This is a genomic window from Streptomyces sp. P1-3, from assembly GCF_050613155.1.
Taxonomy (GTDB): Bacteria; Actinomycetota; Actinomycetes; order Streptomycetales; family Streptomycetaceae; genus Streptomyces.
The window spans coordinates 2638396-2752065 of record NZ_CP192512.1 but is presented as its reverse complement, the minus strand read 5'-3'; the positions used below and the strand labels follow the sequence as shown (position 1 = coordinate 2752065).

Sequence of the window (113670 nt, the reverse complement as noted above, 5' to 3'; positions counted from 1 at the left end):
TCCGGTCGGGCCAGTGCCGCGTCCAGTCGGGCCCGCGCGCCGTCGAGCCAGCGGCGGCAGACCCGGGCCAGCTCCTCGCCGCGCTCCCACAGCGCCAGCGACTCCTCCAGCGTCGTGCCGCCCGCCTCCAGGCGGCGTACCACCTCGACCAGCTCGTCGCGCGCCTGCTCGTACCCCAGGGTGGACTCCGCGGTCATGCCGTCCCGGTCCCCGTCAGTTGTCGACATGCCCAACACCCTATGCGGGGTCACCGACAGCGGCCCGGACCGTGAACTCGCCTTCGGCGACCCGTGCCCGCAGCCGTTCGTCCGCCGCGACCTCTGCGGGGTCGCGGACCACCGACCCGTTCGCGTGCTGGAGCACCGCGTACCCCCGGCGCAGCGTCGCCGCCGGGGACAGGGCCACCACCCGCGCCCGGGTGTGCTCCAGCTCCGAGTCGGCCCGGTCCAGCAGATGCCCCAGGGTGCGGCGGCCGCGTTCGATCAGCGCGTCGACCTGCTCCGCGCGCTCCTCCACCATGCGGTGCGGCCGCTGTATGCACGGCCGGGCCAGCGCCGAGGCCAGCCCGTGCTCCTCGCGGTCCAGGAAGCCGCCCACCGCCCGCAGCGCGCGCTCGCGCAGCTGCTGGATCCGGGACAGCTCCTCGCCCACGTCCGGGACGATCTTCTTGGCCGCGTCGGTGGGGGTGGAGGCGCGCAGGTCCGCCACCAGGTCCAGCAGCGGCGAGTCCGGCTCGTGCCCGATCGCGGAGACCACGGGGGTGGCGCAGGCGGCCACCGCCCGCACCAGCTGCTCGTCGGAGAACGGCAGCAGGTCCTCCACGCTGCCGCCGCCGCGCGCCACCACGATCACGTCCACCTCCGGCAGCGCGTCCAGCTCCCGGACCGCCGCCACGACCTGCGGCACCGCGTGCACCCCCTGCACGGCGACGTTGCGCACCTCGAAGCGGACGGCGGGCCAGCGCAGCCGGGCGTTCTCCAGGACGTCCCGCTCCGCCGCCGAGGCGCGGCCGCAGACCAGGCCGATGAGCTGCGGCAGGAACGGCAGCGGCTTCTTCCGGTCGGCCGCGAAGAGCCCCTCGGCCCCCAGCGACCGCTTGAGCAGCTCCAGCCGGGCCAGCAGCTCGCCGACGCCCACCGGGCGGATCTCGGCGGCCCGGAGCGACAGCTGGCCGCGCGGCGCGTACCACTCCGGCTTCGCTTGGACCACGACGCGCGCGCCCTCGGAGACGACGTCCGCCACCTTGTCGAAGACCGAGCGGAAGCAGGTGACGGACAGCGAGATGTCGTAACTGGGATCGCGCAGGGTCAGGAACACCACGCCGGCGCCGGGCCGCCGGGACAGCTGGGTGATCTGCCCCTCGACCCAGACCGCCCCGAGCCGGTCGATCCAGCCGCCGATGAGCCGGGAGACCTCGCCGACCGGGATCGGGGACTCCGCCGAGGTGTCGATTGCCATGCGCCGAGCGTATCGGCCGGTGCTGACAGGGGATCCGGTCAGCGCGCGCTCCGCGCCGGAAGCCTGTGTTCCACCAGGGGATCCGGTCACCGCGCGGTGCGCGCCGAAGCCTGTGTTCCGCCAAGGGATCCCGTCACCGCGCGCTGCGCGCCGGAAGCCTGTGTTCCGCCAGCAGTACGGCCAGCCCTACCGCGCACCAGATCAGTCCGACCACCTGCGCCACGCCCGACGCCCGCACGATCACGGCGACCGAGATGCCCATGCCCAGCAGCGGCACCAGGAGGTGCCGCAGCAGATGCCGTTCCGTATGCCGCCCCCCATGCGATGAGTCCGCGTGATGCCGTGAATTCGCGTGATGCCGTGAATCCGCGTGGCGGCGGATCCAGAACCAGCCGATCACCGACGCGTGCAGCAGCGTGAAGGCCGTCAGCGCTCCGATGTCCACCACCGACACCAGCCGGTCCAGGCCGTCGTCGCGCCGCGCCGCCCACACCGCCGCCACCAGCGTCAGGACGCCCGAGCCCAGTAGCGCCCGGCGCGGCACCCCGCTGTGGGCGTCCACCTTCGCCAGCGTCGCGGGCAGCCGCCGGTCGCGGGACATCGCGAACACCAGCCGCGCGGCCGCGGCCTGCCCGGCCAGGGCGGCGAAGGCCGCGCCGATCGCCTTGCTCACCGCCACCAGGTCGCGCAGCCAGTCTCCGACGGCCGCGTCCACCGTGTCGTAGAAGGCGGCCCCCTGCTTCGCCGGATCGCCTGCCAGCTCCGCCGCCGGGACCGGCGACAGCAGTGCCGCCAGGTACGTCTGCGCAGTGAACAGCACGCCTGCCACCACCAGGCAGGTCAGCACCGCCCGCGCGACCTGTGCCGAGCCGCCCGCCCGTGCGACCTGCGCCGAACCGCCTGCCCGGGCGACCTGTGCCGAGCCGCCTGCCCGCGCGACCTGTGCCGAGTTGCCCGCCCGTGCGACCTGCGCCGAGCCGCCCACCCGGCGTCTGCCACCACCCTGGCCGGGAAGCGCTTCACGCGCTCTCCCCTCCTCCGGGTCTTCCGCCTCCTCCGCGAAGGACGCGATGGCGTCGAAGCCCAGATACGACAGCACCGCCACCGACACCGCGCTGAGGACCGCCCCCAGGGAGAGCGACCCCTGCGCGGTGAACGGCGAGACCCAGTCGCGGCGCGCCCCGTGCACCGCCAGCTGCGCCAGCGCCGCCGACACGAACACCACCAGCACCGCGATCTCCATCGCCAGCACCAGGAAGCCGACCCGCGCGGCGGCCCGTACACCGCACAGGTTCAGCCCCGTGGTGACCACGACGGCGACGGCAGTCCACACCCACCGGTCCACCTCCGGTACCAGCGCCTCCATCGCGATGCCGGAGAACAGATACGCGACCGCCGGGATCAGCAGATAGTCCAGCATCGCCATCCACCCGGCGACGAACCCCGCGCCTTCGCCGAGCCCCAGCCGCGCGTAGGTGAACACCGACCCCGCCTGTGGGGCGACCCGCACCATTTGGGCGTACGAGAAGGCGGTGAACGCCATCGCGGCCGTCGCCACGGCGTAGACCAGCGCGACCGCGCCGTGCGAGGTGGCGTCGAGGGTGCCGAAGACGCCGACCGGGGCCATCGGGGCGATGAAGAGCAGGCCGTAGACGACGAGGTCCCGGAAGGTGAGCGTGCGCCGCAGCCCGCCGCCGTGGTCGTGGTCGCGGCCATGGTCGCCACCAGCGCGGTCGCCGCGGGGCCCGCCGCCATCGCCGTGGTCGCGGCCATGGTCGCCACCTGCGCGGTCGTCGCCGCGGCCGCCGCCGTCATCGGCGCCGCTGCCGCCGCGCCGTACCGCCATCCGGCCTCCTCGTAGCGCTCCGCCTCAGTCTGGGCCAATGTCCCGCGCTTCCCGGGCTGCGCCACGGCCTTACGATGGGGGGCATGACTGCAACGCCTTCCCGCCGGGTCCTGCTCGCCGCCCCCCGGGGCTACTGCGCGGGCGTGGACCGTGCCGTGATCGCCGTCGAGAAGGCTCTGGAGCAGTACGGCGCGCCGATCTACGTGCGCCACGAGATCGTCCACAACAAGTACGTCGTACAGACCCTGGAGAGGAAGGGCGCGATCTTCGTCGAGCAGACGTCGGAGGTCCCCGAGGGGTCGATCGTGATGTTCTCCGCGCACGGCGTGGCGCCCGTGGTCCACGAGGAGGCCAAGGCCGGCCGGCTCGCCACCATCGACGCGACCTGCCCCCTGGTCACCAAGGTCCACAAGGAGGCCGTGCGGTACGCGGACGAGGACTACGACATCCTCCTGATCGGCCACGAGGGCCATGAGGAGGTCATCGGCACGTCGGGAGAGGCGCCGGACCACATCCAGCTGGTCGACGGCCCCGGCGACGTCGCCAAGGTCGAGGTTCGCGACCCGTCCAAGGTCGTCTGGCTCTCCCAGACCACGCTCTCCGTCGACGAGACGATGGAGACGGTCGACGCTCTGAAGGGGAAGTTCCCGCTCCTCGTCTCGCCGCCGAGCGACGACATCTGCTATGCGACGCAGAACCGCCAGCAGGCGGTGAAGCAGATGGGCGCCGAGTCCGACCTGGTGATCGTGGTCGGCTCGCGCAACTCCTCGAACTCCAAGCGCCTGGTCGAGGTCGCCAAACTCGCGGGCGCGCGCGAGGCGTACCTGGTGGACTTCGCCTCCGAGATCGACGAGGCCTGGTTGGAGGGCGTGGCGACGGTCGGCGTCACCTCCGGCGCCTCCGTCCCCGAGGTGCTGGTCGAGCAGGTCCTGGAGTGGCTGGCGCAGCGCGGATACGAGGACGTCGAGATCGTGAAGACGGCCGAGGAGTCCATCACCTTCTCGCTGCCGAAGGAGCTGCGCCGGGACCTGCGCGCGGAGGCGGCGGCCGCGAAGGAAGAGGACTGACGCAGGGGGCGTCGGGGCCGTGCCGGAAGCGGAGTGACGCGGGGCCGTCGCGATCGCGGCGGCTGGGGGCCCCTCTGCGGACACCCCCGGACGGAGTCTGAGTCTGAGTCTGAGGGAGGCCGCGCCGGGGGAGGCAGGCCGCCGGTTACCGCCAGTTGACGAGTGCGGCGGGCCGTACCGCCCTAGCCTGGCGTCATGAGTCTGACGAACGTCTTCGGCGTGGACATCGGAGGTTCGGGCATCAAGGGCGCCCCGGTCGACCTGGAGCGCGGCGACCTCGCCGACGAGCGCTTCAAGGTGCTGACCCCGCAGCCCGCGACTCCGGACGCGGTCGCGGACCGCGTCCGGGAGGTCGCGGAGCACTTCGGCTGGGAGGGCCGTCCGGTCGGGGTCACGTTCCCCGGTGTGGTGACCGACGGTACGACGCGGACGGCCGCCAATGTCGACAAGGGCTGGATCGGCGTCGACGCGGCCGGGCTGCTGAGCGACCGGCTCGGATCACCGGTCACCGTACTCAACGACGCGGACGCGGCCGGCTACGCGGAGATGGCCTTCGGTGCGGGCCGGGGCCGTACCGGCACGGTCGTCCTGCTCACCTTCGGCACCGGCATCGGCAGCGCCGTCTTCACCGGTGGCCGGCTGGTCCCCAACACCGAGCTCGGCCATCTCGAACTGGACGGGCACGAGGCGGAGAAGCGCGCCTCGACCAAGGCCAAGGAGGACCACGACCTCAGTTGGCAGCATTGGGCGCGCCGGGTCCGGAAGTACCTGGCGCATGTGGAGATGCTGCTGTCGCCCGAGCTGTTCGTGATCGGGGGCGGGGTGAGCCGCAAGGCGGAGAAGTTCCTGCCGCTGATCGAGGGTGTCAGGGCCGAGATCGTTCCCGCTGAGCTCCAGAACAACGCGGGGATCGTGGGGGCGGGGATGGCTGCCGCCGCTGCTGCTCATGGCGTCGCCGCAGCTGCTGTCGGCGATTGACCAGCGCGACCCGGCGTACGAGCACGATCACGGCGGTCAGCAGCGTTCCGGCGTAGAGCCAGCCCGCGTTCAGCGACAGCGAGGTGAACACGCCCATCGCCTGGCCGCCCAGCCCGTCCCCGCTGTCGTTGGCGGGGAACAGCCCCAGCAGGAAGGCGATCGGCGTGCCGACCGGGGCGGTGAGCAGGTCCGCGGGCCGCACCCACACCCCGCAGGCGACGCAGGTCAGGAGGTACAGCACCCCGTATAGACCGGCGGAGCCGGAGAACAGCGCGTCCAGGCAGCCCACGGCCAGCATGGCCACCACGGCGAGCAGCCCGGTGCCGAATCCCGTCAGCCGCGGTCTGGGCATGCGGACGCGCAGGGCGAGCGCCCAGGAGGCCGGACCGGTGGCGGCTACGGTGCCGTCGGCGGCAGGGCGGGGCGGCGGGGCCGCCGTGCGGCGGGGCGGACGCGTGCTGTGTGGCTCCACCCCACCAACCTAGGCGGCCCGAGGCAAGGAGCAGACCTATGGACACGCTGTTTGACTCACCTTGGCGGCGTGTTCGAACGATTGTCGGAGGATAGGGAGACCGGACCGGACGGGCGCCTGCAGCCTCCGAGGGCGGCGGGCGCGAAAGGGTCGGCCGGAGACGGCGGGCGCGAACGCGGTCGACCAGAGCGGGAGGCGGGACGGCGGGCGCGGGCGCGGCGAGGGGCGTGACCCTGCGGAGGCCGGTGGCGAGACGGCGGGTGTGGGTGGGGCGAGGGCGTGACCCGGCAGAGGCGGGAGGCGAGACGGCGGGCGCGGGCGCGGCGAGGGGCGTGATCCGGCGGAGGCCGGTGGCGAGACGGCAGTCGCGATCACGGCCGGGGGCGCGGCCAGGGGTGGTGCGTGCCCCGGCCCCGTAAACTGGGGGACCGGCCCTGCCCGGGGCCCGGTCCTTTACTCCTCATCCGTTACGGGAAGTCGCCACGTGTCGCTCACGATCGGAATCGTCGGTCTGCCGAATGTCGGTAAGTCGACCCTGTTCAACGCCCTGACCAAGAACGACGTCCTGGCGGCCAACTACCCGTTCGCCACCATCGAGCCGAACGTCGGCGTGGTAGGCGTCCCCGACCCGCGCCTGGACAAGCTCGCAGAGATCTTCACCTCGCAGCGCAAGCTCCCGGCCACGGTCGACTTCGTCGACATCGCGGGTATCGTGCGCGGCGCGAGCGAGGGCGAGGGCCTGGGGAACAAGTTCCTGGCGAACATTCGCGAGTCCGACGCGATCTGCCAGGTCATCCGGGCCTTCAAGGACGAGAACGTCGTCCACGTCGACGGCAAGGTCTCGCCGAAGGACGACATCGAGACGATCAACACCGAGCTGATCCTCGCCGACCTCCAGACCATCGAGAAGGTCCTGCCGCGCCTGGCCAAGGAGGCGCGCATCAAGAAGGACGTCCAGCCCAAGGTCAAGGCCGTGGAGGAGGTCAAGGCCATCCTGGAGGAGGGCCGCACCCTCTTCTCGGCCGGCATCGTCCAGGGCACGGAGCAGGCCGCGATCCTGCACGACCTGCACCTGCTCACCACCAAGCCGTTCCTCTACGTCTTCAACGTCGACGAGGACGAGCTGACGGACGACGCCTTCAAGGACGAGCAGCGCGCCCTGGTCGCCCCGGCCGAAGCGATCTTCCTGAACGCCAAGCTGGAGGCCGACCTCGCCGAGCTGGACGACGAGGAGGCCCTGGAACTCCTCCAGTCTGTAGGCCAGGACGAACCGGGCCTGGCCACCCTCGCCCGCGTCGGCTTCGACACCCTGGGCCTCCAGACGTACCTCACGGCCGGCCCCAAGGAGGCCCGGGCCTGGACGATCAAGAAGGGCGCGACGGCCCCCGAGGCGGCCGGTGTGATCCACACCGACTTCCAGAAGGGCTTCATCAAGGCCGAGGTGATCTCCTTCGACGACCTGGTCGAGACCGGCTCGGTCGCCGACGCCCGCGCGGCGGGCAAGGCCCGCATGGAGGGCAAGGAGTACGTGATGCAGGACGGGGACGTGGTGGAGTTCCGCTTCAACGTCTGAGTGGCGGAATTGGCACCACGTTGACCGGCCTGGCAAACATGCAGGTCAGAAGGGGTCGACTCCTGAGGGGGTCGACCCCTCGTTTCTTCCCGTGCTGGGATGGTGCTGGAATTCCTGATCTCCATCAGCTGTTGGCCCCGCCTGAAATGCGCCGGGCTCGGCGTTCCGCGCCAGACGAGAGCGAAGTGGATCACACAGCAGCGAGGCTCGAGGTCGCGCCGGTCAGCTCCCGCAGCTTCTGGCGTGTCTCGGCGTCGGTCGAGTACACCACCGTGCCGATCATTCCCCGCGTCAACAGCACCTTGTACGTGTTGCGAATCAGCCGGTCTACATCCGCGTCCGGAGTCGACTTCTTGAAGACCGGGTCCTTGGACGCCGTACGGTCGGTGACCCAGCGATCGCCGCGCCACACCAGGTCGGGGCCGATGATGACACCACTCCAGTCGTACTCGAAGCCCTGCGCCGTGTACACGCAGCCCACTTGACCGAAACCGGCCGGATCGGTTGCCCACAGGGCGGCCGGAGGTGCGCCTCCGATGGCTCGGTCACCGAAGACGTTCCACGGGCGTTCCCACTCCCCGACGATGACGTCTGCGGGCAGCGCCTGCCCGGGTGGGACCTTCTTCGTCCACTTCCAGCAGTAACCCGCGGACATGCGCGCACTGTATTTCTGTGCGCGGCGGCCGTCGAGGAACGCCTCCATCTCCTGCGGACTGTCCGCGACCATGAGCTGCATCTTGTCGTCGGGCTCCCATGCCACAGGGCCACCCGGCTCAAGCCCCAACAGCCGTACCACCCACCGCAGATACGCATCGCTGCCACCGCACCGGAACTGGCTGTCCAGCGTCACCACCTGGTAGCGGAGCCCCTTCTTCGCAGCGGCCGCCTGGATCTCGGCGACCGTACCCATCTCGCCGGGCCGAACGACCTGATGCTCGTCCAGCAGGAATACCGGGACGCGTGCCGCGTCGATGAGCTCCTCGATCTGGGCCTTGCCGGTGCGGTTCGATGCCGGCGTGTAGCGGTTGGCCGATGTCTCCCGCATGCGGTGAGCTTCGTCACAGATCAGGACATCGAGACCGTTGCGCTCGGCGGTCATGAAGCTGTTGAAGTACTTGAAGAGATCCTGGACCTCACGCTTCCGAGCGCCCGCGACCTTTCTCATCGTCGTCGTGAACGAGCTGGAGCCCGTCGCGTGCAGCGCGGTGGTGCCCTGCCGGTACAGCTCGCCAAGGAGTGACAGCGCGATGACGCTCTTGCCGGTGCCGGGCCCGCCGGTGACGACCACGACTTCCTTGTGGTCGGACTGCTTGGCACGGCGGACAGCATTGAGGACCGTGCGGTACGCGATCTGCTGCTCGTCCAGCAGGACGAACTGCTCGCGCTCACGGACCTCTTGGGCGGCCACTGCCATGAGCTGCTTGGACGGGCCGATCTTCCCGTTGACGAGCTCGTCCGCGGCCGAAGCGCCGGACTCTGCCCCCAGCTTCGTACGCAGAAAGTCGATGAACTCCCCGCGCCGCGCACCGATGAAGAGCTGACCGTACTGGTCCTGCTCGGCTTCGAATAGCCCGCTGACGCCGAAATCGGTGGCATTGTGTAGATACGCGGCGCCGCTGATGCGTTCCGGGTGCTCGGCCAGTGCTCCGTTGAAGGAGATGAGGTACTGGCAGTAGCCGCGTACCTGGTCGACGGGGTTGAGCACCGCCCGGGCGTATGAGTCGATGCGGCACAGCGACGGATCGTCGTCGTCCGGTTCGGCGCTGCTCCACTGCTTCAGCTCCACGACGACGTACGACGGCAGACCGGTCTCGGGGTGCACCCCGGCCAGCACGGCATCGGCCCGCTTGCTGTTCAGCGGCAGCCCGTACTCCAGGAGTATCTCAACCTGCCCGAGCCCCGCATCGTTGAGCGCGCTCGCGAGTACGGGGATGCTCCGCTCCCACGAGCGGACCTCGGACGAACCAGGCTTGTGACCGTGCATGTGCACGAACTGCTCCGTCAGGCGGAAGAAGAGAGCACCGGAGAGGCACTCGGCAGCGACCGCGGCCGCGGAGTCGCGGAACAGCAAGGAATGCCCCCAGGCAGCACGAAGGAACTCGTGCGGGTGGGGGCATGTCCTGTGACTCCGGCAGGCGGAGCGGAAGCCCGGCGGGCCGCAGCTACGACGGGATCAAGGCTACCTGTGACGTCTGCGGTAGGCGGGTGGCAGCTGTGATCCTTCAGCGGTGAGCTTCGGCTGGGCGCCGTCGTAGTGCTGCATGCCGATGGCGCCCGTGATGAGCCTGCGCAGTTCGTTGTGTGTTGCCGGGTCAACCGCGTAGACCACGGTGCCGACGACACCGCGGGTGAGGAGCACGTGGTAGGCGTTACGGACACACCGGTCGACGATCGTGTCGTCGACCGGGCCACGGAAGGCAGGATCGCGGGAAGCGGTCCGGTCCACCGTGAACTGCCCGTTACGGAACAGCAGGTCGGGGCCGATGACGACGCCGTTCCAGTCGTACTCGAAGGTCTGTGCCGTGTAGACGCAGCCGATCTGCCCGATGCCGCGGGGATCGGTCGACCACAGATGCGACTTCGGTGCGTTCGGCACACTGTGCTGCGGCTTCACATTCCACGGTCGGCGCCAGTCGCCGATACGGACGTCGTCGACGAGTTGATCCCCGTCGGGGTTGCTCCACGGCCAGCAGAAGCCCGCGGTGATGCGCGCCGTGGCTCCCTCAAGGCCACGTTCCCGGATGAACTGCTCCATTTGCCCGGGGGAGTCGGCGACCGTGAGCGTCATCCGCCCGTCCGATCGCCAGGTCACTGGATCGGAGGCGCCCAGCCCCAGCAACTGCTGGACCCAGCTCTGGTACCGCTTGCTGCCACCCGCCCGGAATGTTCCCTCCAGATCTGTCACTTCGACCAGACAACCGCTGTCCTCGGCGAGCTCCTTGAGATAGCCGGCGGTGCCCACTTCGTCCGGACGGATCGACTGATGGTCGTCGAGCAGGAAAATCGGCACTTTGGCGGCCCTGATCAACTCAGTCGCCTGCGGCCGGTCGTCGTCCCGGAGCTCCTTCGGCGTCCAGCGGTATGTCGAGCTGCGCCGCATGCGGTGCGCCTCGTCGCAGATCAGGACATCGATGCTGTCGGGCGGAGTGTCGGTGAAGCTGTTGAAGTACTGGTACAGCCTGCCAGCCGCTTTGCGCTTGTTCGACAACTGCCCGTGGCGTGCCGTACTGAGCATGATCTCGCGCAGAGTCTCCGTGTACGCGTGGGATCCGCTGGCCAGCACGGCCTCGCGGCCTTTGAGCCCGAGCGCACGCTGCAACTCCAGGGCCACGGCGCTCTTCCCGCTGCCAGGGCCGCCCCGCAGGATGTAAACGCGTTTGCGCTCCGGATCGAGGGCAGGGCCATGGGCGGTGTCGGCATCGTAGAACAGTCCGACGTTGAGGCTGGTGAGGGGCGCGGTCTTTTCCAGGTGCCGGGTGATCCGGTCGACCGCGACGTACTGCTCGTCGAGGAGGGTGAGACCGCCGCCGGTGACGGACCGCTGCCGCGCCACGTCGGTGACCTTGAGCAAAGGGTCGCGGCGAGCCTGCTCCAGTGCGTGTGCGGCTCGTTTCCCGGACGCGGGGGCGAATCTCGAGGTGAGGACTCGCCGGAACCGATCCAGGTCGTCCAGCGTGTAGAGAAAACCGTGGTCGGTCTCGGGCAGATCGAACAGCGCCTCCACGTCCGCGTCCCGCGCGTTGTGGAGCAGTGCCACCCCCATCAACCGATCGTCGATCTCCCGAAGGTGGGGGAGGTAGCGCACCATGTACTCGCAGTAGCGCTGGACCTGCCGCACCGGATGCAGCTTGTTCTTCCCGTCGCCGAACCCGAGGTCGACGGCAATCGGGCACCGGGGATCGACCGTGGCGTGCCGTACCTGCTTCAGCTCCACCGCGAGGTACGAGTCGGTTCCCGTGCCAGGATGCTGTCCACACAGCACTAGGTCGACTGCCGAATTAGTGTGTGGCAGGTCGACCTCGACCTGCACCTCCACTTCGTCGAGACCGCAGTCCAGCAGCGCCTTGACCACTACGGGGATGCTGTTGTTCCAGGAGGCGACATCGCCCTGATCCGCCGAGCGTCCCTTGTCGCCGGAATGCTTTTTGATCAGCTGCTCGGTGAGCGGGAGATGAGCCGATCCGGCCCGGGCAACGATGAGTCGACCGAGCTCGGCTGCGGACAGTTGCAGGAGCACGAAGGTTCCCCAGGCACGAAATGACTCGTGCGGGTGGGGGCATGTCCTTCGTGGCTCCACCGAAGCAGAGCGGAAGCCCGTCGGGCCGCAATGACGATCCGTAGATTAACCCGGGCTGCGGCAGGATGAGGGGCGGGCCCCGGAGACCCGCCCGCCGCCCGGCTCAGCCGAGACGGTGCACCACGGCCTGCGCCAGCGCCCACATCAGGTTCGAGCCGAGGCTCGCCGCGATGCCCACCAGGACATCACGGACCCAAACGCGGTGCTTGGGCGTGTACTCGACGGCAGCCATAGGAATGCGTCCCCTTCGGTTGTGACCGGTGACGGATGCCGGGTGGCTCCCGCCGGGAGCGCACCATGAGGCTGCGTCACCGAACCGAAAGGGCCTACGTCTCCGCAGGCTGTGTCGCGTGATTCCTCCGGGGAGGACACGCGGTGCAGGCTTACGCTAGCTGACGACTGGGCTCCTTGGTCAAGGAGTCAATACTGAGGAAGCCCCGTCAGGCGGCGGCGTGAGATGGCGACGGACAGCTTGAGTCAGCACCTCACCCGTTGCCTCGCGGTCGAGCAGTAGGGCTGCGACCGTCGCCGCCGCAGCATTCAGGCTGTACGGAGTGCTCGGACGACCTGCTGGCGCGGCCGTGGCCGGTTGTCCCGGATCCATTTCTGTCGCAGGTGTGGCAGGTCATCCAGGGTTGAACCCGCGAGTGCCACATCGCCGCTGCCCTGCATGGGGCGGCCAAGGGGACGTCTGAGCTGCATGGTGCTGGGATGACGCTCCCGTGCTGGGAGTGTGCTGGGAATGGCCTCCGGAAAAAATCACATCTCCGCGGGTGGCAGCTCTGCGCTCGATAGTCCGCTTCAACGTGTGATCGGTCCGTGGCCGCATGCTGGGTGACTCGTCAAGCATGCAGGTCAGAAGGGGTCGGGCTCCAGTGAGCCCGACCCCTTCTGCACTCCCGTGGCGACGTGGTGCTGACTCTTCAGTTGCTCCGCGGCGGGGTGAGCTTGTCGAGGTCCAGGCTGATCTCGAAGGGCACCGGGCGCTGGAGGGTGCCCCGGAAGATACCGGCGGGTGCGTAGGCGCCGGTGGGTTCGTCGAGTTCGTAGACGTGGACGACGGGTGCCCCGTCCTCGTCCTCGATGCACCAGTAGTGCGGGATGCCGGCCTCTGCGTACTTGCGAAGTTTTACTGTGCGATCGCGGTGGGCGGACTCGGGGGACACAGCCTCCACGACGAGCTTCACGTCCTCCGGCGCGTACCAGGTCCGGTCGGGGTCATAGGGCAGGTCCGTCAGCAAGAGGTCCGGCTCGGGGCGGTTGCGGGTATCGAGGCGGATCGTCATCTCCCGCTCGACCTCGAAGCCAGTCGGCGCCTGCGCCATGAGCGTGGTGGTCAGGGCGGTGACGAGGCGGCCATGCCAGGACCGCTGCGGCGACATCATGAAGACGAGCGCTCCATCGATCAACTCGGTGTGGCGAGGGGCCTCGGGGAGGCGGTCCAAGTCCTCCGCGAACCAGCCCTCGTCGCGCGGTGGGCGCATCCAGTCGGGCAGTGCGGTCATGGCTCAACCGTATCGGCTCGACGAGGCTCGGAACACGACGTCGTCAATGACGCGACCGTCCCTGCCGTCCGCGCGCTGGCCCCGGCCGCCGCCCGTGCGGACCCTGTGCTGACTCTGCCTCGCACCAGCATCGTTTTCGCAGTCCAGAGCAGGGCTCGCCCTCGCCGGCGACGGCTCGTCTGTCAGGCCGGGAAGAAGGCGTGGACCGGGGAGAGGCGGGGCGGGGCTGTCGGGGGTGGGAAGCCCAGGGACTCCTGGGCGGGACGCAGCTTCGGCAGGAACGCCTCCATCGCCTCCGGCGACTCCCATACGTCGACGACCCGAAGGCCCTCGTCCGTGACGATCGCGGCATGGCTGAGCAGGCCTGCGATGCGCTGACCCGAGCGGGTGCCGATGAGACCGGTCAAGTCGTCGTACTGCTCGGCCGTCACGCCCGGGTACTCGATCTCCATCAGCACAGCCACCGGAACCTCCTCGCCTCCGCCACCTCACGCTACCGCCGGTGACCCGCACCCGCCCCCCAACCGTGCCGGTGGGCCGCCGCAGGGTGTGGCGCGGGGGCCGGGGCGGGCCCGGCGCGCCGTTCACCCGTCGTTGGCACATCCTGGTGGAGAGGACTCGTATGCGTCCGTACCGGGAGGGCGCGGCATGGGTGGCATGGGTGAGGACAGGCCGGGGCCGGGGGGAGCCCGGCCGTCGGCCGGGGGCCCGGGCGGCGGTGGTGCGGGGGACAGCGTGCCGCGCCGTCTCGCCTTCGAGGACGCCCTCGCCGCGCACCTGATCGCCGCCGTACGCGCCGCGGGCGGCTACGGCGGCGGGATCTACATGCGGTCGCGTGACCGCAGAACGCTCGTGCTCGCCATGGTCGCCGGGGTGCCCAGCTCAGTGATCAGGAACTGGTGGCGGCTCCCGGTCAGCGGCGCGCTGCCGGCCCCCGAGGCGTACCGCACCGGGCGGCCCGTCCACCTCGCGGACGAAGGCGAGACCATGCGCCGCTTTCCGCAGCTCTCGGTCGGGATGCCGTACCGGTTCGCCTCCCACTGCCAGCCCGTACGGGTCGGCGATGAGGTCGTCGGCATCCTGTACGTGCTCTGGGCCGCCGGGAAGGCGCCCGCGCCCGATGGCCTCGGCGGCCCTGGTGGGCCCGTCTTCTCCGCCGCCGAGGACATGGGACGGTCCCTGACCGCGATGGCGGCGGCGGGCTGGCGGGTGGAGTACGAGGACGACCCGATCAGCGTGCGGCTGCCCGCCGAGGTCGCCGGGGTGCGGGTGGGGTTGATCGACTGGGACCTCGACGCCGGCGTCTTCGTCGCCGACGACGAGGCGTGTGCCGTCCTCGGCGTCGATCCCGACGACTTCGGCGGCACCATCGCCGATCTGGAGTGGCGTGTCTGCCCGGACGACCTGCATGAGCTGCGCGGCGCCGAGCGGGACCTGGAGGAGCGGGGCTGGGTGCGCGGCCGTACGTTCCGGGTGCGGGACACCAGCGCCGAGGGCGACGAGACACATGGTGGTGCCTACGCCGATGCCGCGGGTGGCGAGGAGGCCCGGTACCGGCCCGTCGAACTGTGGGCCCGGTCCGTGCAGCTGCCCCTGCTTCCGCCGGCGCCCGGCCGCCCGGCAGTGGATGGAGGGCCGCCGTCGGCTGAGGGGCCGCCTTCGGCCGGGGGTGCGCCGGAGTCCGGTGCTCCGCCTTCGGTCGGGGGGTCGCCTGCGTCCGGTGCTCCGCGTTCGGCCGGGGGTGCGCCCGAGTCCGGTGCTCCGCCTCCGCCCGGCGCACCGCCTTCGCCCAGTGCCCCGCCCCCGTCCGCCGCACCGCCCCCACCCACCGGCCCGCCCCCGCCCGTGCACGGTCCGCCGCCGTCCGCTCCGGCCGCCGGGTCGCGCCGCCTCGTCGGCGTCGTCGTCGACGCCGTCTCCGGGACCACCGCCGCCGAAGCCGCCGAACGGCTGCCCGACGGGGTCTTCTCCCTCGACCAGGACGGCCGCCTCACGTACGCCAACCGCAGCGCCGAGGAGCTGCTGCGCACTCCCCGGGCCGAGCTGCTCGGCCGCTACCCGTGGCACATGATGCCCTGGCTGTCGGACCCGGAGTACGAGGACCGCTACCGGGCGGCCATGCTCTCCCAGGAGCCCACGTCCTTCATCGTCCGCCATCCGGCCGGGGAGTGGCTGGGCTTCGTGCTCTACCCCGATGTGCACGGGCTGACCGGCCGGGTCTTCCCCAGCAAGCCGCCCCCGCGGCACGTGTGGCCCGGCGTGCGCCGGGAACCGGTGCCGCGGGCGGCGATGCCCCACGCGGCCGCCGTGACCCGGCCCGGCGCCCTCTACGCGGTCGTCCACATGGCCAGCGTGCTCACCGAGGCCGTCTCCGTACGCGAGGTCTGCCGAGCCGTCGCCGACCACCTCATGCCCATGATCGGCGGCCATGAGCTGGCCCTGTACCTGGTGCGGAACAAGCGGATGTTCCTGGCCTGGGAATCCGGTTACCCGGAGGGCTTCCTCGACCGGTTCGAGGGCGTCGGCCTCGACGAGCGGCTGCCCGGTGTCGAGACGATGACCACCGGTGTGCCGATCTTCTTCGAGTCGCCCCGGCAGCTGTCCGACGCCTACCCCGGCATCGTGCTGGACCCGATGCGCGCCTGGGCCTTCCTGCCGCTGATCGCCTCCGGCCAGGCCGTCGGCTCCTGCATCCTCGGCTTCGAGGCGCCGCGCGTCTTCACCGCCGACGAGCGTGCCACGCTGACGGCGCTGGCCGGGCTCGCCGCCCAGGCGCTGGAGCGCGCCCGGCTGTACGACGCGGAGTTCGCCCTCGCCCGTGGCCTCCAGACCGCGCTCCTGCCGCACCGGCTGCCACCGGTTCCCGGGCTGCGGACGGCCGGGCGCTATCTGCCGGGCACCCAGGGCATGGAGATCGGCGGCGACTGGTACGACGTCATCGAGTCGGCGCGCGGAGTGGCCCTGGTCATCGGGGACGTGGAGGGCCACAGCGTCGCCGCCGCCGCCGTCATGGGCCAGCTGCGCAGCGCCGTGATCGCCCTGGCACCCGCCGCGGCGGGCCCCGGCGAGGTCGTCAGCCGGACGAACCGGTTGCTGATGGACCTGGACGCGGGCCTCTGCGCCACCTGCTGCTACATCGAACTGGACCCGAGAACGGGAACCGGCCTGGGCGTACGGGCGGGCCACCCGCCACCCGTGCTGCGCCGCCCCGACGGGCGTACGGAGGTGCTGGACCTGGCCGGAGGCACCATGCTCGGCGTGGTCCCGCTGGGCGACTACCCGGTCACCCCGGTGACGCTGCCGCGCGGGGCGGTCCTGGCGCTGTACACCGACGGGCTGGTCGAGCAGCCGGGACAGGACATCGACGAGGGCGTGGCGGAGTTGAGCGCGTGCCTGGCCCGTACGCCGACCGATTCGCTGGAGTCCATGGCGGACGGCGTCATCCAGGTGGCCCGGCGCACCGAAGACCGGCCGGACGACGTGGCGCTGCTGTTGACCATGTACGCCGGACTGTGAGCGGCGTTCACCCTCGCAGGCCCCGCAGGCCCAGCCCGCGGCCGCCGCAGCCCGCGGGGCCACGGCTGCGCCGCGGGGCTACGGCTTCGCCGGCTTCCCGTCGCCGTACAGCCACGTGTCGAACAGCTTCCCGAGGTCCTTGCCCGACTTCTTCTCGCACAGCTCGATGAACTGCTTGGTGTCGGCGACGCCGTGCCGGTGCGCCTTGGTCCAGGCACGGACGATGGCGAAGAACGTGTCGTCGCCCACGGCCCGGCGGACCTTGTGCAGGACCATCGCCGCGCGGCCGTAGACCGGGGCGTCCAGGACGCGGTCGCCGCTGGGCGGGTTGCCGGGCGGGAAGTCCCAGATGCCGTCGCTCTCGTCGTCCTCGCCGTTCCAGAAGTCCTCGAAGGCCTCGTCGGTGGTGCGCTTGCCGTGGTCCTCGTCCCACAGCCATTCCGCGTAGGTGGCGAAGCCCTCGTTCAGCCAGACGTCCTTCCAGGTGCGCGGCGTGACGGAGTTGCCGAACCACTGGTGCGCGAACTCGTGCACCATCAGCTGCCGGTCGGGCGCCCGGTCGAAGAAGGGCTTGGTCTGGGTCTCCAGGGCGTACTCGATCTTGGGCGCGTGGTCGATGATCACGCCGGTCGTCGCGAAGGGGTACGGGCCGAAGCGCTTGCTCTGCCATTCGAGGAGTTCGCTGACCGATGCGTTCGCGTCGGCGCTGTCGTCGAGCTCGTCGTAGTCGATGGCGTTGTACTGGCGGATTCCGCTGTCCGTCGTGGTCTCGGTGAACTCGAAGGACCCCACGGCGACGGTGGCCAGATAGCTGGCCATCGGCTCGGGGGACTGCCACTCGAACGTCTCCCGCTTGCCCGTCTTCTCATGGCTCTTCAGGTCGCCGTTGGAGACGGCCGTGTAGCCCTTGGGGACGGTGATGTCGATGTCGTAGGCGGCCTTGTCGGACGGGTGGTGGTTGCCGGGGAACCAGGCCATCGAGCCGTTGGGCTGGCCCAGGGCGACCGCCCCGTCGTCCGTCTCGATCCAGCCCTCCATCGACTCGTCCGGGTCGATGATCGTCTTCGGTGAACCGTCGTAGCGGACGGTGGCCTTGAAGATACGGCCCTTGGACAGGGAGGACTCGGGAGTGACCGTCAGTTCCGTGCCGCTGCGCGAGAACTTCGCGGGCTTCCCGTCCACGGTGGCCTCGCGCACCCGCGGCCCGGCGAAGTCGAGGTTGAACGAGCTGATCGGGCCGGTCGCGCGGGCGGTGATCTCGGCGGTGGCCTTCAGCTGGTTGCCTTCGGGCTGGTAGTCGAGGGTGAGGCCGTAGTGCGTGACGTCGTAGCCGCCGTTGCCCTGCTGGGGGAAGAGCGGGTCGCCGATGCCGGCGGCGCCGGCCTTGGTGGCGGAGTTGTCCTCGGCGGAGTCGGAGCCGCCGGTGCAGGCCGCGCAGGTGATGAGCAGCAGCGCGCCGGAGAGGGCCCGCAGGGATGAACGACGGGGCACGTACGGCGCTCCTCGGCTCGGACTCGGTGTCAGGTCGGTGGTCGGCCGCCTGTTTCGGACAGGTGTCCACGTCGGACGGGTGTCCGCGCTGGATGGGTGTCCACGCGGGACAGGCATCCGCGTCGGACGGGTGTCCGTGTCGGACAAGCGATCCGCTTCGGAGGGGTGTCCGCTTCGGTTGGTCGATCGTCCGGCCTCAATTCAACTGGGGGTGCCCGTCCGTTGTCGAACTGCTATGCCCTTGAAACGGCTCACGTACCGAATAAACCTCTCTGAGCTGCGGTTCACCACTTCCGGTGATGCTTTGGCCCTTAGTTGCGGGCGCCAACCCACGGTTGCCAAGCTGTTGCTCACTGTCAACCTCAGGGAGAGAACGTGGCCTTCGGTGACCAACCCGCATATCTCCGCGTCGCCGACGACCTCCGGCAGAAGATCGTCGGCGGCGAGCTTCCGCCGCACACCCGACTCCCCTCGCAGGCCCGCATCCGCGAGGTGTACGGCGTCTCCGACACCGTCGCCCTGGAGGCCCGCAAGGTGCTGATGGCCGAGGGGCTGGTGGAGGGCCGTTCCGGCTCGGGTACGTATGTGCGCGCGCAGCCCGAGCCGCGCCGGCTGGTGCGCAGCGGCTTCCGGGCCCTGGGTGACTCGACGCCCTTCCGGCAGGAGCAGGCCGACGAGCAGATGCGCGGCACCTGGGAGTCCAGCAGCGAACGGGAGGCGGCGGGCCCGGCGGTCGCCGACCGGCTGGACATCGCCCCCGGCGACGAGGTGATGCGTACGCGGTATGTGCTGCGGTCGGCGGGCGAGGCGGTGCTGCTGTCCACCTCGTGGGAGCCGCTGGCGCTCACCGGGCGGACGCCGGTGATGCTGCCGGAGGAGGGCCCGCTGGCCGGGCGGGGTGTGGTCGAGCGGATGGCGGCCATCGGGCTGACCGTGGACAACGTCGCGGAGGAGGTCGGCGCCCGGCCGGGGCTCGCCGAGGAGACCCTGGCGCTCGGCGGGGTGCCGGGCCACGGCGTGCTCGTCATCTCCCGCACCTTCTTCGCCGGCGGCCGCGCGGTGGAGACCGCGGACGTGGTCGCGCTCTCCGACCGGTACCGCGTCTCCTACCGCCTGCCGGTGAAGTGATCCCCCCCCCGCCTGCCGTGACGTGATCCCCGTATGCCGGTGAAGTGACCCCCGTACGCCGAGCGGGCGGCGGTGTCCTCCCCTCGGGCAGAGGACGCCGCGCGCCCCGGCGTGATCCGGCGTGATCCGGCGTGACCCAGGGAAGACGCCACGGGCGCCGGCCGGGATACCGGACATCTGTCCGAAAATCGGCACCCAACCCGGCCGGAGAGTGTTGCAAACCTCACAGAACGCCTGGTCAGGGCCGATTATCGGAATTTACGCTTCCCAAACGCTCGTACGATGGCGCGGTTTGTGTCCGGTCGCGGGGGGCGAAGGGAGTGCCAGGAACCTTGAGCACGGAGCAGGATTCCCACTCGAATTACCGAAGGTCACTCGGCACCGTGTCTCTCACGGCCGTCGGTCTCGGCTCGATCATCGGTTCCGGCTGGCTCTTCGGTGCCGAACGGGCAGCCGCCCTGGCCGGTCCCGCCGCCATCTTCTCGTGGGTGATCGGCGCCGTGGTGGCACTGACCATCGCCCTGACCTACACCGAGCTGGGCTCGATGTTCCCCAAGGCCGGCGGCATGGTGCGGTACGGCCAGTACTCGCACGGCTCGCTGGCGGGCTATCTCGCCGCCTGGGCCAACTGGATCGCGATCGTCTCGGTGATCCCCGGTGAGGCCACCGCCTCCATCCAGTACATGAGCTCCTGGGACTTCGCCTGGTGCAAGGAGCTGTACGACGGGAAGGAGCTGACCGGCACCGGTCTCGCACTCGCGTCCGTGCTGCTGCTCTTCTACTTCTTCCTGAACTGGTTCGCGATCACCCTGTTCGCCAAGACCAACACCGCGATCACGGTCTTCAAGGTCGTGGTGCCGGTGCTGACGGCGGGCGCGCTGATGCTGGCCCACTTCGACACCTCCAACGTCACCGACCACGGCGGCTTCACCCCGAACGGCTGGAGCTCGGTCTTCAGCGCGGTCGCGGTCGCCGGCATCGTCTGGGCGTTCAACGGCTTCCAGTCGCCGCTCAACATGGCCGCCGAGGCGCGCAACCCGGGCAAGTCCATGCCCAAGGCCGTCATCGGCTCGATCCTCATCGCGCTGGTCATCTACATCGCCCTGCAGATCGCCTTCCTGATGGCCGTCCCCGCCGGGGACCTCGCCGACGGCGGCTGGGCGTCGCTCGGCTACAACTCCCCGCTCGCCGACCTGGCCATGGCCTGGGGCCTGAACTGGCTGGCCATCCTGCTCTACGCGGACGCCTTCGTCTCCCCGTCCGGCACCGGCATGATCTACGCGGCCACCACTTCGCGCATGATCCACGGTGTCCAGGAGAACGGCCACCTCCCCGGTGTCTTCGGCAAGGTCGACGCCAAGACCGGTGTGCCGCGCCCCGCGCTGCTGCTGAACCTGGCCATCTCCTTCATCTTCCTGGCCGTCTTCCGCGGCTGGGGCTCCATCGCCGAGATCGTCGGCGTCGCGACCGTCATCTCGTACATCACCGGCCCGGTGGCCGTGATGGCGATGCGCCGCCTGGCCCCGGGCCTGCCGCGCCCGGTGAAGCTGCGCGCCATGCCGGTGATCGCGCCGATCGCGATGATCTTCGGTTCGCTGGTCATGTACTGGGCCCGCTGGCCGCTCACCGGCAAGGTCATCTTCATCATGGCGATCGGTCTGCCGGTCTGGGCCTGGTACGAGCTGCGCAAGCCGTGGGCCGAGCTCAAGCCGCACCTGACGGCGGGTGCCTGGATGGTCACCTACCTGCTGGTGATGGCCTTCGTCTCGTGGGCCGGCGGCAAGGAGTTCGGCGGCAAGGGCTACCTGGCCGAGGGCTGGGACATCCTGGTGGTCTCCCTCATCGCGCTGGCCTTCTACTACTGGGGCGTGGCGAGCGCTTGGCGCAACCCCTCGCTGGTGCAGGTGGAGAAGGAAATGGCGGCTGCGGCGGACGACGAGCAGGCAGAGTCCGCCGAGGAGGGACGGGAGAAGGCCGTCAGCGCGGTCTGAACCGATCACGTCCGGGCAGGGATGGCCGGATGAGTGCCTCTTCGTAAAAAGTCGTATCCGCTGAGTGAAGGTAGGGCGTACGCTCAGGCATATGCGGATCGGGGTTTCCAGCAGGAGGTCCTGGGGGCGTACGCCGGAGCGTGCGACACAGCGGAGGGGACAGAGCGATGAGTGACAGCGGTGCCGTCCTGCCATGGCTCGTCATCCGCCAGGATGACCAAGGCAACCGCTATCGCGTGGGCCGCTATGCGACCCGGAGCGAGGCCGAGGAGGTCGCCGGCCGGCTGGCCGCCCGCGGGCACAAGCAGTTGTACGTGGTCGAGCGCACAGCGGCCACCGGATCGGGGGCTTGAGCAGCCACCGGATCGGGGGCTTGACGGATCGGATCGGGGCCCGCCGGGCCCCGGCCCCGGCCCCGAAAGGGCCCCGGGGTCGGGACCCGGCGGCCTGCCGTATCGTGCCCGCATGACGGAGCGCGTGGTGGTGGGCGGAGCGGTGTTCGACCAGGGGCGGCTGCTGGCCGCCCGGCGCAGCGCGCCCCCCGAGCTGGCCGGCCGCTGGGAGCTGCCCGGCGGCAAGGCCGAGCCCGGCGAGACGCCCGCCCAGACTCTGGCTGCGCGAGCTGCGCGAGGAGCTGGGCATCGAGGTGGAGCCGCTGGAGCCGCTGCCGGGTCAGTGGCGGCTCAAGCCGGGCTACGTCCTCCACGTGTGGACGGCGGCGTTGCGCGCCGGTGACCCGCGCCCGCTGGAGGACCACGACGAGGTGCGCTGGCTCACCCCGGACGCCGTCGATGAGGTCGACTGGCTGGACGAGGACCGGCCCGCGGTCGCCGAGGCGGTGCGCCGTCTCGTGAGCGGGGGTGCGCGGCCCGGGGCTGCGCCGAATGTGTCACCGCGCTCCGACGCGGACGATAGCCGGCCCTGAATATCGGGTATGTGAGGATTAACCTCCCCGAAGCCGGACAATCGCGGCGGGGTCTGTGCCTACGGTCTGGGAAGTGGTCGGCGTGAACGACAGTCCATCAGGCGTGGCCGCGGACGCCGACTCCGCCGAATGGAGCTTCGCCGCCGAACCGGGCGCCGTGCGCACCGCCCGCACCCTGGTCCGTGACGTATTGCACATCTGGGGCCTGCAGTCCGTCAGTGATGTGACGGTCCTGCTCGTCAGCGAGCTGGTCACCAACTCCCTGCGCTACGCCACCGGCCCCATCGGCGTCCGCATGCGCTGCCGCCGCGCCCCGGAGGGTGCCGTGCTGGTGGTGGAGGTCTCCGACCCCGTTGAGGACCCACCGCGCGAACGTACTGCCACCCCTGACGACGAGGGCGGTCGCGGCCTGCAACTGGTCGCCCGCAGCTCCCGCCGCTGGGGTACACGACGCGGCAAGGCAGGCAAAACGGTGTGGTTCGAGCTCGCTCTCCCTGGTGAGGAGATTGTCGAAGGGTGAGCTATTGCTGGGAAGTGATTGCAGAACACGGCAACCAACGTGTGGGATGAGACCGTGCTGTGATCGTGAAGGGCGTGCTCCGGATAGCCGAGGTGCAGGATACTCGGCTGTCTGAGGCCGGTCCGAGACCTGAGCCGGAGGGGACGGGCGCGTGAGCGAGAAGCCAGCGGGGGCGCAGATGCCCGAGGACGCCGTAGTCACGCCGATGTGGCAGAGCAGCCCGCCCGGATCGATCTACGACTACATCCGGGTGGCCTCCTTCGGCCTCGGGCCGGACGGGCGTATCGCGCAATGGAGCGAACGGGCCGCGGAACTCGTGGGGCTGACGGCGCGACAGGCGATCGGCCGGGACCCGGTCGAGGCGTTCGTCCCGCCCGAGCTGCGCGACAGCGGACACCGCAAGGTCGCCGAGATCCTGGACGGCCGCGAGTGGACCGGCCTGGTGCCCTACTGCGGCCCGGACAGCGGCCCCGGATACAGCCTGGCCGAGATCTATGTGATGCCCTCCCGGACCGAGGACGGCGAGCGGTCCGCGCTGTGCATCGCGGTGGACGTGAGCGCGCTGCGCCGCCTGGAGACCGACCTCGCGGCTTCGCAGGCCGTTTTCGGTCAATCTCCCCTGGGTTTCTTCTTCTGCGGTACGGACCTGCGGATGCTGCGCGTCAACGAGCGGTTCGCGACCGTCTTCGGCCGTCCCGCCGACGCGTACCGGGGCATGCGCCCGGAGGACCTGCTGCCGGCCCCCGAGGCCGAGCGGCTGAGCGCCGCGATCCGCCAAGTCCTCGACACCGGCCAGTCGGTGACGGACATGCCGCTCGTCGGCAACGTCCCCACCAACCCCGAGCGCCGCCGCTGGGCCATCTCCCTGTACCGGCTGCACAGCGGGTCCGGCCGCCCCATCGGCGTCGCGGGGCTGGCCACCGACGTCACCGGCCGCCGCCGCGCCGAGCTGGAGGCCGCGGGGGTGCGCCGCAACCTGGCGCTGCTGAACGAGGCCGGGGCGCGAATAGGCACGTCGCTGGACCTGGAGACCACCGCCCGCGAGCTGCTGGACGTGGCCGTGCCGCAGTTCTGCGACCTGGCCTCGGTCGACCTGTACCAGGGCCTGCTCACCGGCGAGGACGCGGGCCCCGGGCTGCTGCGGTCCCGGCGGGAGGCGGCGCCGCGCGGGAGCGTGCCGGAGGAGCCCGGGGGAGGCAGTGCCGAACTGCGCCGGGTCGCCTTCGCCAGCGCCGTCTCCGACGGGCCCGTCGCGATCTTCGACCCCTGCTGCCCGGCCGGCTCGGACGGCACCACCAAGCCCGTCCAGGTCGGCGAGGTGCACCGCTACCCGTTCAACTCCCCGTGCGCCGGGGCCCTGCGCACCGCCCAGGTACGGGTCGTCGCGGGCCGGGACGCCACGGAGGGGCCGGAGCTGGGCGCCGTCCTGCAGTCCACCCTCGTGGTGCCGATGGTCGCCCGCGACACGGTCGTCGGCCTGGTCCAGTTCTCCCGTACCAAGGGCAGCGAGCCGTTCGGCGAGCGGGACACCGCGCTCGCCGTCGAACTGGCCGCCCGCGCCGCCGTCTGCATCGACAACGCCCGGCTCTACCGCCGCGAGCACGAGCGCGCCCTGATCCTCCAGCGCAGCCTGCTGCCGCCGGGCGACCCCGAGGCCGCCGGACTCGACATCGCCTGCCGCTATCTGCCCGGCAACGAGGCCACCGAGGTCGGCGGCGACTGGTTCGACGTGATCGAACTGCCCGGCCACCGCACCGCCCTGGTCGTCGGCGACGTGATGGGCCGCGGCCTGCGCGCCGCCGTCGCGATGGGCGAACTGCGCACCGCGGTACGGACCCTGGCCCTGCTCGACCTGGAACCCGCCGAGGTGCTCTCCGCCCTGGACGAGATCGCCCGGGGCCTCGGCACGCCCGGCGGCTCCCGCGCGGACGGCCGTCCCGCCCACCGCGCCCCGCGCGCCGGGCGCGGTGCGCAGCGCCCCGAAGCCACGGCCTCGGACCTCTCCGAGGTCTACCTGGCCACCTGCGTGTACGCCGTCTACGACCCGGTCACCCGGCGCTGCACCTTCGCCAACGCCGGGCATCTGCCGCCGGTGCTGGTCGAACCCGGCGCGGGCGCCGAACTGCTGGACGTACCGCCCGGCATGCCGCTCGGCGTCGGCGGCGAGCCGTTCGAGGAGATCGAGGTCGAGCTGCCCGACGGCGCCCTCCTCGCGCTCTACACCGACGGCCTCGTCGAGTCCCGCGACCACGCCCTGGACGAGGGGCTCCAGGCGTTCCGCACGGCGCTGACCGGCACCGCCCCGGCCCCGGCCGCGCACGGCGGCTCCGCGGGCTCGCTGGAGGACCTCTGCGACCGCGTCCTCGACACCCTGAACACCCATCACGGCGAGGACGACATCGCCCTGCTCATGGCCCGGGTCCAGGGGCTGCCCACCGAGTCCGTCGGCGACTGGCGGCTGCCCAGCGAGCCCCGCTCCGTCGGGCGCGCCCGCGAACTGGCCCGCGACCAGCTGGAGTCCTGGGACCTGGACGACCTGGTGGACACCACCGAACTCCTGGTCAGCGAGCTGGTCACCAACGCCCTGCGGTACGGCGAGGGAGAGATCCGGCTGCGCCTGCTGCTGGACCGCAGCCTGGTCTGCGAGGTATGGGACGGCGGCCTGGTCCAGCCCCGCCGCCGCCGCGCCCGCGACACCGACGAGGGCGGCCGCGGCCTCCAGCTGGTCGGCCTGCTCAGCGCCGCCTGGGGCAGCCGCCGTACCCCGCGCGGCAAGACGGTCTGGTTCGAACTGGGGCTGCCGGACGGCGAGTCGCCGGGAGCGGACTCGGTGGAGGCGCTGCTCAGCCTGTTCTGACACGGGCAGGCCGGGGGCTGCGGTGGAGCCCCCGGCCCCCGGTCACCGCTGACCGTGGCGGCGGAGTCCGGTCACGGTGCGCCGCGGCGGCGGATCTTGTCGCCCAGCCAGACCAGCGGGTCGTACTTGCGGTCCACCGCCCGCTCCTTGAGCGGGATCAGCGCGTTGTCCGTGATCCGGATGTTCTCCGGGCACACCTCGGTGCAGCACTTGGTGATGTTGCAGTAGCCCAGGCCGTGCTCCTCCTGGGCGCCGCGCTTGCGGTCCAGGCCGGACTCGGCCGCCGCGTCCAGGGGGTGCATGTCCAGCTCGGCGATCCGCATCAGGAAGCGGGGCCCGGCGAACGCCGGCTTGTTGTCCTCGAAGTCCCGCACCACATGGCAGGTGTCCTGGCACAGGAAGCACTCGATGCACTTGCGGAACTCCTGCGAGCGCCCCACGTCCTCCTGCGCCATCCGGTACTCGCCGGGCCCCAGGTCCGCCGGCGGCACGAACGACGGCACCTCGCGTGCCTTGGCGTAGTTGAACGACACGTCCGTCACCAGGTCCCGGACTACCGGGAAGGCCCGCAGCGGGGTGATGGTGACGGTCTCGTCGCGGGCGAACACCGACATCCGGGTCATGCACAGCAGGCGCGGCCGTCCGTTGATCTCCGCGCTGCACGAACCGCACTTGCCCGCCTTGCAGTTCCACCGCACCGCCAGGTCCGGGGCCTGGGTCGCCTGGAGCCGGTGGACGATGTCCAGGACGACCTCGCCTTCGTGCACCTCGACCCGGAAGTCCGCCAGGTCCCCGCCGTCGGCGTCGCCGCGCCACACCCGGAAGTGCGCCTGGTATCCAGGGGAAGTCGGCTCGCTCACTGGCTCAGCTCCTCGTCCGTCAGGTACTTCACCAGTTCTTCCTTCTCGAACAGCGCCATCAGATCGGGGCGGATGGGTGGGGCCGTGATACGGGTGAGCCGGATCCGGTTCGGTCGGGCGTCCGCCGCCGAGAGGTCCGCCGAGGGGTCCGCCAGCCGGCATTCGAGCACGATCCGGCGCCACTGCCGGTCCATTTGCGGGCAGTCGTCGCGGGTGTGCCCGCCGCGGCTCTCGGTACGCTCCAGCGCCGCGCGGGCCACACACTCGCTGACCAGCAGCATGTTCCGCAGATCGATCGCCAGGTGCCAGCCGGGATTGAACTGGCGGTGGCCCTCGACCCCGGCGCGGCGCGCCCGTACCCGCAGGTCGGCGAGGCGGCGCAGCGCCTCCTCCATCTCGTCGGCCCGCCTGATGATGCCGACCAGGTCGTTCATCGACTGCTGGAGCTCCTGGTGGAGCGTGTACGGGTTCTCGGCGGGGGGCTTGGCCGGGTTCTCGGCGGAGGCCTCGGCCGGGCCGCGTCCGGCGTCGTCCCCGGAGCTGAACGGGCGCAGCGCCTCGGCCGCCGCCCGCTCCACCTCCGTCTCGTCGGGCACCGGCCGGTCGCCCGCCCCGGTCCGGGCGGCGTACTCGGCCGCGTGCAGCCCGGCGCGCCGTCCGAAGACCAGCAGGTCTGACAGGGAGTTGCCGCCGAGCCGGTTGGAGCCGTGCATGCCGCCGGCGACCTCGCCGGCGGCGAACAGCCCGGGTACGCCGACGGCGGCCGCGGTGTCCGGCTCGACCTGCACGCCGCCCATCACGTAGTGGCAGGTCGGGCCGACCTCCATCGGCTCGGCGGTGATGTCGACGTCCGCCAGCTCCTTGAACTGGTGGTGCATGGACGGCAGCTTCCGCTTGATCACCTCGGCGGGCAGCCGGGTGGACACATCGAGGAAGACCCCGCCGTGCGGGGAGCCGCGGCCCGCCTTCACCTCGGCGTTGATTGCGCGGGCGACCTCGTCGCGGGGCAGCAGCTCGGGCGGGCGGCGCGCCTGGTCCGGGCGCTCGTACCAGCGGTCGCCCTCGTCCTCGGTCTCGGCGTACTTCTCCTTGAAGACATCCGGGATGTAGTCGAACATGAACCGCTTGCCGTCGCTGTTGCGCAGCACGCCGCCGTCGCCGCGGACGGACTCGGTCACGAGGATGCCCTTCACCGACGGCGGCCAGACCATGCCGGTGGGGTGGAACTGCACGAACTCCATGTTGATCAGCGACGCCCCGGCGAGCAGCGCCAGCGCGTGCCCGTCCCCGGTGTACTCCCAGGAGTTCGAGGTCACCTTGAAGGACTTGCCGATGCCGCCGGTGGCCAGCACCACGGCCGGGGCCTCGATGACGAAGAAGCGCCCGGACTCGCGCTCGTACCCGAAGACCCCGGCGACCGCGCCGTCGGACTTGAGCACCCGGGTGACGGTGCACTCCTGGAAGACCTTGAGCCGGGCCTCGTGGTCGCCGAGCTCGGCGAGGTCCTGCTGCTGGAGGGAGACGATCTTCTGCTGGAGGGTGCGGATCAGCTCCAGCCCGGTACGGTCCCCGACGTGCGCCAGCCGCGGGTACTCGTGCCCGCCGAAGTTCCGCTGGGAGATCTTCCCGTCCGGGGTGCGGTCGAACAGCGCGCCCCAGGTCTCCAGCTCCCAGACCCGCTCCGGCGCCTCCTGCGCGTGCAGCTCGGCCATCCGCCAGTTGTTGAGGAACTTGCCCCCACGCATGGTGTCGCGGAAGTGGACCTGCCAGTTGTCGCTGCTGTTGACGTTGCCCATGCTGGCCGCGATGCCGCCTTCGGCCATCACCGTGTGGGCCTTGCCGAACAGTGACTTGCAGATGACGGCGCAGCGCAGGCCCTGCTCACGGGCCTCGATGGCGGCGCGCAGGCCGGCGCCGCCCGCGCCGATCACCACGACGTCCCATGCCTGCCGGTCGACTCGCGTCATCAGAAGAACCTCGGATCGTCGAAGGCGCCGGTGGCCAGGAGGTAGACGTAGAAGTCGGCGAGGGCGACGCTGACCAGGGAGAACCAGGCCAGCTTGGCGTGCCGGGCGTTGAGCGCGCCGACCCAGCCCCACAGCCGGTAGCGCACCGGATGCTTGGAGAAGTGCTTGAGCCGTCCGCCGACGATGTGCCGGCAGGAGTGGCAGGAGAGGGTGTACGCCCAGATCAGCACGATGTTCACGAGGAAGACCAGGGTGCCGAGCCCCATGTGGCCCCAGCCGTAGTCCTCGTCCCGGAAGGCGAGCACGGTGTCGTACGTGAGGATGCCGGCGACCAGCAGCGCCGCGTAGAAGAAGTAGCGGTGGCTGTTCTGCAGGATCAGCGGGAAGCGGGTCTCGCCGGTGTAGCGGGCGCGCGGCTCGGGAACGGCGCAGGCGGGTGGCGAGGACCAGAAGCCGCGGTAATACGCCTTGCGGTAGTAGTAGCAGGTCAGCCGGAAGCCCAGCGGGAAGATGAGGATCAGCAGCGCGGGGGACAGGCCCCACCAGCTGCCGAAGAGGTCCCAGTTGGGGCCGGAGCGCATCGTCTCGCAGCGGTCGGCCAGACAGGGCGAGTAGAACGGCGAGACGTACGGCGCCGCGTAGTAGTCGGCGTCGGCGAAGGCCCGCCAGGTCGAGTAGACGACGAACGCGAGCAGCCCGGCCGCGGTGGCGGCGGGCGCCAGCCACCAGCGGTCGGTGCGGAGATGGCGGGCGGGGATGGCGGCGCGCGACGGATCGTGCACGCCGTGTGATCGCGGATGGGCTCGGGGGTCGGTACCAGTGGCCAAGGCGGACTCCGCGGGTGATGGTGAGGACGGGCGGCATTCGGCCCGTCCGTCAGGTGAGGACCGGGCTCCGGGGCGGGCCCCAGTCGAAGAGGACAACTGGGGCCCGCTCCGTCGCGTTACGGTGCGTGCCGGTCCCGCGCGCCGAGCCCCTCGTCATCCGCGTCCGACCACAGGGAGCTGTCGTACGGCGTGTCGGGGATCGTCACCATCTCCCGACGTGGTTTCTCGGCGGGTGCGGACTCGCGCAGCAGGGCGAGGCTCTCCCGCAGATGGTGGCTGTCGGAGCGGAGACGCTTGATGTCCAGACCGCCGCCGACCTGCTGTTCCAGTCGGACGATGGCGCGGTCCAGGTCGTCGAGGCAGCGCTGAGCTGCTGTCAAGTCGTCGGTTACGGACATGACTTGCCCTCACTTCTGCGGTAGCGCTTCTGCGGTTGCGGGCGGCGACGCTCATGCGACAGAGAGTGTCGCGCGGTGCGGTGGGGTTGGGAAGGGGATCTGTCGCGATCGCGGCAAGTCACCGGTCGATACGCGCCGCCACGCGCCGGGGGCGCGCGCCGAAGCCGGTTGGTCCGTACGGAAGCCGGTTGGTCCGTACAGGTGGCCTCGGTTCCGCCCGCCGCCGTGTCGACGTGCTGCCGGGTGAACCATCGCTTTCAGTGTGGGGGCAGTATAAGCGATCAGGTGGCAAAACAGGACAAAAGCAAACACGCGCGTCATCGCGCATCCGGAGGTACGACCCATGCCCAACGACACGCGACGCCGTACCGCGCTGTTCGCCGTGGGGGTGCTCCTCCCGGTGCCCGTACTCGCCGGATGCGGTTCCGACGAGACCGACGCCAAACCGGTGGCCGCCGTCCAGGACGTGGCCCCCGCCCCGCTCGACAAGCTGCGCGACGGGGGGACGTTGCGCTGGGCGCTGGACGCCGCGCCCCCCACCTTCAACGCCTTCCAGGCCGACGCGGACGCCGGGACCGAACGGATCACGGGCGCGGTGCTGCCCTCGCTCTTCACCCTCGACAGCCAGGGGAGGCCGCACCGCAACCCCGACTACCTGCGCTCCGCCGAGGTCGTCCGGCGCGCGCCGGAACAGGTCGTGGTCTACCGGCTGAACCCCGACGCGGTCTGGAGCGACGGCCGCCGGATCGGCGTGGCGGACTTCACCGCCCAGTGGAAGGCCCTGCGCGGCGCCGACAACAGGTTCTGGACCGCGCGCAACGCCGGGTACGACCGCATCGCGAAGATCGCGGCGGGGGAGAAGAAGGGCGAGGTCAAGGTCACCTTCGCCAAGCCGTACGCCGACTGGGCCTCGCTGTTCAGCCCGCTGTACCCGCGCTCGGTCATGGGCAGCCCCACCGGCTTCAACGACCGGGCCCGCAAGGAGCTGAAGGTCACCGCCGGACCGTTCCGGATCCGGTCCAAGGGAGCCAAGGCCGTCACCCTCGTCCGGAACCCGCGGTGGTGGGGCGACCGGGCCCGGCTGGACCGCATCGTCTTCCGGGCCGTGCCGCGCGACCGGCGCGCCGCCGCCCTCGCCGCCGGCGAACTGGACCTGGCCGAGACCGACGCGGTCACCGCGGCCCGGATCCTGGAGGCGGGCGACCCGAGGGGCAAGGACACCGGCCGGACGCCCGCGGCGGCGCTGCGCGCCTGGGCCGGGCGGAACGGCTCACCGAGCATGCGCGCCGAGTACGCCAAGGAGCGCTCCGAACTGGCGGCGCTGCGCAGGCTGACCGTACGCAAGGCACTGGAGCCCGCGTACACCCAGCTCGCCCTCAACGGCACCGCGGGCCCGCTCACCGATGAGCGCGTCCGCCGCGCCGTGGCGGGCGCCATCGACCGCGAGAAGCTGGCGCAGGCGGTGCTGGCGCCTCTGGGCCTGCCCCCCGAGCCGCTCGGCAGCCATCTGCTGATGCGGACGCAGGCCGGCTACCGGGACGGCAGCGGCGCCCTGGGCGACCGGGACCCGCAGGCCGCGCAGGCGGCGCTCGCCGACGCGGGCTGGCAGGAGGGTGGCACGAAGCGGACCCCGGAGTCGGAACGCCGCCAGGAAGCGAGGGCGGAGGCCAAGCGGGAAGCGAAAGCGGAAGCCCAGCAGCACGCGGGGACCAAGCCCCGCCCGGCCGCCGGACAGGGCCCGGACGCCGACGCCGGGCGCGACCACCCCCGGCAGGCCAGGCCGCAGAGCACTCCCGTACGCACCAAGAACGGCAAGCCGCTGACCCTGCGCTTCGTCCTGCCCGACGGCCCCGGTTCCGCCCCGCTGCGCGCCGTAGGCGACCGGATCGCGCGGATGCTGGCGGGCATCGGCGTCGGCACGGAGATCGTCAAGGTCAGGAACGCCAGCTACTTCAGCGACCACATCGCCTCCGGCGAGTTCGACCTGGCCCTCTACTCCTGGCCCGCCACCGCGTTCCCGGCCACGGACGCCCGCCCCGTCTACGCCAAGCCGCAGCCCGCGGCCGACGGCTCCCTGGTGGTGGAGCAGAACTACAGCCGGGTCGGCACGGACCAGATCGACCAGCTCTTCGAGAAGGCGGCCGCCGAACTGGACGAGGGCGCGGCCCGCGGGCTCGTCGGCCGCGCGGACGCCAGGATCTGGGCGGCGGCGGGCTCCATCCCGCTCTACCAGCGTCCTGAGCTGGTCGCGGCGGGGAAGTCCCTCGCCAACGCGGGTGCCTTCGGCTTCGGCACCCCCCGCTACCAGGACATCGGCTTCCGCAAGTAGCCCCTGACCAGCGAAAACGGGATATGGGGGACCGGTGGGTCGCCCAGGTCACATCCGCCGGGCGAGCCACTCGCCCGGCGGCCCCGTACCATGGGGTGAGGCCGTGGCGTGTCCAGCCCGGCAGGGCCCGCGTACGAGGCAACGTACGCGCAAGCCGTCCACTATTCCGGGAGAAGCGCCGCTCGTATGCCCACGCGCCACGACATCCGTAATGTCGCCATCGTCGCCCACGTCGACCACGGCAAGACGACCATCGTCGACGCCATGCTCAAGCAGGCCGGTGCCTTCGCCGCCCACCAGCTCGAGTCCGTCGACGACCGCGTCATGGACTCGAACGACCTGGAGCGTGAGAAGGGCATCACGATCCTCGCCAAGAACACGGCGGTGAAGTACCACCCCAAGGACGGCGGGGACCCGGTCACGATCAACATCATCGACACCCCCGGCCACGCCGACTTCGGCGGCGAGGTCGAGCGCGGTCTGTCGATGGTCGACGCCGTCGTGCTGCTCGTCGACGCCTCCGAGGGTCCGCTCCCGCAGACCCGCTTCGTGCTCCGCAAGGCCCTGCAGGCCCGGATGCCGGTCATCCTGTGCATCAACAAGACCGACCGCCCGGACTCCCGCATCGACGAGGTCGTCAACGAGACGTACGACCTCTTCCTCGACCTGGACGCGGACGAGGAGCAGATCGAGTTCCCGATCGTCTACGCCTGCGGCCGCGACGGCATCGCCTCGCTCACCAAGCCGGAGGACGGCACGGTCCCGGCCGACAGCAACAGCCTGGAGCCGTTCTTCTCCACGATCCTGGAGCACGTCCCGGCCCCGTCGTACGACGAGGCCGCGCCCCTCCAGGCCCACGTCACCAACCTCGACGCCGACAACTTCCTCGGCCGTATCGCGCTGCTCCGCGTCGAGCAGGGCGAGCTGCGCAAGGGCCAGACGGTCGCGTGGATCAAGCGGGACGGCACGATCTCCAACGTCCGCATCACCGAGCTGATGATGACCGAGGCGCTCACCCGCAAGCCGGCCGAGGTCGCCGGCCCCGGTGACATCTGCGCCGTCGCCGGTATCCCGGACATCATGATCGGCGAGACGCTGGCCGACCCGGAGAACCCGATCGCGCTGCCGCTGATCACGGTCGACCAGCCCGCCATCTCCATGACCATCGGTACGAACACCTCGCCGCTCGTCGGCCGCGGTGGCACCGGCAAGGGCGCGGACGCCAAGTCCGCGGTCAAGGACCGCAAGGTCACCGCCCGTCAGGTCAAGGACCGTCTGGACCGCGAGCTCGTCGGTAACGTCTCGCTCCGCGTCCTCGACACCGAGCGCCCGGACGCCTGGGAGGTCCAGGGCCGTGGTGAGCTCGCGCTCGCCATCCTGGTCGAGCAGATGCGCCGCGAGGGCTTCGAGCTCACCATCGGCAAGCCGCAGGTCGTCACCAAGGAGGTCGACGGCAAGATCCACGAGCCCGTCGAGCGTCTGACGGTCGACGTGCCCGAGGAGCACATGGGCGCGGTCACGCAGCTCATGGGTGTCCGCAAGGGCCGGATGGACAACATGTCCAACCACGGCTCCGGCTGGGTCCGCATGGAGTTCGTCGTTCCGTCCCGTGGCCTCATCGGCTTCCGTACGGAGTTCCTGACCAACACCCGCGGTACGGGTATCGCCCACTCGATCCACGAGGGTCACGAGCCGTGGTTCGGCCCCCTGACCACCCGTAACAACGGTTCGCTGATCGCCGACCGCGCGGGTGCGGTCACCGCCTTCGCGATGACCAACCTGCAGGAGCGCGGCGTCCTGTTCACCGACCCCGGCACCGAGGTGTACGAGGGCATGATCGTCGGCGAGAACTCGCGCTCCGACGACATGGACGTGAACATCACCAAGGAGAAGAAGCTCACCAACATGCGCTCCTCCTCGGCCGACTCCTTCGAGGCGATCGTCCCGCCGCGCAAGCTCTCGCTCGAGCAGTCCCTGGAGTTCTGCCGCGACGACGAGTGCGTCGAGGTCACCCCGGAGGCGGTCCGCATCCGCAAGGTGAACCTGGACCAGCGGGAGCGGGCGCGCGCCGCCTCGCGGGCGAAGCACTCCTGAACCGTCATATGTAGCTGACCCGTTATACGTAGCGCGACGGCCCGGACTCCTCCGATACCAGCGGAGGGTCCGGGCCTTCGTCATGTCAGGAAGTTGCCAGTCAATTGGTTATTCACGAGCGGCTGTCCGCATAGCGGCGAGGGGCATCCGGATGATGCGTTAACAGTCCGTTTCGCGTGCGTCTGTCTGGGACGGCTTTGTCCGGATATCGACGCTCCGCGCGTAGATGATGTGACCAAAGCGAGACCCTTTAAGTGTGGTTTATGGGCCTGACGTGCTCAATCATGGGGTCCATTGAGCTCGGGTCAATGGGTCACGCGCTGTGGGGAGCGCTGGCCTACGAGCGAACTCGGGGGGTACCTGGTCTTCGCCGCTGTCAGGGGTGTCAGCGTGTTGTCCGGTGCCTCCTTCTCGTAGTGACAGTGACTCCTGAGGAGGCAAACCCATGCGCGGTGCCAAGAGCGCCAAGTGGGTCGCGATGGCGGCGGTTGTGGCGCTGGCCGCGACCGCTTGTGGCGGCGACGACAGCGGTAGCGGCAACAGTGACGCGGACATCAACAAGGGCACGGCGAACCCGGAGGGGATCGTCAAGGCCCAGCTGAGCGAGCCGCAGCACCCGCTGCAGCCGGCCAACGCCAAGGAAAGCCAGGGCTCTCGGGTCCTGCGCACCATCTTCGCGGGTCTGGTCGACTACGAGCCCAACAGCCCTGACGCCAAGCTGGTGAACGTCAACGCGGAGTCGGTCACGCCGAACAAGGACTCCTCGGTCTGGACCGTCAAGCTCAAGCCGGGCTGGAAGTTCCACGACGGCACCCCGGTCACCGCCGAGTCCTACGTGAACTCCTGGAACTGGTCGGCGAACGTCAAGAACGCCCAGACCAACTCCAGCTGGTTCGCCGACATCAAGGGCTACGAGGACGTCCACCCGGAGAAGGGTGACCCGAAGTCCGACAAGATGTCCGGCCTGAAGGTCGTCAACGACAACGAGTTCACGATCACGCTCAACAGCTCGGTCTCGTACTTCGCGTACAAGCTGGCCTACGACGTGTGGGCGCCGCTGCCGGAGGGCTTCTTCAAGGACCCCAAGGGCTACGGCGAGAAGCCGGTCGGCAACGGTCCCTACAAGTTCGTCAAGTGGGACCACAACAAGATCGTCCAGGTGCGCAAGTTCGACGGCTACCAGGGCCCGAACAAGGCCAAGAACGGCGGCATCGACTTCATCAACTACACGAAGGCCGAAGCCGCCTACGCCGACCTGCGCTCGAACAACGTGGACTGGATCGAGCTGGTCCCGTCGACCTCGCTCGCCAACTACAAGCAGGACCTTGGCGCCCGCGCCATCGACCAGGAGTACTCCGCGGTCCAGTCGATCGTCCCGGCCTTCTACACCAAGCAGTGGAAGGACATTGACCCCAAGGTCATCCAGGGCCTGTCGATGGCGATCAACCGTGACGTGATCACCAAGACCGTGCTGCACGGCTCCCGCACCCCGGCGGACAGCTTCGTCGCCCGCGGCGTGCTGGGCCACAAGCCCGGTGCCCTCGGCGACATCGTGAAGTACGACGCGGCCAAGGCCAAGAAGCTGATCGAAGAGGGCGGCGGCGTCCCGGAGAACAAGATCTCCATCCAGTACAACGCCGACCTGGACCACAAGCCGTGGGTCGACGCCGTCTGCAACAGCATCAAGCAGGCCGTGAACGTGGACTGCGTCGGCGACCCGAAGCCGACCTTCCAGGCCGACCTGGACGCGCGTGACAAGCACCAGGTCAAGTCGATGTACCGCGGTGGCTGGGTGCTCGACTACCCGGTCAACTCCAACTTCATGCGTGACCTGTACGGCTCCAAGGCTGCCGGTAACACCAGCGGTTACGCCAACAAGAAGTTCGACGAGCTCGCGGCCAAGGCCGACAAGGCTCCCACGCTCGACGAGACGGTGAAGCTCTACCAGGAGGCGGAGCAGATCCTGGTCAAGGACATGCCGGCCATCCCGCTCTGGTACTACAAGGTCAACAGCGGTCAGTCCACCAAGATCCTCGGGAAGATCCCGTACGGTCAGGACGGCGACCCGATCTTCGACCAGGTCCAGGTGAAGAAGTAAGCATCGGGACAGCTTGCCGGTGCCGCCGTTCCGGACAACGGACGGCGGCACCGGCTCGCGGGCGTAGGTCCGTACCGCCGCGCGCCCACCCTTGATGCGCGGATCGTACGAAGGCCGCCGCCGCCCCCCAACGGCATGGAGGCATGATGGGGCGCTACGTCGTCAGGCGACTGCTCCAGATGATCCCGGTGTTCATCGGGACCACTCTGTTGATTTTCCTCATGGTCAATATTCTCCCCGGCGACCCCATCAAGGCGATGTGGGGAGACAAGGCGCCAGACCCGGCCACGGTCGCGAGGCTGCGCCACGAATACGGGCTCGACCAACCCGTGCTGCAGCAGTATTGGGACTACATGGTCCGGCTCTTCCAGGGCGATTTCGGTAAGACCTTCGGTGGCCGCCCGGTCATCGAGGAGATCAACCAGGCGTTCCCGACCACCCTGCGGCTGACCGGGGTCGCGCTCGCCATCGAGATCGTCGTCGGCATCGGCCTGGGTGCCTGGGCCGGGCTCAAGGCGGGCAAGGCCGCCGACACCGGCGTGCTGGTCTTCACGCTCATCGTCATCTCGATCCCGGTGTTCGTCCTCGGCTACCTCGCCCAGTTCCTCTTCGCAGACGAACTCGGCTGGGTGTCGCCGAACGTCCAGGACTCCACGGATATCAGTCAGTTGCTGGTGCCGGGCCTTGTGCTGGCCCTGCTTTCCATGGCGTATGTGGCACGGCTGACCCGTACCACCTTCGCGGAGAACCTGCGCGCCGACTACATGCGTACCGCGCTCGCCAAGGGCCTGCCGCGCCGCCGCATCGTCGGCGTCCACCTGCTGCGGAACTCGCTCATTCCGGTGATCACTTTCCTCGGCGCCGACCTCGGCAGCCTGCTGGGCGGCGCGGTCGTCACCGAGGGCATCTTCAACGTCAAGGGTGTGGGCTACGTCCTCTACCGGGCGCTCCAGGGCAAGGAGGGCACCACGATCGTCGGTGTCGTCACGATCCTGGTCCTCATCATCCTGGTGATCAACCTGCTCATCGACCTGCTGTACGCGGTCCTGGACCCGAGGATCCGGTATGCCTGACGTGACCAAGACCCAGTCCGGCACGGCGGACACCATGGTGGCGGACGCGGTGACGGCAACGGGCGCCGCCGCAACGGAGCACCAGGAGAAGCCGCGCTCCCTGTGGGGCGACGCCTGGTACGACCTGCGCCACCGGCCGATGTTCTGGATCTCGGCGGCGCTGCTGGCACTGCTGCTGACGATCGCGGCGTTCCCCGGCCTGTTCACCGACGCCGACCCCACCAAGGGCGATCTGACCAACCACTTCCTGACGAAGCCGGAGCTGTCGCACTTCTTCCAGGCCGACTGGTTCGGCTATGACGGGCAGGGGCGCTCCATCTACTCCCGGGTCATCTACGGCACCCGCGCCTCGATCCTCGTCGGCGTCGGCGTGACCGTGGTGGTCACCCTCTTCGGCGGACTGGTGGGCATGCTCGCCGGGTACTTCGGCGGCTGGTTCGACGCGGTCCTCTCCCGGATCACGGACATCTTCTTCGGCATTCCGTTCCTGCTCGGCACCATGGTGGCGCTCAACGCCTTCACGGAGCGCAAGGTGTACACGGTGGTGCTGGCCCTGGCCTTCCTCGGCTGGACCTCCATCGCCCGCGTGACGCGCAGCTCCGTCATCACCGCCAAGCAGGCGGACTATGTGACGGCGGCCCGCGCACTGGGTGCCGGCACCGGCCGGATCCTGTGGCGCCACGTCCTGCCCAACGCGATCGCGCCCACCATCGTGGTTGCGACCATCGCGCTGGGTGCGTACATCTCGGCCGAGGCCACCCTGTCCTACCTGGGCATGGGCCTGGCGGCGCCGACGATCTCCTGGGGCATCGACATCTCCGATGCCCAGACGGCGATCCGCGACAACCCGCACGTCCTGATGTTCCCGGCCGGAATGCTGAGCCTCACCGTGTTCGCGTTCATCATGCTCGGCGACGCCGTCCGCGACGCCCTCGACCCGAAGCTGCGCTGAGGAGGGCGTTAAGTGACCACCATCGAGAAGACCGCGTCCGTCCCGGCGCCGCGCTCCGGCGACGACGGCGGCACCCCGCTGCTGGAAGTCCGCGACCTGCACGTGGAGTTCCACACCCGCGACGGAGTCGCCAAGGCCGTCAACGGCGTCAACTACGACGTCAGCGCCGGTGAGACGCTCGCCGTCCTCGGCGAGTCGGGCTCCGGCAAGTCGGTGACCGCGCAGGCCATCATGGGCATCCTGGACATGCCGCCCGGCAGGATCCCGCAGGGCCAGATCCTCTACCGCGGCCAGGACATGCTCACCATGAGCAACGAGGAGCGGCGGAAGATCCGCGGCCGGAAGATCGCGATGATCTTCCAGGACGCGCTGTCCGCCCTCAACCCGGTGCTCTCCGTCGGCTACCAGCTCGGCGAGATGTTCCGCGTCCACCAGGGCCTCTCCAAGAAGGAGGCCAAGGCCAAGGCCATCGAGCTGATGGACCGGGTCCGTATTCCGGCGGCGAAGGAGCGGGTGGGGGATTATCCGCACCAGTTCTCGGGCGGTATGCGGCAGCGCATCATGATCGCCATGGCGATGGCGCTGGAGCCGGACCTGATCATCGCCGACGAGCCCACCACCGCTCTCGACGTGACGGTGCAGGCCCAGGTGATGGACCTGCTCGCGGAGCTTCAGCGCGAGTTCAACATGGGTCTGATCCTGATCACGCACGATCTGGGTGTCGTCGCCGATGTGGCGGACAAGATCGCGGTGATGTACGCGGGCCGGATCGTGGAGACGGCGCCGGTGCACGAGCTGTACAAGCGGCCCGCGCACCCGTACACCCGCGGCCTGCTCGACTCCATCCCGCGCCTGGACCAGAAGGGCCAGGAGCTGTACGCGATCAAGGGCCTGCCGCCCAACCTGCTCAAGATCCCGTCGGGTTGCGCGTTCAACCCGCGCTGCCCGAAGGCCCAGGACATCTGCCGTACCGATGTGCCGGTCCTGCACGCGGTCGCCGAGCAGGACGGCACCGAGCTGCCCGGCCGCGGCAGCGCGTGCCACCTTTGGAAGGAGACGATCCATGGCTGACGAGAACGAGAGCATGAAGGCCGTGGAGGACGCGACTCCGAACGTGACCAAGGTCGAGGAGGTAGCGGCGGCCACCACCGAGGAGGCGGTCGCGGCCATCGAGGCGCCCGTCGAACGCGGCGAGCCGATCCTCCAGGTCCGCAACCTGGTCAAGCACTTCCCGCTGACCCAGGGCATCCTCTTCAAGCGGCAGGTCGGCGCGGTCAAGGCCGTCGACGGGGTCTCCTTCGACCTGTACCAGGGCGAGACCCTGGGCATCGTCGGCGAGTCCGGCTGCGGCAAGTCCACCGTCGCCAAGCTGCTGATGACGCTGGAGAAGGCCACCGCCGGCGAGGTCTTCTACAAGGGCCAGGACATCACCAAGCTGTCCGGGCGCGCCCTGAAGGCCGTTCGCCGCAACATCCAGATGGTCTTCCAGGACCCGTACACCTCGCTGAACCCCCGGATGACGGTGGGCGACATCATCGGCGAGCCGTACGAGATCCACCCGGAGGTGGCCCCCAAGGGCGACCGGCGGCGGAAGGTCCAGGAGCTGCTGGACGTCGTGGGTCTCAACCCGGAGTACATCAACCGGTACCCGCACCAGTTCTCGGGAGGTCAGCGGCAGCGCATCGGCATCGCGCGCGGACTGGCGCTGAACCCGGAGATCATCATCTGCGACGAGCCGGTCTCCGCGCTGGACGTCTCGGTCCAGGCGCAGGTCATCAACCTGATGGGGAAGCTGCAGGACGAGTTCAACCTCTCCTACCTCTTCATCGCCCACGACCTGTCGATCGTCCGGCACATCTCCGACCGGGTCGGCGTCATGTACCTCGGCAAGATGGCCGAGATCGGCACCGACATCGAGATCTACGACCACCCGACGCACCCGTACACCCAGGCGCTGCTGTCGGCGGTCCCGGTCCCGGACCCGGACTCCCGCGAGGGCCGCGAGCGGATCATCCTCTCCGGCGACGTCCCCAGCCCCGCCAACCCGCCGTCGGGCTGCCGCTTCCGCACCCGCTGCTGGAAGGCGGAGGACAAGTGCGCCAAGGAGACCCCGCTGCTGGCGATACCCGAGCGCTTCAAGGGCTCGGACTCGCCGGCGGCGCACGAGTCGGCGTGCCACTTCGCGGAGGAGAAGGACGTCGTCCACGCGTGACGCCGCTCGCTGAGGGTTAGCCGAACAGGGCGCCCCGCACCATGGTCGGCCATGGCGCGGGGCGCCCTGTGCGTTGTGCCCGATCAGCCCGCGGGTGTGTCCGGCCCGCGCCAAGTCGGCATGACCTCGCGGCGGGCCGCGTCCAGCAGTTCTCCGAGCTCGGCGGCGGCGCTTCGGGCGGCTTCGCGGCTCTCCGCCTCGGCGACTGCCCGCTCCAGCTCTTCCAGCCGCTCAGCGCGTCGGGGGAAGCGCCGCAGCGCTACGAAGACCCCCCAGAGATGCAGAAAGGTACGCATCGGAACGGTGCTGTCGAACTGCACCGCTTCCTGCCAGGCATCGTGGAACTCGGCTTCGAAGCGCACGGACGCGCTCAGGTCCAGGGTGCGAACGGCGACTCTCAGCGCCTGTTCCGTCAGCGGTGGCATGGGGAACAGCGGCTCGTCGTCGTGCTGGGAGTGCCGCACGGCTTCACTCCGCCGGGTGCGGCTTGGCCGACATGGTGAACCAGACCGCCTTGCCGTTGGGGTACCGGTCGATGCCCCAGTCGTCGGCGCAGCTCTCGACCAGCGCCAGCCCGCGTCCGCTCTCGTCGCCGTCCCGGGCCGCGCGCGGTTCCGGCAGCCCGGGGCCGGTGTCCCATACGGCGACACGGAGGTCGGGTGGCTCGGGCTCCCACTCCATGCTGATGAAGGTGTCGGTCGTGGCGCTGCGGTACGCGTTGGTCGCCAGCTCGGAGACGAGGAGTTCGGCGGTGTCGGTGATGCAGGTGAGGCGTGCCGCCTTGAGGATGCTGCGGATGGTGGCTCTGACGACGCCGATCGCGCGGGGGTCGTGGGGGATGAACAGTCCGTAGGACCAGGCTTCTTCGGGCATGCGCATGTGGCAGCCTCCAGTGAGTACCTTATGTGACTGGCGCCATACGAAAGGTAGCGGCTAGCGTTGTTAATTAACAACCTGTTGTCGCGAAAGGGGAGAGAGTCATGGGGCTGCGGGCCAATCCCACATACCGTCAGCGCCGCTTCGGGGCAGAGGTTCGAAAGGTGCGCGAACGTGCGGGTCTGAGCGTCGGTCAGAGCGCTGCGGTGATGGGCATGCAGCAGGCGCACATCAGCAGTGTGGAGACCGGGCGTACCAGCTTGTCACCGGAGCGGTTGCGCGCCCTTGCGGCGGCAGGTGGTAGTGAAGATGCAACGTACGTTGACGCGCTGGTGGAGATGGGGCAGGCGTCGGGCAAGGGCTGGTGGACGCCATATCGGGGCCACGTCCGGCCGTCGCTCCTCGACATCGCGGAGCTTGAGGCCGGTGCGGAACGCATCATCAGCTACGAGCCGATGTTCATCCCGGGACTGCTGCAGACGCCGGAGTACGCGACCGTCATCCATCATGGCGGCTACGCCCGCGGGTCCAGGGAGGAGCTGGACGAGGCGATCCGGTTCCGCCTCCAGCGGCAGCACATACTGACCGGGGATCGGGCGCCTCACTTCCACGCGGTCGTCCACGAAGCGGCGCTGCACGTCTCGCTGGGCAGCCGAGAGATCATGCGTGATCAGCTGTTCCGGCTGATTGAGGTCTCGCGCCTGCCCAACGTGACCGTCCAAGTCCTGCCGTTCGACGGGCCAGTGGGTTTCGGCACGTCCTTCACGATGGTGCAACCGAACGTCGTGGAACTGAGCACCGTCGTTGTGGCTCACGTCGAGCAGTCCCTCTATCTCGGGGAGGCGGATGAGCTTGCGAGGTACAAGCAAGTGTTCGCTAGGCTGCGGGAGATGGCGCTGCCTCCGGTTGACGCCGCCATGCCGCCGGAGGCACACGTGGCCCAGGACTCGCTGGGGCTGATCCAGCGACTCCTGTACCCGCTGCTCTAGGAAGGCCTTATGCCCCAGCTCAGATGGCAGAAGTCGAGCTTCAGTGAAGGAGGCGCCGATACTTGCGTGGAGGTTGCCGCCGACGCCATGGGAACAAGGCACCTCCGTGAGAGCGACGACCCCGGCACCGTCATCCGCACCAAGCCCGCCGCGCTCCGCGCGCTCATGCGGGCCGTCAGGCGCGGGGAGTTCGACCACCTCGCCGAGTGATCCGGCTAGCTTCACCCGCGCGCGGTATCGCCCGCCGACTCGGCCTCGAAGTACTCCACCGCCCGCCGGTAGCTGCTCATGGTCTGAGTGACGTGCCCGGTGACGTACAGCCCCGCACCCGCGATCGCCACGGGCAGGGACACGGCCAGCAGCCCGAGCATCTCAGACCACGGGCGGGCCTCCGGGCACCCGTCCAGCGGCTCGTCACCGAAGAGCACCGACTCGCATTCGATCGACCCGGGCCCATCGGTCTCGTACGGCATCATCAGCAGGTACGCGAACCAGACCCACAGCGCCCCGGTGACGAAGAAGAGGCCCCTGCCCCACGCCATCTTCCGCTCGGCCCGCCGCCGGAACTCCTCGTCATACTCCTTCGCGCTCGTCACGCGCCCTCCCCTGCCATGCCCCTGAGATCAATGGCACGCGACTATACCCCCGGCACTACGGGCGCAGCCGGTCCAAGAGCCCGTCCCCGTCCGGGTACGGCAGCTCCTGCGGCAGCAGCGCGGCCGCGGCGTCCGGCTCCCCGTCCCGTACGAGCGCTTGGATCTGGTGGGCGAGCGGCGTCACGTCGGTGATGCCGACGGTCCACTCGTCCGCGTACCGCCGCGCGGCCTCGCCGGAGAGCCCGAGCTGGAGGGAGCGGTAGGGGAGCGCCGTCAGCCGCAGGTCGCGTTCCGGGTCCCACTGCACGCGAGCGGGGCACCGCCTCACCTCACGCTTCCAGGAATCCCGGTCAGGGTGCAGGCCGCGTTCGTAGTGCGACAGACAGGCATTGCGCAACGCCCACTCGAACCCCTCGCGGCGGATCTCGACGGCCAGGACGGTCTCCTGTCCCTCCTTGGCGCCCCAGCCGCAGCGGTACATCATCCACAGGAACGAGGGCTTGATCCACGTCATCCGGTCCCGCTTCCATGCGGCGGGGAACCGCCCGTCGCGGGCGGCGGGCAGGCCGATGTGCGGGGCGTACGCCTGGTAGACGGTGACGGTGGTCGCGGTGTGCAGCGCGCGGACGCGCCGCTCGGGCTCGTGCATGGGGAAAGGGTGCACGTCCGCGCGCGGCCGGGCCACTGAATTCGTGGTGAGTCCCATGGGCGGTCCGATCGGTGGTCGCGATCGGTGACTTCGATCACCTCGGTGGATCAGACGTACGCCTGACCTGCCAGGATGCGGTATGACCAACCAACAACCCTCAGCCCCACGCCCGTTGCTGCGCCGCCCCGAGGACGGCGAACTCATCGACGTCGCGGGAGTGGCGCACTTCTTCCGGCTGACCGCTGAGCACACCGAAGGCCGCTTCTCCTTCGAGGAGTTCACCCTGGAGCCCGGCATCGTCGGCGCGCGACCGCACGTCCACCACGCCCATGACGAGTACTTCTACGTCCTGGAGGGCGAGTTGACCCTGCACGACGGCGAAGGGGAGGTGACGGTGGGACCCGGGAACCTGATGTCCGCGGTGCGCGGGACGCCGCACGGCTTCCGCAACGCCGGTACGGAGACCTGCCGCGCCCTGTGCCTCTACACCCCCGCCGGGTACGAGGGCTACTTCCGCGAGGTGCACGCCGCCGTCGCCGCCGGCGCCGAGGTGACGGACGAACTCCTCGCCGAGTTCCGCGGGCGTTTCCAGACGACCTCGCACGGCTGACCCACGGCCGAGGCCCGGGCCCGGCCGCGTCAGGCTCGGGCTCAGCCGCGTCAGGCGCGGGCCCGGCCGCGGCGGCCCTCCTCGTCGCGATCACCGCGATCACCCCGACGGCCTTCGTACGGCCGATCCGCTTCACTCGCCTTCACTCGTCCGGCGGGCCGTACGCATGCCCGAGCCCCGCCGGCCGAGCCGCCCCGCAGCCCCGCCCCCGACCCTGCGCCCGACCCCGGCCGCGCTCGTTCGGGTGAACCACACCCCACGCATACGGGCGGTTTATTGGCCGAACACGGGCAAATGGCGGGTCGGAAAGACGGCTTCCGTCATTGTTTAGGTGTCATCTGGGTCCAATGCCGGAGCTTCGACCCTGAGGAGGCACTCCATGAGGAGGCACTCCATGCGCACAGGCACGTGTACGGCCACGCGCGCGGCCACGCGCACCGCGCGCACCATGTGGGCCGCCTGCGCCGTGGCGGTGGTCGCCGTCGCGGCCGCGGCCTGCGGGGGCGGTGACGGCGGCGGAGGAGGCGGGGACGGGATCGTCCGTTCCTCGTGGGGCGACCCGCAGAACCCGCTGGAGCCCGCCAACACCAACGAGGTCCAGGGTGGCAAGGTCCTCGACATGGTCTTCCGCGGGCTCAAGCGGTACGACCCGAAGACCGGCGCGGCCCAGGACATGGTCGCCGAGAAGATCGAGACGAGCGACCAGCAGAACTACACCGTCACCATCAAGGACGGCTGGACGTTCAGCAACGGCGAGAAGGTCACCGCCAAGTCCTTCGTGGACGCCTGGAACTACGGCGCGAACCTCGACAACAAGCAGAAGAACGCCCACTTCTTCGAGTACATCAAGGGGTACGACAAGGTCCACCCGACCAAGGGTCAGCCGACCGCGAAGACACTTGAGGGACTCGCGGTCAAGGACGACCGGACCTTCACGGTCGCGCTCAAGCAGAAGTTCTCCACCTGGCCCGAGACCCTCGGCTACAACGCGTTCGCCCCGCTGCCCCGGGCGTTCTTCACCGACCACGCCGCGTGGGTGAAGAAGCCGATCGGCAACGGCCCGTACCAGGTCGACTCGTACACCCGGGGCTCGGTGATGAAACTCCGCAAGTGGGACGGCTACAAGGGTCCCGACCAGGCCCAGAACAACGGCGTCGACCTGCGCGTCTACACCGACAACAACACCGCCTACACCGACCTCCAGTCCGGCAACCTCGACCTGGTGGACGACATCCCCGCCGCCCAGCTGAAGAACGTCCAGAGCGACCTGGGCGACCGCTACATCAACCAGCCCGCCGGCATCATCCAGACCCTCGCCTTCCCGTTCTACGACAAGAACTGGAACGGCCCGGACTCCGACAAACTGCGCACGGGCATCTCCCGGGCCATCAACCGCAAGCAGATCACCGAGCAGATCTTCGAGAAGACCCGCACCCCCGCAACCGACTGGACCTCCCCCGTCCTGAGCGAGGACGGCGGCTACAAGTCCGGGCTGTGCGGCGACGCCTGCGACTACGACCCCGCGGCGGCCAAGAAGCTGATCGCCGAGGGCGGCGGCCTGCCCGGAGGCAGGATGACGATCACGTACAACTCCGACACGGGCTCGCACCGGGACTGGGTCGACGCGGTCTGCAACAGCGTCAACAACGCGCTGGACAAGGACAACGCCTGCGTGGGCAACCCGGTCGGCACCTTCGCGGACTATCGCAACCAGATCTCCGACCGGAAGATGAAGGGCCCGTTCCGGGCCGGCTGGCAGATGGACTACCCCCTGATCCAGAACTTCCTCCAGCCGCTGTACTACACCGATGCCTCGTCCAACGACGGGCACTGGAGTGACAGGAAGTTCGACGACCTGGTGGACCAGGCGAACGCCGAATCCGAACCGGCCAAGGCGGTGACCGGCTTCCAGGGCGCGGAGAACGTCCTCGCCCAGCAGATGCCCGCCATCCCGCTGTGGTACCAGAACGGCAGCGCGGGCTACTCCGACCGGCTCGGCGACGTCGCGCTGAACCAGTTCAGCGTCCCGGTCTACGACAAGATCAAGGTCAGCTGACCGGATGGGCCGCTATGTGATCCGGCGGCTGCTCCAGATGATCCCGGTGTTCATCGGGAGCACCTTCCTGATCTTCTTCATGGTGTACGCCCTGGGAGACCCGGTCGCCGCGCTCTTCGGCGACCGGGCCCCCGACCCCGCCACCGCCGCCCGCATCCGCAAGGAGCTGTACCTCGACGAGCCCCTGTGGCGGCAGTACGGGCACTACATGGGGCTGATCTTCCAGGGCGACTTCGGTACCGCCTTCAACGGCGAGCCCGTCACCGAGCTGATGCGGACCTCGTTCCCCGTCACCCTCCGGCTCACGATCGTGGCGGTCCTCTTCGAGATCGTCGTGGGCATCACCCTCGGCGTCTTCAGCGGACTGCGCCGCGGCCGCGCCCTGGACACGTCGGTCCTCCTGCTCACCCTGGTCGTCGTCTCCATCCCGACCTTCGTCAGCGGCTACGTGCTCCAGTACCTGTTCGGGGTCAAGTGGGACTGGGTGAACCCGTCCGTGTCACCCGAGGCGCCCTTCGACGAGCTCCTGCTCCCGGGCGTCGTGCTGGGCCTGACCTCGCTCGCGTACACCGCGCGCCTCACCCGTACCTCCATCGCCGAGAACACCCGCGCCGACTATCTGCGCACCGCGCTCGCCAAGGGCCTGCCGCGCCACCGGATCGTCACCCGGCACCTGCTGCGCAACTCCCTCATTCCGGTGGTCACCTACATCGGCACCGACATCGGCGCGCTGATGGGCGGCGCCATCGTCACCGAGCGGATCTTCAACATCCACGGTGTGGGATTCCAGCTCTACCAGGGCATCCTGCGGCAGAACTCGCCGACCGTGGTCGGCTTCGTCACCATTCTGGTGATCGTCTTCCTGCTGGCGAACCTCCTCGTCGACCTCCTCTACGCCGTGCTCGACCCGAGGATCCGCTATGTCTGAGCATCCGTATGACGACAACGAGGCCGTCGCCCCGACCGGAGGCGGCAGCGCCGACCTGGCCACCGGGGAAGCGGAGACGCTGGACCGCGGCCCTGGCCGCGCCCAGGGACCGGAACCGGCCACCAAGGCGCGCAGCCTGTGGTCCGACGCCTGGCACGACCTGATCCGCAACCCCGTCTTCGACATCGCCGGCCTCATGATCGTCTTCCTGATCGTCATCGCCATCTGGCCGGAGGCCATCGCCAGCGGAAACCCGACCAAGTGCGACCTGGGCAAGGCCCAGGAGGGCTCCCAACCCGGCCACCCCTTCGGCTTCGACACCCAGGGCTGCGACGTCTACACCCGGGTGGTCCACGGCGCCCGCGCCTCCATCCAGGTCGGCATCTTCGCCACGGCGGGCGCGGCACTGCTCGGCAGCGTGCTCGGCGGCCTCGCCGGCTTCTTCGGCGGCTGGTGGGACGCCCTGCTCTCGCGCATCGCGGACGTCTTCTTCGGCATCCCGATCGTCCTCGGCGGACTGGTCTTCCTGTCCGTCGTCACCAGCGGCACGGTCTGGCCGGTCGTCGGGTTCATCGTGCTGCTGGGCTGGCCGCAGATCTCCCGTATCGCCCGCGGCTCGGTCGTCACCGCCAAACAGAACGACTACGTCCAGGCCGCCCGCGCGCTCGGCGCGGGCAACACCCGGATGCTGCTGCGGCACATCGCGCCCAACGCCGTCGCCCCCGTCGTCGTGGTCGCCACCATCGCGCTCGGCACGTACATCGCCCTGGAGGCGACCCTGTCCTTCCTCGGCGTCGGACTGAAACCGCCCACCGTCTCCTGGGGGATCGACATCTCCTCGGCCTCCACCCACATCCGCAACGCCCCGCACATGCTGCTGTGGCCGGCGGGTGCGCTGAGCGTCACGGTGCTGGCCTTCATCATGCTCGGCGACGCGGTGCGCGACGCCCTCGACCCCAAACTGCGCTGAGGAGGCGGCAGATGACCACGTCTCCGGAGGCCACGTCCACGGGGGCCACTTCCGCGGAGGGCCCGGGGCTTCTGCTGGACGTCCAGGACCTGCGGGTGGAGTTCCGCACCCGCGACGGTGTCGCGCAGGCCGTCAACGGCGTGTCGTACAGCGTGGACGCGGGCGAGACCCTCGCCGTGCTGGGCGAGTCCGGCTCCGGCAAGTCGGTCACCGCGCAGGCCGTCATGGGCATCCTCGACTCCCCGCCCGGCTTCGTCACCGGCGGCCGCGTCCTCTTCCAGGGCCGGGACCTGCTCCGCGCCTCCGCCGACGAGCGCCGCAAGGTCCGCGGCGCGAAGATGGCGATGATCTTCCAGGACGCGCTGTCGGCCCTCAACCCGGTGATGTCGGTGGGCGCTCAGCTGGCCGAGATGTTCCAGGTGCACCGGGGTTTGGGGCGCAAGGAGTCGAGGATGAAGGCCGTGGAGCTGATGGACCGGGTCCGTATTCCGGCGGCGAAGGAGCGGGTGGGGGACTATCCGCACCAGTTCTCGGGCGGTATGCGGCAGCGGATCATGATCGCCATGGCGATGGCGCTGGAGCCGGACCTGATCATCGCCGACGAACCGACGACGGCGCTGGACGTGACCGTCCAGGCCCAGGTGATGGACCTCCTCGCGGAGCTTCAGCGCGAGTTCAACATGGGCTTGATCCTGATCACCCACGACCTGGGCGTGGTGGCCGACGTCGCGGACAAGATCGCGGTGATGTACGCGGGGAGGATCGTCGAGACCGCCCCGGTGCATGAGCTGTACAAGCGGCCCGCGCACCCGTACACCCGCGGCCTGCTCGACTCCATCCCGCGCGTCGACCTCAAGGGCCAGGACCTCTACGCGATCAAGGGCCTGCCGCCCAACCTCATGGCCATCCCGCCCGGCTGCCCCTTCAACCCGCGCTGCCCGCGCGCCCAGGACGTCTGCCGCACGGACCGCCCCCCGCTCTACCCGGTGACGGAGGACGACGGCACGGAGCTGCCCGGCCGGACCAGCGCCTGCCACTTCTGGAAGGACGAACTCCATGCCGGCTGAGGCGATCTTGGAGGTCCGCGACCTGGCCAAGCTCTACCCGTTGACGCAGGGCATCGTGTTCAAGCGGCAGGTGGGTTCGGTACGGGCGGTGGACACCGTCTCCTTTGACCTCGCGCGCGGCGAGACGCTCGGCATCGTGGGCGAATCGGGCTGCGGGAAATCGACGGTCGCGAAGACCCTGGTCCACCTGGAGGAGCCGACGGCGGGCACGATCCGCTACAAGGGCGAGGACATCACGAGATTGTCGGGCAAGGCGTTGAAGGCCGTCCGCCGGAACATCCAGATGGTCTTCCAGGACCCGTACACGTCGCTGAACCCGCGGATGACGGTGGGCGACATCATCGGCGAGCCGTACGAGATCCACCCGGAGGTCGCCCCCAAGGGCGACCGGCGCAGGAAGGTCCAGGACCTCCTTGACGTGGTCGGCCTCAACCCCGAGTACATCAACCGCTATCCGCACCAGTTCTCGGGCGGCCAGCGGCAGCGGATCGGGATCGCGCGCGGCCTGGCGCTGAACCCGGAGATCATCATCTGCGACGAGCCGGTGTCGGCACTGGACGTCTCGGTCCAGGCGCAGGTCATCAACCTGATGGAGAAGCTCCAGCAGGAATTCGACCTCTCCTACGTCTTCATCGCGCACGACCTGTCGGTGGTGCGGCACATCTCGGACCGGGTCGCGGTGATGTACCTGGGCCGCTTCGCCGAGATCGGCACGGACACCCAGATCTACGAGCACCCCACCCACCCGTACACCCAGGCCCTGCTGTCGGCGGTCCCGGTCCCGGACCCGACCGCCCGCGACCACCGCGAACGCATCCTGCTGGCGGGCGACGTCCCGAGCCCGGCCAACCCGCCGTCCGGCTGCCGCTTCCGTACCCGCTGCTGGAAGGCCCAGCCGAAGTGCGCGGCGGAGGTCCCACTGCTGGCGGTCCCGGAGTGGCTCCGGGGGGAGGGGCCGTCGGCGCATCCGTCGGCGTGCCATTTCGCGGCGGAGCGGGGGGTGGTGCCGGCGGAGGAGCCGGAGTCCTAGCCGGGCCGTCCCTGGTCTGCGAAACCCCCTCACGTCTCGGGTGATCCGGTGTCAGTCCAGTGTGAGTGTCCAGTACACCGGATGGTCGTACCTGTACCCCTCGAACGGCATCCACACCTTCACGGTGATCGTCATCCCCTCCTTGCTCCCGACGACGCGTACGGGCACGGTGATGCTGTCGCCCGCATCGAGCCGCGTGAGCAGCTTTCGGACCGTCTCTTCGAGGTCGATTGTGTAGCTTGAGCTGCTGTCGTCGGGATCGTCGTGGTCGAGTGGCTCTCCGTCGTTTACGACGAGGGGAACACGGCCGGCACCCATCGGCAGAGCTGTCAGCGTTCGATCCGATTCGTTCTCGTAGGTGACAGTGAAGCGATGGGTCGTCCCATCCGGCTCCAGGCGCGGCTCGCTGACTGTCACTCTAAGCCCGTTCTCATACCGCTCGGTGTCACCGGCCCCCAGCGGATTCTCAGCCGACCCCTCCACCCCTCCATTCCCCTTCAGGCTCTTCTCCAGGGAGTAGATGGCGTAGGTGAAGAAGCAGACGCCGCTGAGGATCAGCACGATGACCGTCACCATGATCCCCTTGAGGGCAGATCGAGCGGTTCCGGCTGCGGGCTCGTGAGCTGGCCCCAGATGCGGCACGACTGAAGGGGAGGAGCTGGGTTGGCTCGTATGCATGGAAGGAAGCTATGGCGCCAGACAAGGGCCGGACATCCGTGCGATAGCGCGAAGTGACTAGGTACGGATGCTCAGGTGGCGGGGAACTCCCCGCGCTTGATGGCGGAGACGAACGACGACCAGCCGTCGGCGGAGAAGACGAGCGCGGGGCCGTCGGGGTTCTTGCTGTCGCGGACGGGGACGACGCTGTGGGGGTGGGTGAGGTCGCGGGAGAACTCGACGCATTGGCCGCCGCTGCCGTCGCTGTAGGACGACTTGACCCACACGGCGGCGGAGAGGACTACGTCGGCTCTCATGCTCAGTACTCCTTCAACAGGGCCTTGATCAGAGCAACTGACTCAGCCGGGGACAGCGCGTGTGCTCGGAGAAGATCGTAGTCATCCTCAGCGGCGGCGACCGTCCCGGCGAAGTCGTGCATCCTCCCCCCTACCCGAGTCTCCGTGTACAGCACCGCAGGGGAGTCCGTGAAGCGCAGCACAGTGAAGGGCTTCATATGCGGCGTCGGAGCGCCGGCCGAGAACGGCAACACTTGAAGCTCGACATGCGGTGACTTGGCCGCCTCTAGCAGGTATTCAAGCTGCCCGGCCATGACCTTGCCTCCACCCACAACCGTCCCAAGGCATGCCTCGTGAAGGATGGCCCAGAGGAGGGGTGGAGTGTCACGCTCGAAGACGTCACGCCGACGCAGGCGCGCGGCAACCTTGCCCTCGATTGCCTCTGAACTGGCCCGGGGATTGGACACACGGAAGATGGCCCGGGCGTAGTCCTCGGTCTGGAGGAGACCCATCACGACGTCTGCTGAGTAGTCCAGGATGCGCCATGCCTTCCGCTCCAGATCGAGGTACGGAGCGAACCACGAGGGGTGGTCGCCGTCGTCGATCCTCCGCAGCAATCCGGCGAACAACTCACCTGTCCCGAACACGGCGTCGCAGCCTTTGGCGAACTTCTCGCTGGGCTTGGACGGCAGTTTCCCGGCCTCCACCCTGCTGACGTATGCCTCGGAGTAGCCCGTGGCTCTGCCCAGGTGTTTCTGCGTGAGCTTGCGTGCGAGACGTACCTGCTTGACGTCGCGCCCGAAGCGCTGGAGGGCGTTCAAGTGCTGGGTTGGGGCGGTCTCGTCCAACGCTGTGACCTCCGGTCATGTCGTCCCGGCCAGCAACGATGACGGCCAACCAGCTTGCTGGCTGCCGTTTAAGTAGCCAGATTCTACGGGAAGTTGCGTTGTCCTGGTGACTGAATGGCTACGCCCGGTGCTCACCCGAGGCGAGCGGACACCAGACAGGAGGCCCCGTTGGACTCACAGAAGAACCCCCAGCGCGCCCCGTTCCAACTCGGCGACCGCGTACGCGGCATGTCGTACGTCGCCCCGGACCGACTCCGATGGGAGCGACCCGAACCGTTCGAGGGCGTCGTGGTCCAGATCGGCAGCGGCTGGGCGGGGGTCGACGCGGACCACGCGTACGTGTGGTCGCGCCTGGACGACCACACCGAACGCAAGTCGCTGGTCATGGAGACGGAACTGGTACAGCGAGCAGACGCGGAGAAGGGGCGCCACGATGGACCACGCCATCATCAAGGGCGCTGAGTGGGTCCTGACCCCGGAGACCAGCGAAGGCGCACCCGAAGCGATCTACGGCGCGCAATGCGTCCGGTGCGGACGGGAACGCTGGTCGGACAACGACCCGCGCCCGATCGGGGTCTGGGCCATCGACCACTCCCGCACAGACCCCACCCACTGCCAGTTCCTCATGACCACCCACAAACACTGGCGAGTCGACCCCAACCCCTCGCACCACACCCGCCCCTCCGCGCATTTCACCCCACCCGATGCCCCACCCCAGCTACCCCGGACCTGCCACGCGCGCCCACGCGCGCCACGCCCCTGGCTGACGGCCCTCAGATGCGCCACCACCAAGACAGTCCACTTCGCGGGACTTGCCGTGATCGTCGGGCTGTCCGCAGCCTGCGGCTTCGTCATAGGCCTGATCGTTGCCATGGGCTGATTCCGGCCCCATCAGCCCTGCCCGTAGACTCGCGACGGTTTTCGCAGGTCGCAGGTCGCAGGTCGCAGGTCGCAAGGCAGGAAGTGCGGGAGGTACGGGGGAATGACCGCTTTCGAGCAGGAGTGGGCGGAACTCAAGGCGGCTGTGTCCGCTGGCGGGGGGACGCGACTCGACGGTGTCGAGGGGAAGAGCGGTGACGATGGCTCTGGTGGAGTGAAGTCCAGCAAGAACGCCTGGACGACGGCAGGGAAGGCGGTCGGCACGCTCGCGACGAGCGTCAGGACGGCTAAGAAAAAGCTGACGGAGGGGCAGAAGGGGGTCGGCGCGAAGGATGCCAGCGGCGCCAGCGGCGTGGAGAGCGCGGTGGCCCAGCGGGATGTCTGTGGCAGCTGGAAGCTGTATCTGAACGGTTTGTCTGGCCGATGCACTGCGCTTGAGACGAAACTCAATCTTGCGGGCACTACGCTCGCTGGGTCCGATGAGGATGCCGCGAACGCGTTCTACAGCTTGGACAAGGACTATAGGGACACCCCGGCTGTCGGTGGCAAGGGCAAGGGGTGATCCGACGCCATGGATTTCAAGACGCTGAAGGCGCTCAATCCAGCTGAGTTCGAGGGCGCGGCGGACGGCTACCAGTCGGTCAGCAACATGGCGCAGCACGCCAAGGAGGCCCTGGAGTACCAGATCACCGCCAACATGCGGAAGAAACTCGAGGGGAAGGTTCGGGAAGCGGCCTTGGTGCAGCTGTCCGAACTGTCGAAGAACTTCCACTACACCCAGGTCCAGTGCGGAGTGATCAGCACGGCACTAAACGGGCTGGCTCACGACCTGCGGGAGGCGAAGGCGAAGCTCAATAGGGCGGTGCAGGACGCTGGGGACGAGGGGTTCACGGTGAACGCCGACGGATCGGTCAGCTATCCGGCGGCAGACGACAAGGACGGCAAGAAGCAGCCGGGCGGCTCGGTCACCGGTTACACCGTTGACAAAAGCGAAAGCAAGACCGCACTCGATGATGTGACCAAACAAGATCCGGCCAAGTCCCTCGCTGATCAAGCAGCCAACATCGATCCCAACCCGAATGCCGCTCGGGCTCAGCCGATCGCTCACCGCATCGCCCAGGCCGTCAGGGAAGCAACGGAAGCCGACGACCTCTGGGCCCCGCAGCTGCGGCGGCTCAAGGCCGACGACGACATGACGGTCTCCGACGCCGACTGGATTGACACGAAACGGGACACGGAGGGTGTCCGGAAGGCTGCAAAGGACTACTTGGACGACATCAAGATCCCGTCCAAGGACAGCGATCCGGCGTCGAACGCCAAGTGGTGGAAGGGCCTGTCCCCGGACGAGCGGGACGCCCTCATCGCCCTACAACCTGCCAGCGTTGGCAAGCTGGACGGCCTTCCCGCTGAGGCCCGTAACGAGGCGAACCGCACTGTACTCGCCGATACTCATGCCGAAGTCTCTCAAAAGCTGCATGAGCTTGATCAGAAGGAACCCACGAAGTATGAGCAAAAATGGGACAAGATAAGGCAGGTTCCGATTCAGGGCGAACAGCAGCTGACGATAGCCTGGGAGAGTTGGAACAAGAAAAGGTCGGAGATTCTCGATCAGTTGAAGTCCCTGGAGTCTCTCCAGAGTCGCGTTGAGCAACCGGGGGAAGATCTTCCCAAGCCTTATCTGCTGGGCTTTAGTGCGGATGGTCAAGGGCGTGCAATAGTCGCCCATGGAAATCCTGACACCGCCGACCATACAGCCGTCTACGTCCCTGGTACTTTCTCGAAACTCAGCGGCGCCGGAGGGGATATCGACCGTATGGGTGATCTCTGGCGGAGAAGTCAGGGTGAAGTTCCGGGGCAGAGTGTTTCGACGATCACGTGGATCGGGTACGACGCTCCCCAGGACCTGGCCATCGAGGCGACTGACGACTCGTATGCGCGGAATGCCGCTCCCAAGCTCAATAGGTTCCTGGACGGTTTGCAGGCCGCCCAAGGGGGCCCAGAGGCGAGCCATACAACTGTTATCGGTCACAGTTACGGAAGCACTGTGGTGGGGGCCGCGTCGATTGACGGCAAGCTGGCCGCTGACGACTTCGTGGCCGCAGGGAGCCCCGGTGTACTCGTCGGGCACGCCGACGACCTAGATGTCGGGAAGGATCACGTGTGGTCCCTGGCTGGCACTTGGGACCCAGTGCCAGCTGGCGGAAAGCTGGCAGGGCTTGGCGGCGACAGTGATATATCGCCGTGGGTGGAGTGGCTTCCCTTTGGTTATGCGTGGGGGCAAAACGTGCCTTCTGACGAGGACTTCGGAGCCCATAGGATGGAGGCAGGTGCAATAACGCACACCAAGTACTTTGAGGAAGATACCGTGAGTCTTAAAAATCAGGCCTTTGTGGTAACTGGAAAATATGATCGAGTTGATTATGAGTAGCAGCTGGCGAAATGGTCAACGCTGGCGGCGGGGCATCGTTGCTGCGCTTCTCGCCGCTTCTATCGGATCAACGGCTATGGGGTGTTCCGACGTGAACGATCTTGGGTATGAGCCTGTGGAGCTGGGTGTGGACGAGGCCAGAAGTAAGACCAAGGAGGTTTCTAGTCGAATCCTGGAGATGATCGACATCAAGGGAAAGGTGACTGAGCCTGGTCCTGGCGTCTCCCGTTGTGAAGAAGGGTCTGGGGGTGCGGAATTGTATAAGACGCGCCACCCGTGGTCGGTCTATGGGATTTCCGATGAATCCGTGGAGCGGGGGATGGGGAATCTCCGGAAGCGGCTCCCCGGTAAAGGGTGGAAAATCGTGAAGGATGGCAAGGCCAATAGTAAGGCTCAAGACCCGGAGATTGTTGCTGAGAATAAGAAGGAGCAGTTCGCCGTGCATTTCCTGGGGGAGAAGGGGACTGCCACCGGAGATCCCATGATCAGTGTCGACGTGGTCTCGGCGTGCTTCCGTGCCCCTGCGGGAACCGATCTTGACCGCGAGCACTGAGCATCCGGCGCCGTTTCTGGGCCGTCGGATGGTTGCGCTCGCTCAGTCCTTCGCCGATTCCGCCGCCCGAAACTCCGGGTCCAGTACCGTGCCCTCCCCATGCGCCGCCAGCGTAGGCGCCTCTGGGAAGTGGCACGCCGTCAGATGGCCTTCCGTGCTGCCGTCGATCCGTACCAGGGGAGGCTCCACTTCCGCGCACCGCTCCTGGGCCTTCCAGCAGCGCGTGCGGAAGCGGCACCCCGACGGCGGCCTGATGGGGGACGGGACGTCGCCGGTTAGGCGGATGCGTTCGCGGCGGGGGGTGCCCGGGGTGGCTCCGGTGTCCGCGTTCTCCTCGTCCAGCAGCGCGTCCGCCTCCGGGACCGCCGACAGCAGCGCGTGCGTGTACGGGTGCCTCGGCCGGGTGTAGATCGACTCGCGGTCGCCCACCTCGACGATCTTGCCGAGGTACATCACCGCCACCCGCTGCGAGAAGTGCCGTACCACCGCCAGGTCATGGGCGATGAACAGGAACGCGATGCCCAGGTCCCGCTGGAGGTCCTGGAGGAGGTTGACCACCTGGGCCTGGATGGAGACGTCCAGGGCCGAGACCGGCTCGTCCGCCACGATCAGCTTCGGTTCCAACGCGAGGGCTCTCGCAACGCCGATGCGCTGCCGCTGCCCGCCCGAGAACTCGTGGGGGAAGCGGTTGTAGTGCTCGGGGTTGAGGCCTACCGTCTCAAGCAACTCACGGACGCGGCGCTCCCGGCCTCCTCGTGGGCGGATGGCGTTGATCTCCATCGGGCCGGAGATGATCCTGCCCACCGTCTGGCGCGGGTTCAAGGACGAGTACGGATCCTGGAAGATCATCTGGATCTGGGAGCGGATCGGTGCCAGCGCGCGGCGGTTCGCGTGCGTGATGTCCTGGCCCCGGTAGGAGATGCGGCCTGCCGTGGGTTCCAGGAGCCTCGTCAGGAGCCTGCCCGTCGTGGACTTGCCGCAGCCCGATTCGCCGACCAGGCCGAAGCTCTCGCCCTCGCGGACGGTCAGGTCGATGCCGTCGACCGCCTGTACCGCGCCCACCCGCCGCCGGAACGGGAAGCCGCCCATCACCGGGAAGTGCTTCGTCAGTCCTTCCGCTACCAGGAGGGCCTTGGACGGTTCGTCCTTCGTCATTACGTCCCTCGTCATGTCGTCCTCCGCAGTGCCTGCCGTGACTCCGCGCTCAGGTGGCAGGCCGCGCCCCGGCCCCGAGGCAGAAGAGGCCGTTCCTCGGCGCAGCGGTCCTCGCCCGCCACGGCCGTGTGCGCACACCTCGGGTGGAACGGACAGCCCCCCGGCGGGTCCAGCAGGCTCGGCGGGGTGCCCGGGATCGGGGTGAGCGGGCGGTCGACGGCCGAGGTCAGGCGGGGCATCGAGGCCAGCAGGCCCCAGGTGTACGGGTGTTGTGGGTCGCGCAGCACCTCGCGGACCGTACCGCGCTCCACGGCTCGTCCCGCGTACATCACCAGAAGGTCGTCCGCGGTGTTCGCGACCACGCCCAGGTCGTGTGTGATCAGGATGATCGCCGAGCCGTACTCCTGCTGGAGGTCCTTGAGCAGGTCCAGGATCTGAGCCTGGACGGTGACGTCGAGGGCCGTCGTCGGCTCGTCCGCGATGAGCAGGTCCGGATTGCAGATCAGGGACATGGCGATCATCGCGCGCTGGCGCATGCCGCCGGAGAACTGGTGCGGGTAGTCGTCCACCCGCAGCCGCGCGTTGGGGATGCCGACCTTCTCCAGCATCTCCGCTGCCCGCTGCCGCGCCTCGCGCCGCGAGGCCCCGGTGTGTTTGCGGAACGGCTCGGCGATCTGCCGGCCGATGGTGTGGTACGGCGAGAGGGCGGTCAGCGAGTCCTGGAAGATCATCGCCATCGTGTTGCCGCGCAGCCTCTCCAGCGTGCGTTCCGGCGCGCCGGTCAGCTCCTGCCCGTCCAGCAGGATCTCGCCGCGGATCGTGGTGTGGCGCGGGTCGTGCAGGCCCAGTACGGCCAGGTTCGTCACCGACTTGCCGGAGCCGGACTCGCCGACGATGCCCAGCGTGCGGCCGCGCGCCAGGTCGAAGGAGAGGCCGTCGACCGCCTTGACGGTGCCGTCCTCGGTGGCGAAGTGGACGTACAGGTCGCGTACGGACAGGAATGCGTCGCCGGCGTGGGGTGCCGGGGTGGCTCCCGGCTTGGTCATGGTGGGCACGTCGTACTCCTGGTCTCCTCAGCGCCCTCAGGCGAGGCGCACCCGCGGGTCGATCGCCGCGTACAGCGCGTCCACGATGATGTTGGCGATCACGATCGCCGTGCAGCTGAAGAGCATCACGCCCATCAGCATCGGCAGGTCCTTCTCCGTCACCGAGTCCACCGCGAGCCGGCCCAGGCCGTGCAGGGTGAACGTGAACTCCGTGACCATCGCGCCACCGAACAGCGAGCCCAGGTCGATGCCGACGATGGTGACGATGGGGGCCATGGCGCCGCGCCAGGCGTAGCGGAAGAAGACCGTGTGGGAGGACATGCCCTTGGCGCGGGCCGTGCGGACATGGTCCTCGTTCAGCTGCTCGATCATCTGGGAGCGCGTCATACGGCTGTAGTTGGCGATGAAGATGATCGACAGCACCAGCCAGGGCAGCAGCATGCCGCCGGCCCACTTCGCCGGGTTCTCCGAGATGGGTACGTACTCCGGGCGGTCGACCAGGTCCCAGGTGTCGACCAGCAGCCACAGCGCGATCGTGCCGACGAAGTAGATCTGGAGCGAATTGCCGATCAAGGACAGCGAACTGAGGAACTTGTCGGCGAAGGTGCCCCGCCGGGCGGCCGCGATCATGCCGATCGTGACGCCGACGACGAGGAAGACGACGGTGCCGCCGAACGCGAGGGAGAGGGTGGTCGGGTAGCGGTCCAGCAGGGTCTCCCACACCGGCTGGTTGTCTCGGAAGGAGTAGCCCAGGCAGGGCGCCGAGCAGTGTCCGATGTCGAAGTCGCGGCCCACGAAGATGCCCACGAGGTAGTGCCAGTACTGGACCGGCACCGGTTCGTCGAGCCCCAGGTTCCTGTTGATGATCTCCAGCGCTTCCGGTCCGCAGTTCTTGCCGCAGGCCAGCTGCGCCGGTTCCGAGGGCAGCGCGAAGAAGAGGAAGAACGTGACCGCGCTGATCAGCCAGATGATGACGATCGCGCCGAGGGAGCGGCGTACAAGGAATCGGAGCATGCGTCGCGGATCTTCCGGTACGGGCGCCGTTGGCGACGGAGGCGGGCGGGCGGATCGGGGAGGCCGGTGTGCCGCCCGCCGCCGGTCGTGCGGCGGCGGGCGGCGGCCCGTGGGATGTGCCGTGATCTGTCGGTGCTCGGCTGGTGAATCTGTCGGTGATCGGCCGGTGATCGGCCGGTGCGGGGCGGGGTGAATCGCCTACCTGACGTACACGCCCGTCGGGTCGGCCGTGCCGTAGACGGAGTGGTACTTCACTCCACCGATCCCCGAACCCCAGATATTCCACTGGCGGTTGTAGAAGATCGGCACGGCCGGCACCTGCTCGGTGAGGATCCGGTCGGCCAGGGCCACCCACTCGGCCGAAGCCTTCTTCACATCCGTGATCTTGTTGATGCGGTCGATCTCCTCGTCCACGCCGGCATCGCGCAGGTGCCAGTAGTTCTGGCCGCCGTCGCTGACGCCGCGCCCGTCGAACAGCGGTGGTACGACCGTCGAGCCCACCGGCCAGTCGGCGCCCCACGAGGCTCGGTAGATGTCGAACTTGTTGTCCAGCTTGGAGATCTCGGTGGTGTAGTTGTTGGAGTCGATCTCCTTCTTCTCCACCGAGAACCCGGCCTTCTCCAGCGCCTGGGTGACGACCACGGAGATCTTCTGGTACTCCGTCGAGTTGGGGTAGGCGTAGACGATCTCCTGCCCCTCCTTGCCCGCCTCCTTCAGCAGCTTCTTCGCGCTCTCGATGTCACCGGCGGGGAACTTCTTCTTGTTGAACGGGTCGGTGTCCTTCCAGCCGGCCAGCGACGGGGCGAGCAGGTTGCCCGCGACCTGGCCGGCCCGCGGCCCGCCGAGCTGGCCGAGGATCTGGCTGTTGGGCAGCGCGAAGGCCAGTGCCTGCCGGACCTTCTTGTCCTTGATCCGGTCCATGTTGATGGACATGTAGTCGACGTACGGCTGCACCTCGTTGAACGTGCGCCGCTTCGCCGAGCCGTCCTTGAGGACCGACGGGCCGGCCTCGATCGTCACCGCGTTGGTGAAGGACATGCCCTGCTTGTCGCTGCCCCGGTCGGCCAGCAGCCGCCGCGCCGAGTCCGGCTCCTGGACTCCGAAGCGGATGTCGAACTTCTCCGGGTACTGGTGACGGACCGCGTCCGTCTTGGGGTCCCAGTGGGTGTTGCGTACCAGCGTCAGCTGCTTGCCCGCCTTGAGTGTGCCGACCTTGTACGGGCCTGAGGCGACGGGGTGCGTGTCGTACTTCTCCCCGGTGTCCTTGTTCCCGTCGGACGGCACGGCGCCGATGTTCGGCATGGCGACCGCGTACGGGGTGTCCGCGTGCGGCTCCTTGAAGTGGAAGACGATCGTCTTGTCGTCGGGGGTGTCCAGGACGTCCTTCGGCAGGTGGTCGCCCTTGTACGGGCCGTCCGGCAGCGCCTTGCGGAAGGACTGGCCCTCGCCCGAGAGCCACTGCGGGATGTACTGCGGCCCGTCCGTCGCCCACTTCGCGTACAGCCGCTCCACGCTCTGCCGGACATCGGCGGAGGTGATCTCCGAGCCGTCCTCGAACTTGAGGCCGTCCTTGAGGGTGTACGTCCAGGTCCGGCCGCCGTCGGAGGACTTTCCGGTGTCCGTGGCGAGGTCGCCGACGACCTTGACCCGGCCGTCCGCGTCGACCTTGTACGTGGTTAACGAGCGGTTGTACAGCAGTTGGACGGTCAGCTGGTCGGCGTAGTAGATCTGCGCCGGGTCCAGGTGGGTGAAGGCGTCGCGCTGGAGCACATTGACCGTGCCGCCCTCCTTGGCACCGGGCAGCGGGGCGGCGGGACCGGTGGAGTCGGCCGCGGTGCCCAGCGAGTAGTTCTCCGCCCGGTTCTTGTCGGGCTTGCGGCTCGGGTCGTCGTCCGCGCCGTCGCCGCCGCCTCCGCCGCTGCTGCAGGCGGAGAGGACGAGGGCCCCGGTCGCCAGGGCCGCCGCGGCCAGCCGCGCCCCGTGTCTGAGAGATGACGTCATGATCGTTTGCACCTGCCTAGCGCTTCGTCTTCGGATCGAACGCGTCCCGGACCGAGTCCCCCAGCAGGTTGAAGGCGACCACGAAGACCACCATGGCGATGCCGGGGAAGAACATGTAGGTGATGTCGTTCTGGTAGTGCCGGGCGCCGGTGGCGAACATCCGGCCCCAGTCGGGCGTCGGCTCGACGATGCCCACGCCGAGGAAGGACAGTGCCGCCTCGACCGTCACGAAGTTCGGCAGCATCAGCGTCGACTGGACCAGGATCGGCGTCCACAGGTTGGGCAGCAGTTCCTTGCGGATGATCCGCCACGGCGAGGCGCCGGTGACCTTCGCGGCCTCGATGAACTCCCTCTCGCGCAGGCTCAGTACCTGGCCGCGCAGCAGCCGGGCCAGGCCCATCCAGCCCAGCACCCACATCACGAGGATGAGGGTGATGACCCGCAGTGCGGTCGGGGTCTCCTTCTCCGGGCTCACGAACAGCGCGTACACCACGGGGGTGAACGCCACGAACGACAACTGGGCGGGGAAGGCCAGCAGCAGATCGATGAAGCGGCCCAGGAAGTAGTCGGTCCTGCCGCCGGCGTATCCGGCGGTCACGCCGACGACGATGCCGGTGATCACGCACAGCACCGTCACGGCGGTCGCGATCAGCAGCGAGGTGCGGATGCCGTACAGCAGCTGGGAGAGCACGTCCCGGCCGAGCTGCGGTTCGAGGCCGAACCAGAACTCGCCGTCGATGCCGCCGTTCGGCTTGACCGGGTAGTAGAACTCGTTGAGCAGGCCCGGTCGGTCGAGTCCGTAGGTGGTGTACGGGTCCTTGCCGTACAGCGCCGAGACGAGAGGGGCCAACAGCGCCAGGGCGAAGAAGAACAGCACCACGTACGCCGAGACGACACCGGTCCGGTCCCGTTTGAAGCGGCGCCACATCAGCTGACCGGGCGAGCGCCCGGCGGTGCCCGCGGCCCTGGCGGTCCCCGCGACTTCCGTGGTCTCCGCGGTCTGGGATGGACTCTTCATCGAACTGCGCGCCCCCCGACTGTCCGCTGCGTGCCGTCTGCTGCTGCCTGCTCGACCGTCTGCTCGCGTCATCCGCCGGATCACCGCCCCGGGTTGAGCGGACTGTCGCAATCCTCGGAAGTCCCAGTCAAGGGGTGGGGGAGGGCGGATGCGGCGCCACCCGGCTTCTTGAGCGAACGTTGAGCAGATCGACGTCAGGGCGTGCTTGACGCACTCCGGCGGCGCGCGGCGAACCGTGATGAATGACCATCAACCGCGTTAACACACAGGCAACTTCTCCGTCTCGGTACCGATATACGGACGCGCCACGCTGTGCAGCGTACGGCCGTGCGGGTGCCGTAGACCGGCCGGGGTGACGCCATGCCGCCCCGGCCGGTCGCCCGCCCGCCCCTGCCTTCACTTCTTCCACCGGAACCGTTCACACCGGTCCGCGGCGGGGGATACCTACAGCCATGGGGCAGGGATGGATTCTCACGCGCGGGGCGCGTGTCTTCGGGGCGTTCGTGTGCGCCGTGCTCGGGCTGATCTCGTTCGCGTGGATCGTCCGGGACCTGGGTGACGCCGACGAGAGCAACCACCTGTGGTGGACGTGGGCCGGGCTGCCGTACCGCTCCAGCGGCGGTGTCTTCGGCTCGTCCCTCATCGACCTCGTCCTGCTGATCCTCTGCCTCTTCGCCGGGGTCGCCGCGCTGCGCTCCTCGGCCGCCGCCGGGGCCCTCGCGGGGGTCGCCCTCGTCTCCATCGTGTACCGCCTGCCGAGTCTGTGGAACCTCAGCGCGGACTGGATGCAGGGCATACCCGAGGGCCTCAAGACGAAGGCGCAGCTCAGCACCTGGGCCGGGGTGCTGCTCGGCGTTGCCCTGCTGCTGGCGCTCGCCGTCGCCCGGCGCCCGGCCGGGGCCGCCGACGACCAGGGCCACGGCGACGGGTACGGACAGAGGCACGGCGACGGATACGGACCGGGATACGGCCAGGGGTACGGCGCACCGGCGCTCCAGCAGCCGCCCGACCGCCCCGGCTCCGGCGCCGCCACCACCGGCGCCCTGGTCCTCGGCGCCGTCGCGGCCATCGCCTGCGCCTGGCAGCTCTACTGGGCCGAGAAGCTGGAATGGGAGATGTACAAGCGCCTGCTGACCGGCGAGCGGGCACTGAACACGCTGCTCTCGCCGCCCGGCGCCTGGTCGGCCTGGGCGACGGCGGCGCTGGCCCTGTTCGCCGCGGTCGCCGCGGGTGCGCGCACGGCGCACGCGCGGCCGCTGGGGATGACGGTGGGCCTGGTGGTGCTCGCCATGGGGGTCAGCGATGTCTCCCGGTTCGTCAAGCTGGACGTCATCGAGCACTGGGACGAGCTGCCCACCCCCGGGCAGCTCACCGTGCTCACCGCCTTCTTCGAGATAGCCGCCGGGCTGGTCGTGCTGGCGGTCATGGCGGCGCGGGGGACACAGCCGGGCGGGCCGCGGCCCGGGGCCGGCTGGGCGGGGCCCGCGGCCGGCTGGGCGCCACCGGTGTCACCGGCACCGCCCGTGGCACCACCGCCCTCCGCGCCGCCGCCGCCGTCCGCGCCGCCCGGCTGGTAGAGATGCCGTTACCGGACCATCCCGAGCGACCGCTTGAGGAAGTCCACCTGGAGCAGGAGCAGATTCTCCGCAACCTGCTCCTGCGGCGTCATGTGCGTGACCCCGGACAGCGGCAGCACCTCGTGCGGGCGGCCCGCCGCCAGCAGGGCCGAGGACAGCCGCAGGCTGTGCGCCACCACCACGTTGTCGTCCGCCAGCCCGTGGACGATCATCATCGGCCGGTGCGGTTCGGCGGCGCCCGACAGCCCCTCGTCCGTGACGAGCGAGTTCTCCGCGTACACCTTCGGCTGCTCGTCCGGGAGCCCGAGATACCGCTCCGTGTAATGAGTGTCGTACAGCCGCAGATCCGTGACCGGGGCGCCCACGACAGCGGCGTGGAAGACGTCGGGGCGGCGCAGCACCGCCATGCCCGCCAGGAAGCCGCCGTAGGACCAACCGCGGATGGCCACCCGGCCCAGATCCAGCGGATGGCTGCCGGCCAGCGCCCGCAGCGCCTCCACCTGGTCGTCCAGGGTCAGGGTGAGGCGGTCGCGGATCGCCTTCTCCCAGTCCGGGGAGCGGCCGGGGGTGCCGCGGCCGTCGGCGACGATCACCGCGAAGCCGTGGTTGGCGAACCACTGGGAGGTCAGATGGGCGTTGTGCGAGGCCACGACGCGCTGTCCGTGCGGCCCGCCGTACGGGTCCATCAGCACCGGCAGCGGACCGTCCTCCTCGCGGTAGCCCTCGGGCAGCAGCACCGCACACGGAATGCGGTGCTCCCCCGCACAGACCAGCCGCGGACGGGCGGCGATCACCGGCTGCTCGGCGTACGAGGCGATCTCGCCTCGCCACCCCTCCACCGGCTGCCCGTCCTCGTCCCGCTCCTCGCGGAGCACCTCCATCCGTGTGCCGGGGCGCTCCAGGCACGCGTAGGACAGGACGATCACGTCGCCGCCGCGGGCCGCCGAGTGCACCGCCGGGAAGGCGCGCTCGCCCACCGGCTCCCAGCCTCGCGCCCGTGCGGCGGGCACCGGCCCCGGGCCGTCGCCGAACCACGCGCGGTAGACGACGATCTCGCCCGGCCGCTCCGGGTCCTCCCCGGGAGTGTCGGGCGACGCGGAGAACAGCACGTCGTCCTCGCCGACGTCCAGCACGCCGCGGACGTGCAGGGCGCCCGTGGTGAGCCTCCGGTCGCCGACCATCAGCACCCGGGCGCCGCCCTCGTCCGCGATCCGGACCAGCCGGCCGTCCGGCGTCCACGCGGGCACGCCGGGGAAGAGATCCAGCCACACCGGGTCCTCGTCGGCGTGCACGGTGGTGGTCCGACCGGTGCCGGTGTCCACGGCCAGGCAGAGCTGGCTGCGCTGGTCCCGGGCCTGGACGAGCAGCAGCGGCGGCCCGTAGGAGGACCAGTGCACGCGCGCCAGGTACGGGAAGCGGCGCCGGTCCCACGCCACCTCGGTACGGGAGCCGTCCAGGCCCAGCAGGAACAGCGTGACCTCGGCGTTCGGTGTGCCGGCCGCCGGGTAGGCGACCTCGGTGGGCGGCTGCTCGGGCTGGGCCGGGTCGGCGATCCACCAGCGCCGCACCGGGGCGTCGTCCACCCGGGCCACCAGCAGCGCGTCGCCGCCCGGCGACCACCAGAAGCCGCGGCTGCGGTCCATCTCCTCGGCGGCGATGAATTCGGCCATCCCGTAGCCGACGGTTCCGCCCTCCGGCTCGGCCAGCGCGCGGTCCTCGCTTCCGTCGGCGTTCACCACGCGCAGCGCGCCCCGCGCCGCGTACGCGATCCGGGCACCGTCGGGGGAGGGGCGCGGGTCCACCACCGGGCCCGGCACGGGCAGTTCACGGGCCGCGCCGGTGCGCAGGTCGGCGGCGAACAGCCGCCCCGACAGGGCGAAGACCGCCAACTCCACGCGCTCGTCGGTCGCGTAGCCGACGACGCCCGCCGACCCTTCGCGACTGCGCTCGCGGCGCGCCCGCTCCTCGGCGGACAACTCCTCGTCGGCGCCGCCCAGCAGGGCGAGGGGGTCCGCCGCCGGGTACTCGCGCCCGTCGGCGAGGTCGATCACCCACAGCAGGTTCGTCCGGTCGGTGCCGCCGCGGGAGCGCAGGAACACCGCACGGGAGCCGTCAGGGGACACGGTCACAGCGCGCGGCGCGCCCAGCGTGAACCGCTGGGTCCGGGCGTGCTGTCGGGGGAAGGAGAGCTGTCCGGTCATATGCCGAGACTACGGCTCACGGGCGCGCCGCTCGGGGAGTTCCGGTCGGAGCGCCCGCGACCTGGGCGGCACGTGCGACGCCCCCTCAACTTGCAAGTGCGAACAGGCATGCGCCCCTGTCATGCTCCCGTGCACCGATTCATGAGGACGGCCACAAAGTTATGATCCACTGCGCATACTGGGTAAGACCTACGTGGCATCTATATGTTGACCATCAGACTCGCGCGTCCCGTACCTGGAGGTGAGCCGCTGTGGCACTTTCGATTTCGGCGGCAGTGCTGCTGCTGATCATCGTCTTCTTGCTGGTCAAGAAGTCCGGGTTGAAATCCGGGCATGCCATCGTCTGCGTGCTGCTGGGGTTCTACCTCGCCAGCTCGTCGATGGCACCGGCAATCGATGATCTGACCACCAACGTCGCGGACATGATCGGGGACGTCGAGCTCTAGCCGCGGGGTGCGGAACGCTCACCTGGCCCCCGCCCGCGCACGCGGGCTCGTAGGCTGTCCCCATGACCGTCCTTCCCGCCCGCCGACTGCTCCTGGTGCACGCCCACCCGGACGACGAGTCGATCAACAACGGCGCCACGATGGCCCGATACGCGGCCAGCGGCGCCCACATCACGCTGGTGACCTGCACCCTCGGTGAAGAAGGCGAGGTCATCCCGGCGGACTTGGCGCACCTGACCGCCGACCGCGACGGCGGTCTGGGCGCGTACCGCGGCGGGGAGCTCACCGCCGCGATGAAGGAGCTCGGCGTCAGCGACCACCGGCTCCTCGGCGGCCCGGGGCGCTTCCGCGACTCCGGGATGATGGGCGCGCCGCAGAACAGCCACCCGGAAGCCTTCTGGCAGGCCGATGTGGACGAGGCGGCGGCGTATCTCGTCGAGATCATCCGCGAGGTGCGCCCGCAGGTCCTGGTGACCTACGACCCGCACGGCGGATACGGCCATCCGGACCACATCCAGGCGCACCGGGTCGCGATGCGCGCGGCGGATCTCGCCGCCGAGCGGGCGTACCGCCGGGACCTCGGCGACCCGCACGAGATCGCCAGGATCTACTGGAACTGCGTTCCCCGCCCGGTCGCCGAGGAGGGCTTCGCCCAGCTGCGCGCGCTCGGGGCGGACCTGCCCTTCCCGGGCATCGGAGCGCCGGAGGACGTGCCGGGGCTGGTCACGGAGGACGAGGTGACGGCCGTTGTGGACGGCACGGCGCAGTCGGGGGCGAAGGCGGCGGCGATGCGCGCCCACGCCACCCAGATCGACGTCCGCGAGCCGTTCTTCGCGCTGTCGAACGGACTGGGCCAGCCGCTGCTGACCACGGAGTACTACCGCCTGGCGCGCGGTGCGTCGGCCGCGGCGGTCGAGAGCGACCTGTTCGCGGAGGTGGCGGAGTGACGGCGGGCCAGGGCGGCGAGCCGAAGCGCGCACGAGCGGTGTCCGGTGCCGGTTCGCGGACCGGCTCGGGCGGTGGCCCGGGCGCCGGTTCCGGTGGCCGGGCCGGTGCGCGCGGGGGCGGGGAGGGGGCCGCGCCCCCCGCTCCGCCGAGCGGTGCCGCCCTGGCCCTGCGGATCGCGGGCTATCTGCTGCTCGTCGTACTGGGCGTGCTGGTGGCCGTGGCGGGAGCGCTGGTGCAAGACGGCTGGTTCCCCGGCGGATTGCTGCTCGCGCTGGCCGGCCAGGTCGCGCTCTGCTACGGCGGGGTGAAGGCCATGGGCACCCGGCTGGGCGGGGCCCTGCCCGCCGCGTCCTGGGCGGCCGTCGTCCTGCTGCTCACCGCCACCCGCCCGGAAGGCGACTTCGTCTTCGCCGCCGGATTCGCGTCGTATGTCTTCCTGCTGGGCGGGATGTTCAGCGGTGTGATGTGCGCCACCCTGCCGAAGGTGACGCAACCGGGCAGGCTCGCCGCCCGACTTGCCAAGTGACGCGACGTTTTCGGCGTAACGTCCCCCAGAAGCGGGGCGCCGTGCGGCGAACCCGCAGGTTCTGGTGATCCGGCGGTCGCCGCATGGGCGTCCGCGGTGCCCAGTATGGTGGTGCGCGCCGCCGAGCCTCCCCTCGCCTACGGCATGGGGAACCCCATCGCGCGAAAGAGACGGGCGGCGGAGCTAACTGGGAGAACCTGCATTGAGCCGTGAATCTGACAGTTCGTCCTCCGGGCCCCGGGGTCGCGGCGGTTCCGCGTACCCGTCGGGCACCCCGCCGTACGGATCCCGCCAGTATCCGTCGCCGAACCCGGCGCAGGAGGGCTCGTACGACGGCGCCGACGACGCCGAGGCGCGCGACGCGGTCGAGCCGGAGGAGCCCAAGACCGAGACCACGCTGACCACGCGCATCCGGATCAACATCCCGGGCTCGCGCCCCATCCCGCCGGTGGTCATGCGGACGCCGGTCGGTGACGACGGCGCCGCGGCCGGCGCGGGTGAGGACGAGGAGCGCTCGGGCGGCGGCGCGCCCCGCCCGGACACGACGGCGACGATGAGCGCGGTGCCGGGCGGCGGACAGGACCCCGCAGCCCCGGCCGCCCCGGCGTCCCGGCAGGCGGAGGCGAAGGAGCCGGAGAAGGCCAGCGACTGGTTCGCGCCGCGCAAGCAGTCCCGTGCCACGCCTGCCGCGCCGTCGGCGCCGCAGGGCGCCGCGGGCTCGCCCGCTGCCCCGGCCGGTCCCACGGCGTCCGTCGACGGGCCGCACCTCGGCTCGTCCTCGCCGCTGTCCGGCTCCCCCCTGTCCCCGGACCTCGCGGGGCCCGAGACCACGCAGGCGTTCCCCGCGCCGGTACCGCCCGGTCAGGGCCAGGACTCGGATCTTCCGTATCTCTCGGACTTCGCCGGCTTCCCGGTCGAGGACCCGACGCCGACCGGACCCACGGCGATCACCCCGGACCTCGGCTTCGAGGATCCGCTCGCCGCGACCGGGCAGAACCCGCTGAACCGCTTCCCCTCCGCCCCCTCGGGACGGTCCGGCCCGTCCGGGCCGACCACGGGCCCGGTCGGCGGCGACATGCCGGTGCCGCCGGTGCCGACGCCCGGCCTGGGGGCGCGCACGTCCACGCCGCCCGACGGCACGCCGCTGTTCGACGGACTCGGTGCGCACGCGTCCGGACTCGGCGCGCACACGTCCACGCCGCCGGACGGCACGCCGCTGTTCGACGGACTCGGAGGGCAGCCGCCGACACCGCCGGGCGGTGCGTCGCTGTCCGGCGGGCTCGGCGCCACGACCGGCGGCGGCCAGCCGCCCGCCGGGCCGACCGTCGGCCCCGACCTGTTCCGCGACCCCGAGTCCGCGCCGGGCGCCGGGGCGCCCGCGCATGTCTCCGGCGAGACGCTGATCAGCGGCATCCCCGTCGTACCGCCGGCCGAGAACCGGCCGGTGACACCGTTCCCGGGCTTCGCGAGCGACTCCGGCGCGACCCCCACGTCCGGCGGCGCCAGCACTCCGCCGAGCTCTCCGGCCCCGGCCGCCTCCGCCTCCTCGGCCAAGCCCGCGAAGAAGAAGGGCCGCAACAAGCTGGTCCTGCTCGGGGCGGCCCTGGTGGGCGTGGCCGGTGTCGCGTACGCGGCGGGCCTGGTGATGAACCACGCGGACGTACCCAACGGCACCACCGTCCTCGGCGTCGGCATCGGCGGCAGCTCCAAGCAGGAAGCGGTCGACAAGCTCAACGCGCGCCTCGCCAAGCGCGCCCAGGCCCCGATCAAGGTCTCGGTCGACGGCGACCAGCACGAGCTCAAGCCGTCCGTGGCGGGCCTCGCCCTGGACACGGAGCAGACGGTCCGCGACGTCTCCGGCCGCGACTACAACCCCGTCAACGTGATCGGATCCCTCTTCGGCGGCACCCGTACCGCCGGGGACCCCGTGGTCGTCGACGAGGAGAAGCTGTCGGACGCGCTGGAGCGGCTGGCGGGCGAGTCGGGCACGGCCCGCGAGGGCACGATCACGTTCGAACCGGGCAAGGTCGAGGCGGTCTACGGCAAGCCGGGCAAGGGCCTGAACGTCGACGCGGCCGTCAAGGCGGTCTCCGAGGCGTACCGGCAGCGCGCCGAGACCGGTGAGAACAAGGCCGTCACCCTTCCGGTGGTCACCAAGCAGCCGAAGATCGGCAAGGCCGAGGTCGACCGGATGATGAAGGAGTTCGCCGAGCCCGCGATGTCGGGCCTCGTCACCATCAAGGCGGGCGGCAAGTCCATCGACTTCGGCCCGGCCCGCTCGCTGCCGAAGATCCTCTCCGTCGTGGTGGTCGAGGACCCGAAGGGCGAGGGCTACAAGCTCCAGGAGAGTTACGACCTGGAAGCGGTCAAGCAGCTCTACGGCAACATCTTCGACGGCGTGCTCATCGAGCGGGCCCAGGGCGGCAAGACCCCGGTCCAGCCGACGGACGTCGTGGGTGCCCTGCGCGGCGTGATCCTGGAGAAGGATCCGGCCAAGCGGATCGCCGAGATCCCGCTGGACCCCAGCTGACCGGCTGCCCCGGGTGCCCCGCGGCACCCGGGGCAGCTCAGTTCAGCATCGCCCGCGCCGCCCGTGCCTGCCGCCGCATCGTCTCGGCGGCGTTCGGCTCCATCGCCGCGACCACGTCGGCGTACTCCTCCAGCTCCTTCGCGCCGCCCACGAAGTCGCCGCGCTGCACCAGCAGTTGCGCCCGCTCGTAGCGGAGCCGGGCCGGATGGCTCGGCAGCAGCAGGGAGAGCTCGACGGCCCACAGCTGGACGTCGCTGCGTTCGGGGCGGGCCGCGGCCCAGGCGCGGATGTTGTTCAGCACCCGCAGCACGATCTCCAGCGGTGTGGCCGGGGTCAGCCTCGTCGCGTCCAGGGAGGCGCCCGCCGCGCCCGCGACCAGCAGCGCCGCGTCGTCGTCGGACAGCGGCCGCCCGCCGTCGAAGGGGTCGGCCAGCACATGCTCCCCGTACGGATCGCCGAAGCCGACCACGAAGTGGCCGGGCAGTGCCACGCCGTACACCGGCGCGCCCGCCCGCCGGGCCACCTCGATCCACACCACGGACAGCAGGATCGGCAGCCCGCGCCGGTGCCGCAGCACCTCCTGTAGGAGCGAGGACTCCAGCCGCCGGTAGTCGGCCGGCGTGCCGTGGAAGCCGTGGCGTTCACCCAGGACCTCGGCGACCGCCGAGGCCCAGCCCCCCGGCCCGCCGGGGGAGAAGGGCAGCAGCCCCGCCAGGCGGTCGAGCTCGATCTCGGCCGCGTCGATCGCGTCGCCGTCGAGCTCCGGATCCGCCTCCGCGCCCACCAGGAGGCACAGCAGGGCCAGATCGGGGCGCTCCTCGCGCGCGGCCTCGGCGAACCGCCGCCGCCGGTCCTGGGTGTGCTGCTCGTCTGGTGTCCCTGGCGATCCTGGCATCCGTGCCTCGTACCTGCCCGTACGTCCGCGTACGTCCCCGTACGTTCCGTCGTCTGTCCGTCGTCTGTCCGTCGTGTGTCGCAGTCTTCCCCGCCGGATGCCCCGTCAGGAACGGGACCCCTCGGGGGCGCGCCAATGGTGGTAGTGGTGGTGGGTGGTGAAACCCATGCCGTCGTAGAGCGCGCGGGCACCGTCATTGTCCGTCTCCACCTGGAGGTACGCAGCCGAGGCGCCCTCCTCCAGGGCGCGCCGGGCGAGCGCCGCCATCACGGCCGAGCCCAGGCCCTGGCGGCGCCGCGCAGGGTCGACCTCCACCGCGGTGAAGCCCGCCCAGCGCCCGTCCGCGACACACCGCCCGATGGCCGCCGGCGGCTCTCCCTCCTCGCCCGGCATGGTGGCGAACCACACCGAGGGCCCTCCGGCGAGCACGGCCCGCGCCTCAGGGCTGGGGCGCTGGGAGCGCTGATAGCGGGCGAACCACTGATCATCCGGCGTACGGGACAGTGTGACGTGCTCCGTGTCGGCGGCCAGGTCCGCGAGCGGCGCGAGCGCGGCGATCCGTATCTCCACGGAGACCTCGCGGACCCAGCCGCGCCGCTCCAGCTCGCCGGCCAGCCGCTCCTGCGTTCCCTCGGCCCCCGTGCTGAGCTGGAGGTACGCGGGCAGGCCACGCTCGGCGTACCAGGCGGCGACCCGCTCCAGGGCGGTGTCCAGGGGCAGGCCCGGGTCGCCGAGGGCGAGCACCGAGTTGGCCCGCCGGGTGAAGCCCCCGGCCGCCCGCAGCAGCCATTCGCCCAGCGGGGCGCTCTCCAGCGGCGGCCAGGCCCGGGCCGCGACCCGTTCCAGCTCCGCCGCGCTCGCCGCCGGGCCGCGGCGACGGGCCGGGGCGGCGGGCACGACCTTGCCCGCGACCAGCGCGGATTCCGGAATGCGGACGGTTTCGCCGGACCGCCGTGTGATCTGGAGCACGCCGTCTGCCCAGGATGTGAGCACGCCGACGGTGTCGGTGAATCTCTCGGTACCGTCCCCGGCATCGCGCCACCGCCGCACGGATACACGTTTGCCCACGTCAGAGGCGTTGATCGTGACCTCAAGACGTCCGCCGGCGGTGAAATCCACTGGTTCTCAGCCCCTCATGTTCGTCTGGTGCGCGAGAACGGAGATACTAGGGGCGGGCATCGACGACGCCGCGCTCCCGCGCGCCACGCGGCGGAGCCGCCAACCGGTCCGCCAGCCCTATCAAGGAGGAACGACAGCGTGACCTACGTCATCGCGCAGCCTTGTGTCGACGTCAAGGACAAGGCCTGCATCGAGGAGTGCCCCGTCGACTGCATCTACGAGGGTTCCCGGTCTTTGTACATCCACCCGGACGAATGCGTCGACTGCGGTGCCTGTGAGCCGGTGTGCCCGGTGGAAGCGATCTTCTACGAGGACGACACTCCCGAGGAGTGGAAGGACTACTACAAGGCGAACGTCGAGTTCTTCGACGAGCTCGGTTCGCCCGGCGGCGCCTCGAAGCTCGGCTTGATCGAACGGGACCACCCGTTCATCGCCGCGCTTCCGCCGCAGGCCTAGGCAACGGCCCCCGCGCACGTGCGGCGCCTCGGTCCCGTACGGCCTCGTCAGCCGTACGGGACCGACGCTTTTCGCCCGTGCGACGACGACCTGTACGAGAAAGAGAAAGCTCCGTGTCCGCAGTCTCTTCGCGTCTCCCCGTCTTCCCCTGGGACAAGCTCGAACCGTACAAGGCGACCGCCGCGGCGCATCCGGACGGCATCGTGGATCTGTCGGTGGGCACGCCCGTCGACCCGGTCCCCGAGCTGATCCGCGCGGCACTGGCCGGAGCGGCCGACAGCCCGGGCTATCCGACGGTGTGGGGCACCCCGGCGCTCCGGGACGCACTCGCCGGCTGGGTCGAGCGGCGGCTGGGCGCCACCGGCGTGGCGCACACCCAGGTGCTTCCGGTAGTCGGCTCCAAGGAGCTGGTCGCGTCGCTGCCGACGCAGCTGGGCCTGGGGCCCGGCGACCGGGTCGCCTTCCCCCGGCTGGCCTACCCGACATACGAGGTGGGAGCGCGCCTGGCGGGCGCCGAGCCCGTCCCGTACGACGAGACAACCGAGCTGGACCCGGCCGGGCTGAAGCTGCTGTGGCTGAACTCCCCGTCCAACCCGACCGGCCGGGTGCTGGACAAGGACGAGCTGCGCGCCGCGGTCGCCTGGGCCCGCGCGAACGGCGTCCTGCTGGTCAGCGACGAGTGCTATCTGGAGCTGGGCTGGGAGGCCGACCCGGTGTCCGTGCTGCACCCCGAGGTCTGCGGCGGCAGCTTCGAGGGGCTCGTCGCAGTCCACTCGCTCTCCAAGCGCTCCAACCTGGCGGGCTACCGGTCGGCCTTCCTCGCGGGTGACGCCGCGGTGCTGGGCGAGCTGCTGAAGATCCGCAAGCACGGCGGGATGATGGTGCCCGCCCCGGTGCAGGCCGCCACGATCGCGGCGCTGGGCGACGACACCCACGTGGCCGAGCAGCGCGAGCGCTACGCCCGCCGCCGGTCGCGGTTGCGCGCGGCGCTGGAGGGGCACGGCTTCCGGATCGAGCACAGCGAGGCCTCGCTGTACCTGTGGGCGACGCGCGACGAGCCCTGCTGGGACACCGTGGGCGCGCTGGCCGAGCTGGGCATCCTGGTGGCGCCCGGCGACTTCTACGGGGAGGCCGGCGCCCGGCACGTCCGGGTGGCGTTCACCGCCACCGACGAACGGGTGGCGGCCGCGGCCGCGCGGCTGTCGAGCTGACTCGCGCGCACCGGCGTGCGGGGGCCGCGCACACAGGCGCGAAGGGGCCCGGGGAGCATCGGCTCCCCGGGCCCCTTCGCGTTCTGGCGTGTGGCGCGGCAGCAGGTCAGCCGCTGATGCTCGGCACCCGGACCGGAACCTTGACCGGCAGCAGCCCTTCCGCGGCGTGACCGGTGGACAGCTTCTTCTTGCCGACGGTCTTGGCCGCCTTCTTGCTGATGTGCTTGGCGGCCTTGCCGGTGGCCTTGCCCGCGGCGGGCACGCCGTTCCCGAAGGTGCGGCGGCCCACCTCGCTCGCCGCGTACGTGACCTTGTTGGTGGTGTTCTCGGCGGCGACGCCGACATTGGAGGTGTCGACCGCGCTCACCCCGGCGGGCACGGGGGCCTGCGGCGTCACCGGGGTGGCGTTCGCGGCACCGGCGGCGACCATGGGAGCGGCGCCCGCGGCGACCAGCAGAGCGGCACGGGCGAACCGGCGGGTGAGGGGGAGGGACATGATGCTCCTTCGCGGAGGGACTTTGGCATGTTGCGATGTCCGGCGGCCGGACGCAGTGAATACCGCGTGAACCGCGCGAAGGTTGCGGTGCGCGAGGGTAAAGAATTGTTAATGCATCAGATAATCTACCGCACGGGAAAACGGGTGGTCGGATAATCTCCGCGCTGATTGGGGAATTGCCGCACTATTGGGCGACGGTAATGCGCACTTCGGCCCCGGAAACGCCCTCGGCGGTCCGCCAGCCCTTTCCGGAATCCCCGGCGGACCACACGCGGTCGCGGTACGAGACGCGTTCGATACGCAACCCTTCCGAGTGGGCCACCGCCCAGTGCGCCAGCTCCCAGCCGCGCCGGTCCGGGTTCCCGCGGCCGGTGTCCGGTACCGGCAGCACCACGTCGCGGGTGCCGCCGGCGTGCTCCCCGGTGCCGCCGGTGGACGCGGTCCCTCCCGGCAGCACCTCGGGGCCGAATTCCCGTACCAGCCGCGCCCGTACCCGCGCCGTGTCACCGGCCTTTCCGTCATCCGGCGGCCCCGGACAGGTGAACGCGCCCGCCGTACGCCCGGTGAGCACATCGGTCAGCACCGCCGCGTCGGTCTCGTGCTTCGCGTACGCCTGCGGATATCCACTGCGCTGCACCCGTTGCGCGGCCACCGTCAACGGCAGTCGGGAATAGCCGGGCACCCGCACCAGATGGTCGTAGAACGCCCCGGCCGAATAGACCGGATCCAGGATTTGGCGTGCGGTGCCCCAGCCCTGCGACGGCCGTTGCTGGAACAGCCCCAGCGAATCCCGGTCGCCGCGCCGGATGTTGCGCAGCCCCGACTCCTGCATCGCCGTGGCCAGCGCTATCGTCACCGCGCGCTCCGGCAGCCCCCGGGCGGAGGCCACGGCCACGATCGTGGCGGCGTTCACGCCCTGTTCGGGGTCCAGCGCCACGCTCTCGCCGTCCGTCCGCGCCACACAGCGCGGCGGCCCGGAACCGCCGGTCTCCAGATGCGCCACCAGGTACCCGGCCAGCGCCAGCAGCACCGCGCACGCGATACCGGCGCGCAGGCGCCGGGCGCGGCTGGAGAGGATGGCAGGTGGCACGCGCACACGTTACTTGAGGGGCCCGGAGTTCCGACGGGCTAGGGTCGCGGTCATGGACAACTCCGCACTCGACCTGTCCCTGGACGCCGCCCGGCTCACCGCCCGGCTCGTCGACTTCCCCTCGGTCAGTGGCGATGAGAAGGCCCTCGCCGACGCCGTCGAGCAGGCACTGCGTGCTCTCCCGCACCTGACCGTCGACCGTGACGGAGACGCCGTCGTGGCCCGTACGAACCTCGGGCGGGCGGAACGCGTCGTCCTGGCCGGACACATCGACACCGTGCCGATCGCCGACAACGTGCCCTCGCGCCTCGACGATGAGGGTGTGCTGTGGGGCTGCGGCACCTCCGACATGAAGTCCGGGGTGGCCGTGCAGCTGCGCGTCGCCGCGACCGTCCCCGACCCCAACCGCGACCTGACCTTCGTCTTCTACGACAACGAGGAGATCGCCGCCGAGTTCAACGGGCTCAAGCGGCTGGTCGAGCGGCACCCCGAGTGGCTCGCCGCCGACTTCGCCGTCCTGCTGGAGCCCACCGACGGCAAGGTCGAGGGCGGCTGCCAGGGCACCCTGCGGGTCCGCGTGGAGACCACCGGCCGGCGCGCGCACTCCGCCCGCGGCTGGCTGGGCGAGAACGCCATCCACAAGGCAGCGCCGATCCTCGACCGGCTCGCCGCGTACGAGCCGCGCCAGGTGGAGATCGACGGGCTGCGCTACCGCGAGGGCCTCAACGCCGTACTGATCGAAGGCGGCCACGCCACCAACGTCATCCCCGACTCGTGCGCCGTGACGGTGAACTTCCGCTTCGCCCCGGACCGTTCCGTGGAGGCGGCGCTGGCGCACGTGAAGGAGGTCTTCGACGGGTTTGAGGTGCGACTCACCGACAGCGCGCCCGGCGCCCTGCCCGGCCTGTCCCACCCCGCCGCGGCCGCCTTCGTCGAGGCCGTCGGCACCGAGGTCGAGCCCAAGGTCGCCTGGACCGACGTCGCCCGCTTCTCGGCGCTCGGTGTCCCCGCGGTCAACTACGGGCCCGGCGACCCGAAGCTGGCCCACACCCGCGAGGAGCACGTCACGGTCGCGGCCGTGCTGGAGGCGGAGGAGCGGCTGCGGGGCTGGCTCACGCGCTAGCCCGGTGCCTGGGGCCCGCCCCGGACCTCGTACCGGACCCCGCTCCCGGACCTTGTCCCGGACCCTGGCCGGCCGGTCCGTCCGGCAGTTCAGTGGCGAGACCTCGGGAATTCCGTTGCCCGTCGCCCGCCCGGGCCTACGCTGACCCAAAGATCCTTCCCCGCCCCGGCGGGCGGGGAAGGCCGACGCGGAGGGAGCACATCATGGGCAACGCGAAGGACGAGCAGGCGCCGCACGAACAGCGCCTGGGCCCGGTCGTGCGCCGACGCGAGCAGATGCGCCCCGGCACCACCGACCAGCGGCTGCTGGACACCCAGCCGGGGGCGGCATGGGTGCACGAGGACCCGTTCCGGGTGCTGCGCATCCAGTCGGAGTTCGTGGAGGGCTTCGGGGCCCTGGCCGAACTGGGCCGGGCCGTCAGCGTCTTCGGATCCGCCCGGACACTCCGCGACACGCCGGAGTACGAGGCCGGGGTGCGCATCGGCCGCAGCCTGGCCGAGGCGGGTTTCGCGGTGATCACCGGCGGCGGGCCCGGCGCGATGGAGGCCGCCAACAAGGGCGCGTGCGAGGCGGGCGGCGTCTCGGTCGGACTCGGCATCGAGCTGCCCTTCGAGCAGGGCCTCAACCCGTATGTCGACATCGGCGTGAACTTCCGCTACTTCTTCGTCCGCAAGACGATGTTCGTGAAGTACGCCCAGGGCTTCGTGGTGCTGCCCGGCGGACTCGGAACACTCGACGAGCTCTTCGAGGCCCTGACCCTCGTCCAGACCAAGAAGGTCACCCGGTTCCCGATCGTCCTGTTCGGCTCCGGCTACTGGCAGGGCCTGGTGGGCTGGTTGCGCGAGACCCTGGTGGCCGAGGGCAAGGCGTCCTCGGCCGACCTGGAGCTGTTCCACCTCACCGACGACGTCGACGAGGCGGTCGCGCTGATGACCAAGGAGATCGGCATCTGATCCGGTGCGGCCGGCTCCGGTGCGGTCGGCCCCGGGCGGCGGCGCGCCCTCGCGCGGGCCTTCGCTACGCCAGTCCCCGGCGGGCGACCGCCGGGGGCCGGTGCCCCGCGATCGAGGACACCATGTCCAGCACCTGCCGGGTCTCGGCCACCTCGTGCACCCGGTACACCTGGGCCCCCAGCCACGCCGACACCGCGGTCGTCGCCAGCGTCCCCAGCAGCCGCTCCTTCACCGGCCTGTCCAGCGTCTCTCCGACGAAGTCCTTGTTGGACAGCGAGACCAGCACCGGCCAGCCGGTCGCCGCCATCTCGCCCAGCCGGCGGGTCGCCTCCAGCGAGTGCCGGGTGTTCTTCCCGAAGTCATGGCCCGGGTCGATCAGGATCGCGTCCCGCCGCACCCCCAGGTCCACCGCCCGCTCCGCCAGTCCCACGGTGACCCGCAGGATGTCGGCCATCACGTCCTCGTACGCGATCCGGTGCGGCCGGGTGCGCGGGGCCACCCCGCCCGCGTGCGTACACACCAGACCGGCGCCGTACCGGGCGGCGACCTCGGCCAGTTTCGGGTCCACCCCGCCCCAGGCGTCGTTCAGCAGGTCCGCGCCCGCCTCGCAGACCGCCTCGCCGACCTCGTGCCGCCAGGTGTCGACACTGATCACCACGTCCGGATGCCGCCTGCGCACCTCGGCCACGAAACCGACCGTGCGCCGCGCCTCCTCCTCGGCCGACACCTCCTCCCCGGGCCCGGCCTTCACCCCGCCGATGTCGATGATGGCGGCGCCCTGTGACACCGCCTGCTCGACGCGGGCCAGCGCCGGCTCGTCCTGGAACGTCGCCCCCCGGTCGTAGAAGGAGTCCGGCGTCCGGTTCACGATCGCCATGATCACCTGCTCGTGCTCCGCGAACTCCCGCCGTCCCAGCCGCAACATCCTGACTCCCTCTCCTGTGGTCCGTCAGCGACCTTAGCCGTCTCGCGCACGGCGCCCGTGTCATCCACAGGCGCTTTGTCCACAGGGCCCGCGGTGAGCGGTGCGGGGCATGGCACGATCAGGACGGACGGATGCCGCACGCACCCCGGGGAGAAGATCGTCGTGTTCTGGTTTTTGCTCATCGCGCTCGTCGCGGTGGTGGGCGCGGTCACGCTCGCCGTCATCGGCGGCACCGAACGCGGCCCGCTGCCGGAGGCCCCGCAGGACCGGCTCGACGTCCCGCTGCCCGCCGACCGGCCGCTGGGCCGGGCCGACATCGAGGCGGTGCGGCTGCCCATGACCCTGCGCGGCTATCGCATGGCGGACGTGGACGACATACTCGGCCGGGTCGGCGCGGAACTGGCCGAGCGCGACGCGCGGATCGCCGAACTGGAGGCGTCGCTGGCCGGTGCGCAGGCGGCCCGGCAGTCGGCGGCCCGGCACGCGGCGACGCCCCCGCCCGCCCACCCGCCTGCGGAACCCATGGCTCCGGACGGCTCCGCTTCGAACGGCTCCGCGGGTTCGAACGGCTCCGCGGCTCCGGCGGAGACTGAGGACGAGGACGAGGGGGAGGGCGCGTGAGCGGCAAGGGCGTGGCGCTGGGCGCGGACGGGCTGGCGCGCTGTCCGTGGGGCCTGGAGGCGGAGTCCCTGGCGGACTACCGGACGTATCACGACACCGAGTGGGGACGCCCGGTGCACGGCGATGACGCGCTGTACGAGCGGATGTGCCTGGAGGCGTTCCAGTCCGGGCTGTCCTGGCTGACGATCCTGCGCCGCCGCGAGGGCTTCCGCGCGGCCTTCGCCGGGTTCGAGATCGCCAAGGTCGCCGCCTTCACCGACGCGGACGCCGCCCGCCTCCTCGCCGACCCCGGCATCATCCGCAACCGCGCCAAGATAGCCGCCGCGATCGGCAACGCCCGGGTGGCGGCCGAGCTGGCCCCGGGCGAACTGGACGCGCTGATCTGGTCGTACGCCCCCGACGCGGGCAGCCGCCCGGCGCCGAGGACCTCCGCCGACGTGCCCGCGACGACACCCGAGTCCGTCGCGCTCGCCCGCGACCTCAAGAAGCGCGGCTTCCGCTTCGTCGGTCCGACGACCGCGTACGCGCTGATGCAGGCGTGCGGCCTGGTGGACGACCACCTGGCCGACTGCCACGCGCGGGCCCGCTGACGCGGAGCCGCGCGCGGTGTCCGGCGGACCCTTCCCCTACCCGCCTTCTCCCGAACCGGGGCGGGCAGGGGGAAGGGCCGGCGTCACCGGCCGCGGAACGTCGGCTTCTGCTTCTTCACGAACGCCTCGACCGCGATCCGGTGGTCGTCCGACGCGCCCGCCCGCACCTGGAGCTCGTCCTCCTTGGCCAGCGACTCGACCAGCCCGTGGGCGGCGGAGAACGCCAGCGACTCCTTGATCGCCGCGTAGGCGGCCGTCGGCCCCTGTGCCAGCCGCCTGGCGACCGCCATCGCCTCGTCGGCCAGCTCCGCCGCGGGCACCACCCGGCTCACCATGCCGAGCTCCAGTGCCTCCTCGGCGCTGACGTTCCGCGGGAAGAGCAGCAGGTCGGCGGCGCGGCCGGGGCCGACCAGGCGCTGCAGGGTCCACGACACCCCGGAGTCGGCGGTGAGCGCGACACCCGCGAAGGAGGTGTTGAACGACGCGGTGTCGGCGGCGATCCGGTAGTCGGCGGCGAACGCGAAGCCCGCCCCGGCCCCCGCAGCCACGCCGTTGACGGCGGCGACCACCGGCTTCGGCATGGTCGCGATGGCCTCGGTGATGGGGTTGTAGTGCTCCTTGACCGTGCCCATGACCTGACCGCCGTCGCCCCGCTCGGCCGCCTCGGCGAGCAGCCCGATGTGCTCCTTGAGGTCCTGGCCGACGCAGAACGCCCGGCCGCTGCCGATCAGTAGGACGGCCCGAACGGCGGGATCGTCCGCCGCCTGCCGCAGAGCGTCCCGCAGTGCCACCTTCAGTTCGATGTTCAGGGCGTTCATGGCGTCGGGGCGGTTGAGCGTGAGCGTCGCCAGTCCGTCGGTCAGCTCGTACAGCACGGTGTCGGCCATGGGGGTTGGGTCCTCTCCGTCGCGTCGTCAGCGCTCAGCATGCCGGAGATCACGGATGCCGGACATGTGACCTGCGTCAAAGGAACCGCCCCGGCGTTCGGGCGCGGTGGGGGCGGAGTATCGCAGGCCGCTCCCCGAATTGGGTGGTTTTGCGGGAACGCGTCGCGGAGCGATCGCGGCCCGATGTTGGTCTTTGGGTCATGCCATGCGGGATAATGACGAAGAAGCAATGTGTTCGATGCCGGTCACACGGTGCCTCCATGGGGCCGTCGGCGGACGATGAGCTGGTTTCAGGAAGGGGAACGAGCATGGCGGCCATGAAGCCGCGGACGGGCGATGGCCCGCTCGAGGTGACAAAGGAGGGGCGGGGCATCGTCATGCGCGTTCCGCTCGAAGGCGGCGGTCGACTCGTCGTCGAGCTGACCCCGGATGAGGCCGACGCGCTCGGCGACGCCCTCAAGAAGGTCGTCGGCTGACGGAGCCGGCCCACCACACCCACACCGTGCGCTGCCCCGGCAGCCGGTTCGCACCAGCGGACCGGCTGCCGGGGCAGCGGCGCTTCCGCGTGCGTGCCCGGCACGGCGTCGCGGGCGTGGACCGGATACGAGGGAGCGGGGCCAGCCGCCAGGGGGCCGCCGGTCGCCGACCGGTCAGTCGTGCCGCACGGCCGGGTCAGCCGCGCTTCACCGCGCAGAGCAGGCCGTCGCCCACCGGCAGCAGCGAGGACTGCAGCACGGTGCTCTCCCGTACGGTGCGCAGCAATTCGCGCAGCCGGAGCACTTCGGCGGGCTGGATCGCCGAGTCCACGGTGCGCCCGTCGGCGAAGACGCCCTCGAAGCAGACCAGCCCGCCCGGCCGCAGCAGCCGCAACGATTCGGCGAGGTAGTCCAGGCATTCCAGACGGTCCCCGTCGCAGAAGACGAGGTCGTAACCGCCGTCGGCCAGGCGCGGCAGGACATCGAGCGCGCGGCCGGGGATGAAACGGGCCCGGTTCCCGGCGAAGCCCGCGGCCCGGAACGCCTGCCGGGCGAACTGCTGCCGCTCCGGTTCGGTGTCCACGGTCGTCAGCACCCCGTCCGGCCGCATGCCGTGCAGCAGGTGGATTCCGGAGACGCCGGTCCCGGTGCCGATCTCGGCGACGGCCTTGGCGTCCGCCGTCGCGGCGAGCAGCCGCAGGGCCGCACCGGTGCCGGACGACACCGAGCGCAGTCCCGCTTCACGGGCCCGGTCACGGGCCCAGCGCAGGGCTGCGTCCTCGGCGACGAACGCATCGGCGAACGCCCAGCTCGTCTGCCGGTTGCCGGTAATGGCCCTCTCCTGTCCCCGTAGTTGACGCAACCGTGACTGTATCCGCTGCGCGCGGGAACCCGCAGATGGGATCAGGCGTTGGAGAAGGACGGGGGGATGAGATGGACCAAGGCCAAATGCAGGTCAAAATTGCTTATCCGGAGCTAACGGGCGAGGTGGATATGGTAGGGGCTCTACTGGACACCACCAGAGCCGACAGGGGAGGTGCGGCTGCGCCCGGTGACCGGAGAGTGCTGAGGCGCTTTCGCAGGTCGGCGGTCGAGCCGAGATCCGTGACCGACACCGCTGACCACGCCCGCTCCGCCGAGTCCGTTACCACCGCGACCTTTGCCACCGACGCGGATGGCGCGGGATGGACCCCTCCCACCTGGGAGGAGATCGTCAGCATGCACAGTGCACGGGTCTACCGCCTCGCGTACCGGCTCACCGGCAACCAGCATGACGCCGAGGACCTGACCCAGGAGGTCTTCGTCCGGGTCTTCCGCTCGCTGTCGACCTACACCCCGGGCACGTTCGAGGGCTGGCTGCACCGCATCACCACCAACCTCTTCCTCGACATGGTCCGGCGCCGCCAGCGGATCCGCTTCGACGCGCTGGGCGAGGACGCGGCGGAGCGGCTGCCGAGCCGTGAGCCTTCGCCGCAGCAGCACTTCAACGACACCCACTTCGACGCCGATGTGCAGCAGGCCCTGGACACCCTGGCGCCGGAGTTCCGCGCGGCCGTCGTGCTGTGCGACATCGAGGGGCTGTCGTACGAGGAGATCGCCGCGACCCTCGGGGTGAAGCTGGGCACCGTGCGCAGCCGTATCCACCGCGGCCGTTCGCACCTGCGCAAGGCGCTCAAGCACCGCGCGCCCGTGGCCCGTGCGGAGCAGCGCGCCGCCGCCTCGGTGTCCCTGGGCGCCTCCGGCCCCGGGCTCAGCGGGGAGGTCGGAATCGCGTGACCCGATCAGGCGGTCCGTCCCCCGCCGAGCAGCATCTCGGCGACCGCCTCTCGGCTCTTGTCGACGGCGAACTGGGACATGATGCGCGCGAGCGAGTCCTCGCGCACCTGGCGACCTGTCCGCGGTGCAAGGCGGAAGCCGACGCACAGCGGCAGGTGAAGAGCGTTTTCGCGCGGACAGCCGCGCCACCGCCCTCGGAGGGCCTGCTGGCTAGGCTGCACGGCCTGCCCGGCAGCGTGCTCGACGGCGACGACCAGCAGGACGGCGGCGGTGCGGACGGGCGCGACGGCCCGTTCGGCGGCGGTACGGGCGGCTTCGGCACGCGGCAGGAGTCACTGGCCTATCTGCCCTCGCCACCCCGTGAGCGCGGTTTCCGCATCCACGAGGTGGCGCGTCCCCCGGCGCGCGGCAGGCGCTTCGCGTTCGCGGCCGCGGGGGCCGTCTCCCTCGCCGCGTTCGCGCTCGGCGGCACACTGGTGCTGGACACGGGAGCCGACTCCACCCGCAGCCGCGCGCAGGGCGCGCGGAGCGCGGTCACCCCGGCCTCGGCCAGGTCCGGCGGCATGACAGCGGTGCTCGGGATGCGCGAGAACACGCGCCGTGAGGTGGGCTTGCGCAGCGGAGTCGACGCGGGCAGCCGCCCGGGCGCGCTCGCGACGCCCGGCGCCGCCACCGCGGCCCCGGCTTCCGCGACGCCGTCCGCGTCCCCGCCCGCGGAACAAGCCCCGACCCCGCTGTACGCGGGCCAGCGGCTGTCCTCGCACGGCATGCTGCCGCCCGTGGTCCAGCCCGTACTCTCGGCGACCCGGCAGCTGTGGCCGTTGTCAGAGGCCGAATGACGCGGCATGTCCCGCCGGCCTCGCGCCGGCGGGACACTGCGCGAGGAGCGGCAGACCTGGTTGAATCGCTTCGGGCGGCGTGCCCCGATGGCGGGGACGGCTGCTGAGAGACCGCGCAGTCCGCGCCGCGTCGCGGGGAACTCTGGGGAGATCATGGACGAGGGGAAGGCCCCCGGGCCCAAGCCGAAATGGTGGAGCCGCCCGGCGGTGCGCTCCGCGCACCAGCCGGCGCCCGCCGCACCGGCACCGGATCCCTCACGGGCCCACTCCGCCGACCCGGACCGGCTCGATGCCGCGGGCGGTGGCGCTGGTGAGGCCGCTCCGGAGGACGCCGCCGCCGACGGCGGCATCACGCATGGCGCCGAGGCCGTCCCGGGTACGGAACACGGCGCCGAGCGGCGTGTGGACCACGTCCGTGCGGCGGATGCCGAGGCTGACGCCGACACCGCGGATGATGCCGAGGCCCGCGCCGGCCTCGCGGATGACGTGGCGGCCGCTTCCAGCGCGGGACCTGGCAGCCGGCCGGAGCCGGTGTCCGCGGCCGACGGCGCGGCCGCGTCCGGCGCGGGGCAGGGCCTCGGCTCCGATGCCGAGCCCGAGGACGCTGTGCCCGCAGCCGAGGGGCGGCCGCTCGCCGCAAGCGGCGAGGGCGGCGTGACGCCCGTGCAGGGGACTTCGGCTGGTGTGACGCCCGCGCACGGGACCTTGACCGGGACTTCGACCGGTGTGACGCCCGCGCACGGGACTTCGACCGGTGTGACGCCCGTGCGCGGCACCTCGGCCGATGTGACCCCCGCGCACGGCACCCCGGCCGATGCCCCGCCCGTGAGGCCCCTGCACGCCCCGGACCCGTACGGCACCCCGCCGTACGGTGGCCCCGGGCCGTGGGCGCCCGCGCCGCCCGTGCAGCGCCCGGTGGCGACCCCCGCGCACGGTACGCACCTGCCCCCGGCCCCCCACCAGCCGCCGACCGCGGCGCAGCACCCCGGCGTGACCCCGGCCCACGGCACCCCGCTGCCGCCCACCGCCGGGATGACGCCCGCGCACGGGACCCAGTTGCCCCCGGTCGCGCCCGCCGTCCCCGGGATGACGCCCGCGCACGGGACCCAGCTGCCGCCGGTCGCGCCCGCCGTCCCCGAGCCGCCCGCCGCCGCCGAACCCGCCGTGCCGCGTGGCCAGTGGCTGCAGTACGACCCGTGGGGCGCACCGCGCGCGGCGGCGCCGGCCGTGCCGCAGCGGACGTCCCCGCGCCGCCGGGCCCGGCTTCTCGTCGGCGCTCTGCTGATCGCGCTGCTCGCGGGCGGTGTCGGCGGCGGCATCGGCGCCTATCTGGAGCGCAACGGGGGCGTCATCGGCGACGACGTGGAGCTGTCGCAGCCGCCTGCCGAGAAGGAGCCGCGCGACAAGGACAGCGTCGCGGGCATCGCCGCCCGCGCGCTGCCCGGCGTCGTGACCATCCACGTCAGCGGAGGCTCCGAGCAGGGCACCGGCACCGGCTTCGTCCTCGACGGCCGCGGCCACATCCTCACCAACAACCACGTCGTGGAGCCCGCCGGTTCGGGCGGCGACATATCGGTCACGTTCAGCGGCGGCGAGACGGCCCCGGCGCACGTCGTCGGCCGGGACAGCGGTTATGACCTCGCGGTCGTCAAGGTCGACAACGTCTCCGGGCTCAAGCCGCTGCCGCTGGGCAACTCCGACTCGGTGCGGGTCGGCGACCCGGTCGTGGCCATCGGCGCCCCGTACGACCTGGCGGGCACCGTCACCTCCGGCATCATCAGTGCCAAGGAGCGCCCGATCACCGCGGGCGGTCAGAAGGAGGACGGCAGCGACGTCAGCTACGTCGACGCCTTGCAGACCGACGCCCCGATAAACCCGGGCAACTCCGGTGGCCCGCTGATGGACTCCAAGGCGCGCGTGATCGGCATCAACAGCGCCATCCGCGCGGCCGACGACGGCACCGGGCTCGGCCCCGGCCAGGGAGGCAGCATCGGGCTGGGCTTCGCCATACCGATCAACCAGGGCAAGCGGGTCGCCGAAGAACTGATCAACACCGGCAAGGCCACCCACCCCGTGATCGGTGTGACGCTCGACATGGGCTTCACCGGTGACGGCGCGCGGGTCAACACCAAGGGCGCCGACGGCAGCCCCCCGGTGACTCCGGGCGGCCCCGGTGACAAGGCCGGGATCAAGCCGCGCGATGTGATCACCGAGGTGGACGGGGTGCGGGTGCACAGCGGCCAGGAGCTGATCGTCAAGATCCGCAGCCACCGGCCCGGCGACCGGCTCCGGCTGACGCTGGAGCGGGACGGCGAGGAGCGGACCGTGTCGCTCACCCTCGGCACGGCGGACCGCGGGTGACATCCCCGGCCGCCCCGGGGCCTCGGCGTGCCCCGGGGTGGGTGTCCGCCCGGGGGCGGCGGCGTGCTCCGGGGCTCGTGTCCGCCCCGGCGTCCCGGCTCTCTCCCGTCTCGCCCCCGGAGGCAGGTACCGTGTTCACTGGCCTGGCCCGCCGGCCTCGGACGTCTCAAGGAGCTGCAAGGTGTTCTTCGACATAGGACCCCTAGAGCTGATCGCGCTCGTCGTCCTCGCCGTGCTCGTCTTCGGCCCGGAGAAGCTGCCCAAGGTGATCCAGGACGTCGCCGGCTTCATCCGCAAGGTGCGCGAGTTCTCCGACAGCGCCAAACAGGACATCCGCTCCGAGCTCGGCCCGGAGTTCAAGGACTTCGAGTTCGAGGACCTCAATCCGAAGACGTTCGCGCGCAAGCACATCCTCGACAAGGACGAGCTGGGCCTGAAGGAGATCCGCAACGGCTTCGACCTCCGCAAGGAGATGGCGGACGTCGCCGACGCGGTCAACGGCGGGGACCGCGACTCCGCGCAGGGCTCGGCGTCCGGCTCCGCGGCGAGCGGCTCGGGGGCCACGGGCTCCGGGACCACGGGCTCGGCGGCCACCGGCTCGGGCTCCTCCGGCGGTTCCGACCTGCTCCGCAAGCGTGACACCCCGGCGGCCGACCACCCGCCGTTCGATTCCGACGCCACCTGAGTCGATCCGACCCACCTGAGTCCCCGTATGCCCGAGGTACTCGTCCCGTATGGCTATCCTCCCATTGTCCAGGGTGAGGTCGCCTGAGGGGGGCGGGCCGCCCACGAGCAGGGCAACGAGGAGGCTCCGCGCAGATGGAGACGACGAGTCGGACAGGGGTACAGGAGGCGGTGGCGAGTACACCCGGTACATCCGCCCTGCCATCCGCGTCGGTCGCGCACGGGATGCCCGCGGAGGCCCGGCGCAAGATCGACGGCTATCTCATGGCCGCGTTCCCGTGGTACGGCCTCGACGAGGCGTTCACCGGTCCGCGCTGGCTGATGCAGGCCGTCGCGAGTGTGGACGGCACCGTCGAGCACGGTTCGACCGGCCACGGCGACGAGCCGTCCCGGCGCGTCGAGACGGACGGCGAGGTGCCCGGCAAGCGGCGCTTCGCGGTGGTCGTGACCGTCGCCAGCCGCCCGCTGCGGCGCAGCGCCGACGGCACCGGGACCCTGGAGGCCACCTCGGTCTCCTCCGCCGCCTGGCTGGCCGGCTCCGGCCTGCTGTCATGCACCTGGCCGTCGCGCATGGAGCACGCACTGCGCCAGGAGTGGCTGGACCAGCAGACCGCGATCGCCTGGGAGCTGGCCGACGAGGTGGGCGGCGAGGGCTGGTCGCAGCTGTCCCTGCCGGTCGACGGCGTTCCGGCGGACTTCCACTACCGCGAGTCGGAGTACGGGTGGGTGCTGGCCGGTTCCGCCAGCGAAGGGGTGCATCTGGGGGCGTACGGACGCGGTATGAGCGCCTACGGACTCGGCTTCTCGGTCGTCAAGGACATCGCCGCGTACGAGTGAGCCACTACGTGTGCGGACACGTGTGCGGACACGTGTGCGGACACGTGTAAGGGGCGGCCTCTCAGGGAGACCGCCCCTTACTCATGCGTCCTCAGAAGGCTTCGCTCTCAGAACTTGTTGCGCGGGGTGATGCCCAGCGACATGCCCGACAGACCGCGCTGCCGCCCGCCCAGCTTGCCCGCGATGGAGCGCAGCGCGCTGCCGGCCGGCGAGTCCGGGTCGGTGATCACCACCGGCTTGCCCTCGTCGCCGCCCTCGCGCAGCCGTACGTCGATCGGGATGGAGCCCAGCACCGGGACGTTCGTGCCGGTGGTCCGGGTCAGCCCGTCGGCGACCGCCTGGCCGCCGCCCGTGCCGAACACGTCCACCATCTCGTCGCAGTGCGGGCACGGCAGCCCGGACATGTTCTCCACGACGCCGACGATCTTCTGGTGGGTCTGCACGGCGATCGAACCGGCCCGCTCGGCGACCTCGGCCGCCGCCTGCTGCGGCGTGGTGACGACCAGGATCTCGGCGTTCGGCACGAGCTGCGCCACCGAGATCGCGATGTCCCCGGTGCCCGGCGGCAGGTCAAGTAGCAGCACGTCCAGGTCGCCCCAGTACACGTCCGCCAGGAACTGCTGGAGCGCGCGGTGCAGCATCGGCCCACGCCACACCACCGGGGCGTTGCCCGGGGTGAACATCCCGATCGAGATGACCTTCACGCCGTTCGCCGACGGCGGCATGATCATGTTCTCGACCTGGGTCGGCCGGCCGTCGGCACCCAGCATCCGCGGCACCGAGTGGCCGTAGATGTCGGCGTCCACGACACCGACCTTCAGCCCGTCCGCCGCCATCGCCGCGGCCAGGTTCACCGTCACCGACGACTTGCCGACGCCGCCCTTGCCGGACGCCACCGCGTACACCCGGGTCAGCGAGCCGGGCTTGGCGAACGGCACCTCGCGCTCAGCCTGCCCGCCGCGCAGCGAGGCGGCCAGCTCACGCCGCTGCTCGTCGCTCATCACGTCCAGGTCGACGGCCACGCGGGTGACCCCGGGGACCTTCGCCACGGCCTCCGACACGTTCTTGGTGATCGTCTCCCGCATCGGGCAGCCCGACACGGTCAGATAGACCACCACCGCGACCGCGCCGTCCGCCGCGATGTCCACCGATTTGACCATGCCGAGATCGGTGATCGGCTTGTGGATCTCCGGGTCGTTCACCGTGGCGAGCGCGGCGCGCACCGCCTCTTCGGACGGGGCCGCGGCGGGGGTGGAATCGGTGGTGTCGGTAGCCATGCCCCGATGGTACGGCGCTCACCGTACGAGTCGGTAAGGCTTCAGCGGTCGCCTTCCTCACTCTCCGGGCTCCCGGCCCGGAGCCTCCTGGCGCCCGGCGCGGACCGCCGCCGCCCGCAGCTCCATCTGCCTGATCAGCTCCTCGAACTCCGAGCGCAGCCAGTCCCGGGTCGCGACCTCGCCCAGCCCCATGCGCAGCGCCGCGACCTCGCGCGTGAGGTACTCGGTGTCGGCGATGCTGCGCTCGTTCTGCTTGCGGTCCTGCTCGGCGGTGACGCGGTCGCGGTCGGCCTGCCGGTACTGGGCCAGCAGGATCAGCGGGGCCGCGTACGACGCCTGCAACGACAGCATCAGCGTCAGGAAGATGAAGGGGAACTCGTCGAACCGCAGCCGGTCCGGAGCCGCGGTGTTCCACGTCACCCACACGAAGACGAAGACCGTCATCCACGCGATGAACCGGCCGGTGCCCAGGAACCGGGCGATGTGCTCCGACGCCTTGCCGAACGCCTCCGGGTCCCACCTGGGCAGCCGTGCCCGACGCGGCTCCTTGGGCCGGGAGAGCCGGCTCGCCTCATCCGCCACCGGCGGCCCCCTCCACGTCCGGCACGTCCGCGCTGTGCAGCTCCCGCTCCCGCCAGTCCTGCGGCAGCAGATGGTCCAGTACGTCGTCGACGGTCACCGCGCCCAGCAGCGATCCGCTCTCGTCCACGACCGGCGCGGCCACCATGTTGTACGTGGCCAGATAGCTGGTGATCAGGGGCAGCGGGGCGTCCGGCGGCAGCGGCCGCAGATCGGTGTCGACCAGCGAGCTGACCAGGGTGAAGGGCGGGTCGCGCAACAGCCGCTGGAAGTGCACGAGGCCCAGGTACCGGCCCGTCGGCGTCTCGTCCGGCGCCCGGCACACGTACACCTGCGCGGCCAGCGCGGGGGACAGGTCCCGGTTGCGCACCAGCGCCAGCGCGTCCGCGACCGTCGCGTCGGGCAGCAGCACGATCGGCTCGGTGGTCATCAGGCCGCCCGCCGTGCGCTCCTCGTACGACATCAGCCGCCGCATGTCGGCCGCGTCGCGGGGCCGCATCAGCCCCAGCAGCCGTTCCTTGTCCGCTTCCGGCAGCTCCGAGAGCAGGTCGGCCGCGTCGTCCGGGTCCATGGCCTCCAGCACGTCGGCGGCGCGCTCCTCCTTGAGCTTGCCGAGGATCTCCACCTGGTCGTCGTCGGGCAGCTCCTCCAGGACGTCGGCCAGCCGGTCGTCGTCGAGGGCGGCGGCCACCTCCGCGCGCCGTTTGGCGGACAGGTGGTGCAGCACGTTGGCCAGGTCCGCGGGCCGCAGCTGCTCGAAGGTGGCCAGCAGGTTCTCCGCGCCCTGCCCGTGCTCCTGGAGCGAGAAGCCGGTGACGGCCGACCACTCGACGGTCAGGGCCTCCCCGCGCCGCCGCAGCGCGCCGCCCTTCCCGCGCCGTACGAAGACCTTGTCGATCTCCCAGTCGCGGCGGGCCGGCAGCTGCACCATCGCCACGTCCAGCACGGTCACCTCCTCGTCCGCCTCCACCAGCCGCACCCGCCGGTCGAGCAGTTCGCCCAGCACCAGCGTCTCGGTCGGGCGCTGCTCGAAGCGCCGCATGTTGACGACGCCGGTCGTGATGACCTGGCCGGACTCCACCCCCGTCACCCGGGTCATGGGCAGGAAGATCCGGCGGCGGCTGACCACCTCGACCACCAGGCCGAGGACGCGCGGCGGGCGGCCGCCCAGGCGCAGCATCGCGACGAGATCGCGGACCCGGCCCACCAGGTCGCCGTTCGGGTCGAAGACGGAGACACCCGCGAGATGTGACACGAAGACCCTGGAACCGCCCGCACCCACGCGCACACCTCCCAGCCCCCGCATATCAGCCCAATCCGGATTCAGGCTAACGCGCCCCGGCCTGCCCCGCTGTCGCACGCGCAGCCGCCCGGCTGCCTGCGGGTACGCGCACCCGGCACGGGTACGCTGCCCACTGCACCGGCATCAGGAGGCAGAGCAGACGTGCGCATCCGGAACGCCGCTCTCGTGGGAGCGATGTGCGTGGGGCTGACCGCGACGCTCGCGGGCTGCGGCGGCGAGAAGAAGGACCCCGACGCCGGCACCAACGGCGTGGGCAAGCTCCCGGCCACGAAGATCGAGGCCAAGGCCCGCAGCGCGGCGAACGGCGCCGACGCGGTGCACCTGTCCGGCACCCTCGTCACCAAGGGGCAGTCCTACAAGCTCGACATGCGCCTCAAGGGCGACGGCGGCACCGGCCAGGTCTCCACCAAGGACGGCACCTTCGAGCTGCTGCGCGTGGGCAAGGACCTCTATCTCAAGGCCGGCGCGGACTTCTGGTCCCGGCAGGAGGGCTCCAAGACCGACCAGGCCGCCGCCTCCAAGCTGGAGGACCGGTACGTGAAGGTCCCGGTCGGCGACCCCTCCTACAAGCAGCTCGGCGGCTTCACCGACAAGCGCGTGCTGCTGGACGGTCTGCTGGCCATGCACGGCGAACTCGCCACCGGCGACCGCGGCGAGCTCGGCGGCGTCCGTACGATCCGGATCCTCGCCGCGGAGGGCTCGGGCGGCTCGCTCGACGTCTCCCTGGAGGGCACCCCGTACCCGCTGCGGCTCCAGCGGGCGGGCGGCGCGGGCGTCATCCAGCTCACGGAGTGGAACAAGGACTTCGCCCTCGCCGCACCGGACAAGGACGACGTCGTCGACTACGGGCGGCAGCTCCCGTCGCGGGCTTAGTCCTTCGCGGGCCTAAGGCTTCTTCGCGGCGCGCCGCCGCCGCGCCAGCAGCTTGGGCAGGGCCGCCGGCATCGGGCGGCGGGTGATCGCGGGCGTCGGCAGCGGGGGCGCGGCCAGCGATCCGTCCGGCAGCGGGGCGACCGGGCCGGGCACCGGCTCCAGCCGCAGCACCCGGCACTCCCCGGCCCACCGCTCGACGATCCGCTCGGCGTCCGGCGCGTTCAGCCGCTTGCCCTTGAGCTCCTCGACGGCCGCGGTCCACGCCTCGCTGCGCGGGGCGGGCTCACTCACCCGGGCCTGCCACGCCACCAGCCGGCCGCCCTTGTCCTTGCTGCGTACGGTCACGGTGGCGGTGCCGCCGTCGGTGAGGCCGAGCCCTTCGAGCGGCTGCTCGCCCGGGCCGCCGACCAGCCAGGCCGCGCCGTCGTGCCAGACATGCCACAGTGGGCGCTCCGCGCCGCCGGGGCCCTGGACCCAGATCAGGGCGGACTTCTTCGTGGCCTCCTCGATGAGGGCGCGGTCCATCAGCGTCTGTGTCATGGCCTCACCTTAGGCCCGGGTGGCGGGTCCGCCCCCACCCGCCCGCCGTCCCGTGCATCGATCCGCGGTTCCGTGGCCCTACCACGCGCTTTACGCTGATGGGGTGCCCACCGCTCGTACCGCCGCCGGAACCGCCGACCGTGCCACGACACCGGACCGGATATCCGCGCCGGTCGACGCCGCCGGCCCCGCCGCCGTCCCGCTCGACGTCCTCCTCCTCGCCGTCGCCATCGCCGGCGTCTCGCTGTCGGCCCCGCTGATCGCCGCGACCGCCGCCCCCGCGCTCGCCATCGCGTTCTGGCGCAACGCCATGGCGGTCGGCGTGCTCACCCCGTTGGTCCTGCTCCGCCCCCGGCACCGCGCGGAGCTGACCGCCATGGGCCGCAAGGCCCTGCTGCTGTCCGCCGCCGCGGGCGGGCTGCTCGCGCTGCACTTCGGGGTGTGGCTGCCGAGCCTGCACATGACCTCCGTCGCCTCCTCGACCGCGCTGGTCACCACCACCCCGATCTGGACGGCGCTGCTGCTGCGGCTGCTCGGACACCGGCCGCCCGCCCTGGCCTGGGCGGGCATGGCGGTCGCCTTCCTCGGCGTCGTGATCCTCACCGGCGTCGACCTGTCCCTGTCGCCGCGCGCGCTCGCCGGCGACGGCCTCGCGCTGGCGGGCGGCGTGGCGGGCGCCGGATACGTGGTGCTCGGCGCACAGGTGCGCCGGACCGTGAGCACCACCGCGTACACCTACGTCTGCTACACCGTCACCGCCGTGCTGCTGCTCGCCGCCTGCCTGCTCTCGGGCGCCTCGCTCGGCGGCTACAGCGGCCAGACCTGGGCCAAGCTGGCGCTGCTCACGCTCACCGCCCAGCTGCTCGGACACTCGCTCATCAACCGCGTGGTCAAGGGGCTCGGCCCGTCGGTGACCTCGACCGCGATCCTCCTGGAGACCCCGGGCGCGGCCCTGATCGCCGCGCTCTGGCTGGGCCAGACGCCGCCGCCGGTCGCCTATCCGGCGCTGCTGGTGATCCTGGCCGGGCTGGCGCTGGTGATCCTGGCCGACCGGCTCGGCAGGCGGAGGCCGACCGGTCCTACAGCCACCCGTTCCGCTTGAAGCTGCGGTGGATGGCGAAGCAGGCCCCGACGATCGCCACCATCACCGTCGGGTAGCCGTACTTCCACTTCAGCTCGGGCATGTGCTCGAAGTTCATGCCGTAGACCCCGCAGATCATGGTCGGTACGGCGACGATCGCCGCCCACGCCGTGATCTTGCGCATGTCCTCGTTCTGCGCCACGGTGGCCTGCGCCAGGTTCGCCTGGAGGATGGAGTTGAGCAGGTCGTCGAAGGCCAGCACCTGCTCGTTGACCCGGACCAGGTGGTCCGCGACATCCCGGAAGTACTTCTGGATGTCCGGGTCCACCAGCCGCATCGGCCGCTCGCTCAGCAGCTGCATCGGACGCAGCAGCGGGGACACCGCCCGCTTGAACTCCAGTACTTCGCGCTTGAGCTGGTAGATGCGCCCGGCGTCGCCGCCGCGCCGCGCCCCGCGGCCGGACCCGCCGGACCCGCCCGATCCGCTCGTCGCCGAGAAGACGTCGATCTCCACCTCGTCGATGTCGTCCTGGACGGCGTCGGCGACCGCGAGATAGCCGTCGACGACCTGGTCGGCGATGGCGTGCAGCACCGCGGACGGGCCCTTGGCCAGCAGCTCCGGGTCGTCCTGGAGCCGGTGCCGCAGGGCGCGCAGCGAGCCCTGGCCGCCGTGCCGCACGGTCACGATGAAGTTCCGGCCGGTGAAGCACATGACCTCGCCGGTCTCCACGACCTCGCTGGTGGCGGTGAGTTCGGCGTGCTCCACGTAGTGGATCGTCTTGAAGACGGTGAACAGGGTGTCGTCGTACCGCTCCAGCTTGGGCCGCTGGTGGGCGTGGACGGCGTCCTCGACCGCGAGCGGGTGCAGCCCGAACTCCTGGGCGATACCGGCGAACTCACGCTCCGTCGGCTCGTGCAGGCCGATCCACGCGAAGCCGCCCTCCGCGCGCACCCGGGCCATCGCCTCGGACGGCCCGACGTGGTCGCTGACCCGCTTGCCCTCGCGGTACACGGCGCAGTCGACGATCGCGCTCGACACGGACGGGTCGCGGGTGGAGTCGTACGTGGTCGGCGCGTGGCCGCGGCGCAGGGTGGGACGGACGGCGGCGCGCAGGTCGCGGATCATCGACATGGCGGGCTCCTTCACGGGCCGGCCGTCAGCGGGGGCACCGGGGGCGCAGCGCGGCCCGGAAGGTGGACGTACGAAGCTCCGGCGGTCCGTACGCCCGCAAAGCGGGCAGCGCTCCTCCGCGGCGCGCACTGACGGAAGATCGCAGAAAAACGGGGCAAGACGAGACGAAGACGCTCCACCGTCATGTGCTGCGGACGCCGGGAGACCTCACGTGTTTCACTGCGTGGCAGTGGGGTACGGAGGAATTCAGATCACCAGGAGAAGCGTCCGAGCGGGAGAACGAGAGAGCTGTCGGTACTGCACGGTCGACTAGGATCCACCGCAGCCCCACCTCCTCCGGCCGGTCCCCGTTGAGGGACGACGTAACTCCCTGGGCAGGCGGTAAGGCTATCAGTCGGCAGAACCGTTACGGCGCCGCTTTGCCTGTTCGATACACATGAGGTCCGGCACATGCGGGGAGCCGGGGGACTCCTCCGGGCGCGCAGTAGGGTCGGGCCCATGTCCGATGTACTTGAGCTGGTCCAGGCCCGGTTGTACGCCGCGCTGGGCGAGCCCGACGCCCGCGCCGCCGTCACCTTCCTCGGTACGGACCGTATCGAGGTGCTCCGGTTCGTCTCCGAGGACACAGGCGGAGACGGGGACATCGTGCGCTACGCCACGCTCGGTATGTCGGACCATCCGATGGCCGACCCCACGGCCGTACTCGCCGACCCGGTGCGCGGCCCGCGTGCCGAACTGGTGCTGTCGGTGCGCGCCGGCCTCGCCGACACGGACAAGGTCCTCCGCCCGCTCGCCGTCCTCGCCGCCTCACCGCAGGTGGAAGGCGTCGTCGTGGCCCCCGGCGCGTCCCTGGACGTGGGCGGGCCGCTGTGGCCGGGAGCGCCCTTCAGCTCCGTACTCGTCGCGGAACCGGGCGGGCTGGTCGAGGATCTGACGCTCGATGAGCCGATGGACCCGGTCCGCTTCCTGCCGCTGCTGCCCATGACGCCGAACGAGGCGGCCTGGAAGCGGGTGCACGGGGCGAAGGAGCTCCAGGAGCGATGGCTGCGGCACGGTACGGACCTGCGGGACCCGTTGCGCTCGGGCGTACCGCTCGCGGACTGAGGGTCCGATAGGAGAAGCCGGCTGCGGGGCCGATAGAAGAAACGGGGAAAGAGACTGACTCCGGACGGGTGATCGTCCTTGACGCGGCGACGCGCGGAGAGGACCGTGGAGCCCTATGAGGGGCGAACCCAGTTGCCCGAAGTGTGGTGGCCGGGTGCGGGCGCCCGGTCTCTTCGCCGACACCTGGCAGTGCGATGTGCACGGCACCGTGCACCCCCTGCAGCCGGTCGTCCCGCCGAGCGTCGAAGCACTCGCGGTCGTGGTCAAGCGTGCCCAGGTGCCGGTATGGATGCCCTGGCCGCTGCCGGTCGGCTGGCTGTTCACCGGTGTGGCGTACGCGGGGGACGACCGCAGTGGCGGCCGCGCCACCGTCGTCGCCTGCTCCGGACCCGGCCCGCTCGGCGGCCCCGGGGAGCTGCTGCTCGTCGCGGAGGAGCTGGGGGTGGGCCTCGGCGCGCGCTACGCGGGAATCCCCGGACCCGACCCCGGCCCCGGGATGAACGTGGACAAGTCGCCGCAGGTGAAGGTGCTGGCCGGGGGGCGTCCGACGCCGTTGTGGCATGTCGGTGACGTCCCCGACGACCGGGCGGTCTTCGCGGGCGAGGCGCGCGGGCTGTGGCTGTGGGCGATCGTCTGGCCGGAGCAGTCGGGCCTGCTGATGTACGACGAGCTGGTGCTGGCGGACCTGCGGGACGCCGGTGCCGAGACGGACGTGGTGCCGTGCGGGGCGCTGTCGCCGCGGCTGATCTCGTGACCTGCGGCCCCGGCCGCCCGCGGTGACCGCCGGGGCGCGCCACCCGCTCTGGCCGCCGGGCTGCTCTGGGTGCGGGCCCGCTCTGGCCGCCGGGTTGCTCTGAGCGCGGGCCCGCTCTGACCGCCGGTCCCGGCCGTCCGCGCCGACCGCCGGGCCCGGTCCGATCGCCGGGCCGCGCCGCCCGGTGCGGTCCGCAGAGCCGTTGATCCGTTCGGGTGGGGTCGCAGGGCCCGGTACAGTGGGGCGGTCCCCCTTGTCCCTCCGTCGCGGTTTGGAGTCACGTCGTGCGTATCGACCTGCACACCCACTCCACTGCCTCGGACGGCACGGACACCCCCGCCGAGCTGGTGCGCAACGCCGCCGCCGCGGGGCTGGACGTCGTCGCGCTCACCGACCACGACACCGTCGGCGGCCACGCCGAGGCGCTGCGGGCACTGCCGTCCGGGTTGACCCTGGTCACCGGCGCCGAGCTGTCCTGCCGGTTGGACGGCGTGAGCCTGCACATGCTGGCGTACCTCTTCGACCCCGCCGAGCCGGAGCTGGCGCGGGAGCGCGAGCTGGTCCGCGACGACCGGGCGCCGCGCGCGAAGGCGATGGTCGGCAAGCTGCGCGACCTCGGCGTACCCGTCACGTGGGAGCAGGTCGCGCGGATCGCCGCCGACGGCGCCGTCGGACGGCCGCACGTCGCCACCGCGCTGGTCGAGCTGGGCGTCGTCGAGACCGTGTCCGACGCCTTCACCGACGAGTGGATCGGCACCGGCGGCCGCGCCGACGTACGCAAGCACGAACTCGACCCGTTCGAGGCGATCCGGCTGATCAAGGGCGCGGGCGGCGTGGCCGTCTTCGCGCACCCGCTCGCCGTCAAGCGCGGCCAGTGCGTCCCCGAGCGCGCGATCGCCGAACTGGCCGCCGCCGGTCTGGACGGCGTCGAGGTGGACCACATGGACCACGACGCCCCGACCCGCGCCCGGCTCCGCGGCCTCGCCGCCGACCTGGGCCTGCTCCCCACGGGCTCCAGCGACTACCACGGCAGCCGCAAGACCTGCCGGCTCGGGGAGTACACCACCGACCCCGAGGTCTACGGCGAGATCACGCGCCGTGCCACCGGCGCGTTCCCGGTCCCGGGCACGGGCGGTAGCCCCCGCCCGTAGCCGGTCCGGGACCGACCCGCGCTGTTAAGGCGGCGCTCACCCCGCCTCTTCTTTCCTCCCGCACCCTCCACGTACTCACTGCCCTCCGCTCGACCCTTCTCCCCGCAAGGCCACACTGTGTTCGACGCTGCCGTTTTCGGATCCCTCTTTCTCACCCTTTTTGTGATCATGGACCCTCCGGGGATCACCCCGATCTTCCTCGGCCTCACCGCGGGCCGGCCGCTGAAGGTGCAGCGCCGGATGGCGTGGCAGGCGGTCGCGGTCGCCTTCGGCGTGATCACCGTGTTCGGCATCCTGGGCCAGCAGATCCTGGACTATCTGCATGTCTCGGTGCCGGCGCTGATGATCGCGGGCGGGCTGCTGCTGCTGCTGATCGCGCTGGACCTGCTGACCGGCAAGACCGATGAGCCGAAGCAGACCAAGGATGTCAACGTCGCGCTCGTACCGCTGGGCATGCCGCTGCTCGCCGGGCCCGGTGCCATCGTCTCGGTGATCCTCGCGGTGCAGCACGCGGACGGGATCGGCGGTCAGATCTCCGTGTGGGGCGCGATCGCCGCGATGCACGTCGTCCTGTGGCTGACCATGCGGTACTCGCTGCTGATCATCCGCGTGATCAAGGACGGCGGCGTGGTCCTGGTGACCCGGCTCGCGGGCATGATGCTGTCGGCCATCGCCGTCCAGCAGATCATCAACGGCGTCACCCAGGTCATCCGGGGCGGCTGACCGGACCCTGTACACAGACGGCGCCCCCGCGCGGATCGGTCCGCGCGGGGGCGCCGCAGCTGTACGTGTCCGTTACGAGGCCGCGGACTCGGCTGGGCGGATATAGATGCGCTGGCCGACCGCGGCGGCCTGCTGCACGATCCGGTTGACGGAGGCGGCGTCCACGACGGTGCTGTCGACGGCGGTGCCGTCGACGTCGTTGAGGCGCATGATCTCGAAGCGCATGGCTTCTCCCTTCGTCTGATCCTCCTGAGGAGAACTGGTGGCGGGGTCGCGCACGGCTACGCTGCCGCGCGCCCCGTATCTGCACAACGGACTGTATGCTGCAAACATTCCCTACGCTAAAGAAATTTTTTCACAGGCTAATGAACGCGCGGTAACAGCCACGGTTGTGTCCCACCCGCGCGGGCCCGGACAATGAGGGCCGTATGAACGACGTCATTCCCTCGGACCTCAGCTCGATCAGCGCGGCGATCGAGCGCACCAACGAGCTTCTGCGCCGGGTGCTCGCCGAGGTCGCGACCACGCCGTCCACCCACGCGATCTTCGTGGACGCCGGGTACGCGTATGCCGCCGCCGGCCGACTGGTCGCCGGAACGGAGGACCGCAGGGCCTTCGAGCTGGACGCCGAAGGGCTCATCGAGGCGTTCATCGACAAGGCGCGGACGATCTTCCCGGACAGCAGGCTGCTGCGCGTGTACTGGTACGACGGCGCCCGCCGCCGCATCCACACGTCCGAGCAGCAGCGCATCGCCGAGCTGCCCGACGTCAAGGTGCGGCTGGGCAACCTCAACGCCAACAACCAGCAGAAGGGCGTCGACTCGCTCATCCGCGGTGATCTGGAGTCCCTCGCCCGGCACCGGGCCATCGGCGACGCCGTCCTCATAGGCGGCGACGAGGACCTGGTCAGCGCCGTCGAGGCGGCGCAGGGCTACGGCGCGCGGGTGCACCTGTGGGGCATCGAGGCGATCGAGGGCCGCAACCAGGCCGAGGCGCTGCTGTGGGAGGTCGACAGCCAGCGCACCTTCGACCTCGAATTCTGCAAGCCGTACGTGGCGCGCCGTACGGACCTCTACGAGCCCTTCGGCGACAGCCAGCCGGGCGGCGGCGGGCAGGTGCCCGGCCGCGACGAGGTGCGGTTCGTCGGCGCCCAGGTCGCGGCGCAGTGGCTCGCCGCCCGGGGCCGTGCCGCCCTGGCCGAGCTGCTGCCGGGCCACCCGTACCTGCCGGGCTCGGTCGACCAGGAACTGCTCAACGAGGCCGAGGCGCTCCTGCGGCTGTCGCTGCGCGCCCGTGCCGACCTGCGGCGCGCGCTGCGCGACGGCTTCTGGGAGCACTTGCAGGCGCAGTACTGACGCCCTGTGCGCCGTGGCGCCGGCGGCTACGTGTCGCTGACGTCCCGCCAGAAGGCGGCAAGCGCTTGAGCCGTGGCGTCCGGCTGCTCGGCGTTGGGGGAGTGCTCCGCGCCCGCGATCACCGTGCGGCGGGCGGCGAGCCGCTCGGCCATCGCGTCGATCAGGGGTACCGGCCAGGCGTAGTCGACCTCGCCGGACAGGACGTGCTTGGGCAGCGGCACCGCCGCCAGTTCGGCCACCCGGTCCGGCTCGCCGATCAACTGCCGTCCCGTGGCGGTGAGTTGCTCGCGTACCGTGCCCAGCCAGCGGCGGTGCAGGAACTCCCGTACCTCCGGCGGCGCGCCCGTCTCGGGCGCCTCCGGCGGGTCGAGGGCCCGCATCGCCCGCCAGACGGTCTCCATGTCGAGCGTGGCGAGCGCGTCCAGGAGCTGCTTCGTCCGCGCCTGCTGCGGAGCGGAGACGGCCGCCGGGCCGGAGCTCATGATGGTCAGCGACGCGAACGGGTCCGCGGCGCGCAGCACCGCGGCCCGCACGATCAGCCCGCCCAGCGAATGGCCCATCACGTGCACCCGCCGACCGCCGTCCTCGCCGCTGAGGGCGATGGCCTGCGCCAGCACGTCACGGGCCAGTTCGTCCTGCGCGTACGCGTCCTCGTCGGGCGGCCCCTCGGTCTCGTACTGCCCGCGCCCGTCCACCGCGACGACCCGGAAGCCCGCGGCGGCCAGCGGCTCCAGCAGCGCGATGAAGTCTTCCTTGCTGCCGGTGAACCCGGGGACGAGCAGCGCGGTCCCGCGCGGACGCGCCGCGTCGGGGCGCGCGTCGTGCACGGCGAAGGTGCCGCGCGCGGTGCGGAGGCTGCTCGGGCGGGCACACGGGGGGAGGGTCAGCGTCGGCGGCGTGCTCATGCCCCTGAGGCTAGCGGCGGCGCACCCCGGGACGGCACGCAGCGGGCGGTCGGCCGTGTGGCGGCCCGGCCGCCCGCACCCGGTGACTGAAGGAGTTCCCTGGTCACCCGGCCCGACCTGACCCGGCGGCGGGCCGCCCGGACCTCGAACAGGCCGAGGGCCCGATCCGTACGGATCGGGCCCTCGGTGGGTTACCGGCTCGCGTCAGCTCTCCGGCGTGGCCTCCGCGGTGGCCGGGGCCGCCGCCCGCGTGCGGCGACGGCGGGCCGGCTTCGCCTCGGCGGCGTCGGCGGCCTCGACCGGGGCGGCGGCCGCCTCGGGGGCGGTCGCCGCGGCCTTGCGGGTGCGGCGGCGGGGCGCGGCGGGGGCCTCGGCGGTCTCGGCCGCGCCTTCCGCCGTCTCGGCCACGGCCTTGCGCGTGGCGCGGCGGCGCGGCTTGGCCGGAGCCTCCTCCGCGAGGGCGGTGCCCGTCGTGCCTTCGGCCGTCTCCACGGCCTCCGCCGCCTTGGCGGCGGTGCTGCGGGTGCGGCGGCGCGGCTTGGCCGGGGCCTCAGCCGCCGGAGCGGCCTCCGTCGTGGCCTCGGCGGCGTCCACGGCCACCTCGGCGGGGGCGGTGGCGGCGGCCTTGCGGGTGCGGCGGCGCGGCTTGGCCGGAGCCTCAGCCGATTCCGCCGTCTCGGCCGTCTCGGCCGCCTCGACGGTCGTGCTCTCCACGGTGTCCACCGCGGCCTCCGCCGCCTTGGCGGCGGCGCTGCGGCTGCGGGTGCGGCGGCGCGGCTTGGCCGGGGCCTCGACCGCGTCCACCGCGGCCTCGGCCGGCGCGGTCGGGGCAGCCGTCTCCGGCGTCTCGTCCGGCGTCGACCGGTCCGTGCCCTCGGCCGTCTCGACGGCCTGCCCGGCCGCCGACGCGGCACTGCGCGTACGGCGCCGGCGGCGCGGCTGACGCGGCTCGGCGGCGGGCGCGGAGTCCGCCGCTTCGGCGCCCTCGGCCGTCGCCACGGCCTCGGCCGCCGCGGTGTCCGCGCCGGTCGCGCCGTCCACGGTCACGCCGCCGCGGGTGCGGCGCCGCTGGCGCGGCGTACGCGTGCGCTTGGGGCGCTCCTCGGCGGCCGGCTCAGTGGAGCGGCCCCCGCGGCCACGGCCGCCGCGGCCGCCCCGGCCGGTCTCGCCGAGGTCCTCGATCTCCTCGGCGGCCAGCCCGGCGCGGGTGCGCTCGGCGCGCGGCAGGACACCCTTGGTGCCCTCGGGGATGCCCAGCAGCTCGTACAGGTGCGGGGAGGTGGAGTACGTCTCCTCGGGCTCGCCGAACGACAGGTCCAGCGCCTTGTTGATCAGCTGCCAGCGCGGGATGTCGTCCCAGTCCACCAGCGTGATGGCCGTACCCGACGCGCCCGCGCGGCCGGTGCGGCCGATGCGGTGCAGGTAGGTCTTCTCGTCCTCGGGCGACTGGTAGTTGATGACGTGCGTCACGCCCTCGACGTCGATACCGCGCGCGGCCACGTCGGTGCAGACCAGCACGTCGACCTTGCCGTTGCGGAACGCCCGCAGCGCCTGCTCGCGCGCGCCCTGGCCGAGGTCGCCGTGCACCGCGCCCGACGCGAAACCGCGACGGGAGAGCTGGTCGGCGATGTCGGCGGCGGTCCGCTTCGTACGGCAGAAGATCATCGCCAGTCCGCGGCCGTCGGCCTGCAGGATGCGGGCGACCATCTCCGGCTTGTCCATGGAGTGTGCGCGGAAGACGTGCTGTGTGATGTTGGCCACAGTCGCGCCCTCGTCGTCCGGCGCGGTGGCGCGGATGTGCGTGGGCTGGGACATGTAGCGGCGGGCCAGGTTGATGACCGCGCCCGGCATGGTCGCCGAGAACAGCATCGTCTGGCGCTTGGCCGGAAGCATGTTCATGATCTTCTCGACGTCGGGCAGGAAGCCGAGGTCGAGCATCTCGTCGGCCTCGTCGAGGACGAGCGCCTTCACGGACGACAGGCTCAGCTTCTTCTGGCCGGCGAGGTCGAGCAGTCGGCCCGGGGTGCCGACGACCACGTCGACGCCCTTCTTCAGGGCTTCGACCTGCGGTTCGTAGGCGCGGCCGCCGTAGATCGGCAGGACGCGGACGTTACGCACCTTGCCCGCGGTGAGCAGGTCGTTGGTGACCTGCTGGCACAGCTCGCGGGTGGGGACGACGACCAGCGCCTGCGGGGCGTCGGTCAGCTGCTCGGGCTTGGCCCGGCCCGCCTCGACGTCCGCGGGGACGGTGACGCGCTCCAGCAGCGGGAGGCCGAAGCCCAGCGTCTTGCCGGTGCCGGTCTTGGCCTGGCCGATGACGTCGGTGCCGGCGAGGGCGACCGGGAGCGTCATCTCCTGGATGGGGAAGGGGGTGATGATGCCGACGGCTTCCAGGGCCTCGGCGGTCTCGGGCAGGATTCCGAGTTCGCGGAAAGTAGTGGACAGGATGCTTGCCTCTTCTGTGAGACGCGCCATGAGGCGACGAAGGGGGTCGCGTACCGCGCCGGGTCATGCGCCGGCCATGGGAGGCCGGACGGCGCGGGACCACTGCCTTCGCTCTGGCACTCATGCCGCGAGCGGGTCCCTCCTGCTGTGCGTACGTCTGCATACGCGCCGCACGGAGGGCGGTCGGTTTGGAGCCGATCGGGCCACCGACCGGGCATCCGCATTCGTGGAACAACCCGCCGATACTCGACGGGCGCCATATCACTGTACCCCGGATGCGCGCATGTGTGACCGGGTGACCGAACGCACGGCTGATCGGGGAGTCGCTGACCAGGGACTTCCTTCGGGCGGAGAGCGGACTATTGTGCGCAGCATGGAGACGCCTGACACGCCAGAGAACACCCCTGCCGACACCGAGCAGCCCACCGGCATCGCCGCCCAGGACTGGACCCGGGCATCGGCGGACCCGCAGTACCGGGCCGCCGTGGTGGACCTCCTCGGGGCCCTGGCCTACGGCGAGCTGGCCGCCTTCGAGCGGCTCGCGGAGGACGCCAAGCTGGCGCCGACGCTCGACGACAAGGCCGAGCTGGCGAAGATGGCGTCGGCCGAGTTCCACCACTTCGAGCAGCTGCGGAACCGGCTGGCGGCGATCGGCGAGGAGCCGACCACGGCCATGCAGCCGTTCGCCGCCGCGCTGGACGAGTTCCACCGCCAGACGGCGCCGTCCGACTGGCTGGAGGGCCTGGTCAAGGCGTACGTCGGCGACTCGATCGCCAGCGACTTCTACCGCGAGGTGGCGGTCCGGCTGGACGCCGACACCCGCGCCCTCGTCCTCCAGGTGCTCGACGACACCGGCCACGCGACCTTCGCCGTGGAGAAGGTGCGGGCCGCGATCGAGTCCGAGCCGCGGGTCGGCGGCCGGCTGGCCCTGTGGGCGCGCCGCCTGATGGGCGAGGCGCTGTCGCAGGCGCAGCGGGTGGTCGCCGATCGCGACGCGCTGTCCACCATGCTGGTGGGCGGGGTGGCGGCCGGCTTCGACCTCGCCGAGGTCGGCCGGATGTTCTCGCGGATCACCGAGGCGCACACCAAGCGGATGGCCGCGCTGGGCCTGGCGGCATGACGCCCGGCGCCTGCCGGGCCGACGCGGCCCGGCAGGCGCGGCAGCGTGCCCGCCCGCCCGCATGCCCGTGACCGGACTCAGGTCAGGCGGTGGCCGATCGGCGCACCGCGGTGGCCGCGTGGCGGGGCCGGGCGGGCCGGACCAGCAGGGACAGCATCGCCACCGTGAAGACGAGCGCGGTCAGCAGCGTGGCCGCCGCATGGCCGGAGCCGAGCACCGCGTGCGCGGGAAACGTACCCAGCAGGGCGGCGACCGGGCCGGTGGACAGCACCAGGGACCTGGCGGGGAGCCGTCGCCGTGGCAGCCAGCGCGCCACCGCGTACGCGAGGGCGAAGCCGATCAGTGCCGAGCCGAGCGCTTCCCAGACCAGGATCATGGTGCGTCCCTCCGTTGAGCGGACCCGACCGGCTCCCGCGCGCCGGTCGCAGCGGTCCTACCCCCGCTCCGGCGCGGGCAACCATGAACTCCTCCGCGCGGCCGGGGCGCCCGCCGGGCGTACGGCGCACGGCGGCTGGGCGGTGTGGCACACGGCCGCCGGACGGTGTGGGTGCGGCAGCCCGGCGTACGACGTGCGACGGGTACGGCATACGACGGCGGCGGGGTCCCGTTTCCCGGGACCCCGCCGCCGTGCCGCGACAGTGCGATGCGCTCTACAGCGCGCTGAAGCCGACCTTGCGGACGGTCGGCTCGCCGATCTCGACGTACGCGAGCCGGTCGGACGCGACCAGGACCTTGCGGCCACGGTCGTCCACCAGGCTCAACAGCTCCGCCTTGCCGGTGAGCGCGTCGGACACCGCGCGCTCGACCTCCTCGGCAGACTGCGCGCTCTCCAAGATGATCTCGCGGGGCGCGTGCTGCACGCCGATCTTGACCTCCACGGCTATGTCCCTCCGACGGTCAGTTGAGGTGCGCGGCCAGCCGCGCCGTACGCAGCACACATTAGCCCGGCGCGGCCGGGCGCCGAGCCGTGCGGGCGCACGCCCGCAGCGAACAAGGCGCCGGTCCGTGCGGCTCGTCGAGGGTCAGTGCGGCTCGCTGCCGTGCAGCGGGAAACCGGCGATGCCGCGCCAGGCGAGCGAGGTGAGCAACTGGACCGCCGTGTCGCGCGGTACCGCGCTCTCGCTGGAGAGCCAGTAGCGCGCCACGACCTGGGACACCCCGCCCAGGCCCACCGCGAGCAGCATCGACTCGTCCTTGGACAGGCCGGTGTCCTCGGCGATGACCTCGCTGATCGCCTCGGCGCACTGCAGTGACACCCGGTCCACGCGCTCGCGCACCGCGGGCTCGTTGGTCAGGTCGGACTCGAAGACGAGCCGGAAGGCGCCGCCCTCGTCCTCCACGTAGGCGAAGTACGCGTCCATGGTCGCCGCGACCCGCTGCTTGTTCTCCGTCGTCGACGCCAGCGCGGTGCGCACCGCCTGCAGCAGCGCCTCGCAGTGCTGGTCCAGCAGGGCCAGGTAGAGGTCCAGCTTGCCGGGGAAGTGCTGGTAGAGAACGGGCTTGCTGACGCCCGCGCGCTCGGCGATGTCGTCCATCGCCGCCGCGTGGTAGCCCTGGGCCACGAAGACCTCCTGGGCCGCGCCCAGGAGCTGGTTGCGTCGGGCTCGGCGCGGAAGGCGCGTGCCTCGCGGACGCACCTCGGTCTGCTCGATGGCTGTCACGCCGCCTCCCATGGATTGTTCCGTGCGCGGTGTTCACCGCGCACGCCATCGTACTTTTGGGTAACAGTGACGCGCGCGTCCGTGCGGAGGATTTCACGGATCGGACACTGTAGGAAGCCGACAAAAGGTGCAGGTCACCGGTACTCGTCCTCGTTCTGCTCGACCACGCGTGCCTGCTCGGCGCGGTCCGCTTCGGTGGCGGAGCCGAGGTCGGTGCCCGTCATCGGATCGTCGTGCTGCGGGGAGAGCTCGTGATGCTGCTCGGCGGCGTCGGTCACCGGCGCCTCGATGTCGCGCTCGGTGGCGGCGTCCGCGTCGTCCTCGAAGGAGTCGGGCTCGTTGGGGTCGGCAGTCATGTGGCTCCGCCCTTTCCAGGTGGTTTCCAGGGAATCGCCCTATGTGTACGAGCGTAGGAGACGGGGCTTCCAGGCGCTATGCGTTCTGTGACGGCGAACACACAAGCGCGAGCGTGATCGTCTCGTAACATTGCCCGCATGTCTTCGACCGAGTCGCCGGGTGCCCGCATCCTCCCCATGGTGTCGCCGGTGCGGCCCGCCGACGTCGGCGCGGGCGAGAAGGTGCGCGCTGAGAGCCTGCCCGGCCTCACCCTGACCGTGCGGTCCCGCCCGCCCGCCCGGGACGGGCTGCCCCCGATGCTGTGCGTGCACGGACTCGGCGGCTCCTCGCTGAACTGGTCCGCGCTCATGGGGGCGCTCGCCGGCCGGGTGGACAGCGAGGCCCTGGACCTGCCCGGCTTCGGCGACTCGCCGCCGCCGGACGACGGCGACTACTCGATCACCGGCCAGGCGCGGACCGTCATCCGCTTCCTCGACGCGAGCGACCGGGGCCCGGTTCATCTGGTCGGCAACTCCATGGGCGGCTCGATCGCCGTACGGGTGGCGGCGGTCCGCCCCGATCTGGTGCGCACCCTGACACTGATCTCGCCCGCGCTGCCCGAGCGGCGGCCGCAGCGCACGGCGCTGCCGACGGGCCTGCTGGCGGTGCCCGGCGTGGCCCGCCTCTTCGTCCGCATGACCAGCGGCTGGACCATCGAGCAGCGGACGCGCGCGGTGCTGGCGCTCAATTACGGCGACCCGTCGCGGGTGGCGCCGGAGGTGCTCGCCGCGGCGGTCGCGGAGCAGGAGCGGCGAGCCGACCTGCCGTACTTCTGGGACGCCATGGCCCGATCCGCGCGCGGCATCGTCGACTCCTACACCCTCAGCGGCCAGCACTCGCTGTGGCGGCAGGCGGAACGGGTGCTCGCCCCCACGCTGCTCGTCTACGGCATGCGGGACCAGCTCGTCTCGCACCGGATGGCGCAGCGGGCCGCCAGGACCTTCCGTGACGCGCGGCTGCTGAGCCTGGTGGACTCCGGACACGTATCGATGATGGAGTACCCGGACGAGGTGGCACGCGCCTTCACGGACCTCCTCGGTGAATACGACGGAAGCGGTGCGGCTCGTGGGTAAACACAGCGCACGGGGGAGCAAGGAGCACCACGCGGGCCGGGAGAAACCGGCCGGCGGGGCCGGCCAGCCCGCCCCCGGGCGGATAGCCGGGAACGAGCCGTACGCCGCCCAGCCGCCCGCCGCGTCCCACGAGCCGGGCTACGACCCCGGCCGGTATCCGGTCGGCCCGTACGACACGGGTGAGTACCGGATGGGGCCGTACGACACGGGGGAGTACCCGGTCGGCCCCTATGACACCGGCGAGCACCCGGCCGGGCCCTACGGCGTGGGGTACGACACCGGGCAGTACGCGCCCGTCTACGACACCGGTGAGCTGCGGCTCGGCCCGTACGGCACCGGGTACGACACCGGACGGCAGCAGGCCGTCCAGGACACCGGCGCGTTCGCCGCCTGGGATGGCCACCCGTACGAGACGGGCAGCCATGCTGTGCCGCAGGCCCGGGGCGGACATCCGGAGCAGCGCGAGCCGGGCGGTGGCTGGGGCGCCTTCGGCGACAGCGGCGCCGGTCCGGCCGCTCAGGGGACGCACTCCCCGGACTTTCGGCCTGGAGGACCGCCGGCCGGCACCGTGACGGAGCCGCCGCGGACGGCGGGCCCGCGGGCCGCCGCCCCCGGGGTGCGGGTGCCCGGTCCGCGCAAGGAGTACGTGGCGGCGTTCGACGACCTCGACGCCCGCGACGCGGCCCGGCACGGCGATGTGCGCGGCGCCGCCGCGGCCGGCGGAATCCGGGAGGCGGACCCGGCGGCGGGCAGCGCCTCCGAGCCGGTGCTTGGTTCCGGCGGCGTGAAGGACGGCGTGAAGGACGGCGGCCCCGAGGGCAGCCCCGAGGGCGGTCCCTCGAGCGGCGCCAAGGGCGGCGGCTCCGGCCGCCGGGCGCGGGGCGCGAAGTCCGCGGGCCCGGCGAAGCCAGGCCGGGGCCGCAGGCTCACCGGCATCGCCGCGGCCGCCGTGACCACCGTGCTGGCCGTCGTGGTGACCGGGCAGATGACCGGCGGCACGAAGAAGGGCGACACCGCCTCGTCCCAGCCGCCCGGCGGCACCGCGGACCGGGGCGACCGGGCCTCGCGCGATGGCGACCGCCCCACCCCCACCCGTACGGCGACGCCGCCCGCACCCCGTACGTACGCCGAGAAGATGGCGGCGAAGTACCCGCTGGACGAGCGCCTCCAGGCGTCCGGCGCGTTCACCACCATAGGTGGCGGGGACAAGGCGCCGGGCCGCGGCGAGGTGGTGCGCTACCGCGTCGACGTGGAGAAGGGGCTACCGCTGGACGGCGAGCTGTTCGCCGAGGCGGTCCACAAGACCCTCAACGACGACCGGAGCTGGGGCCACGGCGGCACCCGCCGCTTCGAGCGCGTCTCCTCCGGCGACGTCCGCTTCGTGATCAGCCTGGCGAGCCCGGGGACCACGGCCAAGTGGTGCCTCAAGTCCGGCCTGGACACCACGGAGGACAACGTCTCGTGCGACTCCGCCGCCACCAAGCGCGTCATGATCAACGCCTACCGGTGGGCGCAGGGCGCGCGCACCTTCGGTGACGACAAGCTGCACGCCTACCGCCAGATGCTCATCAACCACGAGGTGGGCCACCGGCTCGGGCGGAACCACGAGGGGTGCTCCAAGCAGGGCGCACTCGCCCCGGTGATGATGCAGCAGACGAAGTTCCTGGAGACCGACGGCGCGACCTGCCGCCCCAACGCCTGGCCGTTTCCCGAGTCCTGAGGTCATGGGGCCGGGCCGTCCGCGGCCCGGCCGGCCGCGTCTGTGACGGACCCTCAACGACGGTGCGGGCCGACCCAGTTGACGCCCAGAGGTGCACTGACGGCACACGGGGTTACCAACCTAACGCCCAGGGGCCGGGAAAGTCACGGGTGTTCACCCCTTTTGGTGGCGCGACGGACAACCGTCCGTCGCGCCACCGTCGTACGCGCATAACGTGCTTCCGCTGCTGCCGTGACGGTGGCTGCCGACAGGGAGGATCGGGGGTGCACACGTGCGCGTGGGACTGCTCACCGAGGGTGGGTATCCGTATGCGTCCGGTCAGGCCAGGCTCTGGTGTGACCGGCTCGTCCGCGGGCTCGCCCAGCACGAGTTCGAGATCTACGCCCTGAGCCGGAGCGCGCGCCAGCACGCCGAAGGCGCCCGCGGCTGGGACCGGCTGCCGCCGCAGGTGCGGGGCGTGCGCACGGCCGCGCTGTGGGGGGATCCGCCGAGACCGGAGGCGAGCGGATCCGCCGGGTGCGGCCGGGCCGCCGGTTCCGCCGCGTACGGCCGCCGTGAACGGGCGCGGTTCGCCGAGCACTTCGCGGAGCTGGCGTCGGCGATCAGCGCACCGGCCGGAACCGGTGGCGGCCGCGGGGTTCAGGCGGACCGTTTCGCCAACGGCCTGTACGGGCTGGCCGCACTCGCGCGCGAGCACGGCGGACTCCCCGCGGCCCTACGCTCCGAACACGCCTTGCGCGCCCTGGAGCGCGCCTGCCACACGCCCGGCGCACTGCGCGGCGCGTACCAGGCGCGGGTCACCGACCTGCTGGCCGTCGCGGAACGGCTGGAGCGCCTGCTGCGCCCGCTCTCGCTCGACTGGTACGGATCCGGGCACGGCGGCGAGGACGACGGCGGTGGAGATGTCGGCGCGGGCGGCTACGGGCATGGCGGCGCGGGCGGCCACGGACACGCGTGCCGGGGCGCGTGCCGGGGTGCGTACGGGGCCGGGAGCGGCCGCGGCGGCTGGCGCGGCCGGGACGCCGGGGCGGGCAGGGGCCCCGCGTCCGGCGGCGGACTGGCGGCCGTCGACCTGTGCCACGCGGCCTCGGGCGGCCCCGCCGCCCTGCCGGGCCTGCTGGCCAAACGCTTCTTCGGTACGCCGCTGCTGGTCACCGAGTACGGCGCGCGGCTGCGGGAGCACTACCTCGCGTACGCCACCGCGCCCCTGTCCACGCCGGCGCGCACGCTCCTGGCCTCCTTCCACCGGCAACTGGCCGCCGAGGTCTACGCCCAGGCCGCGCTCATCACGCCCGGCAACACGCACACCCGCCGGTGGCAGGAGCGCTGCGGCGCCGACCGCGGCCGACTGCGCACCGTCTACCCCGGCATGGACGCGAGCCGCTTCGCCGAGGTGGGGGAGGACGGGGAGAGCGCCGCGACCGCCGGGGGCGGGACAGGCGCGGCCGACGACGGGCGGACGCTGCTGTGGACGGGCCGGATCGAGCCCGGCAAGGACCTCGTCGGGCTGCTCCACGCCTTCGCCCACGTCCGGCGCACCGAACCGGCGGCCCGGTTGCGTGTCGTCCGGACCAGGTGGGCCGCCCCGAGCCCGGAGGCGGCCCGGGAAGCGCGCGACTACGCCGTCCAGTGCCGCGCGCTCGCGGCCCAGCTCTTCCCCGACGAAGCCGCGGACGCCCGGACTCCGGGTGAGAGCCCGGTCTCCTTCGAGGAACTGGGCGCGCCTGAAGCGCCGGACCTGCCGGAGGTCTACGCGACGGCCGGTGTGGTGCTGTCGTCCAGCGTGGTCGAGGGATTCCCGGTCGGGCTCGTCGAGGCCATGTTCTGCGGGCGGGCCACGGTGTCGACGGACGTCGGGGCGGTGTGCGAGGTCATCGGCGGTACGGGACTCGTCGTCCCCCCGCGCAATCCGCGGGCGCTCGCGGACGCGTGCCTCGCGCTGTTGCGCGACCCTGAACGCCGTACGCGCCTGGGCGCCGCCGCACGCGCCCGCGCACTCGAACTCTTCACCGTCGAGCAGAACACCGCCGCCTTCGGCGACATCTATCTGGAGCTGATGTCGCACTGCCCCGTGCGGCGCGAGGAGGTCGGCGAGGACGGCGCGCCGCTGCCGTTCGCCCGCCCGGCGGAGGCGCATGTCCCCGGCCGCTGGACGGCGGCCACCCCGAGCAGGCGCCTCCCGGGCCGCATCCCGGCCGACCAGACCGCCCCGGTCCACACCCCGAGCTGGGCCGTGGCCGCCCACCGCCCGGCACCGTCGCCGGCCCGCACGACGCCCGGCTCCCCGTGCCCTGAGGAGCGCGCATGACCACCCCGGGCGGCGAAGGGCTGCCGAAGGACGCGGTCGGACGCAGGGCGGCTGGTCCGAAATGGGCCCGGCACCGGCACGACGAGCCCGCGTCGACGGCCCAGGAGGCCCTGCCGCCCCGTGCGGCCGGGCATGCCGAGACCCCGTCGTCCGGCCTGGTTCGGTGGCCGGACGACGGTCGGACGCAGGGCGCGGCAGACGCCCGGACCCCGCGGAGCCCCGCGCCCGCCGACCGGAGCGTGCGGACCGGCGCGCCCGCCGGTCCGCGCCGTACCCGCTCGGGCGACGAGGCGGGCGGGGACGCGGGAGCCCGGTTACCCGATGACGACGCGCACGACCCGGCTCGGCCCCCGGCACCGGCCCCCCCGCGGACCGACGCCGAGGCGGGGCACTCCGTCCCGGTCGCATCCCAGGAGGGGCCGGGCGGGGCTCCGGGCGAGACGGTGGGGACGGCGTATCCCGGATCAGCGTCTGATCCGGCTCTGCCTACCGCAGGCGACCGGGCTCTGGCGCCGCCCTCTGCGCCGGTGGGCGTTGATGCCCATGGTCCCGATCCGGAACCCAGCCCCGCGTCTGATCCGGCTCCGCCTTCCGCGGGTGACCGGGCCCCGGCGGTTCCGCCCTCGTCGGGGGACACGGACGCCCCGGAGCCCGATCCGGCGGGAGCGGCGGGTGCGGAGGGGCGCGGACCCGTGTCAGGGGGCGTGCGGCGGCGTGGCGTCGGGGGCCTCGAAGGAGGGCGGGCGCGGGCTTCGCGTACGAAGACCGCCGACCCCGTGCGCGCGCTCATGCTGCGGCATCGCGAGTTGTGTGAGCGGGCCGTCGACCCGTTGGAGATCGCCGCCGGGCTGGAGGCGCGGGGGGTCACCGACCGTACCGCCGCCCGATTCCGGCACCGGGACGTGTTCTCTCTCGCCGAAGAACTGCACGCCCGCGTGCCGCGCGCCGAAGAGCTGCCTGCCGGACGGCTGGTCGTGCCCGCGCCCGCTCCCGCGCCGGCGCCCACGGACCTCCGCACGCCCGCGCGCATCGGGGCGCGGGCGGGAGCCCTCGCGCTGTATCTCGCGCCCGGCGCACTCTGCGCCGCGACGGTCGCCGCCGTCCGAAACGCCGACGCGCAGACCGCGCAGGCCGCCCGATGGGGCATCGGCGGGGGCGGCGCCGTGCTGGTGGCCGTCGCCCTCGCGCTGTGCCTACGGCGCGGCGCCCTGCGCGGCATCGGCCCCGTCCGCCTCAGCGGCATTGGCCCCGTCCACCTCACCGGCCTGTTGTGCACCGCCTGGCTCGTCGCCTACGCCCTCTTCGGCGGGCCGCTCCTCATGGAGTCGCTGCGCGGCGGGCCCGACACCCGGTGGCCCGCCGCCGGTCCCGTGCTCGCCTCCGATGCCGCGCCGACCGCCGTCGGGCTGGCCCTGGCCGTGCTGCCCGCGGCCTGGTGCGCTCGCTGGTTCTCCGTACGGGTACGGCGCAGGCTCGTCGCGGCCCACGGCCTTGAGGAGTTCGCGGGCGGTGTGCGGCCGCTGCTCGCCGGGACCGTGGGGCTCTTCCTCTGCGCGCTGCCGCCGCTGTTCGCCGCCGCCCGGTTCGCCTTCCCCGGCCCCACCTATGGCGCCGCGCCGATGGCCGCCGCCGTCGCCCTGGCCGGACTGCTGTTCCTGGCCCGGTTGCTCGCGGCCCACGGCCGCGCCGCCGCGGCCGTGACCGGCCCCGCCACCGCCTGCGCCGTCGAGATGGCGTCCCTGTGCACCGTGTTCGCCGCCCGCCTGCCCGGTTGCGGGGCGCTCCGGGACCCGGTGGAGTGCGCGGTCACCGTCTACGGTCCGGCCGCCGTTCCCGTGGCCGCCTGCGCGCTCGCCGCCCTGGCCCTGCTCGGCCACGCGCTCGTCGTCCTGGGCCGGGCCTCGGCCCACAGCGCTCCGCCCTTGGGCCCCGCGCCCAACGTCCCCTCGTACGGGGCTCCTTCGTACGACGTCCCCGCGCCCAACGTTCCCTCGTACGGGGCCCCCTCGTACGACGTCCCCGCGCCCAACCTCCCTTCGTACGACGTCCCCCCGTACGACGCCGCGCCTCATGCCACCCGCGCGCCCAACGCCACCGTCCACCGGGCTCCGGGCCCGCCCGCCCGGCTCTGGACGGCGCCGCCGCCCACCGCTCTCCCCGCCCCCGAGGCGCCCTCATAGCGCGCCGTACCCCCGCATCCCGTCCCTCCGACCGACCACCCGCCTCGCCGACACCGACCCACCTCTCCGCGAACTCACGAGGAGCAACGAAGATGACCGTCCATCCCTCCGGCCCCCTCCGGCCGTCCTTCCGGAACGCCGCAGGCGCCCGCCCAGCCGTGGGAGCGTGACCGATGAGGGTTCTGCTTCTCGGATCCGGCGGATATCTCGGCCGCTATGTCGCCGAACACCTGCTCGCCGACCCGTCGGTCCAGCTCACCGCCCTCGGCCGCGGCGACGACGCCGACGTCCGGTTCGATCTGTCCACCGGCAGCCCCGGCGCG

104 protein-coding genes and 2 pseudogenes (2 of these 106 cut by a window edge) are annotated in these 113670 nt (G+C 71.1%); 60 read left to right on the top strand and 46 right to left on the bottom strand.

Translation table 11 applies throughout. The features are described from left to right. From ACQUSR_RS11355 to ACQUSR_RS11345, 3 genes are all read right to left on the bottom strand, one after another. A protein-coding gene (locus ACQUSR_RS11355; RefSeq protein ID WP_431042447.1) for an exodeoxyribonuclease VII small subunit crosses the window boundary here: on the bottom strand, window positions 1-227 show its 5' portion. Its footprint begins 49 nt before the window's first position; only the first 227 of its 276 coding nucleotides appear in the window; its start codon is at window positions 225-227; its stop codon lies off the left edge, out of view. Between the two features lie 10 nt (window positions 228-237). Further along, on the bottom strand, window positions 238-1458 hold the full coding sequence (gene xseA / locus ACQUSR_RS11350) for an exodeoxyribonuclease VII large subunit (RefSeq protein WP_431042446.1): 1221 nt from the start codon (window positions 1456-1458) through the stop codon (window positions 238-240). Between the two features lie 133 nt (window positions 1459-1591). Beyond that, complete coding sequence (locus ACQUSR_RS11345; protein ID WP_431042445.1) at window positions 1592-3304, bottom strand: APC family permease; 1713 nt, start codon at window positions 3302-3304, stop codon at window positions 1592-1594. Window positions 3305-3387: 83 nt separating this feature from the next. On the opposite strand from ACQUSR_RS11345, the gene ACQUSR_RS11340 reads away from it, so the two are divergent. After that, entirely contained in the window at window positions 3388-4371 is a 984-nt protein-coding gene (locus ACQUSR_RS11340) for a 4-hydroxy-3-methylbut-2-enyl diphosphate reductase (protein WP_431042444.1), read from the top strand. 195 nt (window positions 4372-4566) lie between these two features. Then, the gene (gene ppgK / locus ACQUSR_RS11335) at window positions 4567-5349 is read left to right on the top strand and encodes a polyphosphate--glucose phosphotransferase (RefSeq protein WP_431042443.1); all 783 of its coding nucleotides are present in this window, start codon (window positions 4567-4569) and stop codon (window positions 5347-5349) included. On the opposite strand, the gene ACQUSR_RS11330 is transcribed toward ppgK, so the two are convergent. Beyond that, on the bottom strand, window positions 5237-5821 hold the full coding sequence (locus tag ACQUSR_RS11330; RefSeq protein WP_431042442.1) for a DUF6542 domain-containing protein: 585 nt from the start codon (window positions 5819-5821) through the stop codon (window positions 5237-5239). The two genes, ppgK and ACQUSR_RS11330, sit on opposite strands and share 113 nt — an antisense overlap. A gap of 484 nt (window positions 5822-6305) precedes the next feature. On the opposite strand from ACQUSR_RS11330, the gene ychF reads away from it, so the two are divergent. Continuing rightward, a complete protein-coding gene (ychF, locus tag ACQUSR_RS11325) occupies window positions 6306-7394 on the top strand; it encodes a redox-regulated ATPase YchF (RefSeq protein ID WP_431042441.1) in 1089 nt (362 codons plus the stop codon). A 190-nt stretch (window positions 7395-7584) separates the two neighbouring features. On the opposite strand, the gene ACQUSR_RS11320 is transcribed toward ychF, so the two are convergent. The 5 genes from ACQUSR_RS11320 to ACQUSR_RS11300 form a co-directional block, all read right to left on the bottom strand. Further along, window positions 7585-9465 (bottom strand): DNA/RNA helicase domain-containing protein, encoded by a 1881-nt coding sequence (locus ACQUSR_RS11320; protein WP_431042440.1) that lies wholly within the window; start codon window positions 9463-9465, stop codon window positions 7585-7587. Window positions 9466-9573: 108 nt separating this feature from the next. Beyond that, window positions 9574-11631: a DUF2075 domain-containing protein gene (locus ACQUSR_RS11315; RefSeq protein ID WP_431042439.1), complete on the bottom strand. Its 2058-nt coding sequence runs from the start codon at window positions 11629-11631 to the stop codon at window positions 9574-9576. A gap of 163 nt (window positions 11632-11794) precedes the next feature. Then, entirely contained in the window at window positions 11795-11923 is a 129-nt protein-coding gene (locus ACQUSR_RS11310; RefSeq protein ID WP_431042438.1) for a DUF6408 family protein, read from the bottom strand. 691 nt (window positions 11924-12614) lie between these two features. Then, a complete protein-coding gene (locus ACQUSR_RS11305; RefSeq protein ID WP_431042437.1) occupies window positions 12615-13196 on the bottom strand; it encodes a Uma2 family endonuclease in 582 nt (193 codons plus the stop codon). 182 nt (window positions 13197-13378) lie between these two features. Further along, window positions 13379-13660 (bottom strand): hypothetical protein, encoded by a 282-nt coding sequence (locus ACQUSR_RS11300; protein ID WP_431042436.1) that lies wholly within the window; start codon window positions 13658-13660, stop codon window positions 13379-13381. Between the two features lie 271 nt (window positions 13661-13931). On the opposite strand from ACQUSR_RS11300, the gene ACQUSR_RS11295 reads away from it, so the two are divergent. Then, window positions 13932-16712, top strand: coding sequence for a SpoIIE family protein phosphatase (locus tag ACQUSR_RS11295; protein ID WP_431042435.1), 2781 nt, complete (start codon window positions 13932-13934; stop codon window positions 16710-16712). Between the two features lie 78 nt (window positions 16713-16790). Here the strand turns inward: ACQUSR_RS11295 and ACQUSR_RS11290 are convergent, their stop codons facing one another. Next, the gene (locus ACQUSR_RS11290; protein WP_431042434.1) at window positions 16791-18203 is read right to left on the bottom strand and encodes a M1 family metallopeptidase; all 1413 of its coding nucleotides are present in this window, start codon (window positions 18201-18203) and stop codon (window positions 16791-16793) included. Window positions 18204-18578: 375 nt separating this feature from the next. Here ACQUSR_RS11290 and ACQUSR_RS11285 point away from each other — a divergent pair, with 375 nt between their 5' ends. The 6 genes and pseudogenes from ACQUSR_RS11285 to ACQUSR_RS11260 all read left to right on the top strand — a co-directional run bounded on the left by ACQUSR_RS11285 (window position 18579) and on the right by ACQUSR_RS11260 (window position 25624). Then, window positions 18579-19331: a GntR family transcriptional regulator gene (locus ACQUSR_RS11285; protein WP_431042433.1), complete on the top strand. Its 753-nt coding sequence runs from the start codon at window positions 18579-18581 to the stop codon at window positions 19329-19331. Between the two features lie 332 nt (window positions 19332-19663). Continuing rightward, complete coding sequence (locus ACQUSR_RS11280; protein ID WP_431042432.1) at window positions 19664-21322, top strand: APC family permease; 1659 nt, start codon at window positions 19664-19666, stop codon at window positions 21320-21322. Window positions 21323-21489: 167 nt separating this feature from the next. Then, window positions 21490-21675 (top strand): SPOR domain-containing protein, encoded by a 186-nt coding sequence (locus tag ACQUSR_RS11275; protein WP_431042431.1) that lies wholly within the window; start codon window positions 21490-21492, stop codon window positions 21673-21675. A 112-nt stretch (window positions 21676-21787) separates the two neighbouring features. After that, a pseudogene (locus ACQUSR_RS11270) lies at window positions 21788-22247 on the top strand ((deoxy)nucleoside triphosphate pyrophosphohydrolase). A gap of 73 nt (window positions 22248-22320) precedes the next feature. Continuing rightward, on the top strand, window positions 22321-22767 hold the full coding sequence (locus ACQUSR_RS11265; RefSeq protein ID WP_431042430.1) for an ATP-binding protein: 447 nt from the start codon (window positions 22321-22323) through the stop codon (window positions 22765-22767). Between the two features lie 178 nt (window positions 22768-22945). Then, window positions 22946-25624 carry a SpoIIE family protein phosphatase gene (locus ACQUSR_RS11260; RefSeq protein ID WP_431047508.1) on the top strand — a complete coding sequence of 893 codons (2679 nt, stop codon included), beginning with the start codon at window positions 22946-22948 and terminating at the stop codon, window positions 25622-25624. 71 nt (window positions 25625-25695) lie between these two features. On the opposite strand, the gene ACQUSR_RS11255 is transcribed toward ACQUSR_RS11260, so the two are convergent. The 4 genes from ACQUSR_RS11255 to ACQUSR_RS11240 form a co-directional block, all read right to left on the bottom strand. Continuing rightward, window positions 25696-26484 (bottom strand): succinate dehydrogenase/fumarate reductase iron-sulfur subunit, encoded by a 789-nt coding sequence (locus ACQUSR_RS11255; protein WP_431042429.1) that lies wholly within the window; start codon window positions 26482-26484, stop codon window positions 25696-25698. Further along, the gene (locus ACQUSR_RS11250; protein ID WP_431042428.1) at window positions 26481-28451 is read right to left on the bottom strand and encodes a fumarate reductase/succinate dehydrogenase flavoprotein subunit; all 1971 of its coding nucleotides are present in this window, start codon (window positions 28449-28451) and stop codon (window positions 26481-26483) included. The genes ACQUSR_RS11255 and ACQUSR_RS11250 overlap by 4 nt, the downstream gene beginning before the upstream one ends. Further along, entirely contained in the window at window positions 28451-29278 is an 828-nt protein-coding gene (locus ACQUSR_RS11245; RefSeq protein WP_431042427.1) for a hypothetical protein, read from the bottom strand. The genes ACQUSR_RS11250 and ACQUSR_RS11245 overlap by 1 nt, the downstream gene beginning before the upstream one ends. 116 nt (window positions 29279-29394) lie before the next feature. Continuing rightward, window positions 29395-29676 (bottom strand): hypothetical protein, encoded by a 282-nt coding sequence (locus ACQUSR_RS11240; RefSeq protein ID WP_431042426.1) that lies wholly within the window; start codon window positions 29674-29676, stop codon window positions 29395-29397. 343 nt (window positions 29677-30019) lie between these two features. On the opposite strand from ACQUSR_RS11240, the gene ACQUSR_RS11235 reads away from it, so the two are divergent. The 7 genes from ACQUSR_RS11235 to ACQUSR_RS11205 all read left to right on the top strand — a co-directional run bounded on the left by ACQUSR_RS11235 (window position 30020) and on the right by ACQUSR_RS11205 (window position 40434). Further along, window positions 30020-32005, top strand: coding sequence for an ABC transporter family substrate-binding protein (locus tag ACQUSR_RS11235; RefSeq protein WP_431042425.1), 1986 nt, complete (start codon window positions 30020-30022; stop codon window positions 32003-32005). Between the two features lie 186 nt (window positions 32006-32191). Next, window positions 32192-34099 (top strand): translational GTPase TypA, encoded by a 1908-nt coding sequence (gene typA / locus ACQUSR_RS11230; RefSeq protein WP_431042424.1) that lies wholly within the window; start codon window positions 32192-32194, stop codon window positions 34097-34099. A 445-nt stretch (window positions 34100-34544) separates the two neighbouring features. Beyond that, window positions 34545-36197 (top strand): peptide ABC transporter substrate-binding protein, encoded by a 1653-nt coding sequence (locus tag ACQUSR_RS11225; protein ID WP_431042423.1) that lies wholly within the window; start codon window positions 34545-34547, stop codon window positions 36195-36197. Window positions 36198-36343: 146 nt separating this feature from the next. Then, entirely contained in the window at window positions 36344-37270 is a 927-nt protein-coding gene (locus tag ACQUSR_RS11220) for an ABC transporter permease (RefSeq protein WP_431047506.1), read from the top strand. Further along, complete coding sequence (locus ACQUSR_RS11215) at window positions 37263-38222, top strand: ABC transporter permease (RefSeq protein WP_431042422.1); 960 nt, start codon at window positions 37263-37265, stop codon at window positions 38220-38222. The genes ACQUSR_RS11220 and ACQUSR_RS11215 overlap by 8 nt, the downstream gene beginning before the upstream one ends. Before the next feature lie 12 nt (window positions 38223-38234). Beyond that, a complete protein-coding gene (locus ACQUSR_RS11210) occupies window positions 38235-39293 on the top strand; it encodes an ABC transporter ATP-binding protein (RefSeq protein WP_431042421.1) in 1059 nt (352 codons plus the stop codon). Continuing rightward, a complete protein-coding gene (locus ACQUSR_RS11205; RefSeq protein WP_431042420.1) occupies window positions 39286-40434 on the top strand; it encodes an ABC transporter ATP-binding protein in 1149 nt (382 codons plus the stop codon). Before ACQUSR_RS11210 ends, ACQUSR_RS11205 begins: the two co-directional genes overlap by 8 nt. Before the next feature lie 83 nt (window positions 40435-40517). Here ACQUSR_RS11205 and ACQUSR_RS11200 read toward each other — a convergent pair whose 3' ends face one another. Continuing rightward, a complete protein-coding gene (locus ACQUSR_RS11200; RefSeq protein WP_431042419.1) occupies window positions 40518-40898 on the bottom strand; it encodes a hypothetical protein in 381 nt (126 codons plus the stop codon). Window positions 40899-40902: 4 nt separating this feature from the next. Beyond that, window positions 40903-41313, bottom strand: a complete 411-nt coding sequence (locus ACQUSR_RS11195; protein ID WP_431042418.1) for an ATP-binding protein — start codon at window positions 41311-41313, stop codon at window positions 40903-40905. 101 nt (window positions 41314-41414) lie between these two features. Between ACQUSR_RS11195 and ACQUSR_RS11190 the strand changes: the two genes are divergently transcribed. Together ACQUSR_RS11190 and ACQUSR_RS11185 are read left to right on the top strand one after the other, a co-directional pair. Further along, entirely contained in the window at window positions 41415-42299 is an 885-nt protein-coding gene (locus ACQUSR_RS11190) for a helix-turn-helix domain-containing protein (RefSeq protein WP_431042417.1), read from the top strand. A 9-nt stretch (window positions 42300-42308) separates the two neighbouring features. Continuing rightward, window positions 42309-42509 (top strand): DUF397 domain-containing protein, encoded by a 201-nt coding sequence (locus ACQUSR_RS11185; RefSeq protein WP_431042416.1) that lies wholly within the window; start codon window positions 42309-42311, stop codon window positions 42507-42509. An 11-nt stretch (window positions 42510-42520) separates the two neighbouring features. On the opposite strand, the gene ACQUSR_RS11180 is transcribed toward ACQUSR_RS11185, so the two are convergent. After that, window positions 42521-42895, bottom strand: coding sequence for a hypothetical protein (locus tag ACQUSR_RS11180; protein ID WP_431042415.1), 375 nt, complete (start codon window positions 42893-42895; stop codon window positions 42521-42523). 55 nt (window positions 42896-42950) lie between these two features. After that, window positions 42951-43544 carry a DUF4291 domain-containing protein gene (locus tag ACQUSR_RS11175; RefSeq protein ID WP_431042414.1) on the bottom strand — a complete coding sequence of 198 codons (594 nt, stop codon included), beginning with the start codon at window positions 43542-43544 and terminating at the stop codon, window positions 42951-42953. A 139-nt stretch (window positions 43545-43683) separates the two neighbouring features. Here ACQUSR_RS11175 and ACQUSR_RS11170 point away from each other — a divergent pair, with 139 nt between their 5' ends. The 6 genes from ACQUSR_RS11170 to ACQUSR_RS11145 all read left to right on the top strand — a co-directional run bounded on the left by ACQUSR_RS11170 (window position 43684) and on the right by ACQUSR_RS11145 (window position 50205). Then, the gene (locus ACQUSR_RS11170; RefSeq protein ID WP_431042413.1) at window positions 43684-44154 is read left to right on the top strand and encodes a cupin domain-containing protein; all 471 of its coding nucleotides are present in this window, start codon (window positions 43684-43686) and stop codon (window positions 44152-44154) included. 394 nt (window positions 44155-44548) lie between these two features. Next, window positions 44549-46210, top strand: coding sequence for a peptide ABC transporter substrate-binding protein (locus ACQUSR_RS11165; protein WP_431042412.1), 1662 nt, complete (start codon window positions 44549-44551; stop codon window positions 46208-46210). Between the two features lie 4 nt (window positions 46211-46214). Then, a complete protein-coding gene (locus ACQUSR_RS11160; protein ID WP_431042411.1) occupies window positions 46215-47138 on the top strand; it encodes an ABC transporter permease in 924 nt (307 codons plus the stop codon). Next, window positions 47131-48108, top strand: coding sequence for an ABC transporter permease (locus ACQUSR_RS11155; protein WP_431042410.1), 978 nt, complete (start codon window positions 47131-47133; stop codon window positions 48106-48108). Before ACQUSR_RS11160 ends, ACQUSR_RS11155 begins: the two co-directional genes overlap by 8 nt. Window positions 48109-48119: 11 nt before the next feature. Continuing rightward, a complete protein-coding gene (locus ACQUSR_RS11150; RefSeq protein WP_431042409.1) occupies window positions 48120-49175 on the top strand; it encodes an ABC transporter ATP-binding protein in 1056 nt (351 codons plus the stop codon). Then, window positions 49165-50205 carry an ABC transporter ATP-binding protein gene (locus ACQUSR_RS11145; protein WP_431042408.1) on the top strand — a complete coding sequence of 347 codons (1041 nt, stop codon included), beginning with the start codon at window positions 49165-49167 and terminating at the stop codon, window positions 50203-50205. The genes ACQUSR_RS11150 and ACQUSR_RS11145 overlap by 11 nt, the downstream gene beginning before the upstream one ends. Window positions 50206-50256: 51 nt before the next feature. Here the strand turns inward: ACQUSR_RS11145 and ACQUSR_RS11140 are convergent, their stop codons facing one another. From ACQUSR_RS11140 to ACQUSR_RS11130, 3 genes are all read right to left on the bottom strand, one after another. Then, window positions 50257-50781: a hypothetical protein gene (locus ACQUSR_RS11140; RefSeq protein ID WP_431042407.1), complete on the bottom strand. Its 525-nt coding sequence runs from the start codon at window positions 50779-50781 to the stop codon at window positions 50257-50259. A 173-nt stretch (window positions 50782-50954) separates the two neighbouring features. After that, window positions 50955-51179, bottom strand: a complete 225-nt coding sequence (locus ACQUSR_RS11135) for a DUF397 domain-containing protein (RefSeq protein WP_431042406.1) — start codon at window positions 51177-51179, stop codon at window positions 50955-50957. Between the two features lie 2 nt (window positions 51180-51181). Continuing rightward, on the bottom strand, window positions 51182-52006 hold the full coding sequence (locus ACQUSR_RS11130; RefSeq protein WP_431042405.1) for a helix-turn-helix domain-containing protein: 825 nt from the start codon (window positions 52004-52006) through the stop codon (window positions 51182-51184). 168 nt (window positions 52007-52174) lie between these two features. On the opposite strand from ACQUSR_RS11130, the gene ACQUSR_RS11125 reads away from it, so the two are divergent. The 5 genes from ACQUSR_RS11125 to ACQUSR_RS11105 all read left to right on the top strand — a co-directional run bounded on the left by ACQUSR_RS11125 (window position 52175) and on the right by ACQUSR_RS11105 (window position 55866). Next, entirely contained in the window at window positions 52175-52468 is a 294-nt protein-coding gene (locus ACQUSR_RS11125) for a hypothetical protein (RefSeq protein ID WP_431042404.1), read from the top strand. Continuing rightward, window positions 52440-52886: a hypothetical protein gene (locus ACQUSR_RS11120; RefSeq protein WP_431042403.1), complete on the top strand. Its 447-nt coding sequence runs from the start codon at window positions 52440-52442 to the stop codon at window positions 52884-52886. Before ACQUSR_RS11125 ends, ACQUSR_RS11120 begins: the two co-directional genes overlap by 29 nt. A 102-nt stretch (window positions 52887-52988) precedes the next feature. Continuing rightward, window positions 52989-53447, top strand: a complete 459-nt coding sequence (locus ACQUSR_RS11115; protein ID WP_431042402.1) for a hypothetical protein — start codon at window positions 52989-52991, stop codon at window positions 53445-53447. A gap of 9 nt (window positions 53448-53456) precedes the next feature. Beyond that, window positions 53457-55313 (top strand): alpha/beta hydrolase, encoded by a 1857-nt coding sequence (locus tag ACQUSR_RS11110; RefSeq protein WP_431042401.1) that lies wholly within the window; start codon window positions 53457-53459, stop codon window positions 55311-55313. Further along, window positions 55291-55866, top strand: a complete 576-nt coding sequence (locus ACQUSR_RS11105) for a hypothetical protein (protein WP_431042400.1) — start codon at window positions 55291-55293, stop codon at window positions 55864-55866. Before ACQUSR_RS11110 ends, ACQUSR_RS11105 begins: the two co-directional genes overlap by 23 nt. A gap of 42 nt (window positions 55867-55908) precedes the next feature. Here ACQUSR_RS11105 and ACQUSR_RS11100 read toward each other — a convergent pair whose 3' ends face one another. The 5 genes from ACQUSR_RS11100 to ACQUSR_RS11080 form a co-directional block, all read right to left on the bottom strand. Next, window positions 55909-57036 (bottom strand): ABC transporter ATP-binding protein, encoded by a 1128-nt coding sequence (locus ACQUSR_RS11100; protein ID WP_431042399.1) that lies wholly within the window; start codon window positions 57034-57036, stop codon window positions 55909-55911. Next, window positions 57033-58076, bottom strand: coding sequence for an ABC transporter ATP-binding protein (locus ACQUSR_RS11095; protein WP_431042398.1), 1044 nt, complete (start codon window positions 58074-58076; stop codon window positions 57033-57035). Before ACQUSR_RS11095 ends, ACQUSR_RS11100 begins: the two co-directional genes overlap by 4 nt. A gap of 27 nt (window positions 58077-58103) precedes the next feature. Further along, entirely contained in the window at window positions 58104-59081 is a 978-nt protein-coding gene (locus ACQUSR_RS11090) for an ABC transporter permease (protein WP_431042397.1), read from the bottom strand. A gap of 198 nt (window positions 59082-59279) precedes the next feature. Beyond that, window positions 59280-61082 carry an ABC transporter substrate-binding protein gene (locus ACQUSR_RS11085; RefSeq protein ID WP_431042396.1) on the bottom strand — a complete coding sequence of 601 codons (1803 nt, stop codon included), beginning with the start codon at window positions 61080-61082 and terminating at the stop codon, window positions 59280-59282. A 16-nt stretch (window positions 61083-61098) separates the two neighbouring features. Then, complete coding sequence (locus ACQUSR_RS11080) at window positions 61099-62100, bottom strand: ABC transporter permease (RefSeq protein WP_431042395.1); 1002 nt, start codon at window positions 62098-62100, stop codon at window positions 61099-61101. Between the two features lie 452 nt (window positions 62101-62552). On the opposite strand from ACQUSR_RS11080, the gene ACQUSR_RS11075 reads away from it, so the two are divergent. Beyond that, window positions 62553-63677, top strand: coding sequence for a hypothetical protein (locus ACQUSR_RS11075; protein ID WP_431042394.1), 1125 nt, complete (start codon window positions 62553-62555; stop codon window positions 63675-63677). A gap of 8 nt (window positions 63678-63685) precedes the next feature. On the opposite strand, the gene ACQUSR_RS11070 is transcribed toward ACQUSR_RS11075, so the two are convergent. Continuing rightward, window positions 63686-65878 (bottom strand): prolyl oligopeptidase family serine peptidase, encoded by a 2193-nt coding sequence (locus tag ACQUSR_RS11070; RefSeq protein WP_431042393.1) that lies wholly within the window; start codon window positions 65876-65878, stop codon window positions 63686-63688. 251 nt (window positions 65879-66129) lie between these two features. Here ACQUSR_RS11070 and ACQUSR_RS11065 point away from each other — a divergent pair, with 251 nt between their 5' ends. The 4 genes from ACQUSR_RS11065 to ACQUSR_RS11050 all read left to right on the top strand — a co-directional run bounded on the left by ACQUSR_RS11065 (window position 66130) and on the right by ACQUSR_RS11050 (window position 70328). Then, window positions 66130-66324 (top strand): hypothetical protein, encoded by a 195-nt coding sequence (locus ACQUSR_RS11065; protein ID WP_304463768.1) that lies wholly within the window; start codon window positions 66130-66132, stop codon window positions 66322-66324. A gap of 62 nt (window positions 66325-66386) precedes the next feature. Further along, on the top strand, window positions 66387-67271 hold the full coding sequence (gene mshB / locus ACQUSR_RS11060; RefSeq protein ID WP_431042392.1) for an N-acetyl-1-D-myo-inositol-2-amino-2-deoxy-alpha-D-glucopyranoside deacetylase: 885 nt from the start codon (window positions 66387-66389) through the stop codon (window positions 67269-67271). Continuing rightward, window positions 67268-67798, top strand: coding sequence for a DUF6113 family protein (locus tag ACQUSR_RS11055; protein WP_431042391.1), 531 nt, complete (start codon window positions 67268-67270; stop codon window positions 67796-67798). Before mshB ends, ACQUSR_RS11055 begins: the two co-directional genes overlap by 4 nt. Before the next feature lie 202 nt (window positions 67799-68000). Then, a complete protein-coding gene (locus ACQUSR_RS11050) occupies window positions 68001-70328 on the top strand; it encodes a hypothetical protein (protein ID WP_431042390.1) in 2328 nt (775 codons plus the stop codon). Between the two features lie 37 nt (window positions 70329-70365). On the opposite strand, the gene ACQUSR_RS11045 is transcribed toward ACQUSR_RS11050, so the two are convergent. Both ACQUSR_RS11045 and ACQUSR_RS11040 read right to left on the bottom strand, forming a co-directional pair. Then, a complete protein-coding gene (locus ACQUSR_RS11045) occupies window positions 70366-71223 on the bottom strand; it encodes a tetratricopeptide repeat protein (protein ID WP_431042389.1) in 858 nt (285 codons plus the stop codon). 105 nt (window positions 71224-71328) lie between these two features. Next, window positions 71329-72342 (bottom strand): GNAT family N-acetyltransferase, encoded by a 1014-nt coding sequence (locus ACQUSR_RS11040; RefSeq protein ID WP_431042388.1) that lies wholly within the window; start codon window positions 72340-72342, stop codon window positions 71329-71331. Window positions 72343-72480: 138 nt separating this feature from the next. Here ACQUSR_RS11040 and fdxA point away from each other — a divergent pair, with 138 nt between their 5' ends. Both fdxA and dapC read left to right on the top strand, forming a co-directional pair. Further along, on the top strand, window positions 72481-72798 hold the full coding sequence (gene fdxA, locus ACQUSR_RS11035; protein ID WP_010047804.1) for a ferredoxin: 318 nt from the start codon (window positions 72481-72483) through the stop codon (window positions 72796-72798). 113 nt (window positions 72799-72911) lie between these two features. Continuing rightward, complete coding sequence (gene dapC, locus ACQUSR_RS11030; RefSeq protein ID WP_431042387.1) at window positions 72912-74009, top strand: succinyldiaminopimelate transaminase; 1098 nt, start codon at window positions 72912-72914, stop codon at window positions 74007-74009. Between the two features lie 106 nt (window positions 74010-74115). On the opposite strand, the gene ACQUSR_RS11025 is transcribed toward dapC, so the two are convergent. Beyond that, window positions 74116-74505, bottom strand: a complete 390-nt coding sequence (locus ACQUSR_RS11025) for an ATP-binding protein (protein ID WP_431042386.1) — start codon at window positions 74503-74505, stop codon at window positions 74116-74118. A gap of 184 nt (window positions 74506-74689) precedes the next feature. Then, window positions 74690-75595, bottom strand: a complete 906-nt coding sequence (locus tag ACQUSR_RS11020) for a hypothetical protein (RefSeq protein WP_431042385.1) — start codon at window positions 75593-75595, stop codon at window positions 74690-74692. Between the two features lie 52 nt (window positions 75596-75647). Here ACQUSR_RS11020 and dapE point away from each other — a divergent pair, with 52 nt between their 5' ends. Then, window positions 75648-76718: a succinyl-diaminopimelate desuccinylase gene (gene dapE, locus ACQUSR_RS11015; RefSeq protein WP_431042384.1), complete on the top strand. Its 1071-nt coding sequence runs from the start codon at window positions 75648-75650 to the stop codon at window positions 76716-76718. A gap of 203 nt (window positions 76719-76921) precedes the next feature. Beyond that, window positions 76922-77671: a TIGR00730 family Rossman fold protein gene (locus ACQUSR_RS11010; protein ID WP_431042383.1), complete on the top strand. Its 750-nt coding sequence runs from the start codon at window positions 76922-76924 to the stop codon at window positions 77669-77671. A 64-nt stretch (window positions 77672-77735) separates the two neighbouring features. On the opposite strand, the gene folP is transcribed toward ACQUSR_RS11010, so the two are convergent. Beyond that, on the bottom strand, window positions 77736-78596 hold the full coding sequence (gene folP / locus ACQUSR_RS11005) for a dihydropteroate synthase (protein ID WP_431042382.1): 861 nt from the start codon (window positions 78594-78596) through the stop codon (window positions 77736-77738). A 162-nt stretch (window positions 78597-78758) separates the two neighbouring features. Between folP and ACQUSR_RS11000 the strand changes: the two genes are divergently transcribed. Together ACQUSR_RS11000 and ACQUSR_RS10995 are read left to right on the top strand one after the other, a co-directional pair. Further along, window positions 78759-79217 (top strand): DivIVA domain-containing protein, encoded by a 459-nt coding sequence (locus tag ACQUSR_RS11000; RefSeq protein ID WP_431042381.1) that lies wholly within the window; start codon window positions 78759-78761, stop codon window positions 79215-79217. Beyond that, window positions 79214-79807 (top strand): DNA-3-methyladenine glycosylase I, encoded by a 594-nt coding sequence (locus tag ACQUSR_RS10995; protein ID WP_431042380.1) that lies wholly within the window; start codon window positions 79214-79216, stop codon window positions 79805-79807. The genes ACQUSR_RS11000 and ACQUSR_RS10995 overlap by 4 nt, the downstream gene beginning before the upstream one ends. A gap of 83 nt (window positions 79808-79890) precedes the next feature. On the opposite strand, the gene ACQUSR_RS10990 is transcribed toward ACQUSR_RS10995, so the two are convergent. Further along, window positions 79891-80694: an enoyl-CoA hydratase-related protein gene (locus ACQUSR_RS10990; protein WP_431042379.1), complete on the bottom strand. Its 804-nt coding sequence runs from the start codon at window positions 80692-80694 to the stop codon at window positions 79891-79893. Window positions 80695-81002: 308 nt separating this feature from the next. On the opposite strand from ACQUSR_RS10990, the gene ACQUSR_RS10985 reads away from it, so the two are divergent. Continuing rightward, window positions 81003-81170, top strand: a complete 168-nt coding sequence (locus ACQUSR_RS10985) for a DUF3117 domain-containing protein (protein WP_003966491.1) — start codon at window positions 81003-81005, stop codon at window positions 81168-81170. Between the two features lie 196 nt (window positions 81171-81366). On the opposite strand, the gene ACQUSR_RS10980 is transcribed toward ACQUSR_RS10985, so the two are convergent. Then, a complete protein-coding gene (locus tag ACQUSR_RS10980; RefSeq protein ID WP_431042378.1) occupies window positions 81367-82032 on the bottom strand; it encodes an O-methyltransferase in 666 nt (221 codons plus the stop codon). Between the two features lie 131 nt (window positions 82033-82163). Between ACQUSR_RS10980 and sigE the strand changes: the two genes are divergently transcribed. The 5 genes from sigE to ACQUSR_RS10955 all read left to right on the top strand — a co-directional run bounded on the left by sigE (window position 82164) and on the right by ACQUSR_RS10955 (window position 87667). Beyond that, on the top strand, window positions 82164-82946 hold the full coding sequence (sigE, locus tag ACQUSR_RS10975; RefSeq protein WP_431047504.1) for an RNA polymerase sigma factor SigE: 783 nt from the start codon (window positions 82164-82166) through the stop codon (window positions 82944-82946). Then, window positions 82943-83785, top strand: a complete 843-nt coding sequence (locus ACQUSR_RS10970) for an anti-sigma factor family protein (protein ID WP_431042377.1) — start codon at window positions 82943-82945, stop codon at window positions 83783-83785. Before sigE ends, ACQUSR_RS10970 begins: the two co-directional genes overlap by 4 nt. Before the next feature lie 153 nt (window positions 83786-83938). Further along, a complete protein-coding gene (locus ACQUSR_RS10965) occupies window positions 83939-86146 on the top strand; it encodes a trypsin-like peptidase domain-containing protein (protein ID WP_431042376.1) in 2208 nt (735 codons plus the stop codon). A 181-nt stretch (window positions 86147-86327) separates the two neighbouring features. After that, window positions 86328-86831, top strand: a complete 504-nt coding sequence (locus ACQUSR_RS10960) for a sec-independent translocase (protein ID WP_431042375.1) — start codon at window positions 86328-86330, stop codon at window positions 86829-86831. A gap of 134 nt (window positions 86832-86965) precedes the next feature. Continuing rightward, entirely contained in the window at window positions 86966-87667 is a 702-nt protein-coding gene (locus ACQUSR_RS10955) for a hypothetical protein (RefSeq protein ID WP_431042374.1), read from the top strand. 107 nt (window positions 87668-87774) lie between these two features. Here ACQUSR_RS10955 and ACQUSR_RS10950 read toward each other — a convergent pair whose 3' ends face one another. Genes ACQUSR_RS10950 through ACQUSR_RS10940 form a run of 3 tightly spaced genes read right to left on the bottom strand, consistent with a single transcriptional unit; the run spans window position 87775 to window position 90829 of the window. Beyond that, window positions 87775-88944: an Mrp/NBP35 family ATP-binding protein gene (locus tag ACQUSR_RS10950; protein ID WP_431042373.1), complete on the bottom strand. Its 1170-nt coding sequence runs from the start codon at window positions 88942-88944 to the stop codon at window positions 87775-87777. A 57-nt stretch (window positions 88945-89001) separates the two neighbouring features. Then, on the bottom strand, window positions 89002-89526 hold the full coding sequence (locus ACQUSR_RS10945; RefSeq protein ID WP_431042372.1) for a DUF1003 domain-containing protein: 525 nt from the start codon (window positions 89524-89526) through the stop codon (window positions 89002-89004). Continuing rightward, entirely contained in the window at window positions 89516-90829 is a 1314-nt protein-coding gene (locus ACQUSR_RS10940; RefSeq protein ID WP_431042371.1) for a magnesium transporter MgtE N-terminal domain-containing protein, read from the bottom strand. Before ACQUSR_RS10940 ends, ACQUSR_RS10945 begins: the two co-directional genes overlap by 11 nt. 138 nt (window positions 90830-90967) lie before the next feature. Here ACQUSR_RS10940 and ACQUSR_RS10935 point away from each other — a divergent pair, with 138 nt between their 5' ends. Further along, window positions 90968-91699: a hypothetical protein gene (locus tag ACQUSR_RS10935; RefSeq protein ID WP_431042370.1), complete on the top strand. Its 732-nt coding sequence runs from the start codon at window positions 90968-90970 to the stop codon at window positions 91697-91699. 12 nt (window positions 91700-91711) lie between these two features. On the opposite strand, the gene ACQUSR_RS10930 is transcribed toward ACQUSR_RS10935, so the two are convergent. Further along, entirely contained in the window at window positions 91712-92239 is a 528-nt protein-coding gene (locus ACQUSR_RS10930) for a hypothetical protein (RefSeq protein ID WP_431042369.1), read from the bottom strand. 160 nt (window positions 92240-92399) lie between these two features. Here ACQUSR_RS10930 and ACQUSR_RS10925 point away from each other — a divergent pair, with 160 nt between their 5' ends. Next, window positions 92400-93341 (top strand): DMT family transporter, encoded by a 942-nt coding sequence (locus ACQUSR_RS10925; protein WP_431047503.1) that lies wholly within the window; start codon window positions 92400-92402, stop codon window positions 93339-93341. Here ACQUSR_RS10925 and ACQUSR_RS10920 read toward each other — a convergent pair. Beyond that, on the bottom strand, window positions 93319-94452 hold the full coding sequence (locus ACQUSR_RS10920) for a magnesium and cobalt transport protein CorA (protein WP_431042368.1): 1134 nt from the start codon (window positions 94450-94452) through the stop codon (window positions 93319-93321). The genes ACQUSR_RS10925 and ACQUSR_RS10920 overlap by 23 nt on opposite strands. Before the next feature lie 498 nt (window positions 94453-94950). Between ACQUSR_RS10920 and ACQUSR_RS10915 the strand changes: the two genes are divergently transcribed. The 4 genes from ACQUSR_RS10915 (at window position 94951) to ACQUSR_RS10900 (ending at window position 98184) form a co-directional block, all read left to right on the top strand. Then, window positions 94951-95556 carry a suppressor of fused domain protein gene (locus tag ACQUSR_RS10915; protein WP_431042367.1) on the top strand — a complete coding sequence of 202 codons (606 nt, stop codon included), beginning with the start codon at window positions 94951-94953 and terminating at the stop codon, window positions 95554-95556. 115 nt (window positions 95557-95671) lie between these two features. Further along, window positions 95672-96310, top strand: coding sequence for a DUF6758 family protein (locus ACQUSR_RS10910; RefSeq protein WP_431042366.1), 639 nt, complete (start codon window positions 95672-95674; stop codon window positions 96308-96310). A 284-nt stretch (window positions 96311-96594) separates the two neighbouring features. Continuing rightward, the gene (locus tag ACQUSR_RS10905; RefSeq protein ID WP_431042365.1) at window positions 96595-97461 is read left to right on the top strand and encodes a PHP domain-containing protein; all 867 of its coding nucleotides are present in this window, start codon (window positions 96595-96597) and stop codon (window positions 97459-97461) included. 117 nt (window positions 97462-97578) lie between these two features. Then, entirely contained in the window at window positions 97579-98184 is a 606-nt protein-coding gene (locus ACQUSR_RS10900) for a MarC family protein (RefSeq protein ID WP_431042364.1), read from the top strand. Window positions 98185-98256: 72 nt separating this feature from the next. Here the strand turns inward: ACQUSR_RS10900 and ACQUSR_RS10895 are convergent, their stop codons facing one another. Then, window positions 98257-98409: a hypothetical protein gene (locus ACQUSR_RS10895; RefSeq protein WP_431042363.1), complete on the bottom strand. Its 153-nt coding sequence runs from the start codon at window positions 98407-98409 to the stop codon at window positions 98257-98259. 203 nt (window positions 98410-98612) lie between these two features. Here ACQUSR_RS10895 and ACQUSR_RS10890 point away from each other — a divergent pair, with 203 nt between their 5' ends. Continuing rightward, window positions 98613-99539 (top strand): NYN domain-containing protein, encoded by a 927-nt coding sequence (locus tag ACQUSR_RS10890; RefSeq protein ID WP_431042362.1) that lies wholly within the window; start codon window positions 98613-98615, stop codon window positions 99537-99539. Window positions 99540-99565: 26 nt separating this feature from the next. Here ACQUSR_RS10890 and ACQUSR_RS10885 read toward each other — a convergent pair whose 3' ends face one another. Both ACQUSR_RS10885 and ACQUSR_RS10880 read right to left on the bottom strand, forming a co-directional pair. Continuing rightward, complete coding sequence (locus ACQUSR_RS10885) at window positions 99566-100444, bottom strand: alpha/beta fold hydrolase (protein WP_431042361.1); 879 nt, start codon at window positions 100442-100444, stop codon at window positions 99566-99568. Between the two features lie 204 nt (window positions 100445-100648). After that, window positions 100649-102919: a DEAD/DEAH box helicase gene (locus ACQUSR_RS10880; RefSeq protein WP_431042360.1), complete on the bottom strand. Its 2271-nt coding sequence runs from the start codon at window positions 102917-102919 to the stop codon at window positions 100649-100651. A 343-nt stretch (window positions 102920-103262) separates the two neighbouring features. Here ACQUSR_RS10880 and ACQUSR_RS10875 point away from each other — a divergent pair, with 343 nt between their 5' ends. Continuing rightward, window positions 103263-104009: a ferritin-like fold-containing protein gene (locus ACQUSR_RS10875; protein WP_431042359.1), complete on the top strand. Its 747-nt coding sequence runs from the start codon at window positions 103263-103265 to the stop codon at window positions 104007-104009. An 82-nt stretch (window positions 104010-104091) separates the two neighbouring features. On the opposite strand, the gene ACQUSR_RS10870 is transcribed toward ACQUSR_RS10875, so the two are convergent. The 4 genes from ACQUSR_RS10870 to ACQUSR_RS10855 all read right to left on the bottom strand — a co-directional run bounded on the left by ACQUSR_RS10870 (window position 104092) and on the right by ACQUSR_RS10855 (window position 106026). Next, entirely contained in the window at window positions 104092-104385 is a 294-nt protein-coding gene (locus ACQUSR_RS10870; RefSeq protein ID WP_431042358.1) for a hypothetical protein, read from the bottom strand. Between the two features lie 274 nt (window positions 104386-104659). Next, a complete protein-coding gene (locus ACQUSR_RS10865; protein ID WP_431042357.1) occupies window positions 104660-104887 on the bottom strand; it encodes a DUF3107 domain-containing protein in 228 nt (75 codons plus the stop codon). A 144-nt stretch (window positions 104888-105031) separates the two neighbouring features. Then, entirely contained in the window at window positions 105032-105670 is a 639-nt protein-coding gene (locus tag ACQUSR_RS10860; RefSeq protein ID WP_431042356.1) for a TetR/AcrR family transcriptional regulator, read from the bottom strand. Between the two features lie 134 nt (window positions 105671-105804). Further along, window positions 105805-106026, bottom strand: coding sequence for a hypothetical protein (locus ACQUSR_RS10855; protein ID WP_431042355.1), 222 nt, complete (start codon window positions 106024-106026; stop codon window positions 105805-105807). A gap of 138 nt (window positions 106027-106164) precedes the next feature. On the opposite strand from ACQUSR_RS10855, the gene ACQUSR_RS10850 reads away from it, so the two are divergent. The 5 genes and pseudogenes from ACQUSR_RS10850 to ACQUSR_RS10830 form a co-directional block, all read left to right on the top strand. After that, complete coding sequence (locus ACQUSR_RS10850) at window positions 106165-107139, top strand: alpha/beta fold hydrolase (RefSeq protein ID WP_431042354.1); 975 nt, start codon at window positions 106165-106167, stop codon at window positions 107137-107139. Next, complete coding sequence (locus tag ACQUSR_RS10845) at window positions 107123-108859, top strand: DUF3152 domain-containing protein (protein ID WP_431047501.1); 1737 nt, start codon at window positions 107123-107125, stop codon at window positions 108857-108859. Before ACQUSR_RS10850 ends, ACQUSR_RS10845 begins: the two co-directional genes overlap by 17 nt. A 271-nt stretch (window positions 108860-109130) precedes the next feature. After that, window positions 109131-111167, top strand: a complete 2037-nt coding sequence (locus ACQUSR_RS10840; protein WP_431042353.1) for a DUF3492 domain-containing protein — start codon at window positions 109131-109133, stop codon at window positions 111165-111167. 776 nt (window positions 111168-111943) lie between these two features. Beyond that, window positions 111944-113347, top strand: a complete 1404-nt coding sequence (locus ACQUSR_RS10835; protein ID WP_431042352.1) for a hypothetical protein — start codon at window positions 111944-111946, stop codon at window positions 113345-113347. A gap of 173 nt (window positions 113348-113520) precedes the next feature. After that, a pseudogene (locus ACQUSR_RS10830) lies at window positions 113521-113670 on the top strand (NAD-dependent epimerase/dehydratase family protein); its annotated part runs 625 nt beyond the window's last position; the annotation flags it as partial.

Coding starts and splice junctions, on each gene's coding strand:
- xseA (WP_431042446.1), bottom strand. CDS start 1,458: ATGGCAATCGACACCTCGGCGGAGTCCCCGATCCCGGTCGGCGAGGTC.
- ACQUSR_RS11345 (WP_431042445.1), bottom strand. CDS start 3,304: ATGGCGGTACGGCGCGGCGGCAGCGGCGCCGATGACGGCGGCGGCCGC.
- ACQUSR_RS11340 (WP_431042444.1), top strand. CDS start 3,388: ATGACTGCAACGCCTTCCCGCCGGGTCCTGCTCGCCGCCCCCCGGGGC.
- ppgK (WP_431042443.1), top strand. CDS start 4,567: ATGAGTCTGACGAACGTCTTCGGCGTGGACATCGGAGGTTCGGGCATC.
- ACQUSR_RS11310 (WP_431042438.1), bottom strand. CDS start 11,923: ATGGCTGCCGTCGAGTACACGCCCAAGCACCGCGTTTGGGTCCGTGAT.
- ACQUSR_RS11305 (WP_431042437.1), bottom strand. CDS start 13,196: ATGACCGCACTGCCCGACTGGATGCGCCCACCGCGCGACGAGGGCTGG.
- ACQUSR_RS11275 (WP_431042431.1), top strand. CDS start 21,490: ATGAGTGACAGCGGTGCCGTCCTGCCATGGCTCGTCATCCGCCAGGAT.
- ACQUSR_RS11260 (WP_431047508.1), top strand. CDS start 22,946: ATGCCCGAGGACGCCGTAGTCACGCCGATGTGGCAGAGCAGCCCGCCC.
- ACQUSR_RS11250 (WP_431042428.1), bottom strand. CDS start 28,451: ATGACGCGAGTCGACCGGCAGGCATGGGACGTCGTGGTGATCGGCGCG.
- ACQUSR_RS11240 (WP_431042426.1), bottom strand. CDS start 29,676: ATGTCCGTAACCGACGACTTGACAGCAGCTCAGCGCTGCCTCGACGAC.
- ACQUSR_RS11235 (WP_431042425.1), top strand. CDS start 30,020: ATGCCCAACGACACGCGACGCCGTACCGCGCTGTTCGCCGTGGGGGTG.
- typA (WP_431042424.1), top strand. CDS start 32,192: ATGCCCACGCGCCACGACATCCGTAATGTCGCCATCGTCGCCCACGTC.
- ACQUSR_RS11225 (WP_431042423.1), top strand. CDS start 34,545: ATGCGCGGTGCCAAGAGCGCCAAGTGGGTCGCGATGGCGGCGGTTGTG.
- ACQUSR_RS11220 (WP_431047506.1), top strand. CDS start 36,344: ATGGGGCGCTACGTCGTCAGGCGACTGCTCCAGATGATCCCGGTGTTC.
- ACQUSR_RS11215 (WP_431042422.1), top strand. CDS start 37,263: ATGCCTGACGTGACCAAGACCCAGTCCGGCACGGCGGACACCATGGTG.
- ACQUSR_RS11205 (WP_431042420.1), top strand. CDS start 39,286: ATGGCTGACGAGAACGAGAGCATGAAGGCCGTGGAGGACGCGACTCCG.
- ACQUSR_RS11195 (WP_431042418.1), bottom strand. CDS start 41,313: ATGCGCATGCCCGAAGAAGCCTGGTCCTACGGACTGTTCATCCCCCAC.
- ACQUSR_RS11190 (WP_431042417.1), top strand. CDS start 41,415: ATGGGGCTGCGGGCCAATCCCACATACCGTCAGCGCCGCTTCGGGGCA.
- ACQUSR_RS11185 (WP_431042416.1), top strand. CDS start 42,309: ATGCCCCAGCTCAGATGGCAGAAGTCGAGCTTCAGTGAAGGAGGCGCC.
- ACQUSR_RS11175 (WP_431042414.1), bottom strand. CDS start 43,544: ATGCACGAGCCCGAGCGGCGCGTCCGCGCGCTGCACACCGCGACCACC.
- ACQUSR_RS11170 (WP_431042413.1), top strand. CDS start 43,684: ATGACCAACCAACAACCCTCAGCCCCACGCCCGTTGCTGCGCCGCCCC.
- ACQUSR_RS11165 (WP_431042412.1), top strand. CDS start 44,549: ATGCGCACAGGCACGTGTACGGCCACGCGCGCGGCCACGCGCACCGCG.
- ACQUSR_RS11160 (WP_431042411.1), top strand. CDS start 46,215: ATGGGCCGCTATGTGATCCGGCGGCTGCTCCAGATGATCCCGGTGTTC.
- ACQUSR_RS11155 (WP_431042410.1), top strand. CDS start 47,131: ATGTCTGAGCATCCGTATGACGACAACGAGGCCGTCGCCCCGACCGGA.
- ACQUSR_RS11150 (WP_431042409.1), top strand. CDS start 48,120: ATGACCACGTCTCCGGAGGCCACGTCCACGGGGGCCACTTCCGCGGAG.
- ACQUSR_RS11145 (WP_431042408.1), top strand. CDS start 49,165: ATGCCGGCTGAGGCGATCTTGGAGGTCCGCGACCTGGCCAAGCTCTAC.
- ACQUSR_RS11140 (WP_431042407.1), bottom strand. CDS start 50,781: ATGGTGACGGTCATCGTGCTGATCCTCAGCGGCGTCTGCTTCTTCACC.
- ACQUSR_RS11135 (WP_431042406.1), bottom strand. CDS start 51,179: ATGAGAGCCGACGTAGTCCTCTCCGCCGCCGTGTGGGTCAAGTCGTCC.
- ACQUSR_RS11120 (WP_431042403.1), top strand. CDS start 52,440: ATGGACCACGCCATCATCAAGGGCGCTGAGTGGGTCCTGACCCCGGAG.
- ACQUSR_RS11115 (WP_431042402.1), top strand. CDS start 52,989: ATGACCGCTTTCGAGCAGGAGTGGGCGGAACTCAAGGCGGCTGTGTCC.
- ACQUSR_RS11110 (WP_431042401.1), top strand. CDS start 53,457: ATGGATTTCAAGACGCTGAAGGCGCTCAATCCAGCTGAGTTCGAGGGC.
- ACQUSR_RS11105 (WP_431042400.1), top strand. CDS start 55,291: ATGATCGAGTTGATTATGAGTAGCAGCTGGCGAAATGGTCAACGCTGG.
- ACQUSR_RS11100 (WP_431042399.1), bottom strand. CDS start 57,036: ATGACGAGGGACGTAATGACGAAGGACGAACCGTCCAAGGCCCTCCTG.
- ACQUSR_RS11090 (WP_431042397.1), bottom strand. CDS start 59,081: ATGCTCCGATTCCTTGTACGCCGCTCCCTCGGCGCGATCGTCATCATC.
- ACQUSR_RS11085 (WP_431042396.1), bottom strand. CDS start 61,082: ATGACGTCATCTCTCAGACACGGGGCGCGGCTGGCCGCGGCGGCCCTG.
- ACQUSR_RS11080 (WP_431042395.1), bottom strand. CDS start 62,100: ATGAAGAGTCCATCCCAGACCGCGGAGACCACGGAAGTCGCGGGGACC.
- ACQUSR_RS11075 (WP_431042394.1), top strand. CDS start 62,553: ATGGGGCAGGGATGGATTCTCACGCGCGGGGCGCGTGTCTTCGGGGCG.
- ACQUSR_RS11070 (WP_431042393.1), bottom strand. CDS start 65,878: ATGACCGGACAGCTCTCCTTCCCCCGACAGCACGCCCGGACCCAGCGG.
- mshB (WP_431042392.1), top strand. CDS start 66,387: ATGACCGTCCTTCCCGCCCGCCGACTGCTCCTGGTGCACGCCCACCCG.
- ACQUSR_RS11045 (WP_431042389.1), bottom strand. CDS start 71,223: ATGCCAGGATCGCCAGGGACACCAGACGAGCAGCACACCCAGGACCGG.
- ACQUSR_RS11025 (WP_431042386.1), bottom strand. CDS start 74,505: ATGTCCCTCCCCCTCACCCGCCGGTTCGCCCGTGCCGCTCTGCTGGTC.
- dapE (WP_431042384.1), top strand. CDS start 75,648: ATGGACAACTCCGCACTCGACCTGTCCCTGGACGCCGCCCGGCTCACC.
- ACQUSR_RS11010 (WP_431042383.1), top strand. CDS start 76,922: ATGGGCAACGCGAAGGACGAGCAGGCGCCGCACGAACAGCGCCTGGGC.
- folP (WP_431042382.1), bottom strand. CDS start 78,596: ATGTTGCGGCTGGGACGGCGGGAGTTCGCGGAGCACGAGCAGGTGATC.
- ACQUSR_RS10990 (WP_431042379.1), bottom strand. CDS start 80,694: ATGGCCGACACCGTGCTGTACGAGCTGACCGACGGACTGGCGACGCTC.
- ACQUSR_RS10985 (WP_003966491.1), top strand. CDS start 81,003: ATGGCGGCCATGAAGCCGCGGACGGGCGATGGCCCGCTCGAGGTGACA.
- sigE (WP_431047504.1), top strand. CDS start 82,164: ATGGTAGGGGCTCTACTGGACACCACCAGAGCCGACAGGGGAGGTGCG.
- ACQUSR_RS10965 (WP_431042376.1), top strand. CDS start 83,939: ATGGACGAGGGGAAGGCCCCCGGGCCCAAGCCGAAATGGTGGAGCCGC.
- ACQUSR_RS10955 (WP_431042374.1), top strand. CDS start 86,966: ATGGAGACGACGAGTCGGACAGGGGTACAGGAGGCGGTGGCGAGTACA.
- ACQUSR_RS10950 (WP_431042373.1), bottom strand. CDS start 88,944: ATGGCTACCGACACCACCGATTCCACCCCCGCCGCGGCCCCGTCCGAA.
- ACQUSR_RS10940 (WP_431042371.1), bottom strand. CDS start 90,829: ATGCGGGGGCTGGGAGGTGTGCGCGTGGGTGCGGGCGGTTCCAGGGTC.
- ACQUSR_RS10930 (WP_431042369.1), bottom strand. CDS start 92,239: ATGACACAGACGCTGATGGACCGCGCCCTCATCGAGGAGGCCACGAAG.
- ACQUSR_RS10920 (WP_431042368.1), bottom strand. CDS start 94,452: ATGTCGATGATCCGCGACCTGCGCGCCGCCGTCCGTCCCACCCTGCGC.
- ACQUSR_RS10915 (WP_431042367.1), top strand. CDS start 94,951: ATGTCCGATGTACTTGAGCTGGTCCAGGCCCGGTTGTACGCCGCGCTG.
- ACQUSR_RS10910 (WP_431042366.1), top strand. CDS start 95,672: ATGAGGGGCGAACCCAGTTGCCCGAAGTGTGGTGGCCGGGTGCGGGCG.
- ACQUSR_RS10895 (WP_431042363.1), bottom strand. CDS start 98,409: ATGCGCTTCGAGATCATGCGCCTCAACGACGTCGACGGCACCGCCGTC.
- ACQUSR_RS10890 (WP_431042362.1), top strand. CDS start 98,613: ATGAACGACGTCATTCCCTCGGACCTCAGCTCGATCAGCGCGGCGATC.
- ACQUSR_RS10885 (WP_431042361.1), bottom strand. CDS start 100,444: ATGAGCACGCCGCCGACGCTGACCCTCCCCCCGTGTGCCCGCCCGAGC.
- ACQUSR_RS10880 (WP_431042360.1), bottom strand. CDS start 102,919: ATGGCGCGTCTCACAGAAGAGGCAAGCATCCTGTCCACTACTTTCCGC.
- ACQUSR_RS10875 (WP_431042359.1), top strand. CDS start 103,263: ATGGAGACGCCTGACACGCCAGAGAACACCCCTGCCGACACCGAGCAG.
- ACQUSR_RS10870 (WP_431042358.1), bottom strand. CDS start 104,385: ATGATCCTGGTCTGGGAAGCGCTCGGCTCGGCACTGATCGGCTTCGCC.
- ACQUSR_RS10855 (WP_431042355.1), bottom strand. CDS start 106,026: ATGACTGCCGACCCCAACGAGCCCGACTCCTTCGAGGACGACGCGGAC.
- ACQUSR_RS10850 (WP_431042354.1), top strand. CDS start 106,165: ATGTCTTCGACCGAGTCGCCGGGTGCCCGCATCCTCCCCATGGTGTCG.